A 94,073-nucleotide genomic window follows, 5' to 3' on the forward strand; every position below is an offset into this window, starting at 1 on the left:
GGGTGGCCGGGAGCTCGCCGGCCAAGGCGCGGCTCTCCGCGATCAGGTTCTCAGCCGTGCGGCGCGGCACCCGGATCGTGCAGGCCAGTTCGCTGACGAACTCCCGCTCGGCGACCTCGGCCGCGTCCCACCGGGACCCCGGCAGCCGCGCCGCCGCGTTCGCCCGGGCCTGCCCGAAGCGGCGGCCCGCCTCGACCAACTCCGCCCGCCGGGCGAACGCCACGGCGATGGCCAGTTCGGCCTCCGCGATCGCCTCGAAATGCTCCCCGAGAGCCTCTTGCTCTTCAATAAATGAGGGCTTCATGACACACACGCTACGGGCACCCACCGACATTACCCGCGGCATCCGCCCACCTACACGCACCCTGTGGATAACCCGATCAGGCCCTGATTGTGGAGGGATCGGGGTGGTGAAACGCCCGCTCAGAACCGGTGCTGCAACACCCAGTTGTGCATGGTGACAGCCGCGGCGGCCGACGCGTTGAGCGAGCGGGTGGAGCCGAACTGGCTGATCTCGACGACGGCATCCGCTGCCTCGATCGCTTCGGGAGAGAGGCCGGGACCCTCCTGCCCGAACAGGAGCACGCAGCGCTCGGGGAAGCGGAAGGTTTCGATGATCACGCTGCCGGGCACGTTGTCGATGGCGATGATCGGCAAGGTCTCGGCGGCGGCCCACTCGACGAAGGACGCGACATCCGGGTGGTGCAGCACGTGCTGGTACCGGTCGGTGACCATGGCCCCGCGCTTGTTCCACCGCTTGCGCCCGATGATGTGCACCGTGTCGGCGGCGAACGCGTTGGCGCTGCGCACGATCGAGCCGATGTTCATGTCGTGCTGCCAGTTCTCGATGGCGACGTGAAACGGATGCCGCTTCTCGTCGAGGTCGGCGACGATCGCCGCCATACTCCAGTAGCGGTAGCGGTCGATCACGTTGCGCGTGTCGCCGCGCTCGAGCAGCTCGCGGTCGTAGAACGACTCCTCGGGCCACTCTCCGGCCCAGGGTCCGACGCCGTGGGTGGACAGTTCGGGCGTGGGGTTCTGCGGTTCTTGCACCGATCCACCGTATCCCGCCGGGCACCGCCGGGCGTGCCGGGCATGCCGGGCATGCCGTCGGGTATTCTGACGTGCAGGGTTCGCGTTTCGCCGGCTCGCACCCCGCCCGGAAGGAACCATCACCATGCATCCCACGCTCTTCGGTATCGACTTTCTCGACTCGGAGTGGCTGATCGGCTGGTTCGGTTCGTTCGTGCTCCTCGGCGTGGCCACCATCGTGTTCGTCGAGACGGCTTTCATCGTCTTGTCGTTCCTGCCCGGCGACTCGCTGCTCTTCACCGTGGGCCTGCTCACCGCCACCGGGGATGTGCCCTTTCCGATCTGGGTGACCTGCTTCGTCATCTTCATCGCCGCGTTCGCCGGTGACCAGGTCGCCTATTTAATCGGCCGCAAGTCCGGCCCCGCCGTCTTCACCCGCGAGCAGAACCGCCTGTTCAACCCGAAGAACGTGGAACGCACCAACGCGTTCTTCGCCAAGCACGGCGGCAAGGCCATCATCATCGCCCGCTTCCTGCCCGTGTTCCGCGCCTTCGTGCCTCTCGCCGCCGGTGTGGGACGGATGCACTACCGCACCTTCGTGTTCTTCAACCTGATCGGCGCCTTCGCCTGGGGTGTCGGAAGCACCCTGATGGGCTACCTGCTCGGCCAGATCGAGTTCGTGGCGACGTACTCCGAATTCTTCATCATCGGCATCGTGCTGCTCTCGGGCGTGCCGATCCTGTCCGAGCTCTACAAAGCCGGCCGCGAGAAGAAGCGCACCCGCGGCAAGGCCCCGGTCCCCGTCGCCACGATTCCCGAGGACCTGCGCGAGGAGTAACCGCCCAGTTCAGAGGCGGCCGCGTCTCGGCACAGGGTCAGCGCAGCGTCAGACCGGCCGGTGCCGGCATCCGTGAACGGGTCGATCGCCGCCGAGATCTGGTACTCCCCCGGCGGGAGCGCGGGCCGGTCGGGGCGGGATCGGGTGGGTGGCTTGGTCGGTGGTTCCGGCGGCGAGCGGCCCGGCGAGCGCTGCGGACATCGCGGCCCGGTGGGCGATCCGGCTCCACAGGGGTGCGTTTCCGGCCCTCGTCGAGGTAGCCGCTGAAGATGGCCCGCCGCACGTAGGCCTCGGCCCCACCGACCGTGAACCCGTTTCCTCCCTCTGCTTAGCTACTAAAACGTATGACCGCGCCGAAACGTTGGTGTGCCGGGCCGCCCACGCAGGCACTGATCTTTCGGCATGCCTAAATCTGCCCTATCCTTTCGGTGTGGCTAAAAACAACGTGCGCACGGATGCGAGGGGACCGGTCCCTGAGATCGCCACCGTGGCATCCTCTCACCTGCTCTGGTTGCTCGGCCCTGCCCTCGTCGCGGGCGTGGCCTACCTCGACCCCGGCAACGTCGCCAGCAATATGACGGCCGGTGCTCGCTACGGCTACCTGCTGGTCTGGGTGGTCGTGGCCGGCAACGTGATGGCCTGGCTGATCCAGTACCTCTCGGCCAAGCTCGGCATCGTAACCGGCACGAGCCTGCCGGAAATTCTCGGGGTACGTATTCGGCGCCCGCTCACCCGCCGCCTCTACTGGGTGCAGGCGGAACTGGTGGCCATGGCCACCGACCTGGCCGAGATCATCGGCGGCGCGGTCGCCCTGAACCTGCTCTTCGGCCTCCCCCTGCTTGCCGGCGGCGTGATCACCGGGGTCATCTCGATGATCGTGCTCACGGTGCAGACCCGGCGCGGCCCGCGCACCTTCGAACGCGTCATCGTGGCGCTGCTGCTCATCATCACCGTGGGCTTTGCGGCCGGGGTGTTCTTCGCTCCGCCGGATGCCGGCAGCGTCGTCGCCGGCCTCGTGCCGCGGTTCGAGGGCGCGAATTCGGTGCTCCTGGCCGCGTCCATCCTCGGCGCGACGATCATGCCGCACGCCATCTACGCCCACTCCGCGCTCACCCGGGACCGATTCCCCGTCGTGGCGGACGGCGCAGCAACGCGACGCCTGCTCTGGGCCACCAAATGGGACGTCACCATCGCGATGGCCATCGCCGGCACGGTGAACCTGTCGATCCTGCTGCTCGCGGCATCCGCTCTGCAGGGCGTCGCCGGGACCGACACGCTCGAGGGCGCCCACGCCGCCCTCGAGGCAACCCTCGGGCCCGTGATCGCGACGGTGTTCGCGGTCGGGCTGCTCGCCTCCGGGCTGGCCTCCACCTCGGTCGGAGCGTACGCGGGAGCGGAGATCATGCACGGCCTGTTGCACGTGCGCGTGCCGCTGCTGGCGCGTCGCGTGGTCACCCTCATTCCCGCGCTGCTGATCCTGGGGGTGGGTTTCGACCCGACCGAGGCCCTGGTGCTCAGCCAGGTCGTCCTGTCGTTCGGCATCCCGTTCGCGCTGATCCCCCTGGTCTGGCTCACCATGCAGCGCGGGGTGCTCGGCGAGCATGTCAACCGCTGGTACACGACAGTCGCCGGCGCCGTCTGCGCCCTGCTCCTGGTGGCCCTGAACGTGGTGCTGCTCGTGCTCGTGTTCACAGGGGCGTGATGAAACACCCCACACCCGCGGCCGAGGACTACCTCAAGACCATCTACGCGCACACCGAATGGCAGCCGAACCCGATCACGCCTTCGGTGCTGGCCGCGCGGCTGGGGGTGGCGCCGTCATCGGTCACCGAGATGGTGAAGAAGCTCGCCGCCGGCGGCCTGATCGAGCACGTCCCCTACGGGCCGCTCACCCTGAGCCGGACCGGTTTCCTGCGGGCGACCGCGGTGGTGCGCCGGCACCGGTTGATCGAGACCTGGCTCGTGCGGGAAATGGGCTACGACTGGCACGAGGTGCACGACGAGGCGGAGGTGCTCGAGCACTCGATCTCGGACCGGCTGCTGGCGGCGATCGACGATCGGCTCGGGCATCCGTCGGCCGACCCGCACGGGGACCCGATCCCGGCCGAGGACGGCAGCCTGACCCGGCCGGACGCCATCCTGCTGGCTGAGGCCGCGCCCGGCCACGTCGGGGCGGTCGTGCGCATCAGCGACCGCGACCCGGACATCCTGCGCGACCTTGCCGTGCACCGGGTCGGTCCGGGAACCCGGCTCACCGTTCTCGAACCCGGCGTGGTGCGGCTGCCGGGCGGCGGCATCTGTCGGCTGTCGTCTGCGGCGGCCCGATCGATCTGGCTCACCTCGTAACCGTCCGGAAACCTCGCGCCGCTAGGCTTATCCCCGAACCAAGGGAGCACCCAATGACACGCCGCGAAGACATCGAATGCTGGCTCACCGATATGGATGGCGTGCTCGTGCATGAAAACAGCCCGTTGCCGGGCGCGGCGCAGCTGCTGCAGCAGTGGAGCGACGCCGGCACGCCGTTCCTGGTGCTCACGAACAACTCGATCTTCACCCCCCGGGACCTCAGTGCCCGCCTGCGCGCCTCGGGCCTGAACGTGCCCGAAGACCGCATCTGGACCTCCGCGCTGGCGACGGCCGACTTCCTCCGCTCCCAGGCGCCCGGCGGCACCGCCTTCGTGATCGGCGAGGTCGGACTCACGACCGCCCTGCACGAGGCGGGTTTCATCATGACCGAGACGAACCCGGACTACGTGGTGGTCGGCGAAACCCGCAACTACTCGTTCGAGGCCATCACCAAGGCCATCCGTCTGCTCTTGAACGGTGCCCGCTTCATTTCGACGAACCCGGATGCGACCGGCCCCAGTGCGGACGGCCCCCTGCCCGCCACGGGTGCAATCTCGGCCCTGATCACCAAGGCCACCGGCATGGAGCCCTATGTGGTGGGCAAGCCGAACCCGATGATGTTCCGCTCAGCGATGAACAAGATCGGCGCGCACTCGGAGAACACGGCCATGATCGGTGATCGGATGGACACCGACATCATCGCCGGGATCGAGGCCGGGCTGCACACCATTCTCGTGATGAGCGGCATCAGTGACGACGCTGAGGTGCACCGCTACCCGTTCCGCCCGGACGAGATCCTCTCCGGCGTGCACGAGCTGGTCTCCAAGGAGCCCGTGGAGTCCGACGCGATCTAGGTTCCGCCGCTCCCATCGCAGCCGCGCTCTGCCGCACCCGTCGCCTCAGCACTTCTACCGCCGCGCCCGCCGCTCCTGCTCCCGCTCTCCCTCCCGCCAGGCCCTGACGAATTCGACGGAGATTTTGCGCCACCACCCCGGTTGCGACCCAGAACTGACCATTTTCGGCAAAATCTCCGTCGAATTCGTTCGATCATCGGGCATGGGCGGCGACGGCGGATCCCGGTTGCACGGCTGGGGTTCCGTTGCGCTACAAGGCAGCCAGGCAGCCAGACAGCCAGGCGGCAGACGTCGGTGACGGATGCTCCGGAACGCTTATGCGGCGGGTACCGGTCCGGGGCCCGCGATGCTCGCGTTCATCGGCTCGCCGGAGGCCCGGCTCACGAAGCAGTAGTAGGAGCGGCCGCCATCGGACCACTGTTCCTCGGTGATCGGGTAACTACCCTGCACCTGCACGTCGCCGTAGGTCGAGGCCGCGGCCAGGTCGATGACGCCGGTCGCGCTGCAGAGCAGGTTGATCTGCCCGGCCAGCTCGGCCTCGCCAGGGAAGGCTGTGGCGGCATCCCCGGCGAACACTCCGCGGTACACGAGCTGAGCCGCATGCGGGGTGGCACAGTCGGCGACCGTGAATTCCTCTTCCCAGGGTGTCACGTACGGCTGCAGGCATTCGCCGCCGAACAGGGTGTCCCACTGGTGCACGCCGACCGGCTGCGGGCCGGTGGCCTCGGGCGGCGCCGACGGCGCCACACTCGGGGTGGCGCTCGGGGCAGGTGTAGCGCTGGACGTGGCCACCGCAACGGGGGCAGCGTCGCCGCCGACCAGGCTCTGCCCGAGGAAGAACAGTGCCGCCAGCGCGAGCACGACCACCAGGCCGCCGACGCTCCAGATCAGAAGCCGGGGCCTGCCGGGGCGGCTGCCTCCGGGCGGGCGACCGTCCGAGGCCAGCCGCGCGGCATCGGCAACGGCGCCGGACGGCGCCGCGTCCACTGCGGAACGCCGGCCGTTCGCTGCGACCGGAGTGGCCACGCCCGACGAGGAGTTCGTACCCGACGCGGGGCGCGGGGATGCCGCACCGAACATATTGGTCGTACCCGACGCGGGCCGCGGAGTGGTGGCAGCAGCAGCACTCGCACCGGCGTGGATACCGGCCCCAGCCCCGGCTGGTGCAGGTTCGGGGGAAGCAGTGACGGCGGACGCGGGCGCGGCGGACGCGGACGTGGCTGACGCGGACGCGGACGCGGACGTGGTGGACAGGTGGGCCGGCGTTGCGGCCAGTGAAGGTGGAGTCGGGGCGGCGGTGGGCGCGGAGCGGGCCGCGGCCGAGGCCTGCGCCGCCGTCTCGGCCAGCCGTGTACCTGCACGGGCATCCGGTGCGGGGAAGGCTGCCTCCGGCGCCGGGATGGCTGCCGCGGCTAACGGGGCACCTGGGGCGGCAACAACGGCCGCGGCTCCCGCCGCAACTCGGGCCCCGGCTCCAGCGATCCCGGCGGCGTCGCGGGCCTGGCCCGCGAGAGGGACCGGAGTCGACAGTGACGCGGCCAGTCGTGCGCGCAGACGGCCGCGGGCGGAGACCGGAGCCGGCAGCGCGGCCGGCTCGGGGTCGGGAGCAGGCGGCGTGCGCCCGGCCAGCAGATCGGCGGCCGCGACCTCCTCAGCGGTCAGCTCGAGCGGCGACTGCGTGAAGGTGGTCCACCACGGCGCCGGTGCGAGATCGGCTTTCTCCGAACGGATGCTGCCGCTCCGGTCAGACTCGTCCGGCCCGTTCCCGCCGAGCATCGGCAGAGGCGCGGGAGCCTCGACGGGTGCCAGAGGGGCCGGTGCCGACGCGTCGGGCGCCCACGGGGCGGGCCCCGAAGCTGAGGCCGAGCGTGTTTCGGCCGGCGTCAGTTCCGAAGCCGAGTCATCCGTGAGCGCGGCGGACGAAGCCGCCGACCTGACAGCGGCCGAGGGCGCGAACGCGGCCGGCTGGAGCTCGGAAAACGCGGCCGCAGACGAGGACGCGGCCGCAGCCGCCGCGACGGCAGCCGACTCAGCAGACGAAGCAGCCCCGGAAGCAGCCCCATCGACTGCAGAAGCAGCACGCGCCGGGTTTGCGGGCGTCAGGACGAACAGGGCCGCGGTCGTGATCGGCACGGATCCGGTCACATTCGCTGGCCCCGCAGCCGAAGGCGTCGCTCCAGCCGAAGGCGTCGCTCCAGCCGAAGGCGTCGCTCCAGCCGATGACGTCGCTCCCGACGAAGGCACAGGAGCGGCAGGAGGCGCCGGAGCGGGACCAGGAGCGCCAGCCGCAGCAGCGGCGGCCCGAGCCGCGGCACCCTTGGCGAGCCGAGGGTCAGGCTGGGAGGTCGGCTTGAGCCCCCAGAGGAAGACGCCGGTATGGGTCGTCGGCTCGGCGGGTGCCGGTGGAACAATGCGGGAGGTTCTCGGCCACCGCGGCGACTGGCGGGGCGAATATTCGTCCGGCAGGGCCGGGCGCGCGCCGTCACCGAGCTGAGATGCCAGCCACTTCATTCCGTCCTCGCCGGGCACCTCATTTGTGGGCACTAGTTCAGCCCCAGGTCCTCAAGGCCGATCGCGGCGTAATAGGAGTAGCCCGCGGCTTCGATCACTTCGCGCGCCCCTGTGTTCCGGTCGACCACGACGGCGACGGCGACGATGATCGCACCGACCTTGAGGAGCGCATCGATCGCCGCCAGGGGCGAACCGCCCGTGGTGGACGTGTCTTCGAGCACGACGACACGCTTGCCGGCGAGATCGGGTCCTTCGACCTGCTTGCCCCGGCCGTGGTCCTTGGGCTCCTTGCGCACGACGAAGGCGTCGTACGCGGCTCCGCGTGCCACGCCCTGGTGCAGGATGGCCGCCGCCACCGGGTCGGCACCCATGGTCATGCCGCCGACCGCGCTGACATCCGGAATGTGCGCGATCAGGTCGAGCATGACCTGGCCGATCAGTGGGGCGACGCGATGGTCGAGGCTGACCTTGCGCAGGTCGACGTAATACGTCGCCTTCTTGCCGCTGGTCAAGGTGAAATCCCCGCGGAAAACGGCCTCGGCCGAGATGTGGGCGATGAGCTGCTGGCGTGTGTCCGTCACAGGACCAACTTTAGGCCATCGGCCGGTCGGTGAACCTGAAGCAGGCGTTGCTCTAGAAGATACGAACGAGCTTGCGCTCGGGAACGCGGCGGAATCCGTCCTTGTGCACGTCGACGACGACGGCAACGACGGAGGAGATGACGATGAGAACGAGAACGGCGAGAAGAACAAACACGGTCGTACCTTTCGGGAAATGGGGTTGAGTATCGGGGAGACGGAGGCACCATTGCTCGAGTTCGACGTATTCATTTCATCATCTTTGACTTTGCAGCACAATCACATAGTTCTGCACGGAGTGTGTAGCGTTACTACATGGATGTCCAACGACTCGAACTTCTCCGCGAACTGGCCGAGCGCCACAGCATCACTGAGGTTGCCCGCGCCACGCACCGCACGCCATCCGCTGTCTCGCAGCAGCTGAAAGTGCTCGAACGCGAGGCCGGCCTTCCGCTCACCGAGCGCAGCGGTCGCGGCCTCATTCTGACGGATGCCGGCCGCGCTCTGGCCCGCAGCGCGACGGATGTCGCGGTCGCCCTCGCCCGCGCCCGGGCGGTCTGGGACGAGTTCCGCAACGACGCCACGGGCGAGGTGAGCCTGGTCACCTTTCCGACCGCGGGCGAGATGCTGCTGCCGGGAGCGGTGAGAAGCATCGCCGCCGTGCCCGGACTCATCGTCAACTGCACCGACAAGGACCCGGAACTGAGCGACTTCCCCGCGCTCACGGCGGAGTACGACATCGTGCTCGCCTACAGCCTGCGCGGCCAGCTTCCATGGGGCGGGCGCGGACTGACGGTGGTCCCGCTGATGACAGAGCCGCTCGACGTCGGGCTGCCGGCCGACCACCGGCTGGCCTCCCGGTCGTGGATCACCCCGGCGGACGTGATCGGCGAGACCTGGATCGGCGCGCCGACCGGCTACCCGTTCGAGCGCATCCTGCACCAGATCGAGCAGAAGGCAGGCAGTCAGATCACCGTCGCCCAGCAGTTCGCCGACCTGCGGGTGATCGAAGCGTTCGTCGTGGCAGGCCTCGGCATCGCTCTGGTGCCCCGGTACACCTGGGGCGGTGACCAGCCGGGCCGCCTCGTGCTCAAGCCGCTCCGCGGGGTGGACGCCGAACGGCAAATCGTGGCGCTGATGCGCCCCGATCGGGCCGAGCGCCTCGCCGTGCGCACCGTTCTGGAGGTGCTCCGCACCGAGGCCGCCCGCGTGCAGGCCAAGCACGCCCTCATTCCCTAGGCGTTCTGTGGGAAGCCCAGGTTGATACCGCCGTGGCTCGGGTCCAGCCACCGGCTCGTGATGGCCTTCTCTCGGGTGTAGAAGGCGATCCCGGCCGGGCCGTAGGCCTTGGCGTCGCCGAACAGGGAGTCCTTCCAGCCGCCGAACGAGTGGTAGGCCACGGGCACCGGGATCGGCACGTTGATGCCGACCATACCGACCTGCACCTCATTCTGGAACCGCCTGGCCGCACCGCCGTCGTTGGTGAAGATGGCCGTGCCGTTGCCGTAGCGGCTGCGGTTGATCAGGTCGAGTCCCTCGGCGTAGCTGGCGACCCGCACGATGGAGAGCACCGGGCCGAAGATCTCGTCAAGGTAGACGTCCGAGTCCGTGCTGACCTTGTCGAAGAGGGTCGGACCGAGCCAGAATCCGCTCGCGTCACCGTCCACCTCGATACCGCGGCCGTCCACGACGACCTCGGCTCCGTCGGTCTGGGCGAGGTCGATGTAGGACGCCACCTTGTCGCGGTGTACCTTCGTGATCAGAGGTCCCATGTCGCATCCGCGCATGCCGTCGCCCACCTTGAGGCTCTTCAGCCGCGCGGTGATCTTCGCGACCAGGTCGTCAGCGACCGGTTCCACGGCCACCACCACGCTGATCGCCATGCAGCGCTCACCGGCCGAGCCGAAGCCGGCGTTGACCGCGGCATCCGCGGCCAGGTCCAGGTCTGCGTCTGGCAGCACGAGCATGTGGTTCTTTGCGCCGCCGAGGGCCTGCACGCGCTTGCCGTGATGGGCGGCCGTCTCGTAGATGTACTGCGCGATCGGCGTGGAGCCGACGAACGAGATCGCCTGCACGTCGGGGTGCATGAGCAGGGCGTCGACGGCTTCCTTGTCGCCGTGCAGGACGTTGAGCACACCGGCGGGCAGGCCGGCCTCGGTCATCAGGGCAGCCATCCAGTTCGACGCGGACGGGTCTTTCTCGCTCGGTTTGAGCACGACCGTGTTGCCGGCCGCGATGGCGATCGGAAAGAACCAGAGGGGCACCATGGCTGGGAAGTTGAACGGGCTGATGATGCCCACCACGCCGAGCGGCTGGCGCAGCGTGTAGACGTCGACGCCCGTGGACACGTTCTCGGAGTACTCGCCCTTGCTCAGGTGCGGCATGCCGAGCGCGAACTCGACGACCTCGAGGCCGCGCGCGATCTCGCCGAGCGCATCCGAGGTCACCTTGCCGTGTTCGGCGGTGAGGATGTCGGCCAGCTCGCCTTTGCGCGCGTTCAGCAGTTCGCGGAAGTTGAACATCACGCCCTGGCGCTTGGCTTGGGATGTGTCGCGCCAGAGCGGATAGGCAGCGTGGGCGGAGGCGACGGCGGTGTCGACGTCGGTGGCACTGGCCAGGATTACGTTCTTCGCGACGGCGCCGAGGGCGGGGTTGAAGACGGGCGCGGTGCGGGTCGAGGCTCCCCGGAGGGGAGCCCCGTCGACCCAGTGGGTGATGAGGGGCAGTTCGGTCATGGGCGTTCGTCTCTCTTCATTCTCTTCATCGAGTCGGGGTGAGGGTGCGCGGGGCGTCAGACAAGCCGGTCGAGGCTGAGGACCTCGTCGTAGATAGTGAGCGCCTCGGCGACCTCGGCGTCGGTGACGACGCAGGGCGGCACCACGTGGATGCGGTTCTCGGCCAGGAACGGCAGCAGGTTGCGGGCCAGCAGCTCCGATTTGATCCGGCCCATCACGGCGCCGCTGAGCGGCTGGCGGGTCTCCCGGTCGGAGACGAGTTCCATCGCCCAGAACACGCCGACCCCGCGCACCTCTCCGATGATCGGGTGCTTAGCCTGCAGCTCGGCGAGCCCGGGGGCGAGCACGTCGCGCCCGATCCGGGCGGCGTTCTCCACGATGCCCTCGTTCTTCATGGCGTCCAGGGCCGCCACGATCGACGCCATCGCCAGCGGATGTCCGCTGTAGGTGAGGCCACCGGGATAGACCGTGGTGTCGAAGTCGTGGGCGATGGGGTCGGAGATGATCACACCGCCGGTGGGCACATAACCGGAGTTGACGCCCTTCGCGAAAGTGATCAGGTCCGGCACCACGTCGAAGCCGTCGAACGCGAACCAGTTGCCGGTGCGGCCGAAGCCGGCCATCACCTCGTCGAGGATCAGCATGATGCCGTACCGGTCGCAGAGGGCCCGCACGCCGGCGAGGTAGCCGGGCGGCGGCACGAGCACGCCGGCGGTGCCGGGGATGGATTCCAGCAGCACGGCCGCGATGCCCGCGGGTCCCTCACTCTGGATCACGTGCTCGAGGTGGCGCAGGGCCCGCTCCGACTCCTGCTCGGGGCTGGTCGCCCAGAACTCGCTGCGGTAGAGGTAGGGGCCGAAGAAGTGCACGTGCCCGCGGGCGAACTCATTCGGGATGCGGCGCCAGTCGCCGGTCGCGACGATGGCCGCGCCCGTGTTGCCGTGGTACGAGCGGTAGGTGGAGAGCACCTTGTCGCGGCCCGTGTGCAGGCGCGCCATGCGGATCGCGTTCTCGATCGCATCCGCCCCGCCGTTGGTGAAGAAGACCTTGTTGAAGCCCTCCGGCGCCCGTTCGACGATGCGCTGGGCGGCCTCGCCGCGGGTCAGGGTCGCCGTGGAGGGCGCCACCGTGGCGAGCCGACCGGCCTGCTCGATGATGGCCGCAGTGACGGCCGGATGCTGGTGGCCGATGTTCACGTTGACGAGCTGGCTGGAGAAGTCCAGATAGCTGCGCCCGTCATAATCCCAGACCCGGGAGCCCTGCCCGCCGGCGATCACCAGCGGCTTGAGGGCACCCTGGGCCGACCAGGAGTGGAAGACGTGCGCCCGGTCAAGGTCGTAGGCGAGCTCGTTGCGGCTGGCCGTGGCGCTTGGGGAAGTGATGTCATTCACAGATATCGGGTTCTTTCTCTCTGCGTTGAGATGGTGAGGCCGTGGATCGCCCACCTTCAGTGTGACCTCGATCGGCTTGAAGTCTGCACCATTCACCTGAATCGGGTCATTTCTTTGCCACGATGGGCTCGGTCATCGCCGGGATCACGGTCTCCCCGTAGACGCGCATCGTCTCTTCCTTGTTGTCGTGCTGCAGGTAGCCGGCGAACTGGTCGACGCCGATGGCGCGCAGGGCCTCGAGCTTTTCGATGTGGTCCTTGGCGGTGCCGAGCAGACAGAACCGGTCGACGATCTCGTCGGGCACGAACTCGGCGTGCGCGTTTCCGGCACGGCCGTGCTCGTTGTAGTCGTAATCCTGCCGGCCAATGATGTAGTCGGTGAGGGCCTTCGGCACATGAGATTCGGTGCCGTACTTGGCGACGATGTCGGCCACGTGATTGCCGACCATGCCGCCGAACCAGCGGCACTGGTTGCGCATGTGGCCCCAATTGTCGCCGATGTACATGGGCGCGGCCACGCAGAACTTGACCGCCATCGGGTCGCGGCCGGATTTCGCCGCGGCCTCCCGCACGGTCTTGATCATCCACTCGGCCACGTCGAGGTCGGCCATCTGCAGGATGAAACCGTCGCCGACCTCGCCCGCGAGCTTGAGCGCGAGGGGCCCGTAGGCCGCCACCCACACGTCAAGGGTGGAGCCGCGGCTCCACGGAAACTGCAGGGTCGCGCCGTTGTATTCGACCGACCGGGAGTTCGCGAGTTCCCGGATCACGTGCACCGACTCGCGCAGCGTCTTCAGGGTGGTGGGAGTTCCGTTGATGACCCGCACCGCCGAATCCCCGCGGCCGATGCCGCAGATGGTGCGGTTGCCGTACATCTCGTTCAGCGTCGCGTAGGTGGAGGCCGTGACCGTCCAGTCGCGGGTGCCCGGGTTGGTGACCATGGGTCCGACGATGATCCTGTCCGTCTCCGCGAGGATGCGGCTGTAGATGACGTAGGGCTCCTGCCAGAGCAGATGCGAGTCGAACGTCCAGACGTGGCTGAAGCCGTGCGCCTCGGCCAGTTTGGCCAATTGCACGGTACGGGCGGATGGGGGGTTGGTCTGCAACACTGCTCCGAAGTCCATCTGGGATCCCGTCTAGATCAGGTACTGGCTCAGGCCGCGCTTGACGAACCGGCCGTCACCCTTGGAGCCGAGATAGGAGCTGTCGTCGATGATGACCTTGCCGCGGGACAGAACGGTGTCGACGTGACCGTCGATCTCGTAGCCTTCCCAGGCGGAGTGGTCCATGTTCATGTGGTGGGTCTTGCCATTCCCGTTGACGGGCAGGCCGATCGAGGTGTGGCCGTTCGGGTCGTAGATCACGATGTCGCCGTCGGCGCCCGGCTGGATGACCCCCTTTTTGCCGTACAGCCCGAACATCCGTGCCGGGGTTGTCGCGGTGATCTCCACCCAGCGTTCGAGCGAGATGCGGCCGTTGACGACGCCCTGGTAGAGCAGGTCCAGGCGGTGCTCGACCGAGCCGATGCCGTTCGGGATCTTCGAGAAGTCGCCGAGGCCCAGCTCTTTCTGCCCCTTCATGCAGAACGGGCAGTGGTCGGTGGAGACCATCTGGATGTCGTTGGTGCGCAGGCTCTGCCACAGGTGGTCCTGGTGGCCCTCGGCCTTCGAGCGCAGTGGCGTGGAGCAGACCCACTTCGCGCCCTCGAACCCCGGTGCCCCGAGATTCTCCTCGAGCGACAGGTAGAGGTATTGCGGGCAGGTCTCACCGAACACGTTCTGGCCGTGGTCCCGGGCGGCGGCGATCTGCTCCACGGCCTGCTTGGCGCTCACGTGCACCACGTAGAGCGGCGCCCCGGTGAGGTTCGCGAGCATGATCGCGCGGTGCGTGGCCTCCTCCTCCAGCTGCCAGGCGCGCGCGACACCGTGGTAGTAGGGGTCGGTCTTGCCCTCTGCGAGCAGCTGCGTGACGAGCACGTCGATGGCCGGGCCGTTCTCGGCGTGCATCATGGTCATCAGCCCGGTCTCGGCGGACTTCTGCATGGCGCGCAGCACCTGCGCGTCATCCGAGTAGAAGACGCCGGGATAGGCCATGAACAGTTTGAAGCTGGAGATGCCCTCGTCCAGCAGCCCGTCCATCGCCTGCAGCGAGTCCTCGTTGAGGTCGCCGATGATCTGGTGGAACCCGTAGTCGATGGCGCAGTTTCCGGCCGCCTTCTCGTGCCAGGCCGCCAAACCGTCGAAGACCCGCTGGCCGTAGCTCTGCACTGCGAAGTCGACGATGGTGGTGGTGCCGCCCCAGGCCGCGGCCCGGGTGCCGGTCTCGAAGGTGTCGCTGGCCGCGGTGCCGCCGAACGGCAACTGCATATGCGTGTGCGCGTCGACGCCGCCGGGGATCACGTACTTGCCGGTGGCGTCGATCACACGGTCGACGGATGCGGCGAGGTCATTCCCGAGGAGAGCCGAGCCAGGTGCCAGCACGGCGACGATGATCTCGCCGTCGATGAGGACATCCGCCTGCACCCGGCCGGTCGCGCTGACCACGGTGCCGTTCTGGATCAGGGTCGTCACGATGCGCCCCTGGCTACGGCCGGGCGATCGGGCCGTAGGAGTCGGGACGGCGGTCCCGGTAGAACTGCCACGAGTTGCGCACCTCTCGGATGACGCCCAGGTCGAGGTCGCGGATGACGACCTCCTCGGTGTCGGTGGAGGCCACCTCGCCGACGTAGTTGCCGCGCGGGTCGACGAAGTAGGAGCTGCCGTAGAAGGTGACGGCGTCGGCGCCGAACTCCTCGGTCTCGGTGCCGATGCGGTTGTTGGCGCCGATGTAGTACTGGTTGGCGACGGCGGCGGCCGGCTGCTCGAGCTCCCAGAGCCGGTTCGAGAGGCCGGGCTTGGTGGCTGAGGGGTTGAAGACAATCTCGGCGCCGTTCAGGCCGAGCACGCGCCAGCCCTCCGGGAAGTGCCGGTCGTAGCAGATGTAGACCCCGATCTTGCCGACCATGGTGTCGAAGACGGGGTAGTCGGCGTTTCCGGGGCGGAAGTAGAACTTCTCCCAGAACTGGGGCAGGTGGGGGATGTGGTGCTTGCGGTACTTGCCGAGGTAGGTGCCGTCGGCGTCGATCACGGCGGCCGTGTTGTAGAGCACGCCGGGCTGCTCCTCCTCGTAGACGGGGAGCACGATCACCATCGTGTGCTCGGCGGCGAGCTTCTGGAACCGCTCCACGAGTGGTCCCGGCACGCTCTGCGCGTAGTCGTAGTACGTGGAGTCCTGCACAATGCCGAAGTAGGGGCCGTGGAACAGCTCCTGGAAGCAGATCACCTGCACTCCCGCTTCGGCGGCGGTGCGCACGAATCCCTCGTGCTTCTGGATCATCGACTCCTGGTCGCCCGTCCACTCGGTCTGGGTGATTGCGGCCCGAACTACAGTCATCTTGTCTCCACATTCGCCAGTGACGGAACACCGTTGAGCCGAACGACAGCGTCCGGGCTTATTAGTCTTCGACGCAAACATTTGGTGCTGCTTTTCTGTGTGACTAACGCGTATATCATCCTGTCGAGCGAATCTGCCGGTGGCAAGGGTTCATGCAAACCGTTATCGTCGCGGTCGGGCACGGGGTCACTGGCCGACCGAATATCACTCGATCGCGCCTACAATGGGGGTAATGCCTCGTCTGCTGCTGGAGTTCTTAGACAACATCGACACAAAAAACGGGGATGTCTCAGATTCACCCCGAGAGGTTCACCCTCGGGGCCGCTCATCCGCCGCGACGACGCCGGAAATTCTCGGTGCGCGCCGCGCTGCTGGCGCCGTGCGTATCGGATCAGTAAAACTCCTGTCCTGCCTTGACATGACGTCATCGACTCGCCGGCAGGTTGCGAATAATCGAGATTGGAATCAATACCATGGCACGCACAGAAAACGGAAAAGTCGCACTCGTTACCGGTGGTGGACAGGGGATTGGTCAGGCCATTGCTGAGCGACTCCACGCTGACGGCTTCAAGGTCGCCATCGCCGACCTGAACCGTGCGACCGCAGGCGCAGTTGCCGAATCCCTGGGAGGCAAGGAGGGCGGAGCACTCGCACTGCACGTCGATGTCTCCGACCGAGACAGCGTGTTCGCCGCGGTCGAGCAGGCTGTCACGGAGCTCGGGGGCTTCGACGTCATCGTCAACAACGCCGGCATCGCCCCCACGTCTCCAATCGATGACATCACCCAGGAAAGCATCGCAAAAATATTCTCCATCAACTTCAACGGCGTGGTGTGGGGCATTCAGGCAGCCACCAAGGCGTTCAAAGAGCTCGGCCACGGTGGAAAGATCATCAGTGCTGCGTCCCAGGCCGGTCACGTCGGGAACCCCGGCATCGCGTTGTACTCGGCCACCAAGTTCGCCATTCGTGGCTTGTCCCAGACAGCCGCCAAGGACCTGGCCCAATTCGGCATCACGGTCAACACCTTCGCCCCCGGCATCGTGAAGACGCCCCTCATGGAGGAGCTCGCGAAAAAGGTGGCAGCCGACGCGGGCCAGTCGGAAGAGTGGGGCTGGGATCAGTTCACGAACGGCATCGCCCTCGCCCGCCTGTCCGAAGCGTCCGAGGTCGCGGGGGTCGTTTCGTTCCTGGCTGGCCCCGACTCCGGCTACATCACCGGACAGTCGATTCTGGTCGACGGCGGAATGGTCTTCAACTAAGCAGAGGACGAAACTGACTCTCACCGGCCCGGCGACTGGCCGCACTGAGTATCCCGGGCGCGCCGGACATCCGTCCCCCATCGCCCCGCTCGCCCGGGATGGGCCGCGCCGAAGTTCTGGCCTAGGCTGAACGAAGACCGCCGGTTGGCTCTGACCGGTTGAGCCGGCCCCGACTTGGGCGGCAGGTCGCCGACACGTGCTCGGTCGCACCCTTCCTGCCCCGCAGTTCTCCCTGTGCTCGCCAGAGCGGGTGAATCGTCGCCATGGCGCGCTCATACCGACGATCCACCAGCTCTCGCGGCCCTGAACCGGATCGGTAACATGTCCCAATTACGTTCGTTGCGTGGTCCCCTGCTGGTGGTCGTAGCGGCGGCTGCCCTGCTATCGAGCGGATGCGCTGCGGCGAGTCCCGTCGCCGCGCCCAGTGCCGCGCCGGGCGCGAGCGCCGGCACGGGTGGAGGCTACCCGATGACGATCGACAACTGCGGCACCGACGTGACCGTGGAGGCTGCGCCCGAACGGATCGTGACGATCAAGTCGTCGACGACCGAGCTGCTGCTCGCACTGGACCTCTCCGATCGCATCGTGGGCTCGGCGTTCCTCGACGGCCCGCTGCCGGCATCCCTCGAGAAGGCCGGCGCAGGCCTGTTCGTGGTCAGCGACTTCGTGCCCGGCCAGGAGGCCGTGCTCGGACTCACGCCCGACTTCGTCTACGGCGGCTGGGAGTCCAACTTCTCGGCCGAGGGCGTGGGCGAACGCCAGAGCCTCACCGACCTCGGCATCGGCAGCTACGTTTCCCCCGCCGCCTGCAAGGGCGAGGGCTACATGCCTGACCCGCTCACTTTCGACTCCGTGTTCGCCGAGATCACCGAGGCCGGCGCGATCTTCGGCGCCGAAGAGGCCGCGGCCGACCTGGTCGCCGATCAGCAGAAGACCCTCGCGGCCCTTGACCCCGCCGCCGCGGACACCACCGCGCTCTGGTATTCCAGCGGCACCGACACTCCCTACGTGGGCGCCGGCATCGGCTCGCCCAACATGATCATGGCGGCCGCGGGCCTGACCAACGTGTTCGCCGACGTGCAGGACACCTGGACCTCGGTGGGCTGGGAGTCGGTCATCGAGGCGAACCCGAGCGTGATCGTGCTCGTCGACGCCACCTGGAACACCGCGGAGTCGAAGATCGCGAACCTCGAGACGAACCCGGCCACGCAGCAACTCGACGCCGTGAAGAACCAGCGCTACATCGTGCTGCCGTTCGCGGCCACCGAGGCCGGCATCCGCAACGTCGAAGCCGCCGCGTCAACCATCGAACAGCTCGACGCGCTCGGGTCCACGACGGCCGGCTAGCGACCGGCGCCAGAGCACGACGCACGACGCAGGACACGCCAGGACAGCACCAACGGGACAGACACGACGGAACAGGCGAGGCAGGTGGATCGGGTGGAGCTGCAGCAGCCGGAACGCACGGCGGCCCAGAGCCGTCGCGTGGCCGGGCGCGCGGGCTACCTGGGCTGGCTCGCCCTGTCGGTCCTGGCCCTCGTGCTCACGGCGGGGCTGGCCGTGACCATCGGTCCGGCCGACGTGAGCCTGACGGATGTCGCCGCGAGCCTCGCCGGGCACCTCGGCCTGCCGGGCGCCGCCGGGGTGGCCCCGCTGACCGACTCGATCGTGTGGCAGCTGCGCCTGCCGCGCGTTCTGACCGCGGCCGCTGTCGGCGCGGGGCTCGCGCTCTGCGGCGCGGTGATGCAGTCGGTGACCCGCAACCCGCTGGCGGACCCCTACCTGCTCGGGCTGTCGAGCGGGGCTTCTCTCGGCGCGGTCTGTGTGATCGTTCTCGGCGTCGCGGTGGCGCTGCCGGCCGCGGCGTTCCTCGGCGCGCTGGCAGCCCTCGTCGCCACGCTGAGCATCGCGCGGGTCGCCAACACGATCACGCCCGGGCGCGCGGTGCTCTCGGGCCTGGCCATCGCTCAACTGGGTGCGGCCGGCACGTCCTTCATCATCTTCTGGGCAGCCAAGGGCGACTCCTACCGGGAGATCCTCAACTGGCTGCTGGGCTCGCTGGCCGGCAGCTCGTGGTCGAGCGTCGTCATCTCGGGCACTGCCCTCGTGGTGGTCGGCGCCGGGATCGTGCTCTCGGCCACCCGCCTGGACGCGTTCACCTTCGGGGACACCGCCGCGGCATCCCTCGGCATCAACGTCAACGGCACCCGGTGGATACTGCTCGGCGCGGTGGCGCTACTGACCGGCGCCATGGTGGCCGTGAGCGGGGCCATCGGCTTCGTCGGCCTGATCCTGCCGCACCTGGTGCGCGGCCTGAGCGGGCCCGGCCACCGCCGCCTGCTGCCGCTGACCGTGGTGCTCGGCGCCCTGTTCCTGATCGTGGCCGACACGGTCGCCCGCACGGTGTTCGACCCCCGCGAGCTGCCCGTGGGCATCATCACCGCGCTGATCGGCGTGCCCGTCTTCATCGTGCTGATCAAGAGCAGAAAGGCCGCCGCATGGTCGTGATCCTCGACCGGGTGTCGTTCCAGGTCGACGGCACCCCGATTCTGACCGATGTGTCGGCGGTCGTGCCCACGGGCGCAGTGACCGGCCTGCTCGGACCCAACGGGGCCGGCAAGTCCACCCTGTTGCGCCTGATCGCGGGGCTGGAGGCACCGGATGCCGGCGGCGTCGAACTCGACGGAGCGCGATCCGGCAGAGGGTCCGGTCTGTCGCGGCGCGAGACCGCCCGGCGGGTGGCGCTGCTCGAACAGAACGCCACGCCCAGCGTCGACCTCACGGTGCGCGAGGTCGTGCTCCTCGGCCGGATCCCGCACCGCAGCCGGGTGCTCGGCAGCTTCGGCGGCGACGACGACCACCGGGTGGCCGAGGAATCGCTGGCCGTGGTCGGCGGCAGCGACCTCGCCGACCGGGCGTGGCATACGCTCAGCGGCGGCGAGCAGCAGCGCGCGCAGATCGCCCGGGCGTTGGCGCAGCGGCCGAGTCTGCTGCTGCTGGACGAGCCGAACAACCACCTCGATGTGAGCGCCCAGATCGGGCTGCTCGGGCAGGTGCGCGGGCTCTGCGCGGGCGCGGCCGGCACGGGCCTGACCGCGATCATGGCCCTGCACGATCTGAATCTGGCCGCCGCGTTCTGCGACCAGATCCTGCTGCTGCACCACGGGCGACTGGTCGCGGCCGGCACCCCCGAGGCGGTGCTGCGGCCGGCGACCATTGCGGAGGTCTACGGCGTGGACTGCGACGTGATCCCACATCCGCGCGGCGGGCATCCGGTGATCGTGTTCGCTCCATCCACGACGATTCCGGCCTTCCCGCCTCCCCGTGAACCCGAAGTCACCCAGCACGGAAGAGCGCACAGATGACGACCATCACCGTTCTGGCCGGCGGCATCGGCGGCGCCCGGTTCACCCGCGGGCTGCTGAAGCACCTGGCGGAAACCGAGCCGGAGGCGACGGTGACGGTGATCGTGAACACGGGCGATGACATGTGGCTGGACGGGCTGCGCATCTGCCCGGACCTCGACACCGTGATGTACACCCTCGGCGGAGGCATCAACGAGGAGCAGGGTTGGGGGCGGCCCGAGGAGTCCCGCCGCGCCTCCGCTGAGATCGCCGCCTACGGGCGCGGCTGGTCCTGGTTCACGCTCGGCGACCTGGATCTGGCCACCCACATCGTGCGCAGCGACCTGCTCCGGAACGGCTCCACGTTGAGCGAGGCCACCGAGTTCCTCTGCCGCCGCTGGCAGCCCGGGGCGCGCCTGCTGCCGATGAGCGACATCCCCGTCGAGACACATGCCCGACTGGCTATGGATGCCGATGAGCACCGGGCCGGCGAGCTGATCCACTTCGAGGAGTGGTGGGTGCGCTACCGCGCCGGCGTTCCGGCGACCGAGTTCGTGCAGGTCGGACTCGAGTCCGCAGTCCCCGCGCCGGGCGTCGTCGACGCCATCATGACGGCCGACCTGGTGATCCTGCCGCCGTCGAACCCGGTCGTTTCGGTCGGCACGATCCTCGCCGTACCGGGCATCCGGGACGCCCTGCGTTCCAGCACCGCCGCGGTGGTCGGCGTCTCGCCGATCATCGCGGGCGCGGCCGTGCGCGGCATGGCCGACGCCTGCCTGCACACCATCGGCGTCGAGACTACGGCCGAGGCCGTGGGCCTGCACTACGGCTCCCGCGCCGCGGGCGGCGTGCTCGACGGGTGGCTGGTGGACGAGACGGATGCCGGCGCGCTGCCGGCGCTGGCGGCCGCCGGCATCCATTCGGTCGCCGTGCCGCTCTGGATGCGGGATGCCGCGACAACCATGCGGCTCGCGGCGGATGCGCTCGCCTTCGCTCGCGGCACCCACTCCGTCGTCTGAGCGGCAGTAGCACAGCCGCGGCAGCTCCATCTATGGCGGCAACAGTTTCGACTCCCTGCCGCAACGGGCGTGCACGTAACCTCGGAGATTTTTGCGACACGCCGCTCACGGCGCCCTGAAGTGACCCGGCGTTTCGCGAAAAATCTCCGACTGTAGCGACGCGCCGATCAGCGCGCGGCGGCCGACCCCGGGGCCTCGACGACCAGGAGGGTGTGCGGCCCGACGCCGAGACGCTGCGCCACCGCAAGGTCGGCGGCGGTATCGACGTCGTGACGGATCGAAACGGATGCCGCCAGCACGAGCGGCACATGGCCGGCGGCCTCATGGGCGGCCCGAGACCCAACCCCGAACCGAGGCTCGATCGGGACTCCGGCGAGCGCGAGCAGAGCCGTGGTGCCGGTTCCGGCCGCGTCGGGCACCAAACTGCGATCGTGCGCGGCGGCGAGGTGCAGAGTGCGCTCGACATCCGCGGGCGTCAGCGCCGGCAGATCGCCGGTCAGCACGGCTAGGTTCGCCTCCGGAAATGCCCCGCGGGCAACCATCAGTCCCTGCCGGATTGCCGCGTTCAACGGGTCTGCGGGAAGGATCGATTCGCGCACCGGGGCCTCGCGCACGATGTCGACCCCGAGCCCGGCCAGCCGACCCGAAAGTTCACCGTCGCCCGTGACGACCAGCACCCGGTCGACACCATGCGCCGCCAGCAGGGCCGCGACCGTGTCGAGAGCGAAGGCATCCGCCAGCCCGGCCCGATCAGGCCGCTCGCCCAGCCGGCTCTTCGCCCCGGGGTTGCCCTTGACGGGCACGATCGCCACCCAGCTCATTCGGTGACGGAAACGACGGATGCCGCGTCGACGGCGGCAGCGGCCAGCCCCGCCGCGTACCCCTCCGAGAAACCCTCGGCGTGCGCCTCGGCGCTCCCCAGCCGGAACATGTCGTTCTCGCTCGGCCGCAGCAGCCGGGTCGCTCCGCGCGTATCCGCGTCGTCGGGCTCGCCCACGAGACGACCGAGCCCGCGCACGACCGCGACCGGGTTGCCGCTGGTCTTGCCCTTCACCAAATCGGCCGCGCCGGCGATCTCATCGGCGACCGCGGCGACGGTCACGTCGAGGCGCCGGCCGGACGCATCGGTCGTGCCGCGCAGGTCGTCGAGAACCGTGACTCCGGCGGCTCCGATCACGATGTCGGTCTGGCCCTCACGCCACGGGCGCCCGACGGTGTCGGTGATCAGCACGCCGAGCCGCAGGCTGGTGCGTTCGTGGAGGGCTGCGCAGAGGGCGCGCGCGGAGGCATCCGGATCGACGGGAAGGAGCAGCACGAACCCGTCGGGGGTGTTGCTCGCATCGACGCCGGCCGCCGCCATCACCAGGCCCTGGCGGTTCTCGACGATCCGCGTCATCCCGCCGGGAAAGGCGCGGGTCGCGACGACCCGCACCGTCTCGTCGGTGATCGCCTGTTCCCGATCGGCCGCCCGCACCTGGCGGCCCTCGGCCTTGGACACGATCTTGCTTGTCACGGCGAGAATGTCGCCGTCGCGCAGGCGGCTGCCTGCCGCGTCGGCGATGAGCGCAGCGAGGTCTGCGCCGGCCTCGACCTCACCGATGCCCCCCAGCACGAAAACGTGCAGGCCGGTTGGTTCTGGCACCACTAGCGCACGAGCTTCGGCAGCACGGATGCGCCGAAAACGTCGATCCACTGGCGCTGGTTGCGGCCCACGTTGTGCAGGTAGATGCGGTCGAAGCCGAGGTCGACGAACTTCTGGATGTAGGCCCGGTGGTCGTCGGGGTCGGCTGAGATGATCATGCGGCCCTCGAAGTCCTCGGGCCGAACGAGTTTGGCGATCTGCTCGAATTCGAACGGTGAACGGATATCCCCCTTCGGGAACTTCATCCCGCCGTTCGGCCACTCGACCAGGGCGTTCCGCATGGCCTCCTCGTCGGTTTCGGCCCAGCTCATGTGCAGCTGCAGCACCTTGGGCATAGCGGCCGGGTCCTTGCCGCCATCCCGGGCGCCGTCGTCGAACTTGCCGAACAGCATCGAGATCTTTTCCAGCGGGGCTCCGACCGTGATCAGGCCGTCGGCGTGACGCCCGGCGCGCTTGGCCGTGACCGGGCCGGCGGTGGCGACGAGAATCTCCGGGGCCACCTCGGGCATGGTCCAGAGCCGGGTCGACTCGAGCTTGTAGAACTGGCCGGAGTGCTTGACGTCCTTGCCTGCGATGGAGGCGGTGAACAGCTTGGAGATGATCTCAATGGCCTCGAACATGCGATTGATGCGCTCGGGGGCTTCCGGCCAATACTGGCCGACGATGTGCTCGTTCAGAGCTTCGCCGGAGCCGAGGCCGAGCCAGTGCCGGCCGGGGTACATCGAGGCGAGCGTCGCGGAGGCCTGCGCCACCATCGCCGGGTGCCACCGGAAGGTGGGCGCGGTGACGCCGGGCCCGAGGTCCCCCTTCGTGCGCTCACCGATCGCCGCGAGCACGCTCCAGACGAACGAGGACTCACCCTGGGCGGGCACCCACGGTTGGAAGTGGTCGGCCGCCATCACCCCGGTGAACCCGTGTTCCTCGGCGTAGGCCGACAGGGCCACCGCCTCCGCGGGCGCGAACTGCTCCAGCATCGCCGCGTAGCCGATCTGCAAATCCGTCATGGTTACCGCCCTGCCTTTCGTTGTGGTTCGATCCTGTCACTCCCGGCTCCGAGAACTCCCCTCCCCACTTAGAAACGCCCGAGCGGCATCCGTCAAATAGGCTGGAAGCATGCGCATCGCCACCTGGAACGTCAACTCCATCCGTGCCCGAGTCGGCCGGGTCGTCGACTGGATGGTGCGCGAGGACATCGACGTGCTCGCGATGCAGGAGATCAAATGTAAGCCTCCGCAGTTCCCGGCGCAGGCGTTCGAGGACGCCGGCTACGAGCTCGCCGTCCACGGCCTCAGCCAGTGGAACGGCGTCGCGTTCGCCAGTCGCCTCGAGATGACGGATGTCGCCACCGGCTTCCCCGGCATGCCCGGCTTTCTGAAGGGCCAGGAGGGTCCCGTCCTCCCGCTCGAGGCCCGGGCGCTCGGCGTCACGGTGGAGGACCTGCGGTTGTGGAGCCTGTACGTTCCGAACGGACGCAGCATCGACGACCCGCACTTCGCCTACAAGCTGGACTGGCTGGAGCGCCTGCGCGCGCACGCCCGAAACGAACTGGCTCGCGACCCGCACCTGGCCCTCGCACTGATGGGCGACTGGAACGTGGCCCCATTCGAGCGTGACATGGGTGACCCGAGCTTCGTTCCCGGCAAATCCACTCACGTCTCCGAGCCCGAGCGGGCCGCGTTCCGCGCGTTCGAGGCGGAGGGCATCTTCGATGTGGTGCGCCCGCTGGCTCCGGAGGGTTACACCTTCTGGGACTACAAACAGCTGAGGTTCCCCCGCAACGAGGGCATGCGGATCGACTTCATCCTCGGCTCCCCCGCGTTCGCGGATCTGGTGACCGCGGCGAGCATCCACCGCAATGAGCGCAAGGGTGATGCGCCGAGCGACCACGTTCCCGTGGTCGTGGAGCTGACCCTCGAGGGCGAAGACGACGACCGCCCGATGATCTTCTAACCGGCGCACCGAGCCGGAAACGTGCCGGCAACGGCGCGTGCGAGCGCGGCGGCGCTACTCGCACGATGACTTCCATACCCTGGGGGCGCCACAGTATCGCCACAATATCGCCACAAGCGCGCCCAGCGACCTCCGTCACCGTCTCCGTCACCCGCCGCGTCGAGCCGACCCGCATCTCTGCGGCCACGCGCTGGGCTCAGCGGGGCCAGGACCTTCCTGGTCATGCCCCAGATCACCCGGATGCTGCGCCCCTGGCTGCGACGGCGGCCCCCGGTGTTAGATGAGTGAGTCCGAATCGTTTGGTTGTGTCGCTTTCGCAAGGTCAGAGCTGACCGCACCGAGTGGCCTCGGTTCATCGAAGGCGGAACGCTGTGCCCGGCGTCGAACCAATTCGACGGAGATTTTTGGTCAAGCACCCGTTTTTGAACCGAAACACGCTTTCTAAAGCAAAATCTCCGTCGAATTCGTTCGGAACGAGGCGTAGGGCGTCGGACTCAGCTCGGCCGGCATTCCCTCGCTTTGTGGTCCGGAGCCGTGTTCGGCTTCGAGCGATCGATGTCGTGCTCGGCCATCGGCCGGCCGGCCGCTAGATCGGGGCAGGCAGCGCCGCGACGGCCACCACCGCGAACAGCTTCGCAGCGTCCAGCCGGAGACGAACCGGCCGAAGATGTAGGCACCACCGGCATCACGACCCCCTTGATGACGGATGCCGCCGCCACGCGTTTGCGCGCCGATCCCGCCTTGAGCAGGCGCTCCCCGTGCAACGACATGCCGAACGCCAGGAGCAGCCGCACCCAGCATGGTTTCAGCCATCGGAGTGTGAAAGAACACCCGGTTGATGGCCAGCCCGGCGCCGACGCCGATGATGCCGAGGAGCGCGACGAGACAGCCCACCAGGATCACGAATCCGATGATGGAGAAGCCGACCAGAGCACCGCCCACGCGACGAGCTTAGGGAGGCTGGAACCGAGAGTTTCCCAGCCACAGCCGGGCACCGCCCGATAGTCTTACCCTCCTCATGGACCCTGATAAACCCTCGCCCATCCAGCCACGCCTCGACATCCTGCGCCCGAGTCTGAGAGGGCCACATGCTGTTTGAGTGGGCGATGGTGGGGGTCGGGCTTCTCCTCACCGTCGGAACGGGCATCTTCGTCGCCGCCGAATTCTCCCTGGTCACCCTGAACCGCAACGAGCTCGAGGCCCGGCAGGAACGCGGCGAGAAACGCCTCGGCCCGACCATCAAGGCCCTGAAGATCACCTCCACGCACCTGTCCAGCGCGCAGCTCGGCATCACGCTGACCACCCTGCTGACCGGGTTCACCTTCGAGCCCGCCATCAGCTCGCTGCTGACCGGGCCGCTCACGGGCGCCGGCGTGCCCGAAGGACTCGTGCCGCTGCTCGGCACCATCATCGCCATTTCGCTGGCCACCCTGTTCTCCATGGTGATCGGCGAGCTCGTGCCGAAGAACTTCGCCCTGGCCGTGCCGCTGGCCACGGCAAAGATCGTGCTGCCCCCGCAGGCCCTGTTCACCGCCGTATTCAAGCCCGTCATTCTGCTGTTCAACAACACCGCCAACGCCCTGATCCGCCTGGTCGGCATCGAGCCGAAAGAGGAACTCTCGGGTGCCCGCAGCGCCGAAGAGCTCAGCTTCCTCGTGCGGCGGTCGGCGACGGAAGGCGTGCTCGACAACGACCACGCGGCCATGCTGCACCGCACGCTGCGCTTTGCCGACCACACGGTCGACGACGTCATGACCCCCCGGGTACGGATGTCCTCGGTCAAGGTCACCGACTCTGCCGAGAGCATCCTGGCCCTGTCCACGGCCACCGGCTACTCCCGCTTCCCCGTGATCGACAGGGATTCCGACGACATCGTCGGGGTGCTGCACGTCAAGGCGGCCTTCGCCGTCGAGCTGGCGCAACGCGACCAGGTCACCGCCGACGAGCTGAAGGTGGAGGCACTGCGTGTGCCCGAGTCGATGGCCGTCGACACGCTCCTGGGCCTGCTGCGCAGACAGGGCTTCCAGATCGCGGTCGTCGCGGACGAATACGGCGGAACGGCCGGCATTGTCACGCTCGAGGACCTCGTCGAAGAACTCGTGGGCGAGCTGGAAGACGAGCATGACCGGGCGAAAGCCGGCGTCATCCGTTCGGGTCGTTCTGTGGTGTTCGACGCCGGCTGGCGGCCGGACGAGCTGTTCGATCGGACGGGCGTCACGGTGCCCGAGGACGGCGACTACGAGACCGTCGCGGGCTTCATCGCCGATCAGCTCGACCGCATTCCCGAACTCGGCGACGAGGTCCCCGTCGACGGTGGCATCCTGCGGATCGACCGAGTCGATGGCGTGCAGGTTCAGCGCGTGCGCTACACCCCCGAAGACCCCGAGCACGATCCGAGCCTGGCCACCAGACACGACCGAATCGTCACCCGAATCCAGAAGGACCTGACCCATGAGTGAGTACTGGCCGGGCCTGATCTGGCTCGTCGTGTTGTTGACCGTCAACGCGTTCTTCGTGGGCGCCGAGTTCGCCGTGATCTCGGCCCGCCGGTCGCAGATCGAGCCGCTCGCCGCCCGCGGCAACAAGGCGGCGAAGACCACCCTCTGGGCGATGGAACACGCGACCTTGATGCTGGCGACCAGCCAGTTGGGCATCACCGTGTGTTCGCTGCTCATCCTGAACGTGTCCGAGCCGGCCATCCACGGCCTGCTGGAGTACCCGCTGGCCCTGACCGGACTCTCTGAGCGCGCGATCAGCGTGATCGCCTTCGCGAGCGCGCTCGCGCTCGTGACGTTCCTGCACGTGGTGTTCGGCGAGATGGTGCCCAAGAACATCTCCTTCTCCGTGCCCGACCGCGCCGCGCTCATCCTGGCGCCGCCGCTCGTCCTCGTCGCCCGCATCTTCAACCCAGTGATCGTCAGCCTGAACTGGCTGGCGAACGGGGTGCTGCGCCTGTTCAAGGTGCAGCCGAAGAATGAGGCGACCAGCGCATTCACCCTCGACGAGGTGGCCGGCATCGTGGAGCAGTCCACCCGCGAGGGTCTCCTGACGGATGCTTCGGGCACCCTCTCCGCCGCGTTCGAGTTCACCTCGAAGCGAGTCTCCGACGTGGAGGTGCCGATCGGCGCAATGGTCTGCCTGCCGGCATCCGCGTCACCCGCCGACATCCAGCGGGCCGTCGCCCAGCACGGCTACTCCCGGTACATCCTCACTGACGTCGACGGGCAGCCCACGGGCTACCTGCATCTGAAAGACGTGATGGACCTCACCTCCGGGAGCACGTTCACGGAGCCGGTGCCGGCCAAACGCATCCGTCGCCTGGCCTCCGTGTTCCGGGGCAGCGAGCTCGAAGATGCCCTGGCGTCGATGCGGCGCCTCGGCGCGCATGTCGCCACATCGTTCGACGCTGACGGAGTCGCCACGGGCGTTCTGTTCCTCGAGGACATCATCGAGGAGCTCGTCGGCCAGGTCGATGACGCCACCACCGTGTAGGTGACGGCCGGGGCGCGGATGCCGCGTGGAATGTCGATGGGTGCCCGTCACGTGTGTCTCATGACGCCCTCATTCATTCAAAGGCCTGATCGGTGTCTCGCAGAGTCTCGAGTCCGTCGAGTATGAGGTCGAGCCCGACCAGGAATTCATCCCCATAGGAGTATCCGGGCTTCAAGACGTGGTCGGCCGTGAGTTCAGCCAGGTACGGGTACTCGCTTGTGGTCAGCTGCGCCAGCATGATCGCGGCCATCGCTGCCGTCTCGTCCGGCGTGGTGAAGGGCAGGCTCTTCTCCTGCATCGCGAACCCGTAGATATAGCTGTCGACAGCGGAGAAAGCGTGGGCCGTCTTCTCAACCGAGAAACCGCCGTTGCGGAAGGTTCCGATCACCCGGTCGTGGTGGCGGAGGGTGCCCGGTCCCGGGTTCGTTCCGGAGTCACGAACGGTCGTAGCCCAGGCATGACGGGCGAGGACATCCCGGAATGAGATCGAGCGCTTTCGGATTGCCGGCTTCCACTCATCGCTGTGTGACGGCAATTCGATCTCGCCGAAGATCGCATCGGCCATGGCGTTGATGAGGTCATCCTTGTTGGCCACGTGGTTATAGATCGACATGGCCTTCACGTTCAGATCCTCGCCCAGACGCCGCATCGTGAGGGCTTCAAGCCCCTCCGTGTCGGCAAGGCGAACGGCGGTGGCGATCACCCGCTCGCGGTTCAAACGAGCTCGGGGTGCGGGTGCTGCTTCACGTGCTGCTGCCAAGTCTCTCTCCTGCACTCATATTCGTTGACAAACCTTACCACGTACATATATTTTACTTACATCATAAACATACGTCGTAAGTTCTAGCCACAGATACAGTAAGGATACGAGCCATGACCACTCACCTCCACCCCGCCCCCAGCGCCACGGCGCCGGCTGCCACCCTCAACCCCTTCCGCTGGTCACAGCGGACCGGAGCGCTCGTAACGGGCACCGCCCTCACGGCCATGGTGTTCCTCTCGATCTTTGGTTATTTCATCGCCGTCAACAGCCTCGTGACCGCCGGTGATGCGGAAAAGACGACCGATGCCATTTCCGCCTCGCCGGCGCTGTGGCTCGCCGGGATCGGCGCGCTGTGTGTCGTCGTCGTGCTGGACGTCGTCGCCGCCGCCGGCACCTACGCGCTCTTCAAGCCCGTCAGCCGTGTCGTCTCCGCTGGTGCCGGGTTGATCAGAATCGCTTTCGCCGGGTGGTTCATGGTCGCTCTCAGCCGGCTCGTGGTCGCCTTCACCAACCTCGACACCCCGGAAGCCGCGCTGGCCGACATCGAGTCGTTCTCGTCGATCTGGACCACCGCCCTGGGCCTGTTCGGGGTGCATCTCCTCCTGATCGCCTACCTGTCGATCCGCTCGGGCTTCATGCCGAAGGTCTTTGGAATCCTGATCGGTCTCGCCGGCATCGGTTACATTGCCGACCTCATCGGCCTGGTGGTGGCACCCGCCTTCACCCCGACCTTCGGCCTGTTCGGCTTCGTGGGCGAGACCGCCATGATCTTCTGGCTGCTCATCGGGGGACGGCGTCTCCCGCGTTCCTAACCGCACCCGACCTCACCCCGAACTATGCCCCGCTCATCCAGCCCAACCTCACCGCCGGCGACCGGCCGACGTTCTTGTCGCGAATACATTGGCCACAAGCGTGCGGGTTGCGACCGCGGGATGACGGGTCCACCAAGCGCTCAGTGCGGAATATCCTCGCCAGGCGAGGATACCCACCGCGAAGGAGGCAAGGGTGGCGAGCAGCGGTACGTCGTCCCCGAAAAGCGGGAAGACCTGCCAATGGACGAGATATACGAACAACGATGCCGAGGCCGTGACGCTCAGCACCGACACCAGAATCCGCGGGACGGGGACGGCCGGAATCCAGAGGAGAAGAAGCAGTCCCGCAATCGTGATCGCCTCGCGGGCCGGGTCGCCGAAGAAGCCCGGAACGGAGAGCACGACGAGCGCAGAGCTCAGCACCCGCCGAGTGACGTCCGTGGAACGCGCGATGAGCCAGCCGAGAGCGATGAGCCAGAGCACGAACGGCAGCGAATAACGTTCGGTCGGCCCTGCCTCGACCCCTCCGGTCAGCAGCAGACGAAGCAGAAGCGCCCCCGCAAAGAAGGACGCCGCGAAGACGAAGGGGTATCGGCGCTCGATCCGGTCGAGCTGGGGCACGCAGAAGAGAAGCGCAAGGCCAAGGATCGTCCACACGACGGATTCCAGGAACCAGTACTGCCATTGCACCGTCCAGCGTTCGTCGCCGCCGAGCAGGTTGTGCAGCATGAAGACCGTCGCGGGTTCGTACATCCCTCCGATCAGGGCAACTCCACCGATCCACAGCACGGCCGGGACGAAGATCTGGACGGCGCTGCGCAGAAGCTTCCCGAGCCGTACCGGCCGAGGTACATCGGCGAACTGGAATCGGGCCAGGTTATAGCCCAGGATTCCGAGCAGCAGGTGAGCACCGCCCTGCATCTGGAAGAGGTTGGCGTGCGTCCCCGTGATGAGCGCGATGGCGATAGCCCGCAGCACTACGGATGTCTCCATGCGCGCCAGCGACCGTCGGGGTCGCGCCCCGGACGGTGCGGTTCGGCGGCTCGCCAACTCCCGGGCCGATTTCGCGGGCCAGTCCCTGGGGAGCGTGCCGAGCATCTGCTCGAGCCGCACCGAGACCTCGACGTAGCTGAGCGAGTCGCCGTGCAGCGCGACGAAGCTGTCGTCCAGGACCGCGTCCGGACGGTCAAGGAGGGTTGAGTAGAGCGCCCGAATATTTTCCGCCGTCACGGTCCCTCTGCGATCCACCAGCGGGACTTCTCGCTCGAGGTCCGCCGCCTCCCGAAGCAGGCTCGCGGTGTCTGGCTTGCCGCTGGACGTCAGGGGGAACTCCTCGACAAGGTGCACCCGGACGATGTGATCGGGCAAGCCAAGCGCCTCCGCGACGATCGGCGCGACGAGCCCGAGGGCCCACCGCTCTCGCACGAAGACCACAAGGCGTTCCTCAAGGTTCACCGCCCTCGCTTCGACACCGTCGTCGTCAAGGAGCCGTTCGACCCGGTCGAGGTCGATCCGCAGGCCGTATATCTTGACGAAGCGACTGCTCCGCCCGACGATTTCGAAGAGTCCGTCGTCGTGCTGGCGGGCTAGATCGCCGGTGCGCAGATCCCCCACTGTCGGTCCAGCGGCGAGTTCCTCCGGGCTCTCCGCGTATCCCATCATGACGTTCGGCCCGGTGTACACGAGGTTACCGACCGAGTGCTCGTCGGCGTCGTCGATGCGGAACTGCCCGCCCGGTATCGGGATTCCGATGGATTCAGGCCGGGTCGCCGCCAACTCCGGCGGCAGGTAGGCCATCCGTGCGGTCGCCTCTGTCTGTCCGTACATGACGACGAAGTCGAATCCACGTTCTTGCCCCAGCCGGGCGTAATCGCGCACCCGGTCGGGGCCGAGCCGGCCGCCGGCCTGAGTGATGTAGCGCAGGCTCGAATGTTGGCGCCCAGCGAATCCGGTCGAATCGAGAAGGTCGAAGGTGTAGGGAACGCCGGCGAAGGAGGTGGCCCCTGCCGCGTCGAACTCGTTCCAGAATGCAGACTCGACCACAGAACGCTCGGTGAGGAGCAGGCTCGCCCCGGAGATCAGGTGGCTGTTCACGACTGAGAGGCCGTAGCAGTAGTGCATCGGCAGGGTTGTGGCCGCCCGGTCCTGCTCGGTCAGGGCGAGGTAGTCGGCGATGCTTCTCGCGTTGCTGCGCACATTCTCGCGTGACAGCCGAACGAGTTTCGGCGATCCTGTCGAGCCCGAGGTGCTGAGCAGCAGTGCCAGCTCAGGGTGCAACGTGTGCCGGCTTCCCTCGCGTCGCTCATCCAGACGCCATTCGCCGCCGACGGGCGCCAAAACCACGTCGGGGTCGTAACGCTCAAGGAGCCCGTTCCTGTTCCGCTCCTGGCTCGGCTCGTCCCCGTCGCCCGCGACGAGGAGAACTGGATGCCCCGCCGCGAGCGCGGCGAGATAAGTCACCAGGGGCTCCAGGGCGTTCGCGCACGACACCATGACGAGTCGGCGGCCGTCTCCCAATAATTCACGCCGGTCACGGACAAGTTCGTCCAGTTCGGCGTAGTTTATGGTTCCATTCGCGGTCACGAGGGCAGTCGCGGACGGATCGCCGGAGAGGAGTCGGAGGGCCTCAAGACCGCCCACCGGGTCGCGTCGGGTGCTCCTCAGTGGTTCTACCGCGCATATCCTTGCGGGCGGGAATGCATCGTATGTTTTGTCGGTGCGCACGGCTGTCTCTGGTCGAAGTTTGCCCCCGCAGTCACACTGAGGCAAGGCTAACCTTAGTTCACGAACCCTGTGGATGGACCGGCAAACCTGCGACGAGGAAGTCGTCTCTCCGAGACCGAATCGGATGACCGACACGCACCCGGCCTTGTCTACATGACCAAACCTCATTACTGTCCGCTCCGAACCACCAATGATCAACGGGAATTCCTCGTTGACCGCTGACCAAGGAGTAAATCGTGAAACGACATTCCATCGGGATTCTCGGAGTTTCGACTGTTGCGTTGTTCGCCGCAGCCGTACTCGGATCCGGAGCAGCTCAAGCGCAGACCACGCAATCCGAACGCACCCCCAAAACGGTGACGTTGACCGCGAACCTCACGGAACTCAACGGATCCGGGGCATCCGGAACTGCAACCGCGACAGTTCGCAACCAGAAGATCAAGCACATTGAAGTGCACGCCTCCGGGCTGATGCCAGAGGCCCCGCACGCTCAGCACATTCACTACGGCAACCAGGCGATGCAAGAGTGCCCCACCATCGCACTGGACAGCAACGGTGATGGTCGCCTGAACACCGTGGAAGGGATTCCCGCCTACGGACCGGTCGTCGTCTCACTGACGACGACAGGGGACACCTCACCGGCCAGCTTGCTGGACGTCACCCGGTTCCCGGTGTCTGAGGGCGGCAGCTACCACTACAGCCGCGACAATCTCCACATCACCAAGGTGGGGGGAACCGGATACCCCGGCCCCAGCGGAACAGGAACGGCGAAAGAGATCGCTGATTCCATCCGCGAGGGCGAAGGCGTCGTCGTGATCCATGGCGTCGACTACAACGGCAACGGCGAGTATGACTTCAGCCGAGGTGCAAGCGAACTCGACCCGAACCTGCCGGCAGAAGCAACGGATCCGGCCGCCTGCGGCATCCTGGAATAGACAACACCCTCAGCACGACTCTGGGTTGAAAGAGCCTATGGCCCATCCTGCCGGATGGGCCATAGGCATGCCGAAATCACCGTCGCGGGGAGAGGTGGTCGTGATGTACGCGTTCATGGTGTTCCTCGTATTTTTCGGCCACGCGAAGCGAGCAGGAGTTCGCGGGGCAACCGGGACACAAGAGTCCTCGGACTTGCCCGCTCAGTCCCGGCGCAGATGACGGGGCATTGATGGGGGCGTCGCGCAACTCTGGGGCGAGCGCCATGAGGTTGATCCGCTGGTCCCAGGTCGTGGGTCCAATTCATGGGGCCACGTCGTGGCCCAGGGCGGCAGACAACCAACTAATCGATCGGTGTCGATATATCGAGTGTGACTCTTGCCCCGATGGATGTCAATTTGTCCACCTGCACACCCGTCACTCGAGTTGGGGTCGCCGGCATTCAACGGTCACAGATTCGTGCGCTAACGGTAATTCCCTTGCCGCGGCGCCCGCCGCACGCCTACGCTGAATCATGCCTCACCTCACCGTTCCGGGCGCGTCGCTCCACTACGAAACGGCCGGCCACGTTTCGTCACCGGCACTCCTCTTGATGCATGCCGGCATCGCCAATCTGCGCATGTGGGACCCGCAGATCGACGCGCTGGCTGCCGGCCACTTCGTCATCCGTTTCGATAGCCGCGGATGCGGCCAGACGACCACCGAGAACGTGGAGTTCTCGCCGCGCGCGGACGCCCTCGCGGTTCTCGACCACCTCGGGGTGGCGTCGGCCACGCTGATCGGGTGCTCTCGCGGAGGCGGGATCGCCATCGACCTGGCCACGGAGAGCCCCGACCGCGTGGACGGCCTGGTGACCGTGGGAGCCGGGCCCAGCGGGTTCCCCGAAGTTGAACTGACCGATCTCGAGGACGCCCGGTTCGACGAACTGGATGCCGCATTCGACGCCCAGGACTGGCACCGTCTGGCGCGCCTCGAGGTGGCGCTCTGGGCGTTCGGCCCACTGCGCACCGAGGCCGACCTCGACCCCGAATTCGTGGCCACGGCCTACGCGCTGGGCCGTGTCAACGCCGCGCATGCGGAAGAGTCCCCGACGCCGATTCCGCTCGAGCCGCCCGCTTTCAACCAGGTCAGCGACATCGAGGTACCCGCGTTCGTCTCGGTCGGTGAGTTCGACATCACTCCGCATCTCGCCGAATATGAGTATGTCCTGTCGACGCTCCCTGACGTCACCGGCTTCACCTTCCGCGATACCGCCCACCTGCCGAGCGTCGAACGGCCGGCGGATTTCAATCGGGTGCTCGTGGATTGGCTGGCGGAGCACCGGCTCTAGTCCGGCGCGGCCGGGGCGCACGAAGGCCGCGCCGGCCGGGGCATCCTCCTGGCCGGGGCCGCCCTGCTCACGCTCGTCGCCGCCGTCGTCACGCCGTGGGCCCTGACGCTGGCGGCCTCACCCTCTGAAACGGCCCTCATCGTCGACGGCCTGCGCGCCCTCGCACTCGCGACCGCCCTGCTGCAGCTCGCGGTGTCATTCCCCGCGGGCCGCATCCTCACCGACACCGAGCGCCGCTGGGCGTTCTGGGCACTGCTGGCCCCGACCGTGGCGGCCGTCGCCCTGCCGGTCACCGGTCTCGCGGAGACCCTACCGGCCGGCGTTCGCGCCGCGCTGCTGCTGGGCTCCCCCACCTTGGCGGTCGTGCCCACGGTGATCCTGCTCGGCGCCATCGGAATCTGGCTGCGGCTGCACGTCTACTCCGGCACCGCACGGATCGAGCGTGTCGTGGCCCTCGGCGCAGCCGCGCCAACGCTGCTCGCGCTGATCTGGTCCGTGCGGCAGACGACGGATGCCCCCGCGCCCGTCGACGGCATCGCCGTCGCGACCGCGGCATTACTCGTCTGCGCCCTCGGCCTCGTACTCGACACGGTGGGGGCACGTGACACGGCCTCGAACACCCAAGGGCGGACGGACCGGCTCGCCCTCGAGGCCGGCGCGGGCCTGATTCTGGTTCCCGGCACTCTCCTGACTCTCGCCGCCGGGAGCCCCCTCGCCTGGCTCATGCTGCTGCTGGTCGGCGCGACCGCCCTCGTCACGGCGATCGCCCCGGACGGGCTCTTCGGCTCCCGGTCACCGCGACGCCATCTTGGCTGGCTCGCCCTGCTGCTCGGCACGGCCGGCCTCTGGGTCGGGCTGAACCGCGTCGGCACCGAGGCCCCTGAGCCGTACGTGCTCCCGGTCGCCGGCATGCTGCTGGTCCTGGCCGTGCTGATCCGCCGGTTCGGCCGCATTCCTCGGGCTGCAGCGGCAAGCCCGGCCGCGGCGCTGCTCACCCTGGCCGGCCTGCTCGTGGCGATCGTGCCGCTGGCGCTCGCCTCGGCCTCCGGCTCGCCCGCGCGTCCGATCGTCATGGCCGCGGCGTGCGGCGTGCTGCTGCTGGGCTCTGCCGTCGCGCGCTGGGGGCCATCACGATCGGCGTACCTTGCCGCCGCCTGGACGAGCGGAGCAATCGGGCTCCTGGTGACCAGCATCGTGCAGCTGATGCGCGTGCTCGGCGCACCCGGCGCACCCGATGCGCGGCTCGAATGCTGGTTGTTCCCGCTCGCTGCCGCGGCGGCGGGGGCGTTCCTGATCGGCGCCCGCACCGACCCAGCGACCCTCCGTCCGCGCACCATCGCGAGCATCACGCTGCTCGTGCTGGCGCTGGCGACCGTGACGACGGCCGAGATTGCCGCATTCACCGGGGCCGATATGACCGATGACGCCGCCGTGACCGCGGTGCGTGCATCCGTTCTCGTGCTCGCCCTCGGGGTCGTGCACGTGCTGGCCGCGTGGCGGCTGCGCGCGCCCTTGACCATGGCCGTCGGCTGGGTTGCGGCGGGGCTGGCCGGGTTCGCCCTGATGAGCGCCGTGGGGACGCAAGCCACCGAACCGTTCGAGTTCGTGACCGTGCCGCTCGTCCTCGCTATCGTCGTCGGCCAGGTGCTCGCCGGGCGCGCGCGACCGGCCGACACCGAGGCGCCGGTCGCCGTGCGGGCCCGCTGGATCACGGCCGGACTGGCCCTGGCCCTGCTGCCCGGCGCGGTGGTCGGCGGCACGGGCGATCTCCTCCGCCCCGTGCTGGCCCTGACCATCGGCGGTGCGTTCGCCGTCAGCGGGGCGCTCCTCCTGGTCCGGCCGCGCTGGGCATCCCTCGCCTGGCCGGCCCTCGGCGTCGGCGCGCTCACGGTTGTGCTCACGGTTGTGCTCACGGCCGCATCCCGCATCCCGCCAATGCTCGAGCTCGCACCGAACGGCCCCGACACCCGGCTCGAGGCATGGCTGCTGCCCTCGGCGCTGATCCTGGCGGCCGTCGGCACAGGTCTCGTCACCGTCACCCGGCGCACCGATGAGGGTACCGGCCCGGGCCGCAGCGAAGCGACGGATGCCCCCGCGCTGCGCCTCGGTTACGTCCTGTTGGTCCTGGCGACCGTCGGGGTTCTCGCGGCCGAGGTGGCCGCACTCGGCTACGAGCCGCTGGCGACCATCCGGGTGATCCTGCTCGTCTGGACTTTCTCCGCGCTGCACCTGGCGGCGTTCTGGTACGACGACAGCCGACTGGGCCGGATGGTCGCCTGGGTGGCGATCGGGCCTGGCGGCGGCGCCGTGGTCGCCGGGTCCGCGTACGCGGCGCCGGCCACGGTGGAGATCGTGAGCGTTCCACTGGCCATCGCCCTGCTGGCCACCGGTTGGTTGCACCTCGACGTCACGCCGGCCGCGCGCAGCCGGCGCTGGCTTGCTCCCGGGCTGCTCGTGCTGCTCGTTCCGTCGGTGCTGCTCGACATCACCGAGAGCCCGCTCTGGCGGGTGGTGGGCCTCGGCCTCGTTGCCACCGTGGTGATCGTGGTCGGTGCCGTGCGCAAGTTGCAGGCTCCGTTCGTGATCGGCGCGATCGTGCTGATGCTGCACGCGGTGGCGCAGCTCTGGCCCTGGATCTCGCTGGCCTACGGCGCGGTGACGTGGTGGCTGTGGCTGGGCGTGGGCGGCGTCATCCTGATCGTGCTCGCGGCCCGCTACGAGCAGCGGATCGCGAACTTCAAGGCGATCTCGATGACTATCTCGGCGCTGCGGTAGCGGCCCGGCTCAGGACTGCACCGCGTGGCTGATCGTCAGCTGCACGAAGTCGGTGTTGATCAGGGCCTTCGAGAGATAGAACGGGCGCCCGTCGTGGTCGAGAGTCTGGGTGAGGATGAGCACCGGGCTGCTGGCCGGCAGCCCGAGCAGCTTGCCGCGTGTGGCACCGGGAACACCGAGCGTGATGTCGGTTTCGCCGGGCCCGAAGATCGGACCGAGCACTGCGATCAGCGCGGCGAGCGCACTGTGTCCCGCAGCTCCCGCGTCACCCTGGGCGTTCGCGTCGACGCCTGCCTCGGACACGGCCGCCACCGCCGCCTCGCCGAGCCGGCTCAGGCGGTCTCCCGGCACATGCTCCTGGATCAGGGCGATGGGTGCACCCTCCCGGGTGATGACGCTCTCGAGAAACCATGAGGCCTCGTCGGTGCGGATGCCGATGGCGTCCGCAGTGAACGCGGGCGACGCGGACTGCAGCGCAGTCTGGGTGCGGCGAACGTGCACGGTCGGTCCGGTCTCGCTGAGAAGCTCCTCGATCGGACGGATCTTCTGCAGCCCGAGGTGAGGCAGCCGGTCGGCGACGAAGCGCCCGATGCCCCGGCGCGAGCGCACGAAGCGGTCCTCCTCGAGAAGCATGAGGGCCTCCCGCACGACCGTGCGGCTGACGCCCATCGCCGTGCCGAGCTCGGACTCCGATGGGAGCAGGGAGGCGATCGGCAGGGATCCGTTGCGGATCGCCTCGGTGATGCGCGAGTACACCGCCACCCGCAGCGGCAGACTTCCATTGGTCTCGAGCGGACCTGCCAGGGCCGCCTCCGTGCGTCGATCCATTCGTTCTCCCCTGGTCGGTGAGTCGAGCCTATCGTGTGATCTCACGCACTTGTATAACAAGCATGTACACTGAGCGTGTCGACCTTGTGTTTGCTCCAATGAAGGAGTCGTGTCATGCTCGTGCTTTCCTCCGAAGCCGCTCCCGTAATGGGGCGCGCCCGCGCTCCCCGGGCTCCCGGAGTGTTGATCGGCACGCTGGTCCTGGCGATCCTGACGTTCCAGCTGAATGCCACCCTCCTCTCCGCCGCCTTGCCAGCCGTCGGCGCCCAGTTGGGCGAGAGCATGCAGGATGTCGCCCGGGTGCAGTCGGTGTTCTTCCTTTCCGGCGCCGTTTTCGGCATGGTCTTTTCCCGCTGGAGCGATTTCCTCGGCCGCAAGCGCAGCCTCGTGATCGTACTGACGCTGCTGCTGATCGGCACCGTCATCTGCGCCCTCGCACCGAGCCTCCCACTGCTGCTGCTCGGCCGGGTGCTGCAGGGCGCGTCCAACGCCACCTTCACGATCTCCTTCCTCCTACTGTCGGAGCGCCTGAACAGCCGCCTGTTCGGCATCTCGGTCGGCATTATCACCTCGGTCAACGGCGGCCTGTTCGGCGTCGACGGCTTCCTCGGCGGCTACGTGACCGACACCATCGGCTGGCGGTTCCTCTTCGTGTTCACCCTCGGCCTCGGGCTGGTCGCAATCAGTTGCGTCGCACTCTTCATTCCGCAGGATGAGCCGCGCACCCAGGACGGGTCAATGGACTGGTGGGGTGCCGGCATCCTGTCCCTGTTTCTGGTGCTGCTCACGAGCCTGATCTCGCAGGCGTCGTCGTCAGGCTGGGCCGACCCGCTCACGCTCAGTTACCTCGTCGGGGCGGTCGTCAGCGCGGTCGTCTTCGTGCTCGTTGAGAGGCGCACCCGACGGCCGCTCATTCCCATCCACGCGCTGCGTTCCCGCCGGGTGTGGCCGCTCCTGCTGTCCACGGTGCTCACCCTGGCCGGGGTCTTTTCCGCGCTCAACTTCACCGTGGTCTTGCTCAGCCAGAACAATCAGGTGGGTTACGGGCTCTCCGCCTCGATGTCGGCGCTGCTCTACCTCACCCCGACCGCGTTCGTCGGCGTCACCGCGGCGATCTTCTCCGGCTGGATCGCCGTGCGGATCGGTTGGATCACCGCGCTGCGGCTGAGCAGCGGCGTCATCACCCTGATCACGGTCGGCCTGGCCGTGTTCGCGATGGACCGCTGGCTGGTTTTCAGCCTGCTCATCGTGATGGGCGTCTTCTACCTCGGCCTGTTCCAGAGTTCGGTCAACGGCGTCTCCGTGCTCAACTCGCCGCCCGAGGCCCGCGGGGCCCTGCCCGGCCTGAACGGCGCCTGCTTCGGCATCGGCATCGGCATCGGCATCGCCCTCGTCGCCCCGGTCGTGGCCGCGGGCACGGTCGCCGGCTTCCAGACGGCCCTGTGGATCTCCGCGGGTCTCACCCTGGCATCCTTCCTGGCCTCCCTGATTCTGCGCCCCGCCGCATGAACTCCCGCACCGCTTCTGAACCCCTGAACCAGCACCATGAGAACGGATGGTCAACGATGACTCCCACGACGGCTCCCCACCCCCGCCCGATCTACCTCGACTGCGACACCGGGATCGACGATGCGATGGCGCTTGCGTTCTTGCTGGCGACACCGGGCATCCGTCTGGTCGGGATCGGCACGGTGAGCGGATGCGTCAACCCGGCCGTCGCCGCGGTGAACACCCTGAGCCTGCTCGCTACCGCCGGGCGTGACGATATCCCGGTCGCGGTCGGCGTCTGGGAGCCCGTCAGCGGGATCTCCCGGCGCGGGACCGCCCACATGCACGGCCGCAACGGGATCGGGGACGTGCTGCTGCCCCGCTCGCGGCGGCACCCAGTCGACGACAGCGCCACGGAGCTGCTGATCCGGCTGGCGCACGAGTATCCCGGCGAACTGGAGGTCATCGCGGTCGGCCCGCTGACGAACCTGGCCGAGGCCCTCTACCTCGACCCGGAACTTCCCCGGCTCGTGCGTCGCGTCACCATCATGGGCGGCGCCGTCTTCGCGCCCGGCAACGTCGGCAAATTCGCCGAGGGCAACATCGCCGCCGACCCCACGGCCGCCGCGGACGTCTTCGCGGCCAGCTGGCCGGTGACCGTGGTCCCGCTCGACGCGACGGCGCCGCACACCTTCGACGAGACCCACCGGCGGGCACTCGCCTCGGCCTCGGGGCTGACCCAGCAGGCACTGGCCGCCATGCTCGGCACCTGCCTGACGCAGTGCGGCACGCAGTTCAGCACGCGGCGTTTCGCCCTGCATACCTCCATCGCCGCGGCCTTCGCAACCGGCGCTCTTGAGGCCGAGCGGGCGCCGACCCTGCGCATCTGCGTGGACATGAGCGCCGGCCCGCGCCACGGCCAGACCCACTTCGCCAAGGTGGAGGCGGCGGCCGGGGGGCCTGTCACCGCGGGGCCTGCCGGGCAGAATCCGCACGAGGCCCGGGTCGTGCTGTCCATCCGGCGAAACGCCGCGACGCTGCTCCTGGAACGAATCCTCACCCTCGCACCCGCTGCGACTTCGGCTCAGGCTTTCGTGCCGGCTGCCGCTGAGGCCGTTGTTGTTCCGGGTCAGGCTCAGGCTCCGTCCGGAGCCCGAGCACAGGCGCCCGCTCGGACCCGTAGGCAGGCGGAACCGGTACCAGCCTGAGCCGCCGTCTGCATCCGTCGGCATCCGTCGAGCCGCTCTTCTTGAAGACTTTCGCAACACGCCGTGACGCGCGCAACCGCAGTGCCAGTCTGAGAAAATAGACGAATGACCGCAACACTCGTGGCCAAGGGCCTGACCGGCGGGTACGCGCACCGCACACTCTTTGATTCCCTCGACCTCACCGTCGCGCCCGGCGACGTCGTGGGTGTCGTCGGTGTGAACGGATCGGGCAAGTCCACGCTGTTGAGCTTGCTTGCGGGCCTGTCCGAACCGCAGTCCGGCACCGTCAGCCTCGCCCCGGCCGACGCCTTCGTCGGCTGCCTGCCGCAGGAGCACGAGCGTGTGCCCGGTGAGACCGTGGCCGGTTACATCGCCCGGCGCACCGGCTGCGCCCAGGCGACCCTCGAGATGGACGACGCGGCATCCACTCTCGGCGATGCATCACCGAGCCCGCGACCCGACGGCCTCGACCCGGCCGACGCGTACTCGGCCGCCCTCGAGCGCTGGCTGGCCAGCGGCGCCGCCGATCTCGATGAACGGATGCCCGTGGTGCTCGCCAGCCTCGGTCTCACTTTCGGCACCGAACTCGCCGAGCACACCCTGATGACGTCTCTGTCCGGCGGGCAGGCCGCGCGGGTCGGACTGGCCGCCCTTCTGCTGTCGCGCTTCGACATCGTTCTGCTCGACGAACCCACCAACGACCTCGACCTCGACGGCCTGGAACGCCTGGAGTCCTTCGTCACCGGCCTCCGCGGCGGCGTCGTGCTCGTCAGCCACGACCGTGAGTTCCTGGCGCGCTGCGTGACGCGCGTGCTCGAACTCGACCTCATCCAGGGGGCGAACCGGGTCTTCGGCGGCGGCTACGACTCCTACCTGGAGGAGCGCGAAACGTCCCGCCGGCACAAGCGCGAACACTACGACGAGTTTGCCGAGAAGAAGGCCGACCTCGTGGGCCGGGCCCGCACCCAACGCGAATGGTCAAGCCAGGGCGTGCGGAACGCCATGAAGAAGGCACCCGACAACGACAAGATCCGACGCAAGGCATCCGCCGAGTCCAGCGAGAAGCAGGCGCAGAAGGTGCGGCAGCTGGAGAGCCGCATCGCGCGCCTCGAGGAGGTCGACGAGCCGCGCAAGGAGTGGCAGCTCGACTTTACGATCGGGTCCGCGCCCCGCTCGAGTTCGGTGGTGTCCACGCTGAGCAACGCGGTGCTCCGCCAGGGCGATTTCACCCTCGGCCCGGTGTCGCTGCAGGTCAACGCGGGTGAGCGCATCGGCATCACCGGGCCGAACGGGGCCGGCAAGTCCACGCTGCTGCGCGCGCTGTTGGGGCATCAGGTTCCGGATGCCGGCACGGCCAGCCTCGGTGCCAGCGTCAGCATTGGCGAAATCGACCAGGCTCGGGCTCAACTCGATGGCACCCGGCACCTCGCCACCAGCTTCGAGGAACTCGTGCCCGATCTGTCCACGGCCGAGGTGCGCACCCTGCTCGCAAAATTCGGCCTCAAGGCCGACCACATCAACCGTCCGGCCGCGGACCTCTCCCCCGGCGAGCGCACCCGTGCCGGCCTGGCGCTGCTGCAGGCGCACGGCATCAATCTACTGGTGCTCGACGAGCCCACCAACCACCTCGACCTGGCCGCCATCGAGCAGCTCGAGCAGGCCCTCGAGTCCTACGAGGGCACGCTGCTGCTGGTCACCCACGACCGACGGATGCTGGCCAACGTGCACACGGACCGGCACTGGCGGGTGGACAACGGCCAGGTGACCGAGGCGTAGGTGAGCGGACCCTATTCGATTGGTGGAGTCGCTCCCGGAAAGTCAGAGCTGACTGCACCGAGTGGACGCGGCTGAGCCCAGGCGGAGCGTCGTGTCCGGTGTTGAACCAATTCGACGGAGAATCTGCCGGAAAACTGCAATTTCAGGCTCTATGTGGGCGATTTGGGCAGAATCTCCGTCGAATTCGTTCGAGGAAAGTCACTGCCAGACCTCGCGGACAACCGCCGCGAACCCAAATCCACGATCCCTCACGGCTGTCAGGCCCCTCGCATCAAGGACTCAGTAGCCGTCGGCCGGTCCCGCCGAGGTGGTGCCGGCGATGCTCCAGTGCCGACCCCTGTCGACTGTCTCAGCTTCTTCCCCGTTTTCGTCACCGTCAGCGGCGTCTGCCAGGTGCAGGGCCGGTGGTCGCGGCGCAGACGGATTTCTTCAGTATCCCGGGCGGGTACTGCCGACGTTCTTCGACCGGCGGCGCGACGAGCGAACCTTCTGCATCGCGGCCTTCCCCTGCGGGCTGCGCAGGTACTTGGTGACCACGGTCAGGATTACGGGGATGTACTTCAGCAGGCGAGCCATGGCGGTCTCATTTCTGTTTAAAATTTTGGGTACGAGAGTGCGGTAGCGGCTGGGCAGACCTGCGCCCGCCCAGCCGCCCGGTGCAGGTGTTGGATATGAGTGTTAGGTGCTGGACGTCAGCGGCCGAGTGCTTCGCGGTCGACGCGGCGGTGGAACCGCATGCCGGCGAGTCCGCCGACGATTGCGCCGATGAGGCTGATCAGGACGATGACGATCGCGGTGATGATGCTGCCTGCCGTGAGACCGTCCGGATTGAGCGGGATGCTGGGCAAGCTGTTCAGGTTCATCAGAACGTTGAGTTCACCGCCGGCAATGACCCCGAGGATCCCGGCGACGGCAGCGATCACGATCGCCCAGACCCAGACCGCGATTCCCTGCTTGATTCCGTTGAAGCGGGCCATCCGACCGGCGACGTAGCCGCCGCAGAAATATGACACGAAGACCACAACCGCGAGCACAATCGCTCCGACCAGTGCCATGGTGCCGGCGTTCTCGGCAGCAGTTCCGGCAGCTTGGTCTGTGGAATCGGCCCCGCCCAGGCCGACTGCGGCTCCGACCGCAGCGAACAGGGCGGTGAGGATCACCGCGGTCCCGGTGGCGGTGAGCCAGCCGAAGAAAGCCGATCCCCACTTGATCCCGCCGAAGCGGGCCTCGTCGCGGCCGACGGCCTTATCACGGTCGGCGACCTCGTGGCGGTTGGTCGCCCCATCGCCCGCGGATACCGCAGCATCGGAGCCGTGGTCGTCGATGTTTCGATTCATGTTTAAACCGGATGAGTCGTATGTTGCCATGTTGATATCTCCTCTACTGATACAGATATGAACCTCAGAGAGTCAGGACGACTTCGCTCAGCCGCGTCACAGGAGAATCGATGGAGTGGACGCGATCGGAGCGTGTCCCGCCGAGACAGAATCTGTCTTCAGCGAGAATCTCTTAACATGTAGTCGTATTTCAGAGGGTGTTCGTCACAGAAATCAAGCAGGGAATTTCGCGCTCCGGGAGGATTCAGGCGCTCTGAGAGGCGCGGGGGTCTCCCGCCTAGATGACAAGGGTCTGGTCGACCAGCCCCTGAGCAACCTGGGACAACAACAAGTGGTTACTGCGAGCGTGATTCCTCAGCAACGCGAATGCGTCCTCCATCGAGACTCCGCGGGAATGCGAGATCACGCCTTTGGCTTGCTCGATGAGGACTCGGGAGTTCAGCGCAATCGTCAATTGCTCCCGCACCGAGTTGCTTTCTCGGAGCGTGCGTTCCTGCAGAATCCCGATCGTGGCCACATCGGCCAACGCCTGGGCCGCGCGCACATCCTGTTGGCGCAGGGCGCCGGGAACAGTGGACAACAAGTTGAGGGCGCCGATGGTAGTCTCACGCAGCCGCAACGGAATCGCATGGACCGCAGCAAAACCCTGCTCCCTGGCACTGTCCCGAAACCGCCGCCACGCGAGCGGGCTGTCCTCCACGTCCGGCAGGGACACGACCGACGCGGTAATGAAACACTCGACACACGGGCCCGCCCGAGCGCTCAGTTGCATCACCTCGACAAGCCTGCTGGCTTCGCTGGTGGAAGCGACAACTTCGAGCTCTCCGTTTTCGTCGGCCAGGAGAATACCTGCCGCCGCAATATCGAAGAGCCCGGCGCAACTCTCCACCAGTGTCTGGAGGAGCTCCACCACGTCATAACCGGCAACCAGGGTGTCAGCTAGGGTCGCGAACGTTTCGATCAGGCGGTCTTCTCTCGTTTCATCAATCATGAGACCCTTCGATCTGGTTTTCATTCACCGCAAAAGTCAATCGCCGGTCGATGATCTCCTCCGCGATCTCCTGCACAGATCGGCCGACGGCGAAGGCATGGCCCTGGATGATCAGACGGGCGTCCAGGGCAGAAATCCCCAGTTGGGCCAGCACCATGCCTGTGGCCTGATGCACCTCACGTCGGGAGAATTGTTTGCGCGTGTCGGTTTCACCCTTAATGTCGCTCTGGGACAGCCGGATGGCACGGGCGAGAACGAGCCGGCTGACGACGGTCGCGAGGGCTGCAGTGTGCTGGATATTCAGATCACTGAGATGACTGGGCCGACTCGTGTACAGGTCGATCGCCCCGATGCGCAACGGCCCCAACGACAAAGGAAAAGCAAAAAGCGCGCCCAGATCATCGGCGATGATTGCCTCCGAGAACGCCGGCCAAACCCGGTTCGGTCGTTCGCGAATGTTCGGCTCGAAGATCGGCGCCCCGGTTTCTAGAGCATCCCAACTCGGACCCTCGCCCAGATCGAATTGCAGCTCGTCCAGCCGCATCGATTGGGCGTCGCTCGCCGAGATTGTCTCATCAGGGAGAAAGTCACCGAACGTCGAGATTGACACGCCATCCACCGGCAGTACCCCCAGGAACGGCTCGAACAGACGGGACTCGCTGCCTGTCAAAGCGGACAATGCCTTTTCGGCAACCGCGAATTGATCACGCATGGCAATCCCTCCTGCGATTCTCGCTGCTGCTCCTTTTCAAACGTGGCCAAGTCATTTTCCGAACGTACCCCGCCACGTCCGAAACGGGAGGCTCAAGAAGCCTTCACGACCGATATTTGAGTTCCAGCAAGTCTTTCTTCCAGGTCGTAGCCGAGCGCCGCAGCGATATTCAGCAGCTGCGCCTCGAGCAGCTCCTGTTCAGCACACGACATTTTCCTCTGAGCTTCGCCGATCCGTGCACGAAAATCACCGTACATGCTATCCATCAGCGTCTCGCCCGTCGCAGTCAGCTCCAGGAACAGGCTCCGCCGGTCATTCGGGTTGGCAACTCGGCGCACGACATCCCGGGCGACCAACCGGTCAGAGATCGCGGTGACCGCACCCATCGAGAGATCCGTGGAACCGGCCAAAATCTTCGGTGTCACCCGGCCCGCTTCCGAAATTCGAAAAAGAACCCGTATCTCAGAACCCGTGAAGCCATCCTTCGCCGCCATCCCGGCACGCGTCTTGTCCAGCGCTCGAAGCAGAACGACCACCGCAGCAGCAACACCCTCGAGAACCTGGACGGAGCCACTTTCCTTGAACATGGTTTCCTCCCGACATCAACGAAAAGTACTCAGCTGGATCTGCGGCACATTTCCGCCTCCACCCTATCGACGACGTGCATCATCTTCCAACATAAAATAGTTTGAAATTCAAACTGATCGCTATATATTACTCTCCGACGCCAATTCTTAGGGCATCGTCCGATCTCTGCTGAACCACCACGTGGCGCTTCAGGGTCCGCTGAGAGACAGGGTCTATTTCCATGAACGAGTACCGTCTGACCGTGAATGGCGACCGTTACGTTGTCGACACCGACGATGACCTGGCAGCATGGAAAACCTCCGTGGCCGACGCGGTGCAGCGCGGTGGAGGATTCATCAATGTGATCAATTCCGCCGGGTTCTTGACTACGCTTCTGATCACCCCGAACTCGACCGTCACGCTGCAACAAGTCCGCTCCCAACGACCGGAGCCCTGGACCCAGCTTCTCGCCGAGGAGGCCTTCACCTACGAGGACTTCTAGCTCTCCGAACTGGTGTCTTCGGCAACTCCTCAGCGGGCCCGTCGCGGCGTACGTTTGTAGTAACAACCCGGGGGACAGATGCCGCAGCCGTGAGTCACACAGCCCGCACCTGGGGCTCACATGCCCGCGCTCCAACCGCGCCGGCACCGCCGGCATCGCCGACAGCGTGCGCTGAGCCCGCTGCCCTCCACCGGACGCCCGGGCGCCGGCTCTGCCTCTCCGTCGCCGTGAAGTTCTGGCTGTCCGTTCTGTTCGCGCTCAGCTGGACCGACGCATCCGTTTGGATCTCGCTGCCGTGGATCCAGGACCTGACCCGCCTGACCGGCGAACCGGCGGCGTGGATCATCGTCTCCCTGGTGGCATTCCTGCCTGGCTTCGTGGTGGCGTTTCTGAGCCTGTCGCTCCTGCTGGATCGCCAGCCGCCGTTCCGGGTCCCCGATCCGGTCACCCCCCTGACCATCATCGTGGCCGCCCGAAACGAGCAGGACGGTCTCCGGCAGGCGATCCGCTGCATCGGCGGGAGCGATTACGCCGGCGAGGTGACGGTGATCCTCGCCGACAACGGCTCCGATGACGCTACGGCGCGGTTCGCCAACGTCGCCGCCATCGAATCCGACGTGGACCTGCTGGTCGTGCGGCAACCTGTCCCCGGCAAGTCGAACGCGCTGAACTCCGCACTGACCCACGTGACCACGCCCTATCTGATCACGGTCGACGCGGACACGCTGCTGCACCGGAAGGCCCCGCGCCACCTGATCTCCCGGCTTGAATCCGCCCCGGCAGACACTGTTGCCGTGGCCGGCGCGGTTCTCGTGCGCAACTCCCGCATCAACCTGCCCACCCGCATGCAGGAGTGCACGGGCTGTTCTGGGTGCCCGGCCTCGTGCTGTTCGCCGTCTTCGGCAACACGGCCGTGGTCTCGATCTGGGCGCTGGCCGTGCTTCCGATCACCCTGGTGATCTACGGAAGTCTGCGCATGTTCCAGAGCCGCCGGGTCTTCGGTCCGCTCGGTCTGGAAATGCGACGCAACCGGTTCGGCTACCTGGCCTATCTGCTCGGCGACCAGGTGCTGTGTTCCTACGCGTCACTGGTCGGCTATGTGCAGTTCCTCACCGGGTCCGCCCGCCGCTGGAAGTAGTCCCCCTCAGCCCGAGCGCGCTCAGCCCTCGGCGGGAATCAGGTAGCGGTGGCGCACGTGCCGGCGGCCGGGGTCGGCCTGCCAGAATTCGACCTCGACCGGGCGCAGGGCGTACAGCTGCCAGGTGGGGTTCTCTGATCCGTCGGCGCCGGGCCGTTCGGACCAGTCGGCCGCCGAGGCATCCGTCGACAACTCGGCGACCGGGCCGACCACGCGCACCTGGCGGCCCAGCGCCGACCAGAAGAAATTCATCGCGGCCAACGGATGCTCCGTCAGCTCCCGGCCCTTGCGCGACGCCCACGAGGTGGCGAAGTGCCAGCCCTCGGCGTCGAGATTCTTGAGGATGAGCATGCGCGACGACGGCATGCCCTCGGCGCCGACGGTCGCCAGGCTGAAGGCGTGCGGCTGGGAAACCCCGGCCGCGAGGGCCTCATCAAGCCACGACCGGAACAGTACAGCCGGGTCGAGTGGCGCCGACGCCGGGTCGAAAATCGGCAGATCGACGGGAAAATCCGGCAGGGAACGCAGCATGCTGCGGAATGATTCGCTCACCCACCGAGCCTACTGCGTCGACTGTCAGCGTTCAGAGAGTGCCGCTAGCGTTGGAAGCAGACAAGAGGAGCGAGATGAAGGTACTCATTGCAGGATGCGGGGACCTCGGCACGGAGGTGGGCCTGCGTTTCGCGGCGCTCGGGCACCGGGTGGTGGGGTTGCGCCGCAACGCGGCCGTTCTCCCCGCCGGTATCGAGGGCCAGTCCGTCGACCTCAGCGCGCACAAGCCGGTCGTGCCGGCCGACACCGAGATCGTGATCGTGGCGATCGCCGCGGGCAACCCCAGCCCCGCGGTCTACCGGGCGGCCTACGTGGACGGTCTGCAGAACCTCCTCGACGCGCTCGACGAGGCCGACGTCACGCCCCGCCGCGTGCTGCTGGTGTCGTCGACCGCCGTCTACGACGTGTCCGACGAGAGCTGGGTCGACGAGCAGACGCCGGCCAACCCGCGGCCGGGCACCGACGCCATTCTGCTCGAGGCCGAACGGATGCTGCACGCCCGCATCCCCGCGGCTGTCGTCTTCCGCCTGTCGGGCATCTACGGCCCCGGCCGGGAGCGCCTGATCACCCAGGTGCGGAGCGGCCGCACCACCGCGTCGGCCTCGGCCCGCCACACGAACCGCATCCACCGGGATGATGCCGCGGCCGCGATCGTGCACCTGATGCTGCGGGAGGAAGCACCGGCGACCCTCTATCTCGGCGTCGACAGCGCGCCGGTGCGCGGCGGTGAGGTGCTGGCGTTCCTTGCCGAGGAGCTTGGACTGCCAGCCCCTAAGCCTGAGGCACCCGGCGCTCCCGGCGCAACAACTGCCGCGCCCACTCGGCCCGTCCCGCGGGACAGCCAGCGCGGAGGCGACAAACGCCTCCGCAACCATCTGCTGCTGGGCACGGGTTTCACGTTCAGCTATCCGACCTACCGCGAGGGCTACCGGGCCGTGCTGGCCGGCCGGGGCATCCGTCACCCGTAGCTCAACCGGGTTCGGTGTGAACCAATTCGTTCGGGAACGAGACGCCTAGAACGAGACGTCTAGAACGAGACGCCGCAGACCAGCGCCGCGTTCGCGAACGGCGTCGCCTCCCCCGAACGGATGAATAGCTTCGCCGAGGCCGACAGGTCCTTCAACTCGGCGTGGCTGATGTACTCGATCGCGTCGAACCGGTCGGCCAGCCAGACCCCGGCGGGGGCGGTTTTTGCCTCCTCCGCGGCCACGCAGCGCTGGAACACCATCTCCTCGAGCAGGGCGTCGAGCACCTGCTCGAAGCGCGGCACACCATGCACAAGCGCCAGGTCGATCACGGGAACGCCGGCCGGGATCGGCATGCCGCAGTCCGCGAGGAGAACGACATCCGTGTGCCCGAGGCGGGCCAGGGCGCCGGAGAGGTCGGCGTTCAGGATGCCGCGGCGCTTCATGCGCGTACCAGCGGCAGCTCGTCGGCCAGGGAGGGATACGACGTCTGCGTGCCGCGCGACTGCACTGCGAAGGCACCCACGCGCACGGCCCGGCGCACGGACTCGGACAGGCTCGACCCGGCCGCGAGCTGCGCGCTGAGGGCGCCGACGAATGCGTCGCCGGCGCCCGAGCTGTCCACGGCAACGACCCGTGGCGACGCCAAACTGTGGGTACCGTCCCGGTCGGCGCAGATCGCGCCCTTCGCACCGCGGGTGAGCACGACCGAGGGAACGCCCCAGTCGAGGAGCCGGGCGACGAGCTCGGCGTCCTCGGTGGGGATGACCATTTTCGGGGCGAGTTGCGCGAGCACGAGGGCAGCCTCGTGCTCGTTGACGACCAGCGGGTCGGCCCGACGGATGCTCGCGGCATCCAGTTCGATCACGGGCGCCAGGTTCAGCACCACCCGGCCGGTGGCCAGCCGCATTGCCGCCACGATGCCCTCCGCGGGAATCTCACCCTGAAGCACCACCACGGCGGCCTCCGCGATGACGGTCGCGCTGGCCTCAACGGCCTCCGCGCCCAGCAGTGCGTTGGCGCCGGGGATGATCACGATGGTGTTTTCGCCGTCGGCGGCGACCGTGACGAGTGCCAGGCCGGTCGGGCCGTCCACCGCGCGCACATTCGACAAGTTCACTCCGGAGCGGGTCAGGATCGCAGTCGCGACCTCGGCCTGCGGATCCCGGCCGACCAGGCCGACCATACTCACCGCGGCGCCCAGCTGGGCGGCCGCGACGGCCTGGTTGGCTCCTTTTCCTCCGGGGAGGAGCTCCATCGACGTTCCGATGAGGGTCTCACCGGGCAGCGGGTGGCGTTCGATGGTGATCAGCTGGTCGACGTTGATCGACCCGACGACGACGACCGTGCTGGCGGAGTAACTCACTTGGCGAAGTCGCCGACATTCGTCTTCGTGACGGAGACGACCTCGACCGGAACGGTCTTCTCGATCGTGTCGCCGGCGATGGCCTTGATGGCCAGTTCAACGGCGAGCTTGCCGAGTTCGGCCGGCTGCTGAGCGATGGTGGCAACCAGGGTGCCTGCCTCGATGGCGGCGAGTCCGTCGGCCGTGCCGTCGAAGCCGACGACCGCGACCTCGGTGCCGGCCCGCGACCCGAGCGCCTGGATGGCGCCGAGCGCCATTTCATCGTTCTCAGCGAAGAGGCCGGTCGCGCCGGGGTTGGCCTGCAGCAGGTTCGTGGTCACGTCGAGCGCGGCGGCGCGGTCGAAGTTGGCGGTCTGCTTGGCGACCACGGTGATGTTCGGGTAGGCCTTCATGCCCTCTTCGAAGCCCTGGCCGCGGTCACGGCTGGCCGAGGTGCCGGAGACACCCTGCAGGTGGATGACGCTGCCCGTTTCGCCCATGGCCTCGGCGAGGGCGTCGGCAGCCTGACGGCCACCGGCCACGTTGTCGCTGGCGACGAGTGAGTTCAGGTCGGCGCCGTTGACCGTGCGGTCGACCCCGATGACCGGAATACCCGCGCTGAGGAGGTCGTTCACGGCGGAGGAGGCTGCGTCGGAGTCCACCGGGTTCACGATGACGGCCTTGGTGCTGCCGGAGGCGGCGGTGGCGAGCTGATTGGCCTGCGTGGCCGAGTCGTTCTGGGCGTCGACGATGTTCAGCTGCACGCCGGCCTCGTCGGCGGCAGCCTGCGCGCCGTCGCGCAGTTCCACGAAGAACGGGTTGTTCAGGGTGGAGACGGCCAGCACGATCTTGGTGCCCGACGCCTCAGACCCGCCACCACGGCCGCAGGCCGTAGTGCCCACCAGAATCAGGGCGGCGGTGGCGGTCAGCGCCGCGATTTTGCGAAACGAGGAGGACTTCATTGTGTATTCCTTTGTGGTTATTGATGGGTGAGGAGAAAGGTAGAGGGGGTGACGGATGTCGGCCGCCGGCCTGGTCAGCTGCTGCGGGTCTTGCGGCGGAGCACGTCGACGCCCACGGCGAGGGCGATCACGAGTCCGATCACAACCTGCTGCCAGAACGACGTCACGTTGAGCAGGTTCAGGCCATTGCGGATGACGACGAGCACGAGGGCACCCACGAAAGTGCCTGAGATCTTGCCGAGGCCACCGGCGAGGGAGGCACCGCCGATCACGACGGCCGCGATGGCGTCGAGTTCGTAGCCGGCCGCGGCCTGCGGCTGCGCGGAGTCGAGGCGCCCGGCGAGCAGGAGCCCGGCAAGTGCGGCGAATAGTCCGGCCAGGGCGAAGACGGTGACCAGGATGCGCTTGACCGGCAGTCCCGACAGCCGGGCGGCTTCGGCGTTGCCGCCGACCGCGTACATCGAGCGGCCGATGACAGTCCGGTTGAGCAGGAAGGAAGCGGCCAGGGCGGCGAGCACAAGGATGATGATCGGCATCGGCACCGGGCCCAGGTTGCCGCCGAGGAAGGAGACCTCGGCCGGCGTCGAGATCGGACGGCCGTCGGAGATGACCAGGGTCAGTCCGCGGGCCACGCTGAGCATGGCGAGCGTGGCGATGAACGAGGGCAGCTTGCCGTAGGCGTTGGCCAAACCGTTGATGGTGCCGGCCAGGGCTCCGACGAACAGACCACCCAGGAGGGCGATCCAGCCGGGGAGGCCGGCGCTGGCGAACATCCAGCCCGACGACATGGCCGACAGGGCCGCCACGGCACCCACCGAGAGGTCGATCCCGCCGGCCACGATGACGAAGGTCATCCCGAAGGCCAGCACGGCCACCGTGGACACCTGGATGCCGATGTTGAGCAGGTTCTGCGCGGTCAGGAAGTCGGGAGTCGCGATGAACAGGGCGATGCAGAGAACGACGAGGCCGACGAGGGCGCCGTTGTTGGCGAGGAACTTCTTGTAGTCGAGACCGCGGCGCTTCAACGGCAGGGTTGTGGTGGACATGGTGGCTTCCCTATCTCTATTCGTACTTCTCGTCGACATCGCGGGCGGCGAGTGTCATGACTGCGTCTTGGGTGGCCTCGGCGGCGGTGAGCTCGCCGGCGATCCGGCCGTCGCGCATCACGAGGATGCGGTCGCTCATGCCGAGAATCTCGGGCAGTTCACTGGAGACCATCAGAATCGCTCCCCCGGCCGCCGTGATCGCGTTCATCAGTTCATAGATCTCGACCTTGGCGCCCACATCGACGCCGCGGGTGGGCTCGTCGAGGAGCAGCACCGTGGAGGCGGCGATGATCCAGCGGCCGAACACGGCTTTTTGCTGGTTGCCCCCGGAGAGTGCGCCGATCGACTGGTCGATGGTGTGCATCCGGATGCGCAGTTTCATGGCCACCTCGGCGGCCCGGCTGCGTTGGCCGGCGAAGTCGACCAGACCCAGCTTCGCGGTGGCGGCGAGCGTGGCGTAGCCGAGGTTGTCGTTGACGGATGCGTCGAGCACCAGCCCCTGTCCCTTGCGGTCTTCGGGCACGTGCCCGATGCCCGCTGCGATTGCCGCCTGGATGCTGCCGTTCGGCAGCTGCCGGCCGCGCACGGCGACCGTGCCGGAGGTGTACCGGTCGGCGCCTGCGATCGCGCGGATCAGTTCGGTGCGCCCCGCGCCGACCAGCCCGGCGATGCCAAGCACCTCGCCCGCCTTGACGCTGAAGCTGATGTCGCTGAACGAGCCGGCCGAGGTGAGCTTGTCGACCGTGAGGATCTCGGTCGCCTGGCTCACGTCGCCGGCCGACCGCGGGAAATGGTCTTCGATGTTGCGGCCGACCATCAGCTTCACGAGGTCGTCTTCGGGGGTGGAGGCCGGCACCTCGGCGATGAACTCGCCGTCGCGCAGCACGGTCACGGTGTCGCCGACCTCGGCGATCTCGTCAAGGTGGTGGCTGATGAACAGCATGCCCACCCCACGGCGGCGCAGGTCGGTCATCACGGCGAACAGGCTCTCGGTCTCGTGGCGGGTCAGGGCCGCGGTGGGCTCGTCCAGGATCAGGATGCGGGCGTTGATGCTGAGCGCCTTGGCGATCTCGACCAGCTGCTGCCGGGCGATGCCGAGGTCGCCGACCAGGGTGTCCACGTCGACGTCGAGGCCGATCAGGGCGAGGGCGGCACGCGCCCGATTGCGCAGGGCGCTGCGGTCGACCAGGCCGTGCTTGGTGGGCATCCGCCCCAGCATCACGTTCTCGGCGATGCTCATGGTGGGAACGAGGTTCAGTTCCTGGTGGATCGTGGCGATGCCGAGTTCCTCGGCCGCGCGGGTGGTGGGCAGGGTGACTGTCTGCCCGTCCACCACGATGTGGCCGGCGTCCGGCTGGTACACCCCCGCCATCATCTTGATCAGGGTGGACTTGCCGGCGCCGTTCTCGCCCAGCAGCACCTGCACCTTGCCGGCGTAGACGCTGACGGTGACGTCTTTGATGACCGTCACCGGTCCGAAGGTCTTGCCCACGTTCTGCAGGGTGACCAGTGGTTGTTGACTCATGTCAGTTCTTCCTCGGGCTCGGCCCGGATGCGGGTGAAACGGCTGCGGGTGAATCGGGCACTCCTGAGATGGGCGCCGAGGACGACGCCCGGATGATCAGTTCGCTGGGCAGCACCACCGACTCGGGGGTGCCTCCGCCAATGACCTCGAGCAGCATCTTCACGGCGATCCGGCCCATGTCCTCGACACTGTGCGAGATGACGCTGAGCGCCGGGTCGAGCAGGGCGAACCACTCGATGTCGTCGAACGCGATCAGAGCCACGTCCCGGCCGATACGCAGCCCGCGCTTGTGAAGAATGGCGATCGCGCCCACGGCCATCGGGCTGTCGGCGGCGAGCAGGGCGGTGGGCGGCTGGCGCAGTTCGAGCAGCGCGTGCACGCCGGCCGAGCCACTGGCGGCCTGGAAGTCGCCGAAGTAGACCAGGTCGGGGTCCTGGCTGAGGCCGAACTCGGCCACCGCGCGAGTGAAGGCGGCGAACCGGTCCCGGCCGGTCGAAATGGCCTGCGGGCCCGAGATGTAGCCGATGCGGGTGTGGCCGGCCGCGGCCAGGTGTGCAACAGCCTGGCGGATGCCGGTTTCGCTGTCCGTGGTCACGCTCGGCACATCGAGGCCGTCCACGGTGCGGTCCACGAAGACGGTCGGGATCTTGCGTTCGATCAGCGAACGGATGCTGCCGCTGCCGTCCCCGAGCGGTGCCACGACGATGCCGTCCACTCGCCTGGAGATCAGGGTGTCCAGGTACCGGTCCTGCTGTTCCTTGCGCTCATTCGCGTTGCCGAGCAGCGTGACATAGCCGGCAGCCAGGGCGGCCTGTTCGACCGTGTGGGCGAGGTCGGCGAAGAAGGGGTTGCGCACATCCGACACCAGCAGGCCGATGGACTCGGTGTGGGTGCTGCGCAGGGCGCGGGCCTGGGCGTTGGGCCGGTAGTCGAGCTGGGCGGCCGCGGCGGCGACGCCGGCCCGAGCCGCGGGCGAGGTGGCCGGGCTGCCGGACAGGACCCGGGAGGCCGTGGCCACGGAGACGCCGGCCAGGGCGGCGACATCCTTGATCGTGATGGCAACCATCTCTCACCTCTTCGTGTTCGTGCGGGTATCAATGTAGTCGTGGAATCGTTTCCATGGAAACGATTTCATACTAGGTCCCCGCGAAGGCCGCTGTCAACGAGCCCGGAGGAACAGCGCAGCGAAGTAGCATGCCCGGTACGGCGCGAAGGAGACCATGGAGATTCAGCGAGATACCTACAGAGACGGCACCCTTCTGGGTCTGCTAGAACTCGGACGGATCCATCCGAAAGTCACAGACCTGCCGGTAGCGGACCTGTCGGCGGGGCGACCCGCGTCAGTCCTGGGCCTGGGCCTGTCTGCGCCTCGAAGTCGCGGCCCCGTCGGCGGTCAAGCCCGTCGAGAACCGGCGAGTCAGTCTTCAGGGCTCCCGTGCCACACCGCACCTCCCGGCACGCGTTCGGTAAAGCGGGCGCACGTGAGAGGCTCCGCCGCGGTCCCCAACCTGCGCCACGGCACCGAGCGTTGCTGCCGGTCAGGCCGCGGGCTCAGCGCTGACTCGGTGGCGCCGCGCGGCCAAACAGCCGGGCGGTTGAACAAAGATACGAAACCGCTATCCATAAAAGGTGAGTGACACTCGACTACGTGTGCTCCTTAAGTTATCCTCATAACATGACGAACTCGCGGATGACCTCAGGCAGGCGGCCGACGCCGTCGCCCTGCTGGGCTCCTCGAGCGCCGACCTCGCCGCTCTTCCCGACGCAGTCGTTCTCATCGGTCAGAAGCAGATTGCAGCGGCTCGCCGACTGCTCGACACCCGCGCCGCGTGGATGGCCGCAACCATCGCCCGCCGGTCCCGCCCGGAACTCGGCCACTCGGGGCTGGCCGCGCAGCAGGGGTTCCTCTCGCCCGAGGCCCTGATCCAGAACTGGACCGGCTCATCCAAAGGTGACGCCTACAAGCTCGTCGTGGTCGGCACGATGATGGCCGACACCGAGGCGGCCGACAAGCTGGTCGAAGAGGCACTCTCGACGCTCTCGACGCCCGACGCCGACGCCGACGCTGTCGACGTCGCGGCGTTCGCCGCGAGGGTGCCCTGGCAGGCGCCGATCGCCCGGGCCGTCACCGCCGGCACGCTCTCGGTTGACGCGGCCGAGGCGATCCGGGCCGGGCTCGGCCAGATCGACGCGGCAGTCACCACGGAGAAGCTCCGGGTGGCCCTCGCGGCGCTCCTCACCGAGGCACCGTCACTGAATGCCGACGAGGTCTTCAAACGGGCCCGCCGGATGCGCGACCGGCTCGATCAGGCCGGCATCACCGCCCGGGAGAAGCAGGCCCACGACGACCGCTACCTGAAGGTCTACCGGCTGAGCAACGTCAACGTGCGCCTGAACGGGCTCTTCGCCCCCGAAGACGGCGAGTTCGTGCTCTCCACCTTCGACTCCATCACCGGCCTGGACCGAAGCCCACCACATCAACGACTGGCTCACAGTCAGCGGAGACACCAACCTCGCCGACGGAGTGCTGCTCTGCCACCCGCACCACCTACTGCTGCACAACCAGCACTGGAAGATCACCCGCACCGGAACGCAACACTGGCTCCGGCCACCGGTGGAGAACGATCCGGAGCAGACACTGATCGCACTGCCGAGCAAGCGGGTGGGGCTGTAGGGCGCGGCTCTCGTCCCGGGTCTTGACAGGCTCGACCACCGGCGGGGAACCTCGGGAGGGCGGGTCGCCGGGTCTCGACAGGCTCGACCACCGGGGCTCGGGTTAGGGGCGACCGGTGAATTTGTCCATGGAGCCGTAGACACCGAAGACCCGACCCGCGACGACGTCCCACAGGGGCAGCGGCAGCAGACCGCGGACCACCTTCGAGAGCACGATCGTCCACGGCATGGTGAGCATGGGCTTGCCCGCGAGCATCGCCTGCCAGACCCGTTCGACCACGTATTCCGGCGTCATCACCGGCGTCAGCAGCGGACCGCGGGCACCCTCGAACATCCCGGTCGAGATGTAGCTGGGGCAGACGGTCGTGACCTTCACGTGCCCGAACCGTTGCTGCTTGAGCTCCAGACGCAGCGAGTCGCCCCACCCGATCAGGGCCGCCTTCGACGCCGCATAGACGCTCATCCGAGGGTTCGAGAGCATCCCGGCCGCCGACGCGATGTTCACGATACGCGACGCACGACCGCGATTGGCCATCATCGCCGGGAGGAACTCCCGGGCGATGTACATCGGCGCGAGCGCGTTGATCTGCATGGTCGGCCGCGTGTCCGCGCCGTTGTCGTGCTCCCAGAAGAAGGCTCCGCGCACGATGCCGGCGTTGTTGATCACGATGTCCGGGTCGCCGACCTCCGTGCGCACCCGCTGGGCGGTCTGGGCGATCGCGCCGAGGTCGGCGATGTCCACGACATACGGGACAACGAGCGTGCCCTCGCCGGCCCGATCGCCGAGGATGCCGGCCGCACGGGTCAGCGCCCCGGCGTCCCGGTCCCAGAGGATCACGGCTTTCGCGCCCTCGGCGACGGCCCGCTCGGCATAGAGGCGGCCCATGCCGCTGGCGGCACCGGTAATGAGCACACGGGCTCCGGAAACGGTTCGAGTCATGGCCCCATCATCCCAAGAAGAAGCGCCGCGTGTTACGTCGGGTTGCGGCCGGCCCAGCAGCATCCGTCTGCCCTCGGCTAACGTCAAGCAACTCTTCCCCTCCCTCGACCGAAAGCCGCCCATGCCGCACCGCGCCGCACCACACGAGGCGTTCGCCGATCCGGCGTCCGTGCGCGGCGCGGCGTCCAGATCCACGGCCACGACCACGACCGGAAACTCGGCCTGCACAGTCGAGTTCGAGGCGATCGGCCGCACGTTCGCCCCTGCCACGACCCGCGGGGCCACCGCCCTACCCCCGGTACTCCGCGACGTTTCCCTCACGGTGCGGCCCGGCGAGGTGCTGGCGATTCTGGGCACGAGCGGATGCGGCAAGTCCACTCTGCTCCGCATCGCGGGCGGCCTCGACTCCCCGACCATCGGCCAGGTGAGAATCGACGGCTCGCCCGTCGCCGGCATCGACCCGCGCTGCGCGGTCGGATTTCAGGAGCCGCGCCTGCTGCCCTGGCGCACCGTCACCGAGAACGTCGCACTGGGACTGCCCCGCGGCACCCCGCGGGCCGCCGGCCGCGCCCGCGTCGCCGAACTGATCGAGCTGGTCGGTCTGGCCGCGTTCGCCGGCCACCGCCCCCAGGCCATCTCCGGCGGGATGGCGCAGCGTGCCTCCCTCGCCCGGGCGTTGGCCCGCAACCCGGGCGTTCTGCTGCTCGACGAACCGTTCGGCGCCCTCGACGCGCTCACCCGCCTGAAGATGCAGGACCTCCTGCTCGACGTGCACGCCCAGGCGCCGACGACGGTCCTCCTGGTCACGCACGACGTCGACGAGGCGCTGCAATTGGCCGACCGGATCATCCTGCTCGGCCGGCCCGACAACGGCACCCGCGCCGGCGCCGGCGCCACCATCGTGCAGGAACTCACCGTTCCCGGGGCCCGCCCCCGCGACCGCGGCTCGGCGGAACTCGCCGAACTGCGCGGACGACTTCTCGCCGGGCTCGGCATCGACCGCCACGGCGAGGCACGCGGGCTCGCCGCGACCTCTACCATCCCGGCCTTCCCCTACTGACTTTTCTGCCTCACCACTTCACCACCGCACTGCTTTCACCACCGCTTTCCCACACCGGGTGCAGCATCCGCTGCCCAATCAACTGAGAGATCCCGATGACACAGCACCGCTCCACCACACGAATCGCACTCCTTGCCGTCGCAACCGCCGCCGCCCTGCTGCTCACCGGCTGCGTCGCGGGTGAAAACCAGCCGGTCGCCGAGCCGGCCGAGGCCGCCGAAGCGGGTAAGACCACCGTCACCACCGGCGGCACCCTCAACATCGACTTCGCCACCTACAACCCGCTCAGCCTAGTGATCAAGGACCAGGGCTGGCTCGAGGATGCCCTCAGCGACCAGGACATCGCCGTGAACTGGGTACAGTCGGCCGGCTCCAACAAGGCCAACGAGGCACTGCGCGCAAATGCCATCGACGTGGGTTCCACCGCCGGCTCGGCCGCGCTGCTGTTCCGCTCGAACGGCTCGCCGATCCAGGTCATCGACATCTTCTCGCAGCCCGAGTGGGCGGCCCTCGTCGTTCCCGGCGACTCCGCGATCACCGACGTCGCCGATCTCAAGGGCAAGCAGATCGCCGCCACCAAGGGCACCGACCCCTACTTCTTCCTGCTCCAGTCTCTGGAGGAGGCCGGACTCACCCTCGACGACGTGACCGTGCAGAACCTGCAGCACGCCGACGGCTGGGCTGCCCTCCAGAACGGCTCGGTCGACGCCTGGGCCGGACTCGACCCGATCATGGCCGGTGCCGAGGCTGCCGGCGCGGAGCTGCTCTACCGCAACGTCGACTTCAACAGCTACGGGTTCCTCAACGCCACCGAAAGCTTCCTGACCGAGAAGCCCGATGTGGCCCAGACCGTCGTCGACGTCTATGAGCACGCCCGCGCCTGGGCGCTGGAGAACCCCAACCAGACCGCCGAGATCCTGGCCGGCGTCTCGGGCCTCGACCTCGCCGTGGCCACCACGGTGATCACCGAGCGTTCCAACCTCGACGTGGACAACGTGCCCGGCAAGGCCCAGCTCACGGTGCTGAAGAAGATCGGCCCGACCTTCGTCGCCGCCGGTGACGTGGCAGCGCAGAGCCAGATCGACGACGCCCTCGACACGATCGTCAACGACAGCTTCGCCACGAAGGCCGACCCGTCGGTCGTCACGGAGTAATCAGGAATTACCGTAGCGCCGTCCGGGGCGGGCAACCGCCCCGGACACCCGCACCACCAGCACCCCCTGCACCCAGCACCCCGGCCCCACCAGCGCCACCCACCGAGAGGACGCGACCATGACCGAGACTGTGCCCCGCACGCTGCCGCGCACGTCGGCCCGGACCGTGCCCGACGCCACCGCATTCGCTGCATCCGCCCCCGCCGCCCGCACGGCGCGTGCCCCGCGCCGGCCGCTCGCCTCGCGCGGCTGGATCGCCCTCGGCGGCGGAGCGGTCCTGCCGGTCCTGATCCTCGCGGCCTGGCAGCTCACCACCGCGCTCGGCGTGTTCACGATGGCCCAACTGCCCTCCCCCGCGATGGTCTGGCAGGCCGGCGTCGACCTGTTCGCGAGCGGGCTGCTCGGCCAGTACGCGGCGATCTCCACCCAGCGAGTGCTCATCGGTTTCGCCGTCGGCGCCGCCCTGGGCATCGCCCTGGGCGCCCTGGTCGGCCTGTCCCGGGCCGCCGACGTACTGTTCGCCCCTACCCTTGGCGCCATCCGGGCGGTGCCGTCGCTCGCCTGGGTTCCCCTGCTCATCCTCTGGCTGAAGATCGGCGAGGAGTCCAAGCTCACCCTGATCGCCATCGGCGCCTTCTTCCCCGTTTACACGACCGTGTCTGCGGCGCTGCGGCACGTCGACCGTCAGCTCGTGGAGGCGGGCCGCGCGTTCGGCCTGCGCAGGGCGCGCCTGTTCACGGCCGTGCAGCTGCCCGCGGTGATCCCCGCCGTGGTCTCCGGGCTGCGGCTGGCTCTGGCCCAGGCCTGGCTGTTCCTCGTGGCCGCCGAGCTGATCGCCTCCTCGATGGGGCTGGGCTTCCTGCTGATCGACTCCCAGAACAACGGCCGCATCGACCGCATCCTGCTCGCCATCATCCTGCTCGCCATCCTCGGCAAGCTGACGGATGCCGCCGTTGGCCTCTTCGAGCGCTGGGCGAACCGCAAATGGGCCTGACGCCGATGCCGGCCCCGTTCGATCCGGCGAGCGCCACCATCCGGAATCTCCTGACCGAAACCCGGCGCTACCCGGCCCCGGCCGCCTTCGCGGCGCAGGCCAACGTCGACGCCACCTGGTGGGACCGGGCCGCCGCCGATCCGATCGCGTTCTGGGCCGAGCAGGCCAACCGCCTCGACTGGGCCGAGCCGTGGCACACCGACCACACCTGGCAGCCGGCCAGGGCGGACGCCGACGGCGTGCTCTCCATTCCCCGCGCCGAGTGGTTCGCGGGCGGCAAGCTCAACGTGGCCGTCAACTGCGTCGACCGGCACGTGGCCGCCGGCAAGGGTGACAAGGTCGCCTTCTACTTCGAGGGAGAGCCCGGCGACCGCCGAACGATCACCTATGCCGAACTCGAACGCGCGGTGAACCGCGCCGCCAACACGCTTACCGACCTCGGCATCGTGCCGGGCGACCGGGTCGTGCTCTACCTGCCGGTGATCCTCGAAACCATCATCATCACCCTCGCCATCGCGCGCCTCGGCGCCGTGCACTCGCTCGTCTTCGGCGGCTTCTCCGCCGAGGCGCTGCGGTTCCGGGTCGAGGACACCGGCGCGAAGCTGCTCGTGACCACCGACGGCCAGTTCCGCCGGGGTCAGGCCGTGCCGGTCAAGGCCGCGGCCGACGAGGCCGTCGCGGGCGTGGACTCGATCGAGCACGTGCTCGTGGTGCGCCGCACCGGCGACCTGACCCCCGACATCCCCTTCACTCCGGGCCGGGATGTCTGGTGGCACGACAGCGTCGACCTCGCCTCCCCCGTGCACGAACCCGCGTACTTCGACGCGGAGACCCCGCTGTTCATCATCTACACCTCGGGCACGACGGGTACTCCGAAGGGGCTCGTGCACACCAGCGGCGGGTACCTCACGCACACCTCCTGGAGTCACTGGGCCGTCTTCGACGTCAAGGACGACGACGTGCACTGGTGCACGGCCGACCTGGCCTGGGTTACCGCTCACAGCTATGTGCACTACGGGCCGCTCTCCAACGGCACCACCTCGGTGATCTACGAGGGAACGCCGAACACCCCGCATCCGGGCCGGCACCTCGAGATCATCGAGCGCTACGGGGTGACCACCTATTACACGGCGCCAACACTCATCCGCACGTTGATGACGTGGTTCCCGGAAGGGCTGCCGAGCGAGTTCGACCTGTCCAGCATCCGTCTGCTCGGGTCGGTCGGCGAGGCCATCAACCCGGAGGCCTGGGTGTGGTTCCGCGAGAACATCGGCGCTGGCAGCGCCCCCATCGTGGACACCTGGTGGCAGTCTGAGACCGGCGCCGCCGTGATGGCGCCGCTACCGGGCGTCAGCACGCTCAAGCCCGGTTCGGCCCTGCGCGCCCTGCCGGGCCTGACGACCCACGTCGTCGACGACCACGGCCGGCCGGTGCCGTTCGGCTCCGGCGGCTACCTCGTGATCGAGGGCACCTGGCCAGGCATGGCCCGCACCGTCTGGGGCGACCCCGAGCGCTACCGCGACTCCTACTGGGCCCGGTTCGCGAAGCAGGGCTTCTTCTTCTCCGGCGACGGCGCGAAATACGACGACGACGGCGACATCTGGCTCCTCGGCCGCGTCGACGACGTCATCAACGTGTCCGGGCACCGCTTGTCGACGATCGAGATAGAGTCGGCGCTCGTCGCACATCCGCTGGTCGGCGAGGCCGGCGTCGTCGGCGTGACGGATGCGAGAACAGGCGAGGCCATCGCGGCCTTCGTGATCCCGGCCGCGGCACCGCGCCCCACCAGCGGTTCCGGCGAGCGCGGCAACCTGGGCGACCCCGCGGTCTGGCTGGCCGCCCGGGGCACCCTCGAGCCGCTGCTGCGCGCGCACGTCACGCAGGCCATCGGGGTCGTCGCCCGGCCGCAGGAGGTGTTCGTTGTGCCTGACCTGCCCAAGACCCGCTCGGGCAAGATCATGCGTCGCCTCCTCGGCGATATCGTGGCCGGTCGTGCGCTCGGCGACGTGACTGCGCTCCAGGACGACTCGGTTCCGGGCCGCATCGCCGTGATCGTGGCGGCCGCGCGGCAGCGCTGAGCGCACGGTTCCAGCGCCTACCCAGCGACGGGTGGAATCGTAGGGACCAACGCCCCAGACCACCCGAGCCAGAGGAGCACACCATGGGATTCTTCGACCGCCTCTTCGGAACCGAGCCCCAGCAGCCGGAACAGCAGCGACGCGCGGCCGCACCGCAGCGCACCGACGACGAGATCGCCGTCGATCGCTATCAGTACCTACTGCGCACGGCACCGCCCGAGACGATCGAGCAGGTGCACGCGGAGGCCTTCAGCAAACTGAACGATGAGCAACGCGACCTGCTGTTCCGCCAGCTAAGCGAGAACGCCAACGCCAGCGAGCGCCCGGCGAACGCCGAACCGGCAACACTGGCCCAGGCGGCCACCCGGGCGGAGCTGCGCCAGCCCGGCACCCTCACCCGCGCCTTCGGCAACCAGGGCCAGGGCGGGCCGAGCTTCGGCAGCATGGTCGGCAGCTCCCTGCTCGGCACCGTGGCGGGCTATGTCATCGCGTCGACGCTGATGAGCGCCTTCCTGCCCATGGACTCCGGCGGCGCGGATGCCTCGGGCGCCGACTCCGGTTCCGGCGACTCCGGCGGCGATTCCGGCGGCGACGCGGGTTCCGGCGGCGACTCCGGCAGCGGCGATTTCGGCGGCGGCGATTTCGGCTTCTGAGCCCACCCCCTTCCGCGAGAGTCGCTCCCGCTCAACCCGGCCACTCCCCGCCGGGCGGTGGTCACTGCGGGGCTGTAGCCTGAGAATTAGCGGCGGAAGATCCGCGACGGCTGAGGCATCCGCCGGCTGAGACTCGAACAGGGCTGGTCACCGTGCGTGAAACGGGGGTGTTAATCGTGCTGCGGCACGGCCAGAGCACCGCGAACGCCGCCGGGCTGTTCACGGGCGTGCTGGATGCGCCGCTGTCGGATCAGGGGATCCGCGAGGCCCACACGGCCACCGTCCTCCTCAACCTTGCGCTGCCGGGCGAACGGCCACCGACCACCGGCACCGGCTCTCCGGCCATGACCACGGCACCGGCACCCGCTGCAGCACCTGTCACCCTGTTCACCTCGACGCTGACGCGCGCCCGGCAGACCGCCGCGATCGTCGCCGCCGGTCTGGCCCACCCGCCGGTCGGCTGCGACGCCGACTGGCGACTGAACGAACGCAATTACGGCGCGCTGACCGGCCGTTCCAAAGACGATGTGCGCGCCGAGTTCGGCGAGGAACAGTTCGTGGCCTGGCGCCGCTCGGTCGCCGAGGCCCCGCCCGCCATGGGCGACCTGCTCTACGACGAGTTCGCCGGCACCGCCCTGTTCCGCGCGCTGCCGGCGGCCGCACTGAACCGCACCGAGGCGCTCAGCGACGTCATCACCCGAGTGGATGCCTTCCTCACCGAGCGCGTCGACCCGCTTCTCGCCCGCGGCGAGATCGTGCTCGTGGTGGCCCACGGCATCTCCCTGCGGGCTCTGTGCGCGGTGATCGACGGCCTGTCCGACGGGCAGATCCGCGACCTGAACCTGCCCACCGGACAGCCGTTGGTCTACCGTTTCGACGCCCGGGGGCGTCCCGTGCCGTTCGGCGGCCGCTACCTCGACTCCGTCACCGCGCTGGCGGCCGCCCTCACCCTCGCGGATGAGGGCGGTACCTGACGATCTCGAGCCTGTGAGCTCGGGTGTGTGATCTCGAGCCGTCCGTGACGTTCCGGCTCCCGTCGCTTAGCTTGTCTGCGCCCCGCGGGCCGCCCCGGCCGACAGCCCGAGGGCGAGGATACGGCACACCGTGGCGGCGGCCCGTTCGAGGTTCGCCGGACCATCCGTCAGTGCCTGCGGGAGGTCGCTGACCTCCTGAACGATCGGCACCAGCGCGGCGAAGCCCTGGTCATAGAGCACCTCGGACCCGGGTCCTACCCGGCCCGCGAACGCGATCACGGGCACACCGTTGCGCGCGGCAGCCTCGGCCACGCCGAGCGGGGTCTTGCCGTGCAGGGTCTGCCCGTCGATGCTGCCCTCGCCGGTGAAAACGAAGTCGGCCCCGCTCAGGCGACGCTCGAGGAGGGCGGCCTCCATCACCACCTCGACGCCCCGCCGCATGCGGGAGTCGAAGCAGGCGAGGAAGGCCGCGCCGAGCCCGCCGGCCGCGCCGGCGCCGGGCAGCTCCGCCACGGAACGCCCGGAATCCGCGGTCAGCACCCGCGCGAAGACCGTGAGGGCCTCCTCGAGGTCCCGCACGGCCTGCGGATCGGCGCCTTTCTGCGGGCCGAAGACGGCGGTGGCGCCGCCCGGACCGAGCAGCGGATTGGCGACATCGCTCGCGATCTCGAACGACGCGGACCGCGCCCGCGGGTCGAATCCTTCCAGGTCGATCCGGCAGAGCCGCGCAAGCGCCGCTCCCCCGCAGTCCAGGTCACGTTCGGCGGAATCGAACAGACGAGCGCCGAGGGCGTGAAGCATGCCAGCCCCTCCGTCGTTGGTCACCGAGCCGCCCAGCCCGATCACGAACCGGCTCGCACCGCGGTCCAGCGCGTCGGTGATGAGCTGCCCGACGCCGTACGTGCTGGCGGTGCGTGCGTCCCGGTCGGCTGCGGCGACGAGATGGATGCCGGCCGACGCCGCAACCTCGATGATCGCCAGCTGCTCGGCGGCCACATAGCCGTAGGCGGCCAGCACCGGGCGTCCGCGGGCATCCTGAACCTCGGTCTCCACGATCTCACCGCCACAGGCGGCAACCATCGCGTTCACGGTGCCCTCGCCGCCGTCGGCCATCGGCACCCGCACGCACTCGGCGCCGGGGAAGACGGAACGGATGCCGCGCTCCAGGGCCGTGGCGGCCTCGACGGCCGACATGGATTCCTTGAACGAGTCGGGGGCCAGAACGAACTTCATGGTGTTGATCTTCCCGGTCCCGGGCACCAGCTGCAACTGCAGGGCGCAGGACGCAGCATCCGCTACCCCCGCGTAGGCTCGAAACCATGCGATTCGGACTCTTCATACCTCAGGGCTGGCGTCACGACCTGGTCGACATCGATCCCGTCGAACAGTGGGCGACCATGAGCGGCCTCGCCGCGCACGCCGACGCCGGCGAGTGGGAGTCGATCTGGGTGTACGACCACTTCCACACCGTGCCGGTGCCGAGCGAGGAGGCCACCCACGAAGCCTGGACGCTGATGAGCGCGTTCGCCGCCACCACGACACGGGTGCGCCTCGGCCAGATGTGCACCTGCATCAGCTACCGCAACCCGGCCTACCTCGCGAAGGTCGCCTCGACCATCGACATCATCTCCGGCGGACGCGTCGAGATGGGCATCGGCGCCGGCTGGTACGAGCACGAATGGCGCGCTTACGGCTATGGCTTCCCGCGCGCCGGCGAGCGCCTCGCACGCCTCGACGAGGGCGTGCAGATCATGCGCCAGGCCTGGGCCACCGGTAAGGCCACCCTCGACGGACAGCACTACCAGGTGGACGGCGCCATCGTGCGGCCGCTACCACTGCAGGACGGAGGCATCCCGGTCTGGATCGCCGGCGGCGGCGAGAAGGTCACCCTCAAGATCGCGGCGAAGTACGCGAACTACACGAACTTCGACGGCTCCCCCGAGGGCTTCTCGCACAAGAGCGAGTTGCTCGAGGCGCACTGCATGGCGGAAGGCACCGATTTCGGCGCGATCACCCGCTCGGCGAACTACAACACCGTGATCGCGGCGACGGAGGCCGAGGTCGCCGACCGTCTCGACGCCATCGAGGCCCGGGTCACCCCCTACCTCGGTTCGGAGGGCGCGGCGGCATTCATGGCCGAGTACCGCAGCGGCGAGGCGCAGTGCGTCGGCACACCGGAACAGGTCGTCGAGCGCCTGAACGGCATGAAGGCACGCGGCCTCGGTTACGCCATCCACTACTTCCCGGAGGCCGCCTACGACCGCTCGGGTCTGGAACTCTTCGAACGCGAGGTCATGCCCGCGCTGCGTTGATCGGGCCGCACCCCGTGCTCTCCCGCCGGCCCCGGCACGCCCACCCCACCCCACCCGCGCAAAGATGGAACCCATGACCAGCACGAACACGGCGACCAGGCCCGCCCGCATCACCTGGGCGGAGGCCGGGCGGACTCGGTCGGCCCTCTGGCACTCGGAGAGCGGTTGGGCGCCGCCGGAACGCGTCGTCATCGCCGACGACACGATGACCGCGGATGCCGCCTACCGCCACGCGAAGGCTGGCACCGGCATGCTCTGGCGCGGCGACTTCCTGGGCGCCCGCCAGTTGCTCAGCGCCCTCGCCCGCCGCATCGACCACGGCCGGCACGCGCCCACCACCGACCTGGCCGCCGCTTTCCGGCACTACCGCTCCGAGGCGCTGCGCCGCTCCCGGCTGCTCGGCCTGGTGTTCGTGCCGCTCGACGCCGACTACACCGTTCCGCTCCGCCGCGCGCCCGACGTGCGCCAGGCCTGCACCGAGACCTACGGCCCGGCGACGGATGCCTCGGTCACCGCCCTGCGCGAGCTCCTCGGCGTCATCGGGGCGCACGAGTGGCGCACGACCGGGGTCGACGTACCCGTGCTCGGCGCCCGCATCCACCCGCACTACGGGGTGTTCTCGCCCGTGCGCGGCGAATACCTCGACCTGGTGAACACGGCCCCGCTGCCGGCAGCCTGGGCCGGAGGTTCTGCGGCTGAGGCCGGCTCGATCGCCGGGACCGCCACCGCGTTCGACATCGGCACGGGCACCGGGGTGCTCGCTGCGGTGCTGGCGCGACGCGGCATCCGTCACGTGGTCGGCACCGACCAGGAGCCACGGGCGCTGACCTGCGCGCGCGCGAACATCGGGCGGCTCGGGCTGGCCGGTGCGGTCGAGATCATCAAGGCCGATCTGTTCCCCGCCGGCCGCGCCGACCTCGTGGTCTGCAACCCGCCGTGGATTCCCGCGTCCGCCGTCACCGCCACCGACTTCGCCGTCTACGACCCCGACAGCCGGATGTTGCGGGGCTTCCTGGCCGGGCTGGCCGACCACCTCCAGGCGGCCGGGGAGGGCTGGCTCGTGCTCTCCGACATCGCCGAGCACCTCGGGTTGCGCTCCCGCGGCGAACTCCTCGACCTGATCGAGGACGCGGGCCTCGAGGTCGTCGCCCGCCTGGACGCCAAACCCGTGCACGGCCGCGCCGCCGACGCGTCCGATCCCCTGCACGCCGCCCGGTCGAAGGAAGTGACGTCGCTCTGGCGGTTGCGGGCCGTCTCTCCGCCGGCCCAGTCGACTGCCGATGCCCCCGACGCACCTGACGCTGTTCGGTGAACCGTCAGGTTTGAAGGGTGCGCGGCGGCGCCCGCCCCAGGAACGTGTCGTTTCGAGCGCTACTTGAGGTTCGGCGTGCCGCCCTTGTTCGCGGCGAGGCGCCAGCGGGACCAGGGCCAGATGCCGTCCATCTCCACCTCAAGCGAGAAGCTGAGCAGCACCCGGATCACCACGATCGCGCCGAGCACCAGCACGCTCTGCGGGGTCGGATCCACCAGGATCGTGCGGATGATATCGGCGATGATCAGCACTTCGAGCCCGAGCAGGATGGCCCGGCCCAGATTGCGGCGCAACTTCTCATAGGCCCGCTGCCGGGTGTCGGCCCGCAGCGCGGTCGGCACCGCAGCGATCATCGCGGCCGCGCCGCCGAGCACCATGATGGCTGCACCGGCCGCCTCGACGATCCGCACGACCGCCGAGATCACCTCGTCAAAGTTCATCGGCGGCGCTCCTCGCTGCATGGTCGCTGCATGGTCGCCTCGACGATAGCGCAGGCCACCCCCGCGGTCGAGCCATCCGGTGGCCCAGCCTGTCGAGACCCGGGCAGCCGGTTCTCGTGCACCGCCCTCTCGCGCCGCTGAGACCGAAAGCTCCGTGTGCGCCCACAATCACCGCCGGAAGGGCGGCACTCGGCACAATGGGCGATTCTCGGAGAATGACCGGAACAACGCACACTTTCAACCGGAACGGGGGCTTTCGACGACCGGAGGGTCGGAACACGGCGATTCGTTGCGAGATATGGCAAGAAAACGCCCGCACCCTCCCGCTACTCTGGACCGTGGCGCCAAATGGCACCACCGGCACCACCCAGCACCACCACGAACGACCCCGCCGCGACCGCGGCACTCACGAAGAACGGAGGTTCCCATGTCGAATTACGTTGCGCACGATGCACTGGTCGGTGAGCCCGAGGTTCTCGAGGATGCCGTCACCGCCGCCAACCCGGTCACAAGCCCGGCCTGGCTCCGGCTCAAGTCCGCGGCCACCTCGCTTCAGGCCAGCCAGGCGCAGGACGGCTCCATCCCCGTCGCCGCCGACCACGCGGATGCCGCGGCGCACGTCGGCGTGATCGCCGCCGCCATCGACGAGCTCGCCCCGCTGTTCCCGCACGACGCCGCCTACCTCGCGGCCGTGACTCGGGACTTCACCCGCTGGAGCACCGAGGGCTTCGGCGTGCCGGACTTCTTCGACTCCCTGATGGCGTTCCAGCCGCAGCAGCAGCGGGCCGACGGCATCCGTCACCTGGTCGTGTTCCCGATGTACACGCAGAACGGCAGCGCGAACCGCTTTGTCGAGGCCGTGCTGATCGAGGTGATCTGGCCGGAATTCATCGACGAGCTCGAGCAGGAGTACACGAACGAGCTGTTCATGCCGATCCGTTTCCTCGATTTCACGCCCGGCTACGACACCAACTCGGCCGTTTTATTCCCCGAGACCGTCGCCATGCGCCAGATCCCCTCCTTCACCTGGGGTGCGATCTTCGCCGACCGCGAAGCTGCCCGGTTCCGCCGGGTCGTGCGCGCGGCCGCCGAGATCACGCGTCTCGAACTGCCTGCCGATGCGGCGGCGCTGCTCGACGACCAGCACCTGACCGAGGAAACCTTCGTCATGTGGGACCTCATCCACGACCGCACGCACATGCGCGGCGACCTTCCATTCGACCCGTTCATGATCAAGCAGCGGATGCCGTTCTTCCTCTACTCCCTGGAGGAACTGCGCTGCGACCTGACCGCGTTCCGCGAATCGGTCACGATCGAACGCGACGAGAACGCCAGCCCGGAAGCACGCCGGCACGCGAAACTCGTGCAGTACGCCGTGATCTTCGACCGGATCTTCCGATTCTCGATCAGCGGCACCCGGGTGCGGAACTACGACGGGCTGGGCGGGCAGCTGCTCTTCGCGTGGATGCACCAGCACCACGTGCTGCACTGGACCGACACCCGGCTCACCTTCGACTGGGAAGCCGTGCCCGACGTGGTCATCGCGCTGGGCAAGCGAATCGACGACCTCTACTGGGCGTCGATCGACCGGCCGAAGAAGGCCCACTGGCTGGCCGCCTACGACATGATCGCGGAGACGCTCACGCCGAACCCGGCGTCGCAGTGGGCTCGCGGCCTGCCGCTGGACGTGCTTGCTGGCGCACCGAAGGGCTACACCGACCTTGTTCTGGACGACGAGTTCCCGCTGTCGATGTTCTTCGAGGCGCTCGACAAGAAGATGAAGCCCGTGATCGAGTCGACGGCCGGGCTCACCGGGCGTGACTGACACCGCAGGCAGGGCCGTCGCTGGTCGCACCGTGCTCATCGCCGGTGCGACCAGCGCGGCCGGCCGCGCCGTGGCCACCGCGCTGACGGATGCCGGCGCGCACGTGATCGCGGTCGGCACCAACGCCGAGCGCCTGCACGGCTTCCGCGCCGAGGTTCCCGGTGCCGCAACCTATGTCTGCGACCTCGGCGACTTCGCCCAGGTCACGGCCCTGGCCGACGCCGTGCACGGCGAGCACGGTCCGATCGACGGCCTGATCCACCTGGTCGGCGGCTGGCGCGGCGGCGGAGGGCTGGCCGGCCAGTCCGACGGGGACTGGGATTTCCTGCACGCGCACGTCGTCGCCACGCTGCGCAACACCACCCGCGCGTTCAACGACGACCTGCTGGCCTCGCCGGCCGGGCGCCTGGCGATCGTGTCGTCGGTGTCGGTCGACAAGCCGGCCCCGGGCGGCGCGAACTACGCCGCCGCGAAGGCCGCCGCCGAGACCTGGACCCGCGCGGTCGGTCAGGGCTTCGCGAAAGCAGGCGCGGATGCCGCGGCGGTCATCTTCGTCGTGCGTGCCCTCGCCGGGCTGGAAACCGCACTTGCGACCGCGGTGGTCGGCCTGTGGGACGCGTCGGCGGCATCCGTCAACACTTCTCGCGTGCTTTTGGCCCCCTGAACCCGACGTCGGCACCCCGCGGCGCGCTAGCGTGGAACCAGGCTACAGAGGGGTGGGCATGCTCGACATCAGGACCATAAACAAGCGTTATGGCACCCGGCAGGTGCTGACCGACGTGAGTTTCGGCGTCGAGAGCGGACGCCTGACCGGCTTCGTCGGTGCGAACGGCGCCGGCAAGACAACCACCATGCGGATCATCCTGGGGGTGCTGTCGGCCGACTCCGGCACCGTGCTGCAAGACGGCGTTCCGCTGACCAGCGACGACCGCCGCCGCTTCGGCTACATGCCGGAGGAGCGCGGCCTCTACCCGAAGATGAAGGTGGGCGAGCATCTCGTCTACCTGGCCCGCCTGCACGGGTTGGGCCCGGCATCCGCCCGCCGCAACACCGCCGAGTTGCTCGACCGGCTCGGCCTCGGCGAGCGGGCCGGTGACCTGGTGCAGTCTCTCTCGCTCGGCAACCAGCAGCGCGCCCAGATCGCGGCCGCGCTCGTGCACGACCCGGAGTTCCTCGTGCTCGACGAGCCGTTCTCCGGCCTTGACCCGCTCGCGGTGGAAGTGGTCATGAGCGTGCTCTCCGGCTTCGCCGCCCAGGGCGCGCCGGTGCTGTTCTCCTCGCACCAGCTCGACATCGTCGAGCGCCTCTGCGACGACGTCGTCATCATCGCCGACGGCGAGATCCGGGCCAACGGCCCCCGAGAGCGGCTGCGCGAGCAGCACAGCAGCCCCCGGTTCGAATTGCGCACCGCGGCCGACGCTGAGTGGATCCACACCGTGCCCGGCATCTCCGTGCTCGACCTCTCCGGGGGTGTCGCCGTGTTCGAAGCCGAAACGGATGCCGCCAGCCAGTCCGTTCTGCGCCAGGCCCTCACCCGGGCCCCGGTGACACAGTTCAGCCAGCAGCGGCCCAGCCTCGCCACCATCTTCAAGGAGATCGTGCAGTGAGCACCATCTGGAACGACCGCGCCGGCACGCCACACATCAGACGCCCGCAGGTTCGCCCCCGGTATCCGGCGCCGAGCTTCGCCCGGAGTGTGTGGCTTGTCGCGACCCGCGAGATCATGGCCCGGCTGCGCAGCAAGGCCTTCCTGATCTCAACCGGCATCCTGCTGCTCATCTCGGTCGGTTCCGTCGTCGCCGGCAGTATTGCGAGTCAGAACCTGACCATGCCGAAGGTGGCCGTCGTGGGGTCCGCCGCTCAGGTCGTCGAGCAGACCGAGTCGTTCACGATGGTGAAGGCCGATGACATCGGCGCTGCCGAGTCCCTGGTGCGGGACGGCACCGTCTCCGCGGCGGTCGTTCCGTCCACCCGGGCGGATGCCCTGCTCGGCGTGCGCGTCATCGCCCTCGACTCCCCGCCGGTGGGTGTGCTCGCGGCCCTGAGCGTCACCCCCGCGGTGAGCCTGCTCGAGCCGACATCGCGGCAGAGCGGTGGCCTCGTCTACCTCGTCTCCCTGGGCTTCGGGCTGGTCTTCTTCATGTCGGCGATCACGTTCGGCTCGACCATCGCGCAGAGCGTCGTCGAGGAGAAGCAGACCCGGGTCGTCGAGATCCTGATGACCACCATCCCGGTGCGCGCCCTGCTCGGCGGCAAGGTGGTGGGCAACAGCATCATGGCCTTCGGGCAGATCGTGGCGATCGGCCTGCTGGTGGCGATCGGCATGGCCACGACCGGCCAGTTCGGGTTGCTGGGCACCGTGGGGCCGTCGATCGTCTGGTTCGCCGTGTTCTTCGCGTTCGGCTTCGTCATGCTTGCGGCGCTGTTCGCCGCGACCGCGTCGATGGTCTCCCGCCAGGAAGACGTGGGCTCGGCCACCTCGCCCGTGCTGTTCCTCGTGATGATTCCCTATTTTCTGGTGATCTTTTTCAACGACAACCCCACCGTGCTCGCCGTCATGTCCTACATCCCGTTCTCGGCCCCGGTCGGCATGCCGATGCGCATCTTCCTCGGCACGGCCGCCTGGTGGGAGCCGCTGCTCTCGCTGGCCATCCTGCTCGCCTCGACGGCCGTGGTCATCCTGCTGGGCTCCCGCATCTACTCGAACTCCCTGCTGCGGATGGGCGCCCGCGTTACGTTGCGCCAGGCCCTGCGCGGCTGACCTGCCGCCCCGCCAGCCCGATCCCGGCCCCGAACCTGAACCCTGCCCCGAACCAATTCGACGGTGATTTTGCTCCCACGGGCCGGTTTCGGCCCGAAATCACCGTTTCAACGCAAAATCTCCGTCGAATTCGCACACCGAGCGCACAGAAGCGGAGCAGACGGATGCGCGAAGATGGAGGGGTGACTCAACTCCATGACCTTTCTTCGCGCGGGTTCGCATCCGACAACTACTCCGGGGTGCACCCCGAGATTCTCGAGGCGATCGTCGCCGCCAACGGCGCGCACCAGATCGCCTACGGCGAAGACGTCTACACTGCCCGGCTGCAGCAGGTCTTCACCGAACACTTCGGCGCGGGCGTCGAAGCCTTCCCGGTCTTCAACGGCACCGGCGCCAATGTGATCGGCCTGCAGTCGATGCTGCCGCGCTGGGGCGCCGTGATCTGCGCATCCACCGCTCATATCAACACGGATGAGGCGGGCGCCCCCGAAAAGGTGGCCGGCATTAAGCTCCTCACCGTCGACACCCCCGACGGCAAACTCACCCCCGCACTGATCGACCAGCAGGCCTGGGGCTGGGGCGACGAACACCGCGCCCAACCGCTCGTGGTGTCGATCACCCAGACCACCGAGCTCGGCACCGCGTACACGGTCGACGAGGTGCGGGCCATCGCCGACCACGCACACGCCCACGGCATGAAGCTGCACATGGACGGCGCCCGCCTGTCCAACGCCGCCACCTCGCTGGGCCTGCCGTTCCGCACCTTCACCCGTGACGCCGGCGTCGACGTGCTCAGCTTCGGCGGCACCAAGAACGGCATGATGTACGGCGAGTGCGTCGTGGTCCTGAACCCTGAGGCATCCGCGGGCCTGCTCTACCTGCGCAAACTGAACATGCAGCTGGCCTCGAAGATGCGCTTCATCTCGGCCCAGCTGATCGCGCTGCTCGGCGGCGACCTCTGGCAGCGAAACGCCGGCCACGCCAACGCCATGGCCACACGGATGCGCCACGCCCTCGAGACCGGTATCGCCGCCGGCGAGATCGAGGGCTTGTCCTTCACCCAGAACACTCAGGCCAACGCGATCTTCGCGATCCTGCCCCCCGGCGTGGCCGATCGCCTGCGCGGGCACTTCCGGTTCTACGATTGGGACCCCGCGACCAACGAGGTGCGCTGGATGTGCGGCTTCGACACCGAGGAGGCCGACATCGACGCATTCGTCGCGGCCCTGATCAGAGAACTGGCCGCCCGATGAACGTCTTCGAGAATAAACCCTGGCTCGGCTCCTACGCCCCCGGCGTTCCGAGTACCATCCAGGAACCGACCGACACGCTCTCCGACATGATCGAGACCTCGGCGCGCCGGTTCGGCCCCAGCGTGGCCCTCGACTTCTTCGGCGCCACCACCACCTACGCCGAGCTCGGCGAGCAGATCTCTCGGGCTGCAAACGGCCTCCTGCGCCTCGGCGTCAAACCCGGCGACCGGGTGGCCCTTGTGCTGCCGAACTGCCCTCAGCACGTGGTGGCTTTCTACGCCGTGCTACGCCTGGGCGCGATCGTCGTCGAGCACAACCCGCTCTACACCGAACGTGAACTCCGACACCAGTTTGAAGACCACGGCGCCCGCGTCGCCATCGTTTGGGACAAGATCTACCAGACCGTCACCGATTTCCCCGCCGACCTGGGCCTGCGCACCGTGATCGCGGTGAACCTGACGGAAGCGATGCCGCTCACCAAGCGGCTCCTGCTCAAGCTGCCGATCGCTAAAGCCCGCGAGTCGCGAGACGCCCTGACCTCGGGCCCGCTGGGCAAGGATGCCTTCAGCTGGTCCGGCATCGTCGGCTCACGCAAGCTGCGCCCCGGCCACCCGCGCCCGAAGGTCACCGACACCGCCGCGCTCCAATACACCAGCGGCACCACCGGCACCCCGAAGGGTGCCATCCTCAGCCACTTCAACCTGCGCTCGAACGCCCTGCAGGGCGAGGCCTGGGTGCAGGGGCTGCGCCCTGGCGAGGAGGTCTTCTACGCGGTCCTGCCCATGTTCCACGCCTACGGCCTGACCCTCTGTCTGACGTTCGCGATGGCCACCGGCGCCCGGCTCGTGCTGTTTCCCAAGTTCGACGAGGGACTGCTGCTCGATGCGGCCCGGCGCACCCCACCCACATTCATGCCGGCCGTCCCGCCGATCTATGACCGGCTCGTGAAGGCCGCGACGGCGAAGAATGTAAGCCTGCGCAGCATCCGTTACGCCATCTCGGGCGCGATGAGCCTGCCGGTGTCGATCGTGGAACGCTGGGAGGCCGCCACCGGCGGGCTGTTGGTCGAGGGCTACGGCATGACCGAGGCCTCGCCGATCGCTGTCGGCAACCCGATGGGCCCGAGCCGGCGCCCCGGCACGGTGGGCGTGCCGTTCCCGAGCACCGAGATCCGCGTGGTGGACCCGGACGACCCGACCGTGAACCGCGGGATCGAAGAGGAAGGTGAGCTACTCATCCGTGGCCCACAGGTCTCTTCCGGCTACTGGGACCAGCCGACCGAGACCGCCAAGACCCTTCTCGATGGAGGCTGGCTGCGCACCGGCGACATCGTCCGCGTCTCCTCCGACGGCTTCGTCACGGTCGTCGACCGTATCAAAGAACTCATCATCACCGGCGGCTTCAATGTGGCGCCCTCCGAGGTCGAGGCCGCTCTTTTGTCGCATCCGGATGTCGCCGACGCCGCCGTCGTCGGGCTGCCGAGCGCGAACGGCGGCGAAGACGTCGCCGCCGCGGTCGTGTTGGCGGCGGGGGCCACCCTCGACGTCGACGCCATCCGCACGTATTGCCGCACCCGGCTCTCCGCCTACAAGGTGCCCCGCACCGTCGTGGAGGTCGACGAGCTGCCCCGGTCGCTGATCGGCAAGGTGCTGCGCCGCGAGGTGCGAGCCGGCTTGATCAAGGAGTAGCCGCGAGAGCGGGTAGAGCGTCGGTTTCGACGCCGCATTCCGACGCTTACCCGCTCGTGAGATGCTTCGGCGATGCGTATACCGCAGCGGCAGGTGGTAGCGGAATAGTGTGCCGCCGCCCGCGTTGGAGTGGATGGGTCAGCGTTGCCCCGCCATCCCAGCCAGACTCTGGCGAAAGATGGGCCCACGAACCTCATCACCAACACCCTCAGCCGCGGCGCCCACACGGCGTCGCCCCTCCTCCCCGTGCTCGCCGGGCGCTGGAGCCCCCGCGGCTTCTGCCCGACGGCCCTCGTTGACGAAGCCACTCTGACCACCGTGCTCGAGGCCGCCCGTTGGGCTCCCTCGGCCAGCAATATGCAGCCGACCCGCTTCATCGTCGCCCGCCGCGGCTCGGACAGCTTCGCGAAGATCCATGAGACGCTGATGGGCTTCAACAAGGCGGGGGCGAATGCCGCCTCCGTGCTGATCGTCAACGTCGCCACCCTGCCGATCGACGTGACCCGCGAGAACCCGTGGGCCCGCTACGACCTGGGTCAGGCCGTCGCCCATCTGACGATCCAGGCCCAGCACGAGGGACTGCACACCCACCAGCTCGGCGGCTTCGACGGCACCGCCCTCGGCGTGCTCGGCGACGTCTCCCTGCTCTCCCCCGAGCTACTCGAACGCGAGTCCGCCCCGCGCACCCGCAAGCCTCTCGTCGAGCTTCTCCTGGTCAACGACTGGTCAACAACTGGTCAACAACTAGTCAACGACCAGCAGCAAGAGCCCGCCCCGACACAGTAACTCCACAGCCCCGTCAGGTACAAACATGATTCGACTATTTTTCCCGGCAACGCGCCCGGCTGCTCCCAGCAGTGAACACCGGTGGAGACCACGATGACCGAACACACCCCAAATCACTTTGATGTCGTCATCATCGGCGCGGGGCCGGCGGGAACGGCCGCGGCGCTCCGTGCCGCCGAACTGGGAGCCCGGGTCGCCGTGGCGGAGGCCGACCAGCTCGGCGGGACCTGCGTGAACACGGGGTGCGTGCCGACGAGGGTGCTCGCCAAGGCGGCGCGCCTGATGCGCGAGGTGCGCGCGGCAGATACCTACGGGATCGTAGTCAACGACCCCGTCATCGACTGGGCCACCATGGGAGACCGGGTGCAGTCGCGGGTGAACAAGGTGCGCTCGATCAAGAGCGAGGCCGAGAGGTTCGCGGCCGCCGGAATCGAACTGGTTCTGGAAGGTCGGGCGCGATTCATCGACCCGCATTCCGTGGTCCTGGACACCGGCCGCATCCTCACCGCCGCCACGTTCCTGGTCTGCGTCGGCGGGCATTCTCGGCGACTCGCCGTGCCGGGGGCGCACTTGGCGACGGTCCCGGAAGACATTCTGAAGCTGCCGTCGCTGCCCCGACGGGTAGCCGTGATCGGCGCCGGAAACACCGGCGCCCAGTTGGTCACGGTGTTCAGCTCCTTCGGCTCCGACGTGACCGTGCTCGATGTGGCACCACGCATCCTGATGGCGTCGGATTCTGACATCTCCGCCACGGTCTCGGCGGCGTTCCGCGAGCAGGGCGTGGCCGTGCACACGGGCATCGAAGCGGTGACGGCGATCGAGCCGGACGCCGACGGAACCCTCACCCTGTCCTGGCGCGAAAAAGGAACGGAACAGTCTTCCGCCTTCGACGCCGTCATTATGTCCACCGGTTGGCCGGCGGATGTCGACGACCTCGGGCTCGACCGGGCTGGCATCACCATCGAACGTTCCGCCATCCCGGTGGACCAGTACTTCCGGAGTGTCGTGCCCCATATTTTCGCGGTCGGCGACGCGAACGGCCGGGACATGCTCGTACAGGCGGCCCAATTCGAGGGCGAGGCCGCGGCCGAGAACGCGGTGCTGGGCGCCAATCGCAGAACGCCGCACCACCTGCTCCCGGCCGGCGGTTTCACCGACCCCGACTACGCGGGCGTGGGCTTCACCGAGGAGGAGGCCAGGGCTCGCGACCCGCACTGCGTCGTCGCGACAGTGCCCTACGCCGAACTCGACCGCGCTGTGATCGACGGCCGGGAACCTGGCTTCCTCAAGCTGATCGCCGACCGGCGGCGGGAGCTGATCCTCGGCGCCCATGCCACCGGGGAGAACGCGGTCGAAGTGATCCAATCCGTGACGACGGCAATGGCCGCCGGCGTCGACGTCGCCACTCTGGCCCGGGTGCGCTTCGCCTACCCCACCTACAGTGCCGTCATCGGCCTCACGGCCCGTCGACTACTGCTGGAAGCGCCGAAGCCGGCCGCGGTGACCCTGCCCGTCGCGGTGATCGAGCCCGTCGAGATCCCCCTCCCGACACGTGTGATCTCCGTGCCTACGGGAGCAGCATCACCTTGATGGCCCGGCGCTCGTCCATGGCGGCGTAGGCCTCGGCAACCTCGGCCAGCGGCAGCTGCAGGTCGAACACGCGGCCGGGGTTGATGGCACCCGAGAGCACCTCCGGCAGCAACTCTTCGACGTAGCCGCGAACAGATGCGACGCCGCCGTTCAGGCCCACGTTCCGCCCGAACAGCGGGCTAACCTCGATCGGCCCGCCGGTGGGCACGCCCACGTAGCCGACCATTCCGCCGGGACGGGCCGACGCGATGGCCTGCTCCATCGACTCCTTGGTGCCGACGCACTCGAGCACGCAGTCCGCGCCGATGCCGTCGAACAGCTCACGGATGCGGGCCACGCCGGCCTCGCCGCGCTCCTCGACGATCTCGGTCGCGCCGAACTCGCGGGCCACGATCTGCCGTTCGGGGTGACGCGACATGGCCACGATCCGGGAGGCCCCGAGCCGCTTGGCCGCGATGATGGCGCAGAGGCCGACCGCGCCGTCGCCGACGACGACGACCGTGCTGCCCGCGGTCACACCGGCGGAGACCGCGGCGTGGTGGCCGGTGCCCATGACGTCGGCGAGGGTCAGGAGACCGGGAACCTGGGCATCGGTGGGCACGGTCGGCGTCGCAACGAGCGACCCGTCGGCGTGCGGCACGCGCACTTTCTCGCCCTGGGCGCCGTCGGCGAAGCCGCCGAGCTGGTCGTCCGAGCCCCACCAGCCGCCGTTCAGGCAGGAGGTGCTGGTGCCGTTCTGGCAGTTGATGCACGTGTTATCGCAGTCGTAGAACGGCGCGATGACGAAGTCGCCGACCTTGACCCGGCTGACGTCGGCGCCGATTTCCTCGACGATGCCGACGAACTCGTGGCCGATTCGTTTCGGCTCCTCGGTGGGATGGATGCCGCGGTAGGGCCAGAGATCTGAGCCGCAGACGCAGGCTGCGACGACGCGCACGATGGCGTCACCGCCGGTGGAGAGAATCGGATCGGATACTTCTTCGAGGCGGATGTCCCGTTCCCCGTAAATCACTGTTGCACGCATGCTTCGACCCTATGCCAGCCCCCCTGACCGTCACCGGGGCAGGGGGCCCGTTCCGTCGTATTCCCGCCGAATTCCGCTAAACGCGAAATCCGGCGACGGACAGAACTACAGCAGCGCGTCGTCGTCGAGGTCGGCCGGGTCCACGACCAGCAACGGGGCGGATGCGACGCTGAGCGATTCCCCGTCCGGCGCCAGGTCCACCCGCACCGTCTCGCCGTCCCGCACGGCGCCCGACAGGATCGCGGTCGCCAACCTGTCGTCGATCTCGGTCTGCATCAACCGCCGCAGCGGGCGCGCACCGTAGATCGGGTCATAGCCGCGTTCCGCCAGCCAGGTGCGGGCATCCGGGGTCACGCCCAGCTCGAGCCGCCGCTCGATCAGCCGCTTTTCCAACCGGTCAACGAGCAGCCCGACGATCTGGCCGAGGTCCTCCATCGACAGCGATTCGAACACGACGATGTCGTCGAGACGGTTGACGAACTCGGGCTTGAACGTCTTGCGCACGAGTGCCTGCACGGCCGCCTCCTTCTCGTCCCGGCTGAGCACCGGGTCGATCAGGAACGCCGACCCGAGGTTCGAGGTCAGCACCAGGATCGTGTTGCGGAAGTCCACGGTGCGGCCCTGGCCATCCGTGAGCCGGCCGTCGTCGAGCACCTGCAGCAAGACATCGAAGACCTCCGGATGCGCCTTCTCCACCTCGTCGAACAAAATCACCGAATACGGGCGGCGGCGCACGGCCTCGGTCAGCTGCCCGCCCTGCTCGTAGCCGATATAGCCGGGAGGAGCCCCGACCAGACGGGACACGGAAAACTTTTCCCCGTACTCGCTCATGTCGATGCGCACCATCGCCTTTTCGTCGTCGAAGAGGAACTCGGCGAGCGCCTTCGCCAGCTCCGTCTTGCCCACGCCGGTCGGCCCGAGGAAGAGGAACGAACCGGTCGGCCGGTCCGGGTCGGAGATGCCGGCCCGGCTGCGGCGCACGGCGTCGGCGACCGCGCGCACGGCCTGCTTCTGCCCGACCAAGCGGTGCCCGAGCTCACCCTCGAGGTTCAGCAGCTTCTCCGTCTCGCCCTGCAGCAGCCGCCCTACCGGGATGCCGGTCCACATCGCGACCACGGCGGCGATGTCCTCCGCGGTGACCTGGTCACCGACCATCCGCGGCCCATCCTGCTCGGTCTGCTCCGCTTCGGCGAGTTCCCGTTCGATCACCGGGATGTCGCCGTAGAGCAGCCTGGACGCCTTCTCCAGGTTGCCCTCGCGCTCGGCCACCTCGGCCTGGCTGCGGGTGCTCACCAAGCGCTTCCTCAGATCGCCGATCCGGTTGAGCGAGGAACGCTCCTTGTCCCAGCGGTCCTGCAGCTCAGCAAGGGCCACCGTGTATTCGGCAAGGTCAGCACGCAACTTCCCCAGGCGAGCCTTAGAGGCGTCGTCCTTCTCTTTTTTCAGCGCGAGCTCTTCCAACTCCAGTCTCTGCACCCTGCGACGCAGTTCGTCGATTTCCACGGGAGCGGAGTCGATCTCCATCCGCAGCCGGCTGGCCGCCTCGTCGATCAGGTCGATGGCCTTGTCCGGCAGCTGGCGGGCGGTGATGTACCGGTTGGAAAGGGAGACCGCGGCCACCAGCGCCGAGTCCGCGATCGACACCTTATGGTGGGCCTCGTAGCGCTCCTTGAGCCCGCGCAGGATGGCCACAGTGTCTTCCGCACTGGGCTCGTCGACCAGCACCGGTTGGAACCGGCGCTCGAGGGCGGCATCCTTCTCGATGAATTCGCGGTACTCGTTGAGCGTGGTCGCACCGATCAGGCGCAACTCGCCGCGGGCGAGCATGGGCTTGAGCATGTTGGAGGCCGCCACGGACCCTTCGCCGCCGCCGGCACCCATCAGGGTGTGCAGCTCGTCGACGAACGTAATGATCTGCCCCTTCGCGTCGTTGATTTCCTTGAGCACGGCCTTGAGCCGCTCCTCGAACTCGCCGCGATACTTGGCCCCCGCCACCAGGGCCGCCAGGTCGAGGGAGACCAGCTGCTTGCCCTTGAGGGAGTCGGCCACATCGCCGGCCACGATGCGCTGGGCCAGTCCCTCCACAACGGCGGTCTTGCCCACGCCGGGTTCACCGATCAGCACCGGGTTGTTCTTGGTGCGGCGGGTGAGTACCTGACTGACCCGCCGAATCTCCGCGTCCCGCCCGATCACCGGGTCAAGCTTGCCGGTCCGGGCGATCTCGGTGAGGTTGACACCGTACTGCTCCAACGCCGTCTTCGCTTCTTCCTGGGGCGGTTGCTGACCTGCTTGCATCGGAAGATCCTCTCTCGGGCCGGCCGCTCTCGTCGCAGGTCGGCAAAAAGCTGAGCCTGTTGGACTCAAGTTTAGGGGACATCGAGAAAACGCGCCAGCGGTCCGGAGACAACTCGGCGGTGCTACGGCGGCAGCCCCATCACGACCCAGTTTTCGTCCGGGTATCCGAATTCCTCTGTCGGATGCCATACTTACCGAACAAAAGACCCGTTTCTACACTCAGCGCAGAGGATCAGGCCCGTGGCCACCCCCACCCTTAAAAACTTCATCAACGGCCGCTTTGTCACTCCCTCCGGCACCGAGCTGCTCGACATCGTCGATCCCACAACGGGACGCCGGGTTGCCCGGGCCCCGGTCTCCACCGCGGCCGACGTCGACGACGCGATGACCGCCGCGAAGACCGCCTTCCGCACCTGGGGCCGCACCACTCCCGCCGAGCGGCAGCGCGCGCTGCTGCGCCTCGCCGACGCGATCGATGCCGAGAGCGACGCCATCGTGGAGGCCCAGCACCGCAACACGGGCCAACCTCGCGCCACGATCGCCGTTGACGAGGTCGCGGCCGGCGCCGATCAGCTGCGCTTCTTCGCCGGTGCCGCCCGACTGCTCGAGGGCAAGTCCGCCGGTGAATATCTGCCCGGCATGACCTCCTGGGTACGCCGCGAACCGATCGGCGTGGTCGGGCAGGTCACCCCGTGGAACTTCCCCTTCCTGATGGCCATCTGGAAGATCGGCCCCGCGCTGGCGGCCGGCAACACCCTCGTGCTCAAGCCCAGCGACACCACCCCGGAGTCGACCCTCGAACTCGCCCGGATCAGCCAGGGCATCCTCCCCGACGGCGTGATCAACATCGTGCTCGGCAACGGCGGCACCGGGGCCGCGATCGTCGAGCATCCGGTACCCGGCCTGGTCTCGATCACTGGCAGCGTGCGGGCCGGTATGGCCGTCGCCGCCGGCGCCGCGAAGACGCTCAAGCGGGCCCATCTCGAGCTCGGCGGCAAGGCGCCGGCCCTGGTCTTCGCCGGCGTCGACGTCAGCGTGACCGCCGCCGCCATCGCCGACTTCTCCTTCTATAACGCCGGGCAGGACTGCACGGCCATCACGCGAGTGCTCGTGCACGAGTCCATCCATGACGAGTTCGTCGACGCACTCGTCGCCGAGGCCCGCAGCCGCACTACCGGGTCGGCCGACGACGCCGACAACTACTTCGGGCCGCTCAACAACGTCAACCATTTCGGCGACGTCTCGCGCAAGGTCGCGGCCCTGCCCGACCACGCTGTCATTGCCACCGGCGGACACCAGGTCGGCACCGAGGGCTTCTTTTTCGAGCCCACAGTCGTCACTCAGGTGCGCCAAACGGACGCGATCGTGCAGGAGGAAACGTTCGGCCCGGTGATCACGGTGCAGCCCTTCACGTCGGAGGAGCACGCGGTCACGCTCGCGAACGATGTCAACTACGCGCTCGCCTCCAGCGTGTGGACCCTCGACCACGCCACGGCCATGCGGGTCTCCCGCGACCTCGACTTCGGCGCGGTGTGGATCAACACCCATCTCCTGCTGACCGCCGAGATGCCACACGGCGGTTTCAAGCAGTCCGGATACGGCAAAGACCTGTCGATGTACGGCGTCGAGGACTACACCCGGATCAAGCACGTGATGAGCGCGCTGGAATAAACACGGGTCCCGACAGGCTCGACCACCGCCAGGCTCGACCACCGCCAACGAGAACAGAGGCCCCTCGATGACTTTCCACCCGCTCGACCCGCTCTCCGCCGCTGAGTTCACCTCCGCCGTCGCCATCCTCGCCCGCGAGCGCGGCGTCGCCGACGGGTGGCGGTTCACCTCGATCGAGCTGGTCGAGCCGCCCCGGAGCGCCGTCGCCGAGTTCACAGCTACCAGCGCGGTTCCCGACCGACGCGCACGGCTGGTAGTGCTCCACCGCGCCGAGAACACCACCTGGGTGGGCGTCGTCTCGCTCACGACCGACGCCCTGCTCGAGTGGGAAACGGTGCCGGGGATGCAGGCGAACTTCACCGTCGACGAGTGGGAGGAAGCCGACGCCGCCCTTCGCGCCCACCCCGATGTGATCGCCACTCTCGCCCGCCGGGGCATCACCGACCTCGACCTGGTCTTCATCGACACCTGGACCTACGGCGACGCGGTAATCCCCGACCGGTATCGCGGCCGCCGCCTGGGCTGGTCAGACGTCTGGGTCCGGGCGTCCACCGACGCCAACCCCTATGCGGGACCGGTCAGCGGCCTGCACTTCGTGCTCGACGTCAACACCATGGAACTGCTCGAGGTGGAGGACTCGTTCACGGTCGAACCGCCGGCGGGAATGGGCGAATACGTGCCGCACCTGGTGCCCCGGCGCATCCGGGATCGAAGCCCGCGCCCGCCGCTCACCCCGCTCGACATCGGGCAGCCCGACGGCCCGAGCTTCACGCTCGACGGCAACCTGATCGAGTGGCAGAACTGGTCGCTCCGGGTGGGCTTCAACTACCGCGAGGGCATGACCCTGCATACCGTGGGCTACCGGGACGGCGGCCGGGTGCGGCCCATCGCCAACCGGTTGTCGTTCGCGGAGATGGTCGTGCCCTACCGCGACCCCAGCGTCGACCATTTCCGTCGCACCGCCTTCGACATCGGCGAGTGGGGCCTCGGCTTCATGACCACCTCGCTCGAGCTCGGCTGCGACTGCCTCGGCGAAATCCGCTACCTCGATGCCGTGCTGCACAACAGCAAGGGCGAGCCGTACAGCATCCCGAACGCGTTCTGCATCCACGAGGAAGACAACGCGGTGCTCTGGAAGCACGTCGACCACAACGGCAGTGCCGAGGTGCGCCGGATGCGCCGGCTCGTCGTGTCCTTCCACGTCACGGTAGCGAACTACGAGTACCTCGTCTATTGGCGCTTCTACCAGGACGGCAACATGGAATGCGAGGTGCGCGCCACCGGGATCATGGTGGTGACGCACCTCGACGAGGGCCAGCCGCACCCCAACGGAACCCTGGTCGACACGCGCACCTACGCGCCGTTCCACCAGCACTTCATCGTGGCCCGGATGGACCTCGACGTCGACGGCCGCGAGAACACGGTGTTCCGCACCGAGACGCAGGCCGAGCCGATCAGCGCCGCAAACCCGCTCGGCCTCGCGATCACCCAGCTGAACACCCCGATCGAGACCGAGGGGTTCGACGACTACAACTGGGACACCCAACGGGCCTGGAAGGTCGTGAACGAGAACTCGCTCAACGGCCTCGGCACCCCCGTGTCCTACAAGCTGGTGCCCGGCGGAGCCATCCCGTCCTTCTTCGACCAGGCGGCGCCTGCCCTCCAACGCGCCCAGGTGATCGGGCACACGGTCTGGGTCACCCCGAACGACGAGTCCGAACGCTGGCCGTGCGGCGAGTTCGTCAACCAGAGCGCGGTCGACCACGGCCTGCCCGAGTGGATCCAGGCTCGCCGGCCGGTGCGGAACGCCGATATCGTGCTCTGGTACGTCTTCGGTATCCACCACATCACCCGACCGGAAGAGTGGCCGATCATGCCGGTCGACACCGTGTCGTTCTGGCTCAAGCCGGTCGGCTTCTTCGACCGCAATCCGTCGCTCGACGTGGAACGCAGCCCGGCGCACTGTGCGCCGGGCGAGCACGCCGAGCATGACCATGAACATGACCAGCCCGCCCATAATCCACAGCACTATGACCACTGAGTGCGACACCCGTCGCGAACCGAGGGAGAAACCAGCGTGACCCGAGTAGCCAACTACGTCATCGCATACGAAGCGACCGAACGGGGCAATGACACCGTCGAGCTGGGTGTCGCGCTGGCGCGCCTGACCCGCTCCGAGCTGCGTCTGTGTCTTGTGCTTCCGCATCATTCATCCACCGTCCCGGCCCGGGTCGGTGCTTCCACCTCCCCCGACTACCAGGCTCTGCTCGAGGAGCAGGCCCTCGAATGGCTGGAACAGGGCAAGGCCCTGGTTCCCGATGACGTGGTCGCCTCCACGCATCTCTTCTACGCCGACTCCACCACGGAAGGGCTGCTCCAGGCCGCTCGCGCGTTCGACTCGGACCGCATCGTCGTCGGGGCCTCACGCCGCGGCCTGATGAACCGATTCACGATCGGCAGCGTGGCCAACGCGCTCCTGCACGCCTCGCCGGCGCCCGTCGCCCTCGCGCCCCGCGGCTACAAGGCTCCCGCACAGCTGACCCGGATCACCTGCGCCATCGGCACCCGGCCGGGCTGGAAGACGCTGCTCGACTCACTGGTGGCCTTCTCGGCGGACCTCACGGTCGACCTGCGTTTCGTCACGCTCGTGGAGGTCGACGCCGGTCGTCGGCACCCGGTCGACGAGAGCGAGAGCCAGGCCCACCTCGACGGCGTCCTGGAGTACTTCCAGAGTCGGTCGAAGGCGCGCGGCACCATCACCACCGAGGTCGCGTCCGGGCACACCGTCGAGGCCGCCGTCGAGGCCCTCGACTGGCAGCCGTTCGAAATCGCCTTCGTCGGCTCCAGCCGGCTGGCTCAGCCCACCACGATTTTCCTCGGCATCACCGCACACCGCATGCTGCACGCGCTCCCCGTTCCCCTCATCGTGGTCCCCACCGGCACTGACGCCCGTAAGCCGCACTGACCCTAAGGACAGTCCATGACTAGCCAACATCCCTCCTCGGGCTCCACGCCCGGCACCTCCACCCTCACCGGCGGCCTTTCCGAGAAGGGCCTCAGCGCTGGCTCCATCGGGCTTCTCGGCGCCACGGTCATCGGCATCTCGTGCATCGCGCCGGCGTACACCCTGACGGCCTCCCTCGGCCCGACGGTCGCGGCCGTCGGCACCCAGATGCCGGGCATCTTCCTGGTCGGGTTCATCCCCATGCTGCTGGTGGCGCTCGGCTACCGCGAGCTCAACAACGCCATGCCGGATGCCGGCACCTCCTTCACGTGGGCCACCCGCGCCTTCGGGCCGTGGCTCGGCTGGATGGGCGGCTGGGGTCTGATCGTCGCGACGGTGGTCGTGCTCTCCAACCTCGCCGGAGTCGCCGTCGACTTCTTCTATCTGATGCTCGCCCAGCTTCTCGGCAACCCGAGCCTCGCCGACCTGACGAACAATGTTGTGATCAACGTGCTCACCTGTCTGGTGTTCATGGTGGCGGCCTGTTATGTCTCGTACCGCGGCATGGAGACCACGAAGGCCGTGCAGTACGTGCTCGTGGCCTTCCAGCTGATCGTGCTGGTCTGGTTCAGCGTCGCCGCCCTGCTGCGGGTCGTAGAAGGCACCGCCTTCGATGCCCTCGCGTTCAGCGCCGACTGGTTCAACCCGTTCCTCGCCCCTTCGTTCTCGGCCTTCGCGGCCGGGGTCTCGCTCTCGATCTTCATCTTCTGGGGCTGGGACGTCACCCTGACCATGAACGAGGAGACCAAGAACCCGAAGACAACCCCCGGGCGTGCGGCGACGTTGACCGTGGGCATCATCTTCGCGCTCTACATCCTCGTGGCGGCCGCCGCCCTGATGTTCTCCGGCATCGGCGCCGGCGAATTCGGACTCGGCAATGAGGAGATCCAGGGCAACGTGTTCGCCGCCCTCGCCGGACCGGTGATGGGTCCCTTCGCCATCCTGATGTCGCTGGCCGTGTTGTCCAGCTCGGCCGCGTCGCTGCAGTCGACCTTCGTCGGGCCGGCACGCACCATGCTATCGATGGGCCACTACAAAGCGTTCCCGAAGCGGTTCGCCTCAATCAGCCCGCGCTACAAGTCCCCGGCCTTCGCCACCGTAATGGCAGGAATCGTGGCCTGGGGCTTCTACGCGATCATGCGCGTGCTCAGCACCGATGTGCTCACCGACACGATCCTGACCCTGGGCATGATGATCTGCTTCTACTACGGGGTCACCGCGTTTGCCTGCGTCTGGTATTTCCGCGACTCGCTGAACGGGCCCCGGGCCATCCTGCTCAAACTCCTGGCGCCGCTGATCGGCGGGGTCATCCTGCTGGTCATCTTCGCAACCACTCTCTACGACAGCATGAACCCCGACTACGGCAGCGGATCGAACATCGGCGGGGTCGGGCTCGTGTTCATCCTCGCGATGGTGCTGTTCATCGGCGGCCTCGTGCTGATGCTGATCCAGCGCAGCGTCAACCCTGCCTTCTTCCAGGGAAAGACGTTGACGAAGGGGTCCTCGAAGGAACACGGGCACGTCGAGTAGCCCCCTGATGCGCCCGGCCGGGCACGGCCGGCCGGGCTGGGGCATGGAAGAATGGTTCCCGCCATGGCCCACACGTTCAGCTCCCACGACATCGCGCTCCTTGTGGGCAGCCAGGCGTTCTCACGCGGCGAACGCTACGCCCGCAACGGCCACGTTGATGCCGAGACCTGGTTCGGCTCGAACACCCAGCTCTTCGGCATGGTGCGCGGTTCTCACCCGACGCCCTATTCGGTGACCGTCTCGTTCACCCTTGATTCCGCCGGCGCCGCGGTGCGGGCATCCGGCGTCTGCACCTGCCCGATGAAGCGCAACTGCAAGCATGTCGCCGCGCTGCTGATCGCGAGCCAGGGCGGCGCCGTGGGCCGCAGCCTCGGCGGAGTGCCGGGTGCCCCCGCCACCGCCCTGGGCCGCGAGCCCGGGTCGGCCGTCGGCACCGCCGGGTTCTCCGCACGGGCAGCGTGGCGAAGTACGCTGGCTCCTCTGGCGCGACCGGATTCCGCGCCGTCCGCAGACACCCGCCTCGCCCTCCAGTTCCAACTTCTCGCTCCCGAGCACGGGCGTTTCGCCAGTCAGCCGGGGCTGCGCCGGCTGGCGGCGCGGCCCGTGATGATGGGCAAGCAGGGCAAGTGGATCCGGGGCAGCGTCACCTGGGAGAACCTGACCACCGACGGGTCGCTCGACCGCGGCCAGCTGCGGGTGCTCTCGGCGCTCTACGCGCTGCAGTTCGCGGCCCGCCCGTACTACGCCACCTCCACCCAGTGGATTCCGGTCGACGCTTTCCCCGACCGAGCGCTCTGGGACCTGCTCGACGACGCGGCGAACGCCGGGCTCCCTCTGGTCTCCGCCACGGCGCAGCAGGATCCCGTGCTCGTCTCGCCCGTTCCTGCGTGCCTCGAGCTGGACATCCGTCGTGTGTCCGACGGCCTCACGCTGCGCCCCGTCCTGCTGCTGGGCGACGAGCCGCAGGCGCGCGGCACGTTCGGGTTCATCGGCAACCCCGCGCACGGCGTCTACACCTGGGCGGGCCAGTCCGGCAGCGATTCCCCGCAGATCACCCTCGCCCCGCTGTCGGGCGAGATCAGCCGGGAGCTGCGGGCCATGGCGGCCTCCGACACCATCGCGGTGCCCGGCGCGGACGAGGCCGACTTCCTGGCCGAGTTCTACCCGTTCCTTCGACACCGGGTCACCGTGACCAGCCGGGACGAGTCGTTCGCCCTGCCCGAGACCCCGCAGCCCGTGCTGGCCCTGACCGTCACGCACCAGATGGATGCCCGCATCACCCTGCACTGGGTGTGGCACTACCCGGAATACCACCAGCCACTCCGCCCGGTGCCGGACGATGACAGGTTTCGCGACGGCACCCGGGAGGGACAGATCCTGCACGACGTGCAGGCGCTCCTCACCTCCGTGCCGGCCCTGGTAGGGCAGCAGAGCGGCCTGCCGGTACTGATCGAGCGCGCCACCTTGGCCGGCACCGCCATGCTCGGCTTCCTCGACTCCGTGGTGCCGACCCTGGCGGCCGCAGACCATGTCACCGTGCTGGTCGCCGGCGATGCCCCCGACTACCGCCAGGCCGACGAGGCGCCGGTGATCACCGTGGGCACCACCGAACGCCCGGATGACCGGGACTGGTTCGACCTGCAGGTGGCCGTCAGCATCGACGGCGAGGAGATCCCGTTCGACAGCCTGTTCCGGGCCCTGGCGGTCGGTCAGCAGCTGATGATCCTGCCCAGCGGCACCTGGTTCAATCTAGACCGCCCCGAACTGCACACGCTCCGCCGGCTGATCGAGGAGGCCCGAGGGCTGCAGGACGCCGGCGCCGAGTCCCTGGGGATCAGCCCGTTCCAGGCCGACCTCTGGGAGGAGCTGCAGTCCCTCGGGGTCGTCGCCGGCCAGGCGGCCGCGTGGCGCGACACCGTGTCAGGGCTCACCGACGTCGCCCAAATTCCGGAACAACCGCTGCCGGCCGGGGTCGACGCCACCCTGCGCGGCTATCAGCAGGCCGGTTTCGAGTGGGTGAGCTTTCTCTACGACCATCAACTGGGAGGCATCCTCGCCGACGACATGGGCCTCGGCAAGACCCTGCAGGCCATCGCCCTGATGGAACGCGTGCGGGAGCAGCCGGGGCAGAGTGCGCCGTTCCTGGTCGTGGCACCCACCAGCGTGGTCTCCAACTGGGCGGCCGAGTGCGCCCGATTCGCGCCCGGCCTGCGGGTGGCCGCGATCACCGAGACCGCCGGCAAGCGCAGCAGCACTCTGGCCTCGCTGCACGCCAGCGCGGACGTCGTCGTCACCTCGTACACGCTATTCCGGCTGGACTTCGGCGACTACGAGGCCCTGGCCTGGTCCGGGCTGCTGCTCGACGAAGCCCAGTTCGTCAAGAACCGCAAGTCCCGCGCCCACCAGTGCGCCCGCCGCCTGGCCACCCCGTTCAAGCTCGCGATCACGGGCACGCCGCTGGAGAACAACCTGATGGAGTTCTGGTCGCTGCTCTCAATCACGGCACCGGGACTGTTCCCCAGCCCAGGCCGCTTCGGCGACTACTACCAGAAACCGATCGAGAAGGATGCCGACGGCGACCGGCTCGACCAGCTGCGCCGCCGCATCCGCCCGTTCATGCTGCGCCGCACGAAGGAGCAGGTGGCCGGCGACCTGCCCACCAAGCAGGAACAGGTGCTTGAGCTCACGCTGCACCCGAAGCACCGCGCGGTCTACGACACCCACCTGCAGCGGGAACGGCAGAAGGTGCTCGGCCTGATCGACGACATGAACTCCAACCGTTTCGAGATCTTCCGCTCGCTCACCATGCTGCGCCAACTCAGCCTCGATGCCAGCCTCTACGACACGAAGTACGACGACATCCCGTCGACCAAGCTCGACGTGCTCCTCGAACTGCTGGAGGACGTCGTCGCCGGCGGGCATCGCACCCTCATTTTCAGCCAGTTCACAAAGTACCTGGGCAAGGCCCGCGCACGCCTCGACGCCGCGGGCATCAGCTATTCCTACCTCGACGGCAAGACCCGCAACCGGGCGCAGGTGATCGAGAGCTTCAAGGCCGGCGACAATTCGGTCTTCCTGATCAGCCTCAAGGCCGGCGGATTCGGCCTGAACCTGACCGAGGCCGACTACGCCATCCTGCTCGACCCGTGGTGGAACCCGGCCACCGAGGCGCAGGCCGTGGACCGCATGCACCGGATCGGCCAGACGAAGAACGTCTTCGTCTACCGCCTGGTCTCCCGGGACACGATCGAGGAAAAGGTGATGGCCCTCAAGGCCACGAAGGCCCGCCTCTTCGAGAGCGTGATGACGGATGGCGCCGCGCGCGGGACCGCCCTGACGGCCGCCGACATCCGTGAGCTGCTCGCTTAGCCCACGCACCGGTACCCGCCCGCTGAGTCGCCCCCTGAGTCGCCCGCGCTGTCGCCCGCGCTGTCGCCCGCACGAGTGCCCGCCCCGGGCACGCGAGTAGGCTTTCAGCTGCCGGTCACAAGACCGCCGTCCCAGCAAGAGGTAGCCCATGCCGCAGCACCGCCCGTTCGCTCCTCTGGCCGAATCCACCGTGATCGGAGCCGAGGGCTGGCCGGCCGGGCTGGTCGCCGCCGTGCGCGCGTCGACCGAGGCGGCGGCACGCGCCACACTGCCCTGGGTGGGTCGCGGCGACAAGATCAACGCCGACCAGGCGGCCGTCGCCGCCATGCGTGCCGTTCTCCTGACCGCGCCTTTTCGCGGAACCGTGGTGATAGGCGAGGGCGAGAAGGACCAGGCCCCCATGCTTGCCAACGGGGAGCAGCTCGGCACGGGGAACGGACCGGACTGCGACATCGCAGTCGACCCGCTCGACGGCACGACCCTCGTCGCCCGGAACCTGCCCGGGGCGGTGTGCGTGATCGCCATCTCCCCCCGAGGCACGATGTTCGATCCCGCCGGTGTCTTCTACATGGAGAAGCTCATCTCAGGCCCAGCCGGTCACGGCGTGCTCGACCTGCACGCCTCCGCCACCCGCAACCTCCGTGCGTTCTCGCTCGCCAGCGGCATCCCCGAGACCGCGCTCACCGTCGCTGTGCTCGACAAACCGCGCCACGTCGAACTCATCCGCGAACTCGGGTGCGCCGGAGCACGCGTGCTCCGCACGGCCGAGGGTGACGTCTCCACGGCCATCGCCGCCGCATCGGCGGATGCCGCGATCGACCTCTCGATGGGAATCGGCGGTACCCCGGAAGGCGTCATCGCGGCCTGCGCCGTGCGCGCCCTCGGCGGCGTGATGCTCGGGCGGATGGCCCCGCAGAGTGAGCCCGAAGAGCGTGGCGCCCGGGCCGCGGGCCTCGACCTCGCCCGCATCTACGACGCAGCAGACCTGGTGGCGAGCAAGCACGTGCTTTTCGCGTCGTCCCCGGTCACCTGAGCCACCGCGCTCTGCTCCAAAAGTCGATCCGCCCGATGTTCGACCCGGTCGAGACCCGATTCATCTCCCGACCTCAGCCCGAGGCAGAATAGAACGGTGAGTTCCACAACTACCTTCGCCCTGATCCGCCACGGCCAGACCGACTGGAATGCCGCTCTGCGCATCCAGGGCCACTCCGACATCCCGCTCAATGACACCGGGCGTGGCCAGGCAGCGGATGCCGTCGGCCACCTGGCCGCACAGGAGTGGGACTTCGTCGTCTCCTCACCGCTCAGCCGCGCAGCCGAGACGGCCGATCTCATCGCCCGGGGCCTCGGCCTGACCGTCACCGGTCGCATCCCAGGGATCGTCGAGCGCAACTACGGTCCCGCCGAGGGACTGGGCGCAGGCCCCGAGCTGGACGCGCTCCGCGTCCCCGGCGGCCCCACCGGAATCGGCGGCTTCCACGGCGCCGAAACCGAGGCCAGTGTCGCCGACCGCGGAGTCGAGGCCCTGCAGCTGCTGGCCCGCAACCACCCGGGTGCCCGCATCATCGTTGTCAGCCACGGAACACTGATCCGACTGACGCTGATGCAGGCGCTCGAGAAGCCCGTCGACACGATCAGGAACGCCTCCCTCAACGTGGTCGTCCATGACCGTGCCGGCTGGACCCTCGACATCCTCAACGGCGAGCCCGTCCCCGCCGGCAACCTCCTCCCCATCAACTAGCAGCCGCCGGTCCCGCACCCCGCATGACTGCACCCGGAACGGGCCTACTCACCCTCGCTTAGCGACGGCAGGCCCCCTCGCGCGGGTGGCCCTCTGTCGTTGGTGCAGGGGTGCTCGCCCTCGCGCCAGGGCCCGTGTGTGTGTGGCTAACTCAGGACATCTGTTGCCCGCAGTAGACGGCCGCCGCGGGTTAGTGCGGCATTGGTGCGGATGCCCGGCACGGCCCGGCTGGATCTCCTGAGTTG

At 68.2% G+C, this 94,073-nt stretch carries 81 protein-coding genes and 1 pseudogene; 48 read left to right on the forward strand and 34 right to left on the reverse strand.

Features of this window, described 5'->3' with window-relative positions:
- Window positions 1–304: pseudogene (locus E3O47_RS05750) on the reverse strand (HNH endonuclease); the annotation flags it as partial.
- 119 nt (window positions 305–423) lie between these two features.
- Window positions 424–1,053, reverse strand: coding sequence for an RNA methyltransferase (locus E3O47_RS05755; protein ID WP_104100100.1), 630 nt, complete (start codon window positions 1,051–1,053; stop codon window positions 424–426).
- Between the two features lie 124 nt (window positions 1,054–1,177).
- Between E3O47_RS05755 and E3O47_RS05760 the strand changes: the two genes are divergently transcribed.
- The 4 genes from E3O47_RS05760 to E3O47_RS05775 all read left to right on the forward strand — a co-directional run bounded on the left by E3O47_RS05760 (window position 1,178) and on the right by E3O47_RS05775 (window position 5,070).
- Window positions 1,178–1,870 carry a VTT domain-containing protein gene (locus E3O47_RS05760; RefSeq protein WP_104100099.1) on the forward strand — a complete coding sequence of 231 codons (693 nt, stop codon included), beginning with the start codon at window positions 1,178–1,180 and terminating at the stop codon, window positions 1,868–1,870.
- Between the two features lie 478 nt (window positions 1,871–2,348).
- Complete coding sequence (locus E3O47_RS05765; RefSeq protein WP_104100114.1) at window positions 2,349–3,572, forward strand: Nramp family divalent metal transporter; 1,224 nt, start codon at window positions 2,349–2,351, stop codon at window positions 3,570–3,572.
- A complete protein-coding gene (locus E3O47_RS05770; protein ID WP_134343161.1) occupies window positions 3,572–4,216 on the forward strand; it encodes a metal-dependent transcriptional regulator in 645 nt (214 codons plus the stop codon). The genes E3O47_RS05765 and E3O47_RS05770 overlap by 1 nt, the downstream gene beginning before the upstream one ends.
- Before the next feature lie 53 nt (window positions 4,217–4,269).
- Window positions 4,270–5,070, forward strand: a complete 801-nt coding sequence (locus E3O47_RS05775; RefSeq protein ID WP_104100098.1) for an HAD-IIA family hydrolase — start codon at window positions 4,270–4,272, stop codon at window positions 5,068–5,070.
- A gap of 315 nt (window positions 5,071–5,385) precedes the next feature.
- Here the strand turns inward: E3O47_RS05775 and E3O47_RS15915 are convergent, their stop codons facing one another.
- The 3 genes from E3O47_RS15915 to E3O47_RS16790 all read right to left on the reverse strand — a co-directional run bounded on the left by E3O47_RS15915 (window position 5,386) and on the right by E3O47_RS16790 (window position 8,337).
- On the reverse strand, window positions 5,386–7,215 hold the full coding sequence (locus E3O47_RS15915) for a hypothetical protein (protein WP_166785333.1): 1,830 nt from the start codon (window positions 7,213–7,215) through the stop codon (window positions 5,386–5,388).
- 398 nt (window positions 7,216–7,613) lie between these two features.
- Window positions 7,614–8,162 (reverse strand): orotate phosphoribosyltransferase, encoded by a 549-nt coding sequence (gene pyrE / locus E3O47_RS05790; RefSeq protein ID WP_134343164.1) that lies wholly within the window; start codon window positions 8,160–8,162, stop codon window positions 7,614–7,616.
- A 52-nt stretch (window positions 8,163–8,214) separates the two neighbouring features.
- Window positions 8,215–8,337, reverse strand: a complete 123-nt coding sequence (locus E3O47_RS16790) for a hypothetical protein (protein WP_255408580.1) — start codon at window positions 8,335–8,337, stop codon at window positions 8,215–8,217.
- Between the two features lie 137 nt (window positions 8,338–8,474).
- Here E3O47_RS16790 and E3O47_RS05795 point away from each other — a divergent pair, with 137 nt between their 5' ends.
- On the forward strand, window positions 8,475–9,398 hold the full coding sequence (locus E3O47_RS05795; RefSeq protein ID WP_104100094.1) for a LysR family transcriptional regulator: 924 nt from the start codon (window positions 8,475–8,477) through the stop codon (window positions 9,396–9,398).
- Here E3O47_RS05795 and E3O47_RS05800 read toward each other — a convergent pair.
- The 5 genes from E3O47_RS05800 to E3O47_RS05820 form a co-directional block, all read right to left on the reverse strand.
- Window positions 9,395–10,894, reverse strand: a complete 1,500-nt coding sequence (locus E3O47_RS05800) for a CoA-acylating methylmalonate-semialdehyde dehydrogenase (RefSeq protein WP_134419812.1) — start codon at window positions 10,892–10,894, stop codon at window positions 9,395–9,397. The two genes, E3O47_RS05795 and E3O47_RS05800, sit on opposite strands and share 4 nt — an antisense overlap.
- A 56-nt stretch (window positions 10,895–10,950) precedes the next feature.
- Window positions 10,951–12,285 carry an aspartate aminotransferase family protein gene (locus tag E3O47_RS05805; RefSeq protein ID WP_233194020.1) on the reverse strand — a complete coding sequence of 445 codons (1,335 nt, stop codon included), beginning with the start codon at window positions 12,283–12,285 and terminating at the stop codon, window positions 10,951–10,953.
- Between the two features lie 106 nt (window positions 12,286–12,391).
- Complete coding sequence (locus E3O47_RS05810; protein ID WP_104170668.1) at window positions 12,392–13,408, reverse strand: TIGR03842 family LLM class F420-dependent oxidoreductase; 1,017 nt, start codon at window positions 13,406–13,408, stop codon at window positions 12,392–12,394.
- Between the two features lie 12 nt (window positions 13,409–13,420).
- The gene (gene hydA, locus E3O47_RS05815; RefSeq protein ID WP_104100111.1) at window positions 13,421–14,857 is read right to left on the reverse strand and encodes a dihydropyrimidinase; all 1,437 of its coding nucleotides are present in this window, start codon (window positions 14,855–14,857) and stop codon (window positions 13,421–13,423) included.
- 10 nt (window positions 14,858–14,867) lie between these two features.
- Window positions 14,868–15,716 (reverse strand): nitrilase-related carbon-nitrogen hydrolase, encoded by an 849-nt coding sequence (locus tag E3O47_RS05820; RefSeq protein WP_134343166.1) that lies wholly within the window; start codon window positions 15,714–15,716, stop codon window positions 14,868–14,870.
- 473 nt (window positions 15,717–16,189) lie between these two features.
- Between E3O47_RS05820 and E3O47_RS05825 the strand changes: the two genes are divergently transcribed.
- From E3O47_RS05825 to cofD, 5 genes are all read left to right on the forward strand, one after another.
- Complete coding sequence (locus E3O47_RS05825; protein ID WP_104100090.1) at window positions 16,190–16,975, forward strand: (S)-acetoin forming diacetyl reductase; 786 nt, start codon at window positions 16,190–16,192, stop codon at window positions 16,973–16,975.
- 321 nt (window positions 16,976–17,296) lie between these two features.
- The gene (locus E3O47_RS05830; RefSeq protein WP_134343167.1) at window positions 17,297–18,322 is read left to right on the forward strand and encodes a putative F420-0 ABC transporter substrate-binding protein; all 1,026 of its coding nucleotides are present in this window, start codon (window positions 17,297–17,299) and stop codon (window positions 18,320–18,322) included.
- A gap of 138 nt (window positions 18,323–18,460) precedes the next feature.
- Window positions 18,461–19,483 (forward strand): putative F420-0 ABC transporter permease subunit, encoded by a 1,023-nt coding sequence (locus E3O47_RS05835; RefSeq protein WP_241977409.1) that lies wholly within the window; start codon window positions 18,461–18,463, stop codon window positions 19,481–19,483.
- Entirely contained in the window at window positions 19,474–20,340 is an 867-nt protein-coding gene (locus E3O47_RS05840) for an ABC transporter ATP-binding protein (protein ID WP_134343168.1), read from the forward strand. The genes E3O47_RS05835 and E3O47_RS05840 overlap by 10 nt, the downstream gene beginning before the upstream one ends.
- Entirely contained in the window at window positions 20,337–21,338 is a 1,002-nt protein-coding gene (gene cofD, locus E3O47_RS05845; protein WP_104100087.1) for a 2-phospho-L-lactate transferase, read from the forward strand. The genes E3O47_RS05840 and cofD overlap by 4 nt, the downstream gene beginning before the upstream one ends.
- 167 nt (window positions 21,339–21,505) lie before the next feature.
- Here cofD and cofC read toward each other — a convergent pair whose 3' ends face one another.
- The 3 genes from cofC to E3O47_RS05860 are packed head-to-tail and all read right to left on the reverse strand — an operon-like array spanning window position 21,506 to window position 23,984.
- Window positions 21,506–22,159, reverse strand: a complete 654-nt coding sequence (cofC, locus tag E3O47_RS05850) for a 2-phospho-L-lactate guanylyltransferase (RefSeq protein ID WP_134419814.1) — start codon at window positions 22,157–22,159, stop codon at window positions 21,506–21,508.
- Window positions 22,156–22,980, reverse strand: a complete 825-nt coding sequence (cofE, locus tag E3O47_RS05855; protein WP_198416265.1) for a coenzyme F420-0:L-glutamate ligase — start codon at window positions 22,978–22,980, stop codon at window positions 22,156–22,158. The genes cofC and cofE overlap by 4 nt, the downstream gene beginning before the upstream one ends.
- Window positions 22,981–22,982: 2 nt before the next feature.
- Window positions 22,983–23,984 carry a TIGR03557 family F420-dependent LLM class oxidoreductase gene (locus tag E3O47_RS05860; RefSeq protein WP_104194343.1) on the reverse strand — a complete coding sequence of 334 codons (1,002 nt, stop codon included), beginning with the start codon at window positions 23,982–23,984 and terminating at the stop codon, window positions 22,983–22,985.
- Between the two features lie 109 nt (window positions 23,985–24,093).
- On the opposite strand from E3O47_RS05860, the gene E3O47_RS05865 reads away from it, so the two are divergent.
- A complete protein-coding gene (locus E3O47_RS05865; protein ID WP_134419816.1) occupies window positions 24,094–24,930 on the forward strand; it encodes an exodeoxyribonuclease III in 837 nt (278 codons plus the stop codon).
- Window positions 24,931–25,371: 441 nt separating this feature from the next.
- Here E3O47_RS05865 and E3O47_RS05870 read toward each other — a convergent pair whose 3' ends face one another.
- Entirely contained in the window at window positions 25,372–25,872 is a 501-nt protein-coding gene (locus tag E3O47_RS05870) for a hypothetical protein (RefSeq protein ID WP_134343171.1), read from the reverse strand.
- Window positions 25,873–26,021: 149 nt separating this feature from the next.
- Between E3O47_RS05870 and E3O47_RS05875 the strand changes: the two genes are divergently transcribed.
- Window positions 26,022–27,389, forward strand: a complete 1,368-nt coding sequence (locus E3O47_RS05875; protein ID WP_134374862.1) for a hemolysin family protein — start codon at window positions 26,022–26,024, stop codon at window positions 27,387–27,389.
- Complete coding sequence (locus E3O47_RS05880; RefSeq protein ID WP_134419818.1) at window positions 27,382–28,422, forward strand: hemolysin family protein; 1,041 nt, start codon at window positions 27,382–27,384, stop codon at window positions 28,420–28,422. The genes E3O47_RS05875 and E3O47_RS05880 overlap by 8 nt, the downstream gene beginning before the upstream one ends.
- A 73-nt stretch (window positions 28,423–28,495) precedes the next feature.
- Here the strand turns inward: E3O47_RS05880 and E3O47_RS05885 are convergent, their stop codons facing one another.
- Window positions 28,496–29,182, reverse strand: coding sequence for a TetR/AcrR family transcriptional regulator (locus E3O47_RS05885; protein WP_198418020.1), 687 nt, complete (start codon window positions 29,180–29,182; stop codon window positions 28,496–28,498).
- A gap of 113 nt (window positions 29,183–29,295) precedes the next feature.
- On the opposite strand from E3O47_RS05885, the gene E3O47_RS05890 reads away from it, so the two are divergent.
- Window positions 29,296–29,997: a DUF4386 domain-containing protein gene (locus E3O47_RS05890; protein ID WP_134343173.1), complete on the forward strand. Its 702-nt coding sequence runs from the start codon at window positions 29,296–29,298 to the stop codon at window positions 29,995–29,997.
- 48 nt (window positions 29,998–30,045) lie between these two features.
- Here the strand turns inward: E3O47_RS05890 and E3O47_RS05895 are convergent, their stop codons facing one another.
- Window positions 30,046–32,889, reverse strand: a complete 2,844-nt coding sequence (locus E3O47_RS05895; RefSeq protein ID WP_134419820.1) for an AMP-binding protein — start codon at window positions 32,887–32,889, stop codon at window positions 30,046–30,048.
- Between the two features lie 113 nt (window positions 32,890–33,002).
- Here E3O47_RS05895 and E3O47_RS05900 point away from each other — a divergent pair, with 113 nt between their 5' ends.
- From E3O47_RS05900 to E3O47_RS05910, 3 genes are all read left to right on the forward strand, one after another.
- Window positions 33,003–33,656 carry a hypothetical protein gene (locus tag E3O47_RS05900; RefSeq protein WP_104100078.1) on the forward strand — a complete coding sequence of 218 codons (654 nt, stop codon included), beginning with the start codon at window positions 33,003–33,005 and terminating at the stop codon, window positions 33,654–33,656.
- A gap of 512 nt (window positions 33,657–34,168) precedes the next feature.
- Window positions 34,169–34,984, forward strand: coding sequence for an alpha/beta hydrolase (locus E3O47_RS05905; protein WP_134374798.1), 816 nt, complete (start codon window positions 34,169–34,171; stop codon window positions 34,982–34,984).
- Window positions 34,985–35,176: 192 nt separating this feature from the next.
- Complete coding sequence (locus tag E3O47_RS05910; protein WP_134419822.1) at window positions 35,177–37,759, forward strand: hypothetical protein; 2,583 nt, start codon at window positions 35,177–35,179, stop codon at window positions 37,757–37,759.
- 9 nt (window positions 37,760–37,768) lie between these two features.
- Here E3O47_RS05910 and E3O47_RS05915 read toward each other — a convergent pair whose 3' ends face one another.
- Complete coding sequence (locus E3O47_RS05915) at window positions 37,769–38,587, reverse strand: GntR family transcriptional regulator (RefSeq protein WP_104100074.1); 819 nt, start codon at window positions 38,585–38,587, stop codon at window positions 37,769–37,771.
- A 114-nt stretch (window positions 38,588–38,701) separates the two neighbouring features.
- Between E3O47_RS05915 and E3O47_RS05920 the strand changes: the two genes are divergently transcribed.
- The 3 genes from E3O47_RS05920 to E3O47_RS05930 all read left to right on the forward strand — a co-directional run bounded on the left by E3O47_RS05920 (window position 38,702) and on the right by E3O47_RS05930 (window position 43,059).
- Window positions 38,702–40,096: an MFS transporter gene (locus E3O47_RS05920; RefSeq protein WP_134419824.1), complete on the forward strand. Its 1,395-nt coding sequence runs from the start codon at window positions 38,702–38,704 to the stop codon at window positions 40,094–40,096.
- 56 nt (window positions 40,097–40,152) lie between these two features.
- Window positions 40,153–41,283 carry a nucleoside hydrolase gene (locus E3O47_RS05925; protein ID WP_134419826.1) on the forward strand — a complete coding sequence of 377 codons (1,131 nt, stop codon included), beginning with the start codon at window positions 40,153–40,155 and terminating at the stop codon, window positions 41,281–41,283.
- A 105-nt stretch (window positions 41,284–41,388) separates the two neighbouring features.
- Complete coding sequence (locus E3O47_RS05930; protein ID WP_134419828.1) at window positions 41,389–43,059, forward strand: ABC-F family ATP-binding cassette domain-containing protein; 1,671 nt, start codon at window positions 41,389–41,391, stop codon at window positions 43,057–43,059.
- A 429-nt stretch (window positions 43,060–43,488) separates the two neighbouring features.
- Here the strand turns inward: E3O47_RS05930 and E3O47_RS15920 are convergent, their stop codons facing one another.
- The 5 genes from E3O47_RS15920 to E3O47_RS05950 form a co-directional block, all read right to left on the reverse strand.
- Complete coding sequence (locus E3O47_RS15920; RefSeq protein ID WP_166785335.1) at window positions 43,489–43,635, reverse strand: hypothetical protein; 147 nt, start codon at window positions 43,633–43,635, stop codon at window positions 43,489–43,491.
- Between the two features lie 116 nt (window positions 43,636–43,751).
- Window positions 43,752–44,396 (reverse strand): hypothetical protein, encoded by a 645-nt coding sequence (locus E3O47_RS05935; protein WP_134419830.1) that lies wholly within the window; start codon window positions 44,394–44,396, stop codon window positions 43,752–43,754.
- A gap of 277 nt (window positions 44,397–44,673) precedes the next feature.
- Window positions 44,674–45,387, reverse strand: a complete 714-nt coding sequence (locus tag E3O47_RS05940; RefSeq protein ID WP_134419832.1) for a GAF and ANTAR domain-containing protein — start codon at window positions 45,385–45,387, stop codon at window positions 44,674–44,676.
- Window positions 45,380–46,099 (reverse strand): GAF and ANTAR domain-containing protein, encoded by a 720-nt coding sequence (locus E3O47_RS05945; protein ID WP_134343178.1) that lies wholly within the window; start codon window positions 46,097–46,099, stop codon window positions 45,380–45,382. Before E3O47_RS05945 ends, E3O47_RS05940 begins: the two co-directional genes overlap by 8 nt.
- Before the next feature lie 92 nt (window positions 46,100–46,191).
- On the reverse strand, window positions 46,192–46,686 hold the full coding sequence (locus tag E3O47_RS05950) for a MarR family transcriptional regulator (RefSeq protein ID WP_134419834.1): 495 nt from the start codon (window positions 46,684–46,686) through the stop codon (window positions 46,192–46,194).
- 221 nt (window positions 46,687–46,907) lie between these two features.
- Here E3O47_RS05950 and E3O47_RS15925 point away from each other — a divergent pair, with 221 nt between their 5' ends.
- The 3 genes from E3O47_RS15925 to E3O47_RS05960 all read left to right on the forward strand — a co-directional run bounded on the left by E3O47_RS15925 (window position 46,908) and on the right by E3O47_RS05960 (window position 48,306).
- Window positions 46,908–47,168 (forward strand): hypothetical protein, encoded by a 261-nt coding sequence (locus tag E3O47_RS15925; protein ID WP_158250226.1) that lies wholly within the window; start codon window positions 46,908–46,910, stop codon window positions 47,166–47,168.
- A 227-nt stretch (window positions 47,169–47,395) separates the two neighbouring features.
- The gene (locus E3O47_RS15930) at window positions 47,396–48,127 is read left to right on the forward strand and encodes a glycosyltransferase family 2 protein (protein WP_166785336.1); all 732 of its coding nucleotides are present in this window, start codon (window positions 47,396–47,398) and stop codon (window positions 48,125–48,127) included.
- Window positions 48,106–48,306 (forward strand): hypothetical protein, encoded by a 201-nt coding sequence (locus tag E3O47_RS05960; protein ID WP_134343181.1) that lies wholly within the window; start codon window positions 48,106–48,108, stop codon window positions 48,304–48,306. Before E3O47_RS15930 ends, E3O47_RS05960 begins: the two co-directional genes overlap by 22 nt.
- Before the next feature lie 21 nt (window positions 48,307–48,327).
- Here the strand turns inward: E3O47_RS05960 and E3O47_RS05965 are convergent, their stop codons facing one another.
- Window positions 48,328–48,858, reverse strand: coding sequence for a pyridoxamine 5'-phosphate oxidase family protein (locus E3O47_RS05965; protein ID WP_134419836.1), 531 nt, complete (start codon window positions 48,856–48,858; stop codon window positions 48,328–48,330).
- Window positions 48,859–48,932: 74 nt separating this feature from the next.
- Between E3O47_RS05965 and E3O47_RS05970 the strand changes: the two genes are divergently transcribed.
- Window positions 48,933–49,826: an NAD-dependent epimerase/dehydratase family protein gene (locus E3O47_RS05970; RefSeq protein ID WP_134419838.1), complete on the forward strand. Its 894-nt coding sequence runs from the start codon at window positions 48,933–48,935 to the stop codon at window positions 49,824–49,826.
- A gap of 59 nt (window positions 49,827–49,885) precedes the next feature.
- Here E3O47_RS05970 and rbsD read toward each other — a convergent pair whose 3' ends face one another.
- The 6 genes from rbsD to E3O47_RS06000 all read right to left on the reverse strand — a co-directional run bounded on the left by rbsD (window position 49,886) and on the right by E3O47_RS06000 (window position 55,767).
- Window positions 49,886–50,269: a D-ribose pyranase gene (rbsD, locus tag E3O47_RS05975; protein ID WP_104170697.1), complete on the reverse strand. Its 384-nt coding sequence runs from the start codon at window positions 50,267–50,269 to the stop codon at window positions 49,886–49,888.
- The gene (locus tag E3O47_RS05980) at window positions 50,266–51,189 is read right to left on the reverse strand and encodes a ribokinase (RefSeq protein WP_104100062.1); all 924 of its coding nucleotides are present in this window, start codon (window positions 51,187–51,189) and stop codon (window positions 50,266–50,268) included. Before E3O47_RS05980 ends, rbsD begins: the two co-directional genes overlap by 4 nt.
- Window positions 51,186–52,130, reverse strand: a complete 945-nt coding sequence (locus E3O47_RS05985) for a substrate-binding domain-containing protein (protein WP_104100061.1) — start codon at window positions 52,128–52,130, stop codon at window positions 51,186–51,188. The genes E3O47_RS05980 and E3O47_RS05985 overlap by 4 nt, the downstream gene beginning before the upstream one ends.
- 74 nt (window positions 52,131–52,204) lie before the next feature.
- Window positions 52,205–53,176: an ABC transporter permease gene (locus E3O47_RS05990; protein WP_104100060.1), complete on the reverse strand. Its 972-nt coding sequence runs from the start codon at window positions 53,174–53,176 to the stop codon at window positions 52,205–52,207.
- 16 nt (window positions 53,177–53,192) lie between these two features.
- On the reverse strand, window positions 53,193–54,701 hold the full coding sequence (locus E3O47_RS05995; protein ID WP_104100059.1) for a sugar ABC transporter ATP-binding protein: 1,509 nt from the start codon (window positions 54,699–54,701) through the stop codon (window positions 53,193–53,195).
- A 1-nt stretch (window position 54,702) separates the two neighbouring features.
- Window positions 54,703–55,767: a LacI family DNA-binding transcriptional regulator gene (locus tag E3O47_RS06000; RefSeq protein WP_104100058.1), complete on the reverse strand. Its 1,065-nt coding sequence runs from the start codon at window positions 55,765–55,767 to the stop codon at window positions 54,703–54,705.
- 767 nt (window positions 55,768–56,534) lie between these two features.
- On the opposite strand from E3O47_RS06000, the gene E3O47_RS06005 reads away from it, so the two are divergent.
- Window positions 56,535–57,401 carry a DUF222 domain-containing protein gene (locus E3O47_RS06005; RefSeq protein WP_134419840.1) on the forward strand — a complete coding sequence of 289 codons (867 nt, stop codon included), beginning with the start codon at window positions 56,535–56,537 and terminating at the stop codon, window positions 57,399–57,401.
- A 76-nt stretch (window positions 57,402–57,477) separates the two neighbouring features.
- Here E3O47_RS06005 and E3O47_RS06010 read toward each other — a convergent pair whose 3' ends face one another.
- Window positions 57,478–58,314, reverse strand: a complete 837-nt coding sequence (locus E3O47_RS06010; RefSeq protein WP_134419842.1) for an SDR family NAD(P)-dependent oxidoreductase — start codon at window positions 58,312–58,314, stop codon at window positions 57,478–57,480.
- Between the two features lie 121 nt (window positions 58,315–58,435).
- Here E3O47_RS06010 and E3O47_RS06015 point away from each other — a divergent pair, with 121 nt between their 5' ends.
- From E3O47_RS06015 to E3O47_RS06040, 6 genes are all read left to right on the forward strand, one after another.
- The gene (locus E3O47_RS06015) at window positions 58,436–59,374 is read left to right on the forward strand and encodes an ABC transporter ATP-binding protein (protein WP_134416220.1); all 939 of its coding nucleotides are present in this window, start codon (window positions 58,436–58,438) and stop codon (window positions 59,372–59,374) included.
- A gap of 95 nt (window positions 59,375–59,469) precedes the next feature.
- Complete coding sequence (locus E3O47_RS06020; protein ID WP_134343186.1) at window positions 59,470–60,528, forward strand: aliphatic sulfonate ABC transporter substrate-binding protein; 1,059 nt, start codon at window positions 59,470–59,472, stop codon at window positions 60,526–60,528.
- Window positions 60,529–60,646: 118 nt separating this feature from the next.
- Window positions 60,647–61,522: an ABC transporter permease gene (locus tag E3O47_RS06025; protein ID WP_134343187.1), complete on the forward strand. Its 876-nt coding sequence runs from the start codon at window positions 60,647–60,649 to the stop codon at window positions 61,520–61,522.
- Window positions 61,513–63,600: an acetate--CoA ligase gene (gene acs, locus E3O47_RS06030; protein ID WP_233191265.1), complete on the forward strand. Its 2,088-nt coding sequence runs from the start codon at window positions 61,513–61,515 to the stop codon at window positions 63,598–63,600. Before E3O47_RS06025 ends, acs begins: the two co-directional genes overlap by 10 nt.
- A gap of 83 nt (window positions 63,601–63,683) precedes the next feature.
- The gene (locus E3O47_RS06035) at window positions 63,684–64,253 is read left to right on the forward strand and encodes a hypothetical protein (RefSeq protein ID WP_134374830.1); all 570 of its coding nucleotides are present in this window, start codon (window positions 63,684–63,686) and stop codon (window positions 64,251–64,253) included.
- 167 nt (window positions 64,254–64,420) lie between these two features.
- Window positions 64,421–65,227, forward strand: coding sequence for a 2,3-diphosphoglycerate-dependent phosphoglycerate mutase (locus E3O47_RS06040; protein ID WP_241986105.1), 807 nt, complete (start codon window positions 64,421–64,423; stop codon window positions 65,225–65,227).
- A 66-nt stretch (window positions 65,228–65,293) separates the two neighbouring features.
- Here E3O47_RS06040 and E3O47_RS06045 read toward each other — a convergent pair whose 3' ends face one another.
- On the reverse strand, window positions 65,294–66,460 hold the full coding sequence (locus E3O47_RS06045) for a glycerate kinase (RefSeq protein ID WP_104100105.1): 1,167 nt from the start codon (window positions 66,458–66,460) through the stop codon (window positions 65,294–65,296).
- Window positions 66,461–66,546: 86 nt separating this feature from the next.
- Between E3O47_RS06045 and E3O47_RS06050 the strand changes: the two genes are divergently transcribed.
- Both E3O47_RS06050 and E3O47_RS06055 read left to right on the forward strand, forming a co-directional pair.
- Window positions 66,547–67,539: an LLM class F420-dependent oxidoreductase gene (locus E3O47_RS06050; RefSeq protein ID WP_104100050.1), complete on the forward strand. Its 993-nt coding sequence runs from the start codon at window positions 66,547–66,549 to the stop codon at window positions 67,537–67,539.
- 73 nt (window positions 67,540–67,612) lie between these two features.
- Window positions 67,613–68,851: a class I SAM-dependent methyltransferase gene (locus E3O47_RS06055; RefSeq protein ID WP_134401928.1), complete on the forward strand. Its 1,239-nt coding sequence runs from the start codon at window positions 67,613–67,615 to the stop codon at window positions 68,849–68,851.
- Window positions 68,852–68,910: 59 nt separating this feature from the next.
- Here the strand turns inward: E3O47_RS06055 and E3O47_RS06060 are convergent, their stop codons facing one another.
- Window positions 68,911–69,291: a DUF1622 domain-containing protein gene (locus E3O47_RS06060; protein ID WP_104100048.1), complete on the reverse strand. Its 381-nt coding sequence runs from the start codon at window positions 69,289–69,291 to the stop codon at window positions 68,911–68,913.
- A gap of 427 nt (window positions 69,292–69,718) precedes the next feature.
- Between E3O47_RS06060 and E3O47_RS06065 the strand changes: the two genes are divergently transcribed.
- The 8 genes from E3O47_RS06065 (at window position 69,719) to E3O47_RS06100 (ending at window position 79,194) form a co-directional block, all read left to right on the forward strand.
- On the forward strand, window positions 69,719–71,116 hold the full coding sequence (locus E3O47_RS06065; RefSeq protein WP_134401929.1) for a DUF6421 family protein: 1,398 nt from the start codon (window positions 69,719–69,721) through the stop codon (window positions 71,114–71,116).
- The gene (locus E3O47_RS06070) at window positions 71,109–71,780 is read left to right on the forward strand and encodes an SDR family NAD(P)-dependent oxidoreductase (RefSeq protein WP_241973121.1); all 672 of its coding nucleotides are present in this window, start codon (window positions 71,109–71,111) and stop codon (window positions 71,778–71,780) included. The genes E3O47_RS06065 and E3O47_RS06070 overlap by 8 nt, the downstream gene beginning before the upstream one ends.
- Before the next feature lie 58 nt (window positions 71,781–71,838).
- A complete protein-coding gene (locus tag E3O47_RS06075; protein WP_104100103.1) occupies window positions 71,839–72,723 on the forward strand; it encodes an ATP-binding cassette domain-containing protein in 885 nt (294 codons plus the stop codon).
- Window positions 72,720–73,877 (forward strand): ABC transporter permease, encoded by a 1,158-nt coding sequence (locus tag E3O47_RS06080; RefSeq protein WP_347232582.1) that lies wholly within the window; start codon window positions 72,720–72,722, stop codon window positions 73,875–73,877. Before E3O47_RS06075 ends, E3O47_RS06080 begins: the two co-directional genes overlap by 4 nt.
- Before the next feature lie 182 nt (window positions 73,878–74,059).
- On the forward strand, window positions 74,060–75,130 hold the full coding sequence (locus E3O47_RS06085; RefSeq protein WP_233191259.1) for a low specificity L-threonine aldolase: 1,071 nt from the start codon (window positions 74,060–74,062) through the stop codon (window positions 75,128–75,130).
- Window positions 75,127–76,818 carry a long-chain-fatty-acid--CoA ligase gene (locus E3O47_RS06090; RefSeq protein WP_134419846.1) on the forward strand — a complete coding sequence of 564 codons (1,692 nt, stop codon included), beginning with the start codon at window positions 75,127–75,129 and terminating at the stop codon, window positions 76,816–76,818. The genes E3O47_RS06085 and E3O47_RS06090 overlap by 4 nt, the downstream gene beginning before the upstream one ends.
- A 195-nt stretch (window positions 76,819–77,013) precedes the next feature.
- Entirely contained in the window at window positions 77,014–77,604 is a 591-nt protein-coding gene (locus tag E3O47_RS06095) for a nitroreductase family protein (protein WP_134419868.1), read from the forward strand.
- A 93-nt stretch (window positions 77,605–77,697) separates the two neighbouring features.
- Window positions 77,698–79,194 (forward strand): NAD(P)/FAD-dependent oxidoreductase, encoded by a 1,497-nt coding sequence (locus E3O47_RS06100; protein WP_134419848.1) that lies wholly within the window; start codon window positions 77,698–77,700, stop codon window positions 79,192–79,194.
- On the opposite strand, the gene E3O47_RS06105 is transcribed toward E3O47_RS06100, so the two are convergent.
- On the reverse strand, window positions 79,172–80,218 hold the full coding sequence (locus E3O47_RS06105) for a zinc-dependent alcohol dehydrogenase family protein (RefSeq protein WP_134419850.1): 1,047 nt from the start codon (window positions 80,216–80,218) through the stop codon (window positions 79,172–79,174). The genes E3O47_RS06100 and E3O47_RS06105 overlap by 23 nt on opposite strands.
- Window positions 80,219–80,323: 105 nt before the next feature.
- Window positions 80,324–82,513 carry an AAA family ATPase gene (locus E3O47_RS06110; RefSeq protein ID WP_134419852.1) on the reverse strand — a complete coding sequence of 730 codons (2,190 nt, stop codon included), beginning with the start codon at window positions 82,511–82,513 and terminating at the stop codon, window positions 80,324–80,326.
- Window positions 82,514–82,744: 231 nt separating this feature from the next.
- Here E3O47_RS06110 and E3O47_RS06115 point away from each other — a divergent pair, with 231 nt between their 5' ends.
- The 7 genes from E3O47_RS06115 (at window position 82,745) to E3O47_RS06145 (ending at window position 93,828) form a co-directional block, all read left to right on the forward strand.
- Entirely contained in the window at window positions 82,745–84,184 is a 1,440-nt protein-coding gene (locus E3O47_RS06115; RefSeq protein ID WP_198416264.1) for an aminobutyraldehyde dehydrogenase, read from the forward strand.
- A gap of 67 nt (window positions 84,185–84,251) precedes the next feature.
- Window positions 84,252–86,225 carry a primary-amine oxidase gene (locus tag E3O47_RS06120; RefSeq protein ID WP_134343197.1) on the forward strand — a complete coding sequence of 658 codons (1,974 nt, stop codon included), beginning with the start codon at window positions 84,252–84,254 and terminating at the stop codon, window positions 86,223–86,225.
- Window positions 86,226–86,261: 36 nt separating this feature from the next.
- Window positions 86,262–87,149, forward strand: coding sequence for a universal stress protein (locus E3O47_RS06125; protein WP_241976927.1), 888 nt, complete (start codon window positions 86,262–86,264; stop codon window positions 87,147–87,149).
- A gap of 15 nt (window positions 87,150–87,164) precedes the next feature.
- Window positions 87,165–88,718, forward strand: coding sequence for an APC family permease (locus E3O47_RS06130; RefSeq protein WP_134419856.1), 1,554 nt, complete (start codon window positions 87,165–87,167; stop codon window positions 88,716–88,718).
- A gap of 63 nt (window positions 88,719–88,781) precedes the next feature.
- Window positions 88,782–92,087: a DEAD/DEAH box helicase gene (locus E3O47_RS06135; RefSeq protein ID WP_166785337.1), complete on the forward strand. Its 3,306-nt coding sequence runs from the start codon at window positions 88,782–88,784 to the stop codon at window positions 92,085–92,087.
- Window positions 92,088–92,235: 148 nt separating this feature from the next.
- Window positions 92,236–93,120 (forward strand): fructose-bisphosphatase class II family protein, encoded by an 885-nt coding sequence (locus E3O47_RS06140; protein WP_134419860.1) that lies wholly within the window; start codon window positions 92,236–92,238, stop codon window positions 93,118–93,120.
- Between the two features lie 96 nt (window positions 93,121–93,216).
- A complete protein-coding gene (locus E3O47_RS06145; protein WP_134419862.1) occupies window positions 93,217–93,828 on the forward strand; it encodes a histidine phosphatase family protein in 612 nt (203 codons plus the stop codon).
- The last annotated feature ends 245 nt before the right edge of the window (window positions 93,829–94,073 follow it).

Source organism: Cryobacterium sp. TMT2-17-1 (assembly GCF_004402765.1).
In the GTDB taxonomy this organism is placed as follows: Bacteria; Actinomycetota; Actinomycetes; order Actinomycetales; family Microbacteriaceae; genus Cryobacterium; species Cryobacterium sandaracinum.

What these genes read in the sequence shown, in the direction of transcription:
- E3O47_RS05820 (WP_134343166.1), bottom strand. Translation starts at nt 15,716, where the DNA reads ATGACTGTAGTTCGGGCCGCAATCACCCAGACCGAGTGGACGGGCGAC.
- E3O47_RS05890 (WP_134343173.1), top strand. Translation starts at nt 29,296, where the DNA reads ATGACCACTCACCTCCACCCCGCCCCCAGCGCCACGGCGCCGGCTGCC.
- E3O47_RS05920 (WP_134419824.1), top strand. Translation starts at nt 38,702, where the DNA reads ATGCTCGTGCTTTCCTCCGAAGCCGCTCCCGTAATGGGGCGCGCCCGC.
- E3O47_RS06045 (WP_104100105.1), bottom strand. Translation starts at nt 66,460, where the DNA reads ATGAAGTTCGTTCTGGCCCCCGACTCGTTCAAGGAATCCATGTCGGCC.
- E3O47_RS05865 (WP_134419816.1), top strand. Translation starts at nt 24,094, where the DNA reads ATGCGCATCGCCACCTGGAACGTCAACTCCATCCGTGCCCGAGTCGGC.
- E3O47_RS05985 (WP_104100061.1), bottom strand. Translation starts at nt 52,130, where the DNA reads ATGAAGTCCTCCTCGTTTCGCAAAATCGCGGCGCTGACCGCCACCGCC.
- E3O47_RS15925 (WP_158250226.1), top strand. Translation starts at nt 46,908, where the DNA reads ATGAACGAGTACCGTCTGACCGTGAATGGCGACCGTTACGTTGTCGAC.
- acs (WP_233191265.1), top strand. Translation starts at nt 61,513, where the DNA reads ATGGGCCTGACGCCGATGCCGGCCCCGTTCGATCCGGCGAGCGCCACC.
- E3O47_RS05915 (WP_104100074.1), bottom strand. Translation starts at nt 38,587, where the DNA reads ATGGATCGACGCACGGAGGCGGCCCTGGCAGGTCCGCTCGAGACCAAT.
- E3O47_RS06140 (WP_134419860.1), top strand. Translation starts at nt 92,236, where the DNA reads ATGCCGCAGCACCGCCCGTTCGCTCCTCTGGCCGAATCCACCGTGATC.
- E3O47_RS05760 (WP_104100099.1), top strand. Translation starts at nt 1,178, where the DNA reads ATGCATCCCACGCTCTTCGGTATCGACTTTCTCGACTCGGAGTGGCTG.
- E3O47_RS06035 (WP_134374830.1), top strand. Translation starts at nt 63,684, where the DNA reads ATGGGATTCTTCGACCGCCTCTTCGGAACCGAGCCCCAGCAGCCGGAA.
- E3O47_RS06005 (WP_134419840.1), top strand. Translation starts at nt 56,535, where the DNA reads ATGGCCGCAACCATCGCCCGCCGGTCCCGCCCGGAACTCGGCCACTCG.
- E3O47_RS06120 (WP_134343197.1), top strand. Translation starts at nt 84,252, where the DNA reads ATGACTTTCCACCCGCTCGACCCGCTCTCCGCCGCTGAGTTCACCTCC.
- E3O47_RS05905 (WP_134374798.1), top strand. Translation starts at nt 34,169, where the DNA reads ATGCCTCACCTCACCGTTCCGGGCGCGTCGCTCCACTACGAAACGGCC.
- cofD (WP_104100087.1), top strand. Translation starts at nt 20,337, where the DNA reads ATGACGACCATCACCGTTCTGGCCGGCGGCATCGGCGGCGCCCGGTTC.
- E3O47_RS05930 (WP_134419828.1), top strand. Translation starts at nt 41,389, where the DNA reads ATGACCGCAACACTCGTGGCCAAGGGCCTGACCGGCGGGTACGCGCAC.
- E3O47_RS06055 (WP_134401928.1), top strand. Translation starts at nt 67,613, where the DNA reads ATGACCAGCACGAACACGGCGACCAGGCCCGCCCGCATCACCTGGGCG.
- E3O47_RS05925 (WP_134419826.1), top strand. Translation starts at nt 40,153, where the DNA reads ATGACTCCCACGACGGCTCCCCACCCCCGCCCGATCTACCTCGACTGC.
- E3O47_RS05970 (WP_134419838.1), top strand. Translation starts at nt 48,933, where the DNA reads ATGAAGGTACTCATTGCAGGATGCGGGGACCTCGGCACGGAGGTGGGC.
- E3O47_RS06090 (WP_134419846.1), top strand. Translation starts at nt 75,127, where the DNA reads ATGAACGTCTTCGAGAATAAACCCTGGCTCGGCTCCTACGCCCCCGGC.
- E3O47_RS05800 (WP_134419812.1), bottom strand. Translation starts at nt 10,894, where the DNA reads ATGACCGAACTGCCCCTCATCACCCACTGGGTCGACGGGGCTCCCCTC.
- E3O47_RS15920 (WP_166785335.1), bottom strand. Translation starts at nt 43,635, where the DNA reads ATGGCTCGCCTGCTGAAGTACATCCCCGTAATCCTGACCGTGGTCACC.
- rbsD (WP_104170697.1), bottom strand. Translation starts at nt 50,269, where the DNA reads ATGAAGCGCCGCGGCATCCTGAACGCCGACCTCTCCGGCGCCCTGGCC.
- E3O47_RS06130 (WP_134419856.1), top strand. Translation starts at nt 87,165, where the DNA reads ATGACTAGCCAACATCCCTCCTCGGGCTCCACGCCCGGCACCTCCACC.
- E3O47_RS06010 (WP_134419842.1), bottom strand. Translation starts at nt 58,314, where the DNA reads ATGACTCGAACCGTTTCCGGAGCCCGTGTGCTCATTACCGGTGCCGCC.
- E3O47_RS05795 (WP_104100094.1), top strand. Translation starts at nt 8,475, where the DNA reads ATGGATGTCCAACGACTCGAACTTCTCCGCGAACTGGCCGAGCGCCAC.
- E3O47_RS06075 (WP_104100103.1), top strand. Translation starts at nt 71,839, where the DNA reads ATGCTCGACATCAGGACCATAAACAAGCGTTATGGCACCCGGCAGGTG.
- E3O47_RS06110 (WP_134419852.1), bottom strand. Translation starts at nt 82,513, where the DNA reads ATGCAAGCAGGTCAGCAACCGCCCCAGGAAGAAGCGAAGACGGCGTTG.
- E3O47_RS05895 (WP_134419820.1), bottom strand. Translation starts at nt 32,889, where the DNA reads ATGAGGTTTGGTCATGTAGACAAGGCCGGGTGCGTGTCGGTCATCCGA.
- E3O47_RS05990 (WP_104100060.1), bottom strand. Translation starts at nt 53,176, where the DNA reads ATGTCCACCACAACCCTGCCGTTGAAGCGCCGCGGTCTCGACTACAAG.
- E3O47_RS05775 (WP_104100098.1), top strand. Translation starts at nt 4,270, where the DNA reads ATGACACGCCGCGAAGACATCGAATGCTGGCTCACCGATATGGATGGC.
- E3O47_RS05995 (WP_104100059.1), bottom strand. Translation starts at nt 54,701, where the DNA reads ATGAGTCAACAACCACTGGTCACCCTGCAGAACGTGGGCAAGACCTTC.
- E3O47_RS05770 (WP_134343161.1), top strand. Translation starts at nt 3,572, where the DNA reads ATGAAACACCCCACACCCGCGGCCGAGGACTACCTCAAGACCATCTAC.
- E3O47_RS06060 (WP_104100048.1), bottom strand. Translation starts at nt 69,291, where the DNA reads ATGAACTTTGACGAGGTGATCTCGGCGGTCGTGCGGATCGTCGAGGCG.
- E3O47_RS06065 (WP_134401929.1), top strand. Translation starts at nt 69,719, where the DNA reads ATGTCGAATTACGTTGCGCACGATGCACTGGTCGGTGAGCCCGAGGTT.
- E3O47_RS05940 (WP_134419832.1), bottom strand. Translation starts at nt 45,387, where the DNA reads ATGATTGATGAAACGAGAGAAGACCGCCTGATCGAAACGTTCGCGACC.
- E3O47_RS05825 (WP_104100090.1), top strand. Translation starts at nt 16,190, where the DNA reads ATGGCACGCACAGAAAACGGAAAAGTCGCACTCGTTACCGGTGGTGGA.
- E3O47_RS06025 (WP_134343187.1), top strand. Translation starts at nt 60,647, where the DNA reads ATGACCGAGACTGTGCCCCGCACGCTGCCGCGCACGTCGGCCCGGACC.
- E3O47_RS06000 (WP_104100058.1), bottom strand. Translation starts at nt 55,767, where the DNA reads ATGGTTGCCATCACGATCAAGGATGTCGCCGCCCTGGCCGGCGTCTCC.
- E3O47_RS05860 (WP_104194343.1), bottom strand. Translation starts at nt 23,984, where the DNA reads ATGACGGATTTGCAGATCGGCTACGCGGCGATGCTGGAGCAGTTCGCG.
- E3O47_RS05840 (WP_134343168.1), top strand. Translation starts at nt 19,474, where the DNA reads ATGGTCGTGATCCTCGACCGGGTGTCGTTCCAGGTCGACGGCACCCCG.
- E3O47_RS06100 (WP_134419848.1), top strand. Translation starts at nt 77,698, where the DNA reads ATGACCGAACACACCCCAAATCACTTTGATGTCGTCATCATCGGCGCG.
- E3O47_RS05950 (WP_134419834.1), bottom strand. Translation starts at nt 46,686, where the DNA reads ATGTTCAAGGAAAGTGGCTCCGTCCAGGTTCTCGAGGGTGTTGCTGCT.
- cofC (WP_134419814.1), bottom strand. Translation starts at nt 22,159, where the DNA reads ATGAGCTGGGTGGCGATCGTGCCCGTCAAGGGCAACCCCGGGGCGAAG.
- E3O47_RS05935 (WP_134419830.1), bottom strand. Translation starts at nt 44,396, where the DNA reads ATGAATCGAAACATCGACGACCACGGCTCCGATGCTGCGGTATCCGCG.
- E3O47_RS06015 (WP_134416220.1), top strand. Translation starts at nt 58,436, where the DNA reads ATGCCGCACCGCGCCGCACCACACGAGGCGTTCGCCGATCCGGCGTCC.
- E3O47_RS05945 (WP_134343178.1), bottom strand. Translation starts at nt 46,099, where the DNA reads ATGCGTGATCAATTCGCGGTTGCCGAAAAGGCATTGTCCGCTTTGACA.
- E3O47_RS05830 (WP_134343167.1), top strand. Translation starts at nt 17,297, where the DNA reads ATGTCCCAATTACGTTCGTTGCGTGGTCCCCTGCTGGTGGTCGTAGCG.
- E3O47_RS06105 (WP_134419850.1), bottom strand. Translation starts at nt 80,218, where the DNA reads ATGCGTGCAACAGTGATTTACGGGGAACGGGACATCCGCCTCGAAGAA.
- E3O47_RS05880 (WP_134419818.1), top strand. Translation starts at nt 27,382, where the DNA reads ATGAGTGAGTACTGGCCGGGCCTGATCTGGCTCGTCGTGTTGTTGACC.
- E3O47_RS06020 (WP_134343186.1), top strand. Translation starts at nt 59,470, where the DNA reads ATGACACAGCACCGCTCCACCACACGAATCGCACTCCTTGCCGTCGCA.
- E3O47_RS05810 (WP_104170668.1), bottom strand. Translation starts at nt 13,408, where the DNA reads ATGGACTTCGGAGCAGTGTTGCAGACCAACCCCCCATCCGCCCGTACC.
- E3O47_RS06135 (WP_166785337.1), top strand. Translation starts at nt 88,782, where the DNA reads ATGGCCCACACGTTCAGCTCCCACGACATCGCGCTCCTTGTGGGCAGC.
- E3O47_RS06050 (WP_104100050.1), top strand. Translation starts at nt 66,547, where the DNA reads ATGCGATTCGGACTCTTCATACCTCAGGGCTGGCGTCACGACCTGGTC.